This window comes from Burkholderia sp. HI2714, from assembly GCF_002223085.1.
GTDB classification, from domain to species: domain Bacteria; phylum Pseudomonadota; class Gammaproteobacteria; order Burkholderiales; family Burkholderiaceae; genus Burkholderia; species Burkholderia lata_D.
Map to the genome: position 1 here is coordinate 1 of NZ_NKFM01000043.1, position 110,920 is coordinate 110,920.

Annotated in this window: 97 protein-coding genes and 6 pseudogenes; 57 read left to right on the plus strand and 46 right to left on the minus strand. The window is 67.1% G+C overall.

Annotation, left to right across the window (positions count from 1 at the left end):
* Positions 1-124: 124 nt before the first annotated feature.
* The 3 genes and pseudogenes from CFB82_RS22810 to CFB82_RS22820 form a co-directional block, all read right to left on the minus strand.
* Positions 125-550, minus strand: a pseudogene (locus tag CFB82_RS22810) (Fe2+-dependent dioxygenase); the annotation flags it as partial.
* On the minus strand, positions 547-1,326 hold the full coding sequence (locus CFB82_RS22815; RefSeq protein ID WP_089485380.1) for a tetratricopeptide repeat protein: 780 nt from the start codon (positions 1,324-1,326) through the stop codon (positions 547-549). The pseudogene CFB82_RS22810 and the gene CFB82_RS22815, both read right to left, overlap by 4 nt.
* Before the next feature lie 8 nt (positions 1,327-1,334).
* Positions 1,335-3,578, minus strand: a complete 2,244-nt coding sequence (locus CFB82_RS22820) for a TonB-dependent receptor (protein WP_089485381.1) — start codon at positions 3,576-3,578, stop codon at positions 1,335-1,337.
* A gap of 322 nt (positions 3,579-3,900) precedes the next feature.
* Here CFB82_RS22820 and CFB82_RS22825 point away from each other — a divergent pair, with 322 nt between their 5' ends.
* Both CFB82_RS22825 and CFB82_RS22830 read left to right on the plus strand, forming a co-directional pair.
* A complete protein-coding gene (locus CFB82_RS22825; protein ID WP_069253001.1) occupies positions 3,901-4,140 on the plus strand; it encodes a FitA-like ribbon-helix-helix domain-containing protein in 240 nt (79 codons plus the stop codon).
* Positions 4,137-4,556 carry a type II toxin-antitoxin system VapC family toxin gene (locus tag CFB82_RS22830; RefSeq protein WP_089485382.1) on the plus strand — a complete coding sequence of 140 codons (420 nt, stop codon included), beginning with the start codon at positions 4,137-4,139 and terminating at the stop codon, positions 4,554-4,556. The genes CFB82_RS22825 and CFB82_RS22830 overlap by 4 nt, the downstream gene beginning before the upstream one ends.
* A gap of 113 nt (positions 4,557-4,669) precedes the next feature.
* Here CFB82_RS22830 and CFB82_RS22835 read toward each other — a convergent pair whose 3' ends face one another.
* Entirely contained in the window at positions 4,670-5,962 is a 1,293-nt protein-coding gene (locus CFB82_RS22835) for an aspartate carbamoyltransferase (protein WP_089485383.1), read from the minus strand.
* A 233-nt stretch (positions 5,963-6,195) separates the two neighbouring features.
* On the opposite strand from CFB82_RS22835, the gene CFB82_RS22840 reads away from it, so the two are divergent.
* On the plus strand, positions 6,196-6,330 hold the full coding sequence (locus CFB82_RS22840) for an entericidin A/B family lipoprotein (RefSeq protein ID WP_006485835.1): 135 nt from the start codon (positions 6,196-6,198) through the stop codon (positions 6,328-6,330).
* A gap of 99 nt (positions 6,331-6,429) precedes the next feature.
* Here the strand turns inward: CFB82_RS22840 and CFB82_RS22845 are convergent, their stop codons facing one another.
* The 3 genes and pseudogenes from CFB82_RS22845 to CFB82_RS22855 form a co-directional block, all read right to left on the minus strand.
* Positions 6,430-6,978, minus strand: a complete 549-nt coding sequence (locus CFB82_RS22845; RefSeq protein ID WP_089485384.1) for a permease — start codon at positions 6,976-6,978, stop codon at positions 6,430-6,432.
* Positions 6,979-7,258: 280 nt separating this feature from the next.
* Positions 7,259-8,227 (minus strand): DMT family transporter, encoded by a 969-nt coding sequence (locus CFB82_RS22850; RefSeq protein ID WP_256990442.1) that lies wholly within the window; start codon positions 8,225-8,227, stop codon positions 7,259-7,261.
* 193 nt (positions 8,228-8,420) lie between these two features.
* Positions 8,421-9,217, minus strand: a pseudogene (locus CFB82_RS22855) (helix-turn-helix domain-containing protein).
* A 170-nt stretch (positions 9,218-9,387) separates the two neighbouring features.
* Here CFB82_RS22855 and CFB82_RS22860 point away from each other — a divergent pair.
* A complete protein-coding gene (locus CFB82_RS22860) occupies positions 9,388-10,221 on the plus strand; it encodes a molybdenum cofactor biosynthesis F family protein (protein WP_089485456.1) in 834 nt (277 codons plus the stop codon).
* Positions 10,218-11,027 (plus strand): SDR family oxidoreductase, encoded by an 810-nt coding sequence (locus CFB82_RS22865; RefSeq protein ID WP_089485386.1) that lies wholly within the window; start codon positions 10,218-10,220, stop codon positions 11,025-11,027. Before CFB82_RS22860 ends, CFB82_RS22865 begins: the two co-directional genes overlap by 4 nt.
* 102 nt (positions 11,028-11,129) lie before the next feature.
* Here CFB82_RS22865 and CFB82_RS22870 read toward each other — a convergent pair whose 3' ends face one another.
* From CFB82_RS22870 to CFB82_RS22880, 3 genes and pseudogenes are all read right to left on the minus strand, one after another.
* The gene (locus CFB82_RS22870) at positions 11,130-11,612 is read right to left on the minus strand and encodes a cupin domain-containing protein (RefSeq protein WP_089485387.1); all 483 of its coding nucleotides are present in this window, start codon (positions 11,610-11,612) and stop codon (positions 11,130-11,132) included.
* A gap of 356 nt (positions 11,613-11,968) precedes the next feature.
* The gene (locus CFB82_RS22875) at positions 11,969-12,661 is read right to left on the minus strand and encodes a dihydrodipicolinate reductase (RefSeq protein ID WP_089448078.1); all 693 of its coding nucleotides are present in this window, start codon (positions 12,659-12,661) and stop codon (positions 11,969-11,971) included.
* Positions 12,662-12,873: 212 nt separating this feature from the next.
* Positions 12,874-13,104, minus strand: a pseudogene (locus tag CFB82_RS22880) (hypothetical protein); the annotation flags it as partial.
* 552 nt (positions 13,105-13,656) lie between these two features.
* Here CFB82_RS22880 and CFB82_RS22885 point away from each other — a divergent pair.
* Together CFB82_RS22885 and CFB82_RS44070 are read left to right on the plus strand one after the other, a co-directional pair.
* Positions 13,657-15,258, plus strand: coding sequence for a tetratricopeptide repeat protein (locus CFB82_RS22885; RefSeq protein ID WP_089485388.1), 1,602 nt, complete (start codon positions 13,657-13,659; stop codon positions 15,256-15,258).
* An 18-nt stretch (positions 15,259-15,276) separates the two neighbouring features.
* Positions 15,277-15,408 (plus strand): annotated as a pseudogene (locus CFB82_RS44070) (ESPR domain-containing protein); the annotation flags it as partial.
* A gap of 449 nt (positions 15,409-15,857) precedes the next feature.
* On the opposite strand, the gene CFB82_RS44075 reads toward CFB82_RS44070, so the two are convergent.
* Together CFB82_RS44075 and CFB82_RS44080 are read right to left on the minus strand one after the other, a co-directional pair.
* The gene (locus tag CFB82_RS44075) at positions 15,858-21,539 is read right to left on the minus strand and encodes a hypothetical protein (protein WP_256990443.1); all 5,682 of its coding nucleotides are present in this window, start codon (positions 21,537-21,539) and stop codon (positions 15,858-15,860) included.
* 3 nt (positions 21,540-21,542) lie between these two features.
* Entirely contained in the window at positions 21,543-22,043 is a 501-nt protein-coding gene (locus tag CFB82_RS44080) for a hypothetical protein (protein ID WP_256990444.1), read from the minus strand.
* On the opposite strand from CFB82_RS44080, the gene CFB82_RS44085 reads away from it, so the two are divergent.
* The 6 genes and pseudogenes from CFB82_RS44085 to creD all read left to right on the plus strand — a co-directional run bounded on the left by CFB82_RS44085 (position 22,042) and on the right by creD (position 28,125).
* The gene (locus tag CFB82_RS44085) at positions 22,042-22,908 is read left to right on the plus strand and encodes a YadA family autotransporter adhesin (protein WP_256990449.1); all 867 of its coding nucleotides are present in this window, start codon (positions 22,042-22,044) and stop codon (positions 22,906-22,908) included. The two genes, CFB82_RS44080 and CFB82_RS44085, sit on opposite strands and share 2 nt — an antisense overlap.
* 279 nt (positions 22,909-23,187) lie before the next feature.
* Positions 23,188-23,550: pseudogene (locus CFB82_RS44095) on the plus strand (sterol desaturase family protein); the annotation flags it as partial.
* A gap of 106 nt (positions 23,551-23,656) precedes the next feature.
* Entirely contained in the window at positions 23,657-24,370 is a 714-nt protein-coding gene (locus CFB82_RS22900; protein WP_089485389.1) for an SDR family NAD(P)-dependent oxidoreductase, read from the plus strand.
* A gap of 87 nt (positions 24,371-24,457) precedes the next feature.
* On the plus strand, positions 24,458-25,162 hold the full coding sequence (gene creB, locus CFB82_RS22905; protein WP_089485390.1) for a two-component system response regulator CreB: 705 nt from the start codon (positions 24,458-24,460) through the stop codon (positions 25,160-25,162).
* 15 nt (positions 25,163-25,177) lie between these two features.
* Complete coding sequence (creC, locus tag CFB82_RS22910) at positions 25,178-26,629, plus strand: two-component system sensor histidine kinase CreC (RefSeq protein ID WP_089485391.1); 1,452 nt, start codon at positions 25,178-25,180, stop codon at positions 26,627-26,629.
* Between the two features lie 104 nt (positions 26,630-26,733).
* Positions 26,734-28,125, plus strand: a complete 1,392-nt coding sequence (gene creD, locus CFB82_RS22915; protein ID WP_089485392.1) for a cell envelope integrity protein CreD — start codon at positions 26,734-26,736, stop codon at positions 28,123-28,125.
* 78 nt (positions 28,126-28,203) lie between these two features.
* On the opposite strand, the gene CFB82_RS22920 is transcribed toward creD, so the two are convergent.
* On the minus strand, positions 28,204-28,626 hold the full coding sequence (locus CFB82_RS22920) for a RidA family protein (RefSeq protein WP_089485393.1): 423 nt from the start codon (positions 28,624-28,626) through the stop codon (positions 28,204-28,206).
* Between the two features lie 150 nt (positions 28,627-28,776).
* Between CFB82_RS22920 and CFB82_RS22925 the strand changes: the two genes are divergently transcribed.
* Positions 28,777-29,214, plus strand: coding sequence for a hypothetical protein (locus CFB82_RS22925; RefSeq protein WP_089485394.1), 438 nt, complete (start codon positions 28,777-28,779; stop codon positions 29,212-29,214).
* A gap of 82 nt (positions 29,215-29,296) precedes the next feature.
* Positions 29,297-29,494 (plus strand): oxidoreductase-like domain-containing protein, encoded by a 198-nt coding sequence (locus CFB82_RS22930; RefSeq protein ID WP_069252077.1) that lies wholly within the window; start codon positions 29,297-29,299, stop codon positions 29,492-29,494.
* An 82-nt stretch (positions 29,495-29,576) separates the two neighbouring features.
* Here CFB82_RS22930 and CFB82_RS22935 read toward each other — a convergent pair whose 3' ends face one another.
* A complete protein-coding gene (locus CFB82_RS22935) occupies positions 29,577-31,037 on the minus strand; it encodes an MFS transporter (RefSeq protein ID WP_089485395.1) in 1,461 nt (486 codons plus the stop codon).
* Positions 31,038-31,207: 170 nt separating this feature from the next.
* Between CFB82_RS22935 and CFB82_RS22940 the strand changes: the two genes are divergently transcribed.
* Both CFB82_RS22940 and CFB82_RS22945 read left to right on the plus strand, forming a co-directional pair.
* Positions 31,208-32,080, plus strand: coding sequence for a LysR family transcriptional regulator (locus tag CFB82_RS22940; protein WP_089485458.1), 873 nt, complete (start codon positions 31,208-31,210; stop codon positions 32,078-32,080).
* Between the two features lie 59 nt (positions 32,081-32,139).
* On the plus strand, positions 32,140-32,460 hold the full coding sequence (locus CFB82_RS22945; RefSeq protein WP_069252074.1) for a DUF7660 family protein: 321 nt from the start codon (positions 32,140-32,142) through the stop codon (positions 32,458-32,460).
* A 51-nt stretch (positions 32,461-32,511) separates the two neighbouring features.
* On the opposite strand, the gene CFB82_RS22950 is transcribed toward CFB82_RS22945, so the two are convergent.
* Positions 32,512-33,414 (minus strand): LysR family transcriptional regulator, encoded by a 903-nt coding sequence (locus CFB82_RS22950; RefSeq protein ID WP_069252073.1) that lies wholly within the window; start codon positions 33,412-33,414, stop codon positions 32,512-32,514.
* A 101-nt stretch (positions 33,415-33,515) separates the two neighbouring features.
* On the opposite strand from CFB82_RS22950, the gene CFB82_RS22955 reads away from it, so the two are divergent.
* Together CFB82_RS22955 and CFB82_RS22960 are read left to right on the plus strand one after the other, a co-directional pair.
* Positions 33,516-34,499 carry an NAD-dependent epimerase/dehydratase family protein gene (locus CFB82_RS22955; RefSeq protein ID WP_089485396.1) on the plus strand — a complete coding sequence of 328 codons (984 nt, stop codon included), beginning with the start codon at positions 33,516-33,518 and terminating at the stop codon, positions 34,497-34,499.
* Between the two features lie 131 nt (positions 34,500-34,630).
* A complete protein-coding gene (locus CFB82_RS22960; protein ID WP_089485397.1) occupies positions 34,631-36,022 on the plus strand; it encodes an RtcB family protein in 1,392 nt (463 codons plus the stop codon).
* Between the two features lie 413 nt (positions 36,023-36,435).
* Here the strand turns inward: CFB82_RS22960 and CFB82_RS22965 are convergent, their stop codons facing one another.
* From CFB82_RS22965 to CFB82_RS22985, 5 genes are all read right to left on the minus strand, one after another.
* Complete coding sequence (locus CFB82_RS22965) at positions 36,436-37,137, minus strand: DUF2848 domain-containing protein (RefSeq protein ID WP_089485398.1); 702 nt, start codon at positions 37,135-37,137, stop codon at positions 36,436-36,438.
* Between the two features lie 49 nt (positions 37,138-37,186).
* Complete coding sequence (locus CFB82_RS22970) at positions 37,187-38,506, minus strand: MFS transporter (RefSeq protein ID WP_089485399.1); 1,320 nt, start codon at positions 38,504-38,506, stop codon at positions 37,187-37,189.
* Positions 38,507-38,585: 79 nt separating this feature from the next.
* Positions 38,586-39,272, minus strand: coding sequence for a DUF4286 family protein (locus tag CFB82_RS22975; protein WP_089485400.1), 687 nt, complete (start codon positions 39,270-39,272; stop codon positions 38,586-38,588).
* 101 nt (positions 39,273-39,373) lie between these two features.
* Positions 39,374-40,411, minus strand: a complete 1,038-nt coding sequence (locus CFB82_RS22980; protein WP_089485401.1) for a LysR family transcriptional regulator — start codon at positions 40,409-40,411, stop codon at positions 39,374-39,376.
* 186 nt (positions 40,412-40,597) lie between these two features.
* Positions 40,598-41,389 carry an SDR family NAD(P)-dependent oxidoreductase gene (locus CFB82_RS22985; RefSeq protein WP_089485402.1) on the minus strand — a complete coding sequence of 264 codons (792 nt, stop codon included), beginning with the start codon at positions 41,387-41,389 and terminating at the stop codon, positions 40,598-40,600.
* Between the two features lie 397 nt (positions 41,390-41,786).
* Here CFB82_RS22985 and ypfJ point away from each other — a divergent pair, with 397 nt between their 5' ends.
* The 13 genes from ypfJ to CFB82_RS23050 all read left to right on the plus strand — a co-directional run bounded on the left by ypfJ (position 41,787) and on the right by CFB82_RS23050 (position 55,703).
* Complete coding sequence (gene ypfJ / locus CFB82_RS22990) at positions 41,787-42,668, plus strand: KPN_02809 family neutral zinc metallopeptidase (protein ID WP_089485403.1); 882 nt, start codon at positions 41,787-41,789, stop codon at positions 42,666-42,668.
* A 161-nt stretch (positions 42,669-42,829) separates the two neighbouring features.
* Positions 42,830-43,570: a helix-turn-helix transcriptional regulator gene (locus tag CFB82_RS22995; RefSeq protein WP_089485404.1), complete on the plus strand. Its 741-nt coding sequence runs from the start codon at positions 42,830-42,832 to the stop codon at positions 43,568-43,570.
* 50 nt (positions 43,571-43,620) lie between these two features.
* Positions 43,621-44,292, plus strand: coding sequence for a hypothetical protein (locus tag CFB82_RS23000; protein ID WP_089485405.1), 672 nt, complete (start codon positions 43,621-43,623; stop codon positions 44,290-44,292).
* A 161-nt stretch (positions 44,293-44,453) separates the two neighbouring features.
* Complete coding sequence (locus CFB82_RS23005; RefSeq protein WP_089485406.1) at positions 44,454-44,651, plus strand: hypothetical protein; 198 nt, start codon at positions 44,454-44,456, stop codon at positions 44,649-44,651.
* A gap of 236 nt (positions 44,652-44,887) precedes the next feature.
* Positions 44,888-46,390: an aldehyde dehydrogenase family protein gene (locus CFB82_RS23010; protein WP_089485407.1), complete on the plus strand. Its 1,503-nt coding sequence runs from the start codon at positions 44,888-44,890 to the stop codon at positions 46,388-46,390.
* Positions 46,391-46,462: 72 nt separating this feature from the next.
* Positions 46,463-47,803, plus strand: a complete 1,341-nt coding sequence (locus tag CFB82_RS23015; RefSeq protein WP_089485408.1) for an aspartate aminotransferase family protein — start codon at positions 46,463-46,465, stop codon at positions 47,801-47,803.
* A gap of 236 nt (positions 47,804-48,039) precedes the next feature.
* Positions 48,040-49,542 carry an APC family permease gene (locus tag CFB82_RS23020; protein ID WP_089485409.1) on the plus strand — a complete coding sequence of 501 codons (1,503 nt, stop codon included), beginning with the start codon at positions 48,040-48,042 and terminating at the stop codon, positions 49,540-49,542.
* Complete coding sequence (locus tag CFB82_RS23025) at positions 49,539-50,126, plus strand: DUF3156 family protein (RefSeq protein WP_089485410.1); 588 nt, start codon at positions 49,539-49,541, stop codon at positions 50,124-50,126. Before CFB82_RS23020 ends, CFB82_RS23025 begins: the two co-directional genes overlap by 4 nt.
* Before the next feature lie 61 nt (positions 50,127-50,187).
* Positions 50,188-51,126 carry a helix-turn-helix domain-containing protein gene (locus CFB82_RS23030; protein ID WP_089485411.1) on the plus strand — a complete coding sequence of 313 codons (939 nt, stop codon included), beginning with the start codon at positions 50,188-50,190 and terminating at the stop codon, positions 51,124-51,126.
* A 167-nt stretch (positions 51,127-51,293) separates the two neighbouring features.
* The gene (locus CFB82_RS23035; protein ID WP_089485412.1) at positions 51,294-52,502 is read left to right on the plus strand and encodes a porin; all 1,209 of its coding nucleotides are present in this window, start codon (positions 51,294-51,296) and stop codon (positions 52,500-52,502) included.
* Positions 52,503-52,703: 201 nt separating this feature from the next.
* Positions 52,704-53,942, plus strand: a complete 1,239-nt coding sequence (locus CFB82_RS23040) for an ABC transporter substrate-binding protein (protein ID WP_039343900.1) — start codon at positions 52,704-52,706, stop codon at positions 53,940-53,942.
* A 34-nt stretch (positions 53,943-53,976) separates the two neighbouring features.
* Complete coding sequence (locus CFB82_RS23045; protein WP_043179796.1) at positions 53,977-54,846, plus strand: carbohydrate ABC transporter permease; 870 nt, start codon at positions 53,977-53,979, stop codon at positions 54,844-54,846.
* A complete protein-coding gene (locus CFB82_RS23050) occupies positions 54,816-55,703 on the plus strand; it encodes a carbohydrate ABC transporter permease (RefSeq protein ID WP_373558845.1) in 888 nt (295 codons plus the stop codon). The genes CFB82_RS23045 and CFB82_RS23050 overlap by 31 nt, the downstream gene beginning before the upstream one ends.
* Positions 55,704-55,735: 32 nt before the next feature.
* Here the strand turns inward: CFB82_RS23050 and CFB82_RS23055 are convergent, their stop codons facing one another.
* A complete protein-coding gene (locus CFB82_RS23055) occupies positions 55,736-56,758 on the minus strand; it encodes a LacI family DNA-binding transcriptional regulator (RefSeq protein ID WP_089485414.1) in 1,023 nt (340 codons plus the stop codon).
* Positions 56,759-56,764: 6 nt separating this feature from the next.
* On the opposite strand from CFB82_RS23055, the gene CFB82_RS23060 reads away from it, so the two are divergent.
* Positions 56,765-57,685: a phosphatidylinositol-specific phospholipase C gene (locus CFB82_RS23060; RefSeq protein ID WP_179255441.1), complete on the plus strand. Its 921-nt coding sequence runs from the start codon at positions 56,765-56,767 to the stop codon at positions 57,683-57,685.
* Here CFB82_RS23060 and CFB82_RS23065 read toward each other — a convergent pair.
* Positions 57,682-58,638, minus strand: coding sequence for an alpha/beta hydrolase family protein (locus tag CFB82_RS23065; RefSeq protein ID WP_089485416.1), 957 nt, complete (start codon positions 58,636-58,638; stop codon positions 57,682-57,684). The genes CFB82_RS23060 and CFB82_RS23065 overlap by 4 nt on opposite strands.
* A 54-nt stretch (positions 58,639-58,692) precedes the next feature.
* Complete coding sequence (locus tag CFB82_RS23070; RefSeq protein ID WP_089485417.1) at positions 58,693-59,304, minus strand: LysE family translocator; 612 nt, start codon at positions 59,302-59,304, stop codon at positions 58,693-58,695.
* An 88-nt stretch (positions 59,305-59,392) separates the two neighbouring features.
* On the opposite strand from CFB82_RS23070, the gene CFB82_RS23075 reads away from it, so the two are divergent.
* Positions 59,393-59,920, plus strand: a complete 528-nt coding sequence (locus tag CFB82_RS23075) for a GNAT family N-acetyltransferase (RefSeq protein WP_089485418.1) — start codon at positions 59,393-59,395, stop codon at positions 59,918-59,920.
* A gap of 18 nt (positions 59,921-59,938) precedes the next feature.
* Here CFB82_RS23075 and CFB82_RS23080 read toward each other — a convergent pair whose 3' ends face one another.
* From CFB82_RS23080 to CFB82_RS23095, 4 genes are all read right to left on the minus strand, one after another.
* On the minus strand, positions 59,939-61,000 hold the full coding sequence (locus CFB82_RS23080) for an alkene reductase (RefSeq protein ID WP_089485419.1): 1,062 nt from the start codon (positions 60,998-61,000) through the stop codon (positions 59,939-59,941).
* Positions 61,001-61,082: 82 nt separating this feature from the next.
* The gene (locus tag CFB82_RS23085; protein ID WP_011354559.1) at positions 61,083-61,391 is read right to left on the minus strand and encodes an ArsR/SmtB family transcription factor; all 309 of its coding nucleotides are present in this window, start codon (positions 61,389-61,391) and stop codon (positions 61,083-61,085) included.
* Positions 61,392-61,578: 187 nt separating this feature from the next.
* The gene (locus tag CFB82_RS23090; RefSeq protein WP_089485420.1) at positions 61,579-61,902 is read right to left on the minus strand and encodes a YdhR family protein; all 324 of its coding nucleotides are present in this window, start codon (positions 61,900-61,902) and stop codon (positions 61,579-61,581) included.
* Positions 61,899-62,678 (minus strand): carboxymuconolactone decarboxylase family protein, encoded by a 780-nt coding sequence (locus tag CFB82_RS23095; RefSeq protein ID WP_256990447.1) that lies wholly within the window; start codon positions 62,676-62,678, stop codon positions 61,899-61,901. The genes CFB82_RS23090 and CFB82_RS23095 overlap by 4 nt, the downstream gene beginning before the upstream one ends.
* On the opposite strand from CFB82_RS23095, the gene CFB82_RS23100 reads away from it, so the two are divergent.
* From CFB82_RS23100 to CFB82_RS43350, 3 genes are all read left to right on the plus strand, one after another.
* Complete coding sequence (locus CFB82_RS23100) at positions 62,677-62,988, plus strand: winged helix-turn-helix transcriptional regulator (RefSeq protein WP_256990448.1); 312 nt, start codon at positions 62,677-62,679, stop codon at positions 62,986-62,988. The genes CFB82_RS23095 and CFB82_RS23100 overlap by 2 nt on opposite strands.
* Before the next feature lie 83 nt (positions 62,989-63,071).
* Positions 63,072-63,752, plus strand: a complete 681-nt coding sequence (locus tag CFB82_RS23105) for an HAD family hydrolase (RefSeq protein WP_089485459.1) — start codon at positions 63,072-63,074, stop codon at positions 63,750-63,752.
* 26 nt (positions 63,753-63,778) lie between these two features.
* A complete protein-coding gene (locus CFB82_RS43350; protein ID WP_179255442.1) occupies positions 63,779-63,919 on the plus strand; it encodes a hypothetical protein in 141 nt (46 codons plus the stop codon).
* 93 nt (positions 63,920-64,012) lie between these two features.
* Here the strand turns inward: CFB82_RS43350 and CFB82_RS23110 are convergent, their stop codons facing one another.
* On the minus strand, positions 64,013-64,312 hold the full coding sequence (locus CFB82_RS23110) for a hypothetical protein (RefSeq protein WP_256979337.1): 300 nt from the start codon (positions 64,310-64,312) through the stop codon (positions 64,013-64,015).
* A gap of 384 nt (positions 64,313-64,696) precedes the next feature.
* Here CFB82_RS23110 and CFB82_RS23115 point away from each other — a divergent pair, with 384 nt between their 5' ends.
* Positions 64,697-65,857, plus strand: coding sequence for an alpha/beta fold hydrolase (locus CFB82_RS23115; protein WP_089485423.1), 1,161 nt, complete (start codon positions 64,697-64,699; stop codon positions 65,855-65,857).
* Between the two features lie 128 nt (positions 65,858-65,985).
* A pseudogene (locus tag CFB82_RS23120) lies at positions 65,986-66,951 on the plus strand (D-2-hydroxyacid dehydrogenase family protein); the annotation flags it as partial.
* A 277-nt stretch (positions 66,952-67,228) separates the two neighbouring features.
* On the opposite strand, the gene CFB82_RS23125 reads toward CFB82_RS23120, so the two are convergent.
* The 3 genes from CFB82_RS23125 to CFB82_RS23135 form a co-directional block, all read right to left on the minus strand.
* Entirely contained in the window at positions 67,229-68,368 is a 1,140-nt protein-coding gene (locus CFB82_RS23125) for a patatin-like phospholipase family protein (RefSeq protein WP_089485425.1), read from the minus strand.
* Between the two features lie 157 nt (positions 68,369-68,525).
* A complete protein-coding gene (locus CFB82_RS23130) occupies positions 68,526-68,858 on the minus strand; it encodes a cupredoxin domain-containing protein (RefSeq protein WP_089485426.1) in 333 nt (110 codons plus the stop codon).
* Between the two features lie 25 nt (positions 68,859-68,883).
* Positions 68,884-69,828 carry a metallophosphoesterase family protein gene (locus tag CFB82_RS23135; RefSeq protein WP_089485427.1) on the minus strand — a complete coding sequence of 315 codons (945 nt, stop codon included), beginning with the start codon at positions 69,826-69,828 and terminating at the stop codon, positions 68,884-68,886.
* 255 nt (positions 69,829-70,083) lie between these two features.
* Between CFB82_RS23135 and CFB82_RS23140 the strand changes: the two genes are divergently transcribed.
* From CFB82_RS23140 to CFB82_RS23150, 3 genes are all read left to right on the plus strand, one after another.
* Positions 70,084-71,673 (plus strand): inorganic phosphate transporter, encoded by a 1,590-nt coding sequence (locus CFB82_RS23140; RefSeq protein ID WP_089485428.1) that lies wholly within the window; start codon positions 70,084-70,086, stop codon positions 71,671-71,673.
* Positions 71,674-71,754: 81 nt separating this feature from the next.
* Positions 71,755-73,509: an ABC transporter permease gene (locus CFB82_RS23145; RefSeq protein ID WP_089485429.1), complete on the plus strand. Its 1,755-nt coding sequence runs from the start codon at positions 71,755-71,757 to the stop codon at positions 73,507-73,509.
* Between the two features lie 11 nt (positions 73,510-73,520).
* The gene (locus CFB82_RS23150) at positions 73,521-74,867 is read left to right on the plus strand and encodes an ABC transporter ATP-binding protein (protein WP_089485430.1); all 1,347 of its coding nucleotides are present in this window, start codon (positions 73,521-73,523) and stop codon (positions 74,865-74,867) included.
* Positions 74,868-74,894: 27 nt separating this feature from the next.
* On the opposite strand, the gene CFB82_RS23155 is transcribed toward CFB82_RS23150, so the two are convergent.
* The gene (locus CFB82_RS23155; protein WP_089485431.1) at positions 74,895-75,773 is read right to left on the minus strand and encodes a MurR/RpiR family transcriptional regulator; all 879 of its coding nucleotides are present in this window, start codon (positions 75,771-75,773) and stop codon (positions 74,895-74,897) included.
* Positions 75,774-76,136: 363 nt separating this feature from the next.
* Between CFB82_RS23155 and ggt the strand changes: the two genes are divergently transcribed.
* Both ggt and CFB82_RS23165 read left to right on the plus strand, forming a co-directional pair.
* Complete coding sequence (gene ggt, locus CFB82_RS23160; RefSeq protein ID WP_089485432.1) at positions 76,137-77,888, plus strand: gamma-glutamyltransferase; 1,752 nt, start codon at positions 76,137-76,139, stop codon at positions 77,886-77,888.
* Positions 77,889-78,119: 231 nt separating this feature from the next.
* A complete protein-coding gene (locus tag CFB82_RS23165) occupies positions 78,120-79,448 on the plus strand; it encodes a dicarboxylate/amino acid:cation symporter (protein ID WP_089485433.1) in 1,329 nt (442 codons plus the stop codon).
* 29 nt (positions 79,449-79,477) lie between these two features.
* Here CFB82_RS23165 and CFB82_RS23170 read toward each other — a convergent pair whose 3' ends face one another.
* The gene (locus tag CFB82_RS23170; RefSeq protein WP_089448026.1) at positions 79,478-79,876 is read right to left on the minus strand and encodes a DUF3331 domain-containing protein; all 399 of its coding nucleotides are present in this window, start codon (positions 79,874-79,876) and stop codon (positions 79,478-79,480) included.
* A gap of 44 nt (positions 79,877-79,920) precedes the next feature.
* Complete coding sequence (locus CFB82_RS23175) at positions 79,921-81,213, minus strand: NAD(P)/FAD-dependent oxidoreductase (RefSeq protein WP_089485434.1); 1,293 nt, start codon at positions 81,211-81,213, stop codon at positions 79,921-79,923.
* 149 nt (positions 81,214-81,362) lie between these two features.
* Here CFB82_RS23175 and CFB82_RS23180 point away from each other — a divergent pair, with 149 nt between their 5' ends.
* A complete protein-coding gene (locus CFB82_RS23180) occupies positions 81,363-82,016 on the plus strand; it encodes a TetR/AcrR family transcriptional regulator (protein ID WP_089485435.1) in 654 nt (217 codons plus the stop codon).
* 24 nt (positions 82,017-82,040) lie between these two features.
* Here CFB82_RS23180 and CFB82_RS23185 read toward each other — a convergent pair whose 3' ends face one another.
* The gene (locus tag CFB82_RS23185; protein WP_089485436.1) at positions 82,041-82,952 is read right to left on the minus strand and encodes a LysR family transcriptional regulator; all 912 of its coding nucleotides are present in this window, start codon (positions 82,950-82,952) and stop codon (positions 82,041-82,043) included.
* A 108-nt stretch (positions 82,953-83,060) separates the two neighbouring features.
* On the opposite strand from CFB82_RS23185, the gene CFB82_RS23190 reads away from it, so the two are divergent.
* On the plus strand, positions 83,061-83,822 hold the full coding sequence (locus tag CFB82_RS23190; RefSeq protein WP_089485437.1) for an SDR family NAD(P)-dependent oxidoreductase: 762 nt from the start codon (positions 83,061-83,063) through the stop codon (positions 83,820-83,822).
* Positions 83,823-83,880: 58 nt separating this feature from the next.
* Here CFB82_RS23190 and soxR read toward each other — a convergent pair whose 3' ends face one another.
* Positions 83,881-84,360: a redox-sensitive transcriptional activator SoxR gene (gene soxR / locus CFB82_RS23195; protein ID WP_069252028.1), complete on the minus strand. Its 480-nt coding sequence runs from the start codon at positions 84,358-84,360 to the stop codon at positions 83,881-83,883.
* Between the two features lie 80 nt (positions 84,361-84,440).
* On the opposite strand from soxR, the gene CFB82_RS23200 reads away from it, so the two are divergent.
* Genes CFB82_RS23200 through CFB82_RS23210 form a run of 3 tightly spaced genes read left to right on the plus strand, consistent with a single transcriptional unit; the run spans position 84,441 to position 90,368 of the window.
* On the plus strand, positions 84,441-85,673 hold the full coding sequence (locus tag CFB82_RS23200; RefSeq protein WP_089485438.1) for an efflux RND transporter periplasmic adaptor subunit: 1,233 nt from the start codon (positions 84,441-84,443) through the stop codon (positions 85,671-85,673).
* Between the two features lie 13 nt (positions 85,674-85,686).
* Entirely contained in the window at positions 85,687-88,860 is a 3,174-nt protein-coding gene (locus CFB82_RS23205; RefSeq protein ID WP_089485439.1) for an efflux RND transporter permease subunit, read from the plus strand.
* Positions 88,857-90,368 (plus strand): efflux transporter outer membrane subunit, encoded by a 1,512-nt coding sequence (locus CFB82_RS23210; protein ID WP_089485440.1) that lies wholly within the window; start codon positions 88,857-88,859, stop codon positions 90,366-90,368. Before CFB82_RS23205 ends, CFB82_RS23210 begins: the two co-directional genes overlap by 4 nt.
* A gap of 58 nt (positions 90,369-90,426) precedes the next feature.
* On the opposite strand, the gene aceE is transcribed toward CFB82_RS23210, so the two are convergent.
* Entirely contained in the window at positions 90,427-93,111 is a 2,685-nt protein-coding gene (aceE, locus tag CFB82_RS23215; RefSeq protein ID WP_089485441.1) for a pyruvate dehydrogenase (acetyl-transferring), homodimeric type, read from the minus strand.
* Positions 93,112-93,284: 173 nt separating this feature from the next.
* Here aceE and CFB82_RS23220 point away from each other — a divergent pair, with 173 nt between their 5' ends.
* Entirely contained in the window at positions 93,285-93,740 is a 456-nt protein-coding gene (locus CFB82_RS23220) for a MarR family winged helix-turn-helix transcriptional regulator (RefSeq protein ID WP_069252022.1), read from the plus strand.
* Positions 93,741-93,758: 18 nt separating this feature from the next.
* Here the strand turns inward: CFB82_RS23220 and CFB82_RS23225 are convergent, their stop codons facing one another.
* On the minus strand, positions 93,759-94,877 hold the full coding sequence (locus CFB82_RS23225; RefSeq protein WP_089485442.1) for a transketolase-like TK C-terminal-containing protein: 1,119 nt from the start codon (positions 94,875-94,877) through the stop codon (positions 93,759-93,761).
* Positions 94,878-94,982: 105 nt separating this feature from the next.
* Here CFB82_RS23225 and CFB82_RS23230 point away from each other — a divergent pair, with 105 nt between their 5' ends.
* A complete protein-coding gene (locus CFB82_RS23230; RefSeq protein ID WP_089485443.1) occupies positions 94,983-95,630 on the plus strand; it encodes a glutathione S-transferase family protein in 648 nt (215 codons plus the stop codon).
* 201 nt (positions 95,631-95,831) lie between these two features.
* Entirely contained in the window at positions 95,832-97,346 is a 1,515-nt protein-coding gene (locus tag CFB82_RS23235; RefSeq protein ID WP_089485444.1) for a purine-cytosine permease family protein, read from the plus strand.
* A 182-nt stretch (positions 97,347-97,528) separates the two neighbouring features.
* On the opposite strand, the gene CFB82_RS23240 is transcribed toward CFB82_RS23235, so the two are convergent.
* The 3 genes from CFB82_RS23240 to CFB82_RS23250 form a co-directional block, all read right to left on the minus strand.
* On the minus strand, positions 97,529-98,284 hold the full coding sequence (locus CFB82_RS23240; protein ID WP_089485445.1) for a glucose 1-dehydrogenase: 756 nt from the start codon (positions 98,282-98,284) through the stop codon (positions 97,529-97,531).
* 40 nt (positions 98,285-98,324) lie between these two features.
* Positions 98,325-98,861, minus strand: coding sequence for a VOC family protein (locus tag CFB82_RS23245; protein WP_089485446.1), 537 nt, complete (start codon positions 98,859-98,861; stop codon positions 98,325-98,327).
* Between the two features lie 205 nt (positions 98,862-99,066).
* Entirely contained in the window at positions 99,067-99,984 is a 918-nt protein-coding gene (locus CFB82_RS23250) for a LysR family transcriptional regulator (RefSeq protein ID WP_089485447.1), read from the minus strand.
* A gap of 335 nt (positions 99,985-100,319) precedes the next feature.
* Between CFB82_RS23250 and CFB82_RS23255 the strand changes: the two genes are divergently transcribed.
* The 3 genes from CFB82_RS23255 to CFB82_RS23265 all read left to right on the plus strand — a co-directional run bounded on the left by CFB82_RS23255 (position 100,320) and on the right by CFB82_RS23265 (position 103,828).
* Positions 100,320-101,636, plus strand: coding sequence for an MFS transporter (locus CFB82_RS23255; protein ID WP_089485448.1), 1,317 nt, complete (start codon positions 100,320-100,322; stop codon positions 101,634-101,636).
* A 156-nt stretch (positions 101,637-101,792) separates the two neighbouring features.
* Positions 101,793-103,043 carry an MFS transporter gene (locus CFB82_RS23260; protein WP_089485449.1) on the plus strand — a complete coding sequence of 417 codons (1,251 nt, stop codon included), beginning with the start codon at positions 101,793-101,795 and terminating at the stop codon, positions 103,041-103,043.
* A gap of 173 nt (positions 103,044-103,216) precedes the next feature.
* On the plus strand, positions 103,217-103,828 hold the full coding sequence (locus tag CFB82_RS23265; protein WP_089485450.1) for a cysteine hydrolase family protein: 612 nt from the start codon (positions 103,217-103,219) through the stop codon (positions 103,826-103,828).
* Between the two features lie 19 nt (positions 103,829-103,847).
* Here the strand turns inward: CFB82_RS23265 and CFB82_RS23270 are convergent, their stop codons facing one another.
* The 4 genes from CFB82_RS23270 to CFB82_RS23280 form a co-directional block, all read right to left on the minus strand.
* A complete protein-coding gene (locus tag CFB82_RS23270) occupies positions 103,848-105,473 on the minus strand; it encodes an amidohydrolase (RefSeq protein WP_089485451.1) in 1,626 nt (541 codons plus the stop codon).
* A gap of 111 nt (positions 105,474-105,584) precedes the next feature.
* Complete coding sequence (locus CFB82_RS43355) at positions 105,585-105,743, minus strand: hypothetical protein (RefSeq protein WP_179255443.1); 159 nt, start codon at positions 105,741-105,743, stop codon at positions 105,585-105,587.
* A gap of 149 nt (positions 105,744-105,892) precedes the next feature.
* Positions 105,893-106,708, minus strand: a complete 816-nt coding sequence (locus tag CFB82_RS23275; protein ID WP_089485452.1) for a helix-turn-helix transcriptional regulator — start codon at positions 106,706-106,708, stop codon at positions 105,893-105,895.
* 233 nt (positions 106,709-106,941) lie between these two features.
* Positions 106,942-107,418 (minus strand): nuclear transport factor 2 family protein, encoded by a 477-nt coding sequence (locus CFB82_RS23280; RefSeq protein ID WP_089485453.1) that lies wholly within the window; start codon positions 107,416-107,418, stop codon positions 106,942-106,944.
* 329 nt (positions 107,419-107,747) lie between these two features.
* Between CFB82_RS23280 and CFB82_RS23285 the strand changes: the two genes are divergently transcribed.
* Positions 107,748-108,134 carry a winged helix-turn-helix transcriptional regulator gene (locus CFB82_RS23285; protein WP_089485454.1) on the plus strand — a complete coding sequence of 129 codons (387 nt, stop codon included), beginning with the start codon at positions 107,748-107,750 and terminating at the stop codon, positions 108,132-108,134.
* A gap of 494 nt (positions 108,135-108,628) precedes the next feature.
* On the opposite strand, the gene CFB82_RS23290 is transcribed toward CFB82_RS23285, so the two are convergent.
* Positions 108,629-109,003: a YXWGXW repeat-containing protein gene (locus CFB82_RS23290; protein WP_089485455.1), complete on the minus strand. Its 375-nt coding sequence runs from the start codon at positions 109,001-109,003 to the stop codon at positions 108,629-108,631.
* A 609-nt stretch (positions 109,004-109,612) separates the two neighbouring features.
* Between CFB82_RS23290 and CFB82_RS23295 the strand changes: the two genes are divergently transcribed.
* Entirely contained in the window at positions 109,613-110,731 is a 1,119-nt protein-coding gene (locus CFB82_RS23295; RefSeq protein ID WP_089427151.1) for a porin, read from the plus strand.
* Positions 110,732-110,920 lie beyond the last annotated feature (189 nt).

Genomic DNA, 110,920 nt, shown 5'->3' on the forward strand with positions numbered 1-110,920 from the left:
GTCAGCAAACGCATCCATGATCGACGGCATCTCTCGTTCCGGCAAAAAGCGAGAGTAAACCTGAACACGCCGCAACGAACAACCGCTCCAGCCCTTTAGCCACGGGCCTCTTCATGCGGAAGCCCTGATGGGTGCCGTACGTATCCTCGACACACAGCTCGCCGCCGTCGTACGCATCGGGTTCTTCGAGAAACAGCGTGGCCGACAGATCGCTGCGCACGCGGAAATCCGTGCCGCGCAGCAGCCGGATCGCGTTGTCGACGTGCGTGCCGAACGTCTCGCCGCCTTCGTAGCGATTGAACAGCGGCGGAAACACCTTGAGCGGCAGCGCCGCCGAGAAGAACAGCGGATGGCGCGCGAGCGCGTCCTGGATCGCGTCGCCCACCGAGCGTGCGGCCGGCGCGCCTTCCGGCAATTGCCGGTTGCGTTTCGCGAGCGCCGACTGCGCGCCGGACGTCGCATTGCCGTCGACCCATTCGGCCGCATCGAGCCGTTCGCGACATTGCGCGACCTGCGCCTTCGTCAATACGCCGGGGATGTGAAGCATCATGATGCGGATTCCATGCAGTGCGGCTGCGGTTGCGGCTGTGGTGGCGTTTGCAATTCCAGCGCCGCCGCACGAAACGCGTCGATCGGCGACGACGCGAGATACGCGTGCATCTTCGCGACGAACGCGGGGGTCGCGGTGGCCGGCACGCGCGCGAGCCACGCGAGCGCTTCGTCGATGCGCCCGCGCTCGGCGAGCAGCCGCGCAAGGTTGAACTGGCCGCGGAAGTCGCCGGCCACGGCGGCGCGGCGATAGTGGTCGAACGCGGCGTCGCGGTCGACCGGTACGACCCAGCCGTCCTCGTAGAAACCGCCGATCAGGTTGATCGATTTCGCATGGCCGAGTGCGGCCGCGCGCTGGAACCAGTCGAGCGCATCGGCGCGATTCTCGTCGACGCCGTTGCCGAGCGCGAGCGCCGTCGCGTAGTTGTACATGCCCCAGTCGAGCCCCGCCTGCGCGGCGAGCCGGTACCAGTACACGGCGACCGGCGCGCACGCCGCCGTGCCCCAGCCGAACTCGTAGCAGCGGCCGAGCATGTTCATCGCCATCGGGTGGCCGGCGCGCGCCGCGTGCCGGAACCAGTTGAACGCGGCCGCCGGATCGCGCGCGACGCCATGTCCGTCGAGCAGGTATTGCCCGTAGACGGCTTGCGCGTCGACGATGCCGTTGTCGGCCGCCGCCGCGACCCACGCGGCGGCGCACTCGGGCGGCCCGGCCAGGATGTCGGCGAACTCGCGCGGCGAAACCGACGCGAGCGCCTTCAGCGACACGGCCTCCATCGCATCGATCAGTAGCGCGCGTTCAGCGTGACGAACGCCGAGCGGCCCGGTGCGATCGACGCGTAGTGCGCCGGATACGCCTGGTCGAAGTAGGTGCGGTTGAACAGGTTGTTCACGTTCAGCTGCAGGTCGAGCTTCTTGTTGATGCGGTACTGCGCCATCGCATCGAAGCGCCAGTACGACGGCACCGCGTGCCGGTTCGCGGGATCGCCGAACACCTGCGACATGTAGAACGCGCCGCCGCCGACGGTGAACTTCGGCGTCACGTCGTAGTTCGACCACATCGTGAAGCTGTGCTTCGGCGTGTTCGGGAACCGGTTGCCGTTGTTCGCCGTGTCCTTGCCGTTGTCGCGCAGTTCGCTCTTCATGTACGTATAGCCGCCGAACAGCTGCCACTGCTTCGTGATCTGGCCCGCGACGCCGAGCTCGAGACCCTGCACGCGCTTGTTGCCGACCATTGCGTACTGGTTGTTCGGCAGCGTCACGCGCGCGTTGGTCGTATCGATCTGGAACAGCGCGGCGGTCAGCGCGAGCTTGTCGTTCAGCACGTTCCACTTCGTGCCGAGCTCGATGCTGCGGTTCTTTTCCGGCGCCAGCTGGTCGGCGTTCGAGCCGACGCCGCCGCGGCCCGGCGTGAGCGACTGCGTTTCGCTGCCTTCGCCGAGCATCATGCCGGCCGGCGTCGACGACGTCGCGTACGACGCATAGATGCTGCCGTTCTGCGCGGGCTTGAACACGAGGCCGGCCTGCCAGTTCACGAGCGTGTCGTCACGCGTGGTGGTCTTGCCGCCGTTGGCCTTGGTGTCGGTGAAGCGGGTCGAGTAGTCGTCGATGCGCACGCCGCCGTTGACCTGCCAGCGCGGCGTGATCTCGATCGTGTCGAAGCCGTAGATCGACTTCGTCACGGTGCGCGCATGCGCGTAGTCGTTGTTGCGCGTGATCGAGCCGGCCCACGGGTCGTTCGGGTTCGGCGACCACAGGCTCGTGCAGTTGTAGCCCGACGCGGCACCGATGCCGTTCTGGCAGATCTTGCCGTTCGCGGCGGCGACGTTGTACGTGTCGCGCTTGCCCCATTCGCGCGACAGCTCGATACCGGTCGTGAAGCTGTGCTTGAACGGGCCGGTGCGGAATTCGCCGAACAGCTCGGTCTGGTTCGCGAGGCTGTTGATCGCGCTGTTGCGGGTGTTCGCGCGCCGCCAGACCTTGCCGTTGACCACGTTGCCCTGGCTGTCGTCGGGCTGCGTCCAGATGTAGTCCTGCGTCGATTCCGTATAGCGCGTGGTGTTGCGGATCGTCAGCGACGACGTGATGTCGTGCTCGATCTTCAGCGTGCTGATGTCCGACGTCGTCTTGCGGAAATCGCGGTTGGTCAGGCCGTAGAAGTTGTGGCGGTCGACGGGCGCCGGGCCGTCGGTGGCGACGCCTTTCGGGAGGTTGAAGCCGTAGAAGTACGGGATGCCGCCGTCGGGCATGTCGTCCGTCTGCAGGTGGTAGTAGCTCGCGACGACGCGCGTCGACGTGCCGAGGCCGAACGCGATCGACGGCGCGACGCCCCAGCGCTCGTTGTTCACCGCGTCGCGGCCGGCGACGTCGTTGTTGTGGCTCATCAGGTTCAGGCGGAACGCGGCGTGATCGGCGAACTGCCAGTTGCCGTCGGCCGTGAAGCGGCGATAGCGGTCGGTACCGAGGCCCGCGCTCGCGGCGGCGGTGGTGCCGAGGTGCGGGGCCTTCGTGATCAGGTTGATGCTGCCGCCCGCGCCGCCGCGGCCGCCGTACGCGCCGTCGGAACCCTTGGTGATCTCGATGCGCTCCGTGTTGAAGATCTCGCGCGTCGTCGCGCCGGTGTCGCGCATGCCGTCGACGAACATGCTGCCCTGCGTGTCGTAGCCGCGGATGAACGGACGATCGCCGAGCGGGTTGCCGCCTTCGCCGGCGCCGAACGTGATGCCGGGCACGGTGCGCAGCGCTTCGGTCAGCGTCGACGCGCCGCTGTTCTGGATCAGCTCCTGCGGGATCACGGTGACGGATTTCGGCGTGTCGACGAGCGGCGCGGTGAATTTCGCGGAAGCGGAGAAGTCGGCCTTGTAGCTGTGCTCGGCTTTGCCCTGGACCTCGATCGGCGCGAGATGGCCTTCGGTGCCGGCCGGGGCGGGCGGCGGCGTGCCGTCCGCCGCGAATGCCGGGCTTGCGGCGAGCACGCTGCACAGGGTGGTGAATTTACCGAGCTTCAACTCGTCCGGACGTGACTTCATGGTGCGCTTCGACCTCGCGGTGTGGCCCCGGGGGCGGTGCGCTGCGGAAATGTGCATGCCGCCGGGAATTATTACGATTTGTTTTCAGGCGGCATTCTATGTAATTTCAACTTAAATGAGAAGCATTCGTGTTCTCGTTTGTTGGGAAATTGTTGAGGAATGTGACGGGGTGGTTGCGGGCGTGCGGGACGGTGGTTGATGGCCGAAAGGCCAGGTGTGGCGGGCTTGTCGGGCGGGGTAGAGTGGTTCCGTTGCGGATCACCCGCCATGACATCAAGGTGATAATATGACTGCATTGAAAGCAAATGTGGTGAGGTGCATCATGCCCGTGATTACCGTTCGAAATCTGCCTGATGAAGTGCACCGCGCGCTCCGAATTCGCGCGGCCCAGCATGGGCGCAGCACCGAAGCAGAGGTGCGAGACATCCTCGAGCAGGCCGTTCTGCCGGGGGGGCGGCTCAAGCTGGGAACGCTGCTGGCGGAGATCGGACGGGAGGCGGGCAGCGTCGATTTCGACGTTCAGCGCGACAAGACGCTAACCGACCCGATGAGCTTCGAATGATTCTTGTTGATACGAACGTGATGTCCGAGCCGTTGCGGCGCGAGCCGAGCTTGGCCGTGATCGAATGGCTCGATGCGCAGAACGTCGAAACGCTGTTTCTTGCTGCGATCAGCCTTGCAGAAATGCGCTTCGGTGTGGCGGCGTTACCGGAAGGGCGCAGGCGCGACTGGCTTCACCAAAGCATCGAGCAGCGCGTCGTGCCGTTGTTTCGCGGCCGGATCCTGCCGTTCGACGATGCGGCCAGCAAGGCGTATGCGAGCATTCGAGCGCGTGCACGTGCCTCAGGCAGTGCGATCGCGCCTGCCGATGTTTTTATCGCCGCGACGGCCGAGGCGAACGGACTCATCATTGCGACGCGCGACGTCGCGCCATTCGAGGCGGTCGGGCTGCGGGTGATCGATCCGTGGGCGTCCTAGGCACCAGTCGCTCGCCTGTTCATCGCGCGCCAAAAATAAAGCGCGCCGGGCTGCCCGGCGCGCTTTCCGTTGAACGTAGGGGCGCCTGACTGGCGCGCCCCGGCTGTTCCTTCTCAATCGACCCCGTGAAACACCGCATCCTCCGGCCCGAGATAGGCCGGCGGGCGCCACGTCGCGTCGCGCATCGAATGCTGGACGAGGTTCTCCACACCGAGCAGCACCGCGAAGATCGCCATCCGCACCGGAATGCCATTGTCGGTCTGGCGGAAGATCGCGAGGCGCGGGTCGCGGTTCAGGTCGACCGACAGGTCGTTCGCGCCGGGCCGGCTGTCGCGCGGCAGCGGGTGCATGATCAGCGTGTCCGGTTTGCACACCGAATCGACGAGCGCCTGGTTGATCTGGAAATCCGGCGTGTAGCCTTCGAACGACTCGTCGGTGAAGCGCTCCTTCTGGATCCGCGTCGCATAGACGACGTCCGCGCCGCGCAGCCCGGCCGCGAGATCGGTCGTCTGCTCGATCACATGGCCGTTGGTCGCGATCTGGTCGACGATGTAGGCCGGCATCTCGAGCGTCGGCGGCGACACGAGCGTGAACTTGAGCCCGCGGTACAGCGCGAGCAGCTTGACGAGCGAGTGCACCGTGCGGCCGTACTTGAGGTCGCCCACCAGCGCGATATGCGCGCCGTCGACGATCTTGCCGAGCCGGGAGAACTCGCGCTGGATCGTATAGAGATCCAGCAGCGCCTGGCTCGGGTGCTCGCCGGGGCCGTCGCCGCCGTTGATCACGGGCAGGTTGGTCGCGCGCGCGAACTCGGCCACCGAGCCTTTCTCCGGATGGCGGATCACGAGCGCGTCGACATAGCCGGCCATCACGCGGCTCGTGTCGTAGATCGATTCGCCCTTGGCCATCGACGAGAACGTGAAGCCCGTCGTGTCGCACACGGAACCGCCGAGCCGGCAGAAGGCGGCGCCGAACGACACGCGTGTACGCGTGCTGGCCTCGAAGAACAGGTTGCCGAGCACCGCGCCTTCCAGCACGCGCGAAATCTTGTGGCGGCGCGCGATCGGCTGCATCACGTCGGCCACGCGGAACAGCGCCTCGACCGAATCCCGCGAGAACTGGTCGACCGAGATCAATTGCGGCTTGCCTTCGAACAGGAATTGCTTCGAGAGCCCCTGCTTGTCTACGCTTTGCGTATAGTCCCCGCCGTCCGGCGAGCGCTCGACGATTTCCGACACGAAGCGTTCGACGATCTCGGGCATCCCGCGCGATTCCTGCGAATCGTCGGGCAAAAGCCACGTATCCAGCGCGCGCCGGCTCACGCCGATGCGGCTGGCGAACGCTTCGCGCGTCATGTTGAGGCGGCGCATGGCGTCGCGGAGGAAGGCTTGCTGGGGAACGGTCATCGGCGGCTCCTGACGATAAATATACGCGATGCGTATATTAGTTCCTGGCGCGTTGAAGTCAAGGAAAATCTGTGCGAACCGGCTGTGTGGCCCGCGTGACAGACGGCGGGTTCGTGCTGGCGCGCGGCGGCCGTCTCCGTATAATCAGGTCAGGCCCCGTGCCCGGCATCTTGCCGGGCGCCACGCCGCACATGATTCGCCCGTCGGGCTTGTTGATTCCAAGGAGAATGAGAATGACGCGTACGATTGCTGCAATGCTGCTGGTGGTGACCGCCGCGCTCGCCGGTTGCAACACGGTCGCCGGTGTGGGGCAGGACATTTCGAAGGGTGGCCAGGCGATCAGCGATTCGGCTGAAAAGGCCAAGTAAGCCGACCGGTTCCGGAATGCAGAAGGCGCCGGGCCGTCCCGCGATTGCGGGGCGGCCCGGCGCCTTTTTTCTTGCGGCCGGCGCTCGATGCCCGTGGCGTCAGGCGTGCTCGACGAACGCGTAACGGCCTTCGACCTTGCGCGGCGTGAACCAGCCGTAGTCGGGGAACAGGCGATTGCGGACGAACCAGACGTAGCCCACCAGCAGGACCGTGATCGCGAGGCTCGGCAGCGCGGTCGACGGATCGCGTCCGAGCTCGGCGATGGTCTTCGGCAACTGCAGCAGCGACAGCAGGATGAACGCGTGGTACGCGCCGACACGATTGGTCGCAAAGCCCCAGATGAACAGCAGCGACAGCGGCACGGTCAGCGCGAGGAATACCAGCGCGAGGCCGTTGCCGGCGCCGGTGGCGAAGAAGTAATACGCGAGCATGAGGCTGATCGCGAGCTGGGCGATGCCGAGCGCGACCAGGATCCGGATGTGCAGCTTGTTCTTGCGGCAGCGTTCGGGATCGGGGCGCGACGCGATCAAGTGCGCGAGCACGCGATCCTTGAGTCCCTGCCCGGACAGTTCGGCCAATGCGTCGGCCTTCCTCGTTCCCGCGGACAGCAGCACCGCGATTCTTGTTTTGGCTTCCTTCCTGTTCATTGCGTGGCGGATTGTTGTTCGATGGTTGTCAAAGGTTCCGGCCACGCGAATATTGCATCTTGCGGGGTAGCGCGCAACGGTTTTGCGGCGCGCGGACACATTCCTACAGTTGCCGGCTACATGGCGGGAGTGCGGGGATCGACAGCCAAGGCGGCGGGGCGGAGCCGCCGCCGTTTCCGCAACGACGCAACGACGCAACGACGCAACGACGCAACGACGCAACGACGCAACGACGCAACGACGCAACGACGCAACGACGCAACGACGCGATGGGCGCGAGTCAGTCGGTGGCTGTTTGCGCGGCGGGCGTGGGGCGGGACGGTCGATCCGGCTTCGCCGGGTGCGTATCGCGAGCTTCGGCTGGCGGTTCGCGTCGCCGCGTCGCGCCGACGACCATCCCGGCGACGACCAGCGCGATACCCGCGACACGCGTGCCGCTGAGCGTTTCGCCGAACAGCGCGACGGCGAACAGCACGGCCGAGACCGGCGCGACCGCCGTGAACAGCGCGGCCTCGGTGCCGCTCGTGCGTGCCGAGCCCGCATACCAGCACAGGTAGCCGAGCACGGTCGGCACCAGCGCGTAGTAGGCGATTGCCGAAACCGCGCCGACGGTCCAGCCGGTTGCCACCGCATGCCATTCGAACGCGGCCGGCACGAGGGCGAGCACGAAGCCGAGGCCGGACATCGCGGTGGACAGCGCCAGCGGCGGCAACGGTGCGGCCAGCCGCCGGTTGAGCAGGATGAATACGGCTTCGCAGGCGACGGCGGCCAGCACCAGCGCATCGCCGGCCAGCGTGCGGAGCGACGGCAGCGCCTGGCCGGGCGCGAACGTGACGAACAGCACGCCGGCCGTTGCGAGCGCGGCGGCCACCCAGTCGCGCGGCGTCTGTCGCTCGCGCAGCACGACGGCCGCGATCAGCGTCGACATCGCGGGCAGCGTGCCGAGCATCACGCCCGCATCGAGCGGCGACGACAGCTTCGTGCCGCAGATCAGCAGCACCGTATAACCGACACCGCCCGCCGCCGCCTGGATGACGAGCAGCACGGCGTCGCGTGTGGAGAGGCGCGGCCAGCGCATTCGCTGCGCACGCATCAGCGCGAGCAGCAGCGGCGTTGCGATCAGGAAGCGCAGCGCCGTGGCCGCGAACGGCGGCAGGCCGCCGGCAGCGAGACGGCTCGCGATGACGGTGCTGCCGACGCCTGCCATTGCGGCGGCGAGATAGAGATAGCCAATCAGTCGTGTCTTCATGCGCCGCATCGTCGCGTACGGCGGCGGTGCGCGTCTTGAACGAAATTGCAGCGCGCGGGCGTGTCGAATACGGAGCGCGCGATTCGGCATGCTTGTGCGACAAGGGCGGGCGACAGTCACCGCAGTTGTCGATGTCGGCGCAGCCTTCGAGGCCGGTGTGTTTGGCGACGGGCTCCGCCCGATGACGGCGGCGTCAAGCGGCCTGCGTGAACCGCCCCGGCGTGATCCCGAACTGGCGCGCGAACGCACGCGTCAAATGGCTTTGATCGGCAAAGCCGGCTTCGGCCGCGGGGCATCGGCGATCGGCAAGCCGCTGGCCAGCAGCGCGCGCGCCAGCCGCGCACGCGACTGGATCAGGTACGCGTGCGGTGTGATGCCGAGTTCGCGGGCAAACCCGCGCAGCAGCTGGAAGCGGCTGACGCCGCTCAGGTTGGCCAGCTCGGCGAGCGAGACCGGGGCGGCCGGCGCTGCGTCGAGCCGTTCCCGCGCGAGGCGGATCGCCGGTGCGACGCCCGCCGCCGGCAGCGTGCGGTTCGCATGCCGGGCGAGCAGCCCGGCGACGAGCATCACGAGCGCCTCGTCGCGGGCGAGCGGCTGGGATTCCCCCGCGACGATACGTGCATGCAACTGGGCGACGGCGGCCGCGAGCCGCGCGTCGCGCACCGCCGGATGGGCCAGCTCGACGCCGCCGAGGCCTTCTTCCGCCGCCACACCCGCGACCAGCGCGGGCGCGAGGTACAGCATCCGCCAGCGCCGGCCCGTGCCGGCCTCGATCGGCGAGCCGTCGTGCATCTCGCCCGGGTTGACCATGATCGCGTCGCCGGCCAGGGCGTCGACCTGCCCGCGACCGCTCCACGACCGGTGCGCGCCGCTGACGATCACACCGACCCCGAATTCGTCGTGCGCGTGGCGCGGAAATGCACGGTCGGATTCGAGGCTGATGGCCTCGATGCCTTCGTCGGTCCGTCGGTAATGGGTGACGCGGTGCATGTGCGCTCCTCGCGCCGGTCGCGGCGCGGATGTCGTGCACTTTAGCGCGTTCCGGCGCCGCGCGCCCTTCATCCTTTTGGCCGATACCGCGCGATGCGCGCAGCCCGCACCATGTGCACATGAGCAGCGTATACGGCCCGCCGGGCCTGAAGCTGCGCGGGAGACGGCAGGTGGAACGACAGGATCCGGTATTCATTCAGGTTGGCGCGCTCGCGGACGGCTTCGCGCCGGAAGCGAACATCCTCGCATCCGTCGACGCGCTCGCCGGGCGGACGCTTGCGCTCGGCGATGCATCGGGTGCGTGGCGCGTCTATACGTTCGAGCCCGACGCACTGCAGTGGCGCGATGCGGCGACCGATACGGGCGGCCGCGAGCCGTGCCGCGTGACGCGGCTGCGCGACGGGCTGTACTTCGTCGACTACATCGATTCGGCCGCTCGCGCGACGTCGGTCAGTCTCGTGATCGACCTCGACAACGGTGTATGGACGTCGGTCATCGGCACGCTGCCGACCGAAGCCGACACGCGCATCGACGCATTCACGCGGGTTGCGCGCGGGCTGCCGCTGACGGGCGTCGAGGCCGAGTTCCGGCACGGCACGCTCGGCGGCCACACGCAGCCGGGGCCGTTGCACGGGCCCACGCGCGAGCTGATCGGCAAGCGGACGATGTATCGCTACAGCCCGACCGAATGCTACGAGCACATCTACCTGAACGAGAATTTCTACGCGTGGCAGTGCCTGCAGGGTGTCGAAGGCGGGCTGGCCGATGTCGACCGCTGCCATTACTTCAGGATTGCAGACGAGCTGTATCTGTTCGTGTGGCGCGAAAAGGTGGTGCCGACGCTCGGCGTCGTGCTGATCGACCTCGCGCAGCGCAAGACCGACGGCAAGATCTTCGGCTACCAGGGCGGCGATTTCGGCACGCTGTCGAACTTCCCGATCGGTGCGCACGCGCAGGTGCTCAATGAAACCGTGCATCCGCTCGGCGGCGAGGCGCAACGATGAATGCCGTGCCGGGCAGCGGTCGCCTGCGGGCGGATTTCAGCGGGCGCGTCGTGCTCGTCACGGGCGCCGCGCAGGGGATCGGCGCGGCAATCGCACGCCGATTCGCGGAATCCGACGCGTTCGTCGCGCTTGCCGACCTGAACGGCGAGGCCGCCGCCGCGCAGGCCGATGCGCTCGCGAGCACGGGAGGCGAGGCGCGCGCCTATCGGGTGGATGCCGCCAGCCGTGACGAACTGGGCGCACTGGTCGCGGCGGTCGAGCGCGACGGTGGCCGGCTCGACGTCGTCGTCCACAATGCCGCGTATTTTCCGCTGACGCCGTTCACGCAGATCGACGAGCCGACACTCGACCGGACGCTGTCGGTCAACCTGTCGGCGCTGTTCTGGCTCGCGCAGGCCGCGTTGCCGGCATTCGAGCGCGCGGGAGCGGGGCGGCTGCTCGTCACGTCGTCGGTGACGGGGCCGCGTGTCGTGTATCCGGGGCTCGCGCATTACGCGGCGTCGAAGGCCGGCGTGAACGGCTTCATTCGCGCCGCGGCGCTGGAACTCGCGCGCCGCAACGTGACGGTCAACGGCGTCGAGCCGGGCATGATCCGCACGCCGGCGGCCGGCAATCTCGGCGACGCGTCGGTCGCGGCGCAGATCGCGCGCGACATTCCGCTCGCGCGGATGGGCGAGCCGGAAGATATTGCGAACGCAATGCTGTTTCTCGCATCGGCGGATGCCGCGTACATCACGGGGCAGACGATCGTCGTCGACGGCGGTGCGACGTTGCCCGAGAGCGGGGCGGTGCTTGGGGGCGAGTAAAGATCGAGCGGGTAATGACCGGCGGAACAGGGCGGTTCCGGCGGCCTGCTGCGAGTTCGCGCAGCGGGCTCGGCGGGTTCCTCCTGGCGATCCGCGCAGGCGTCAGTCCGGCGTCCCGTCATGGTCCCCGAGCGGCCTGGCGGACCAGTCCACCCAGCGGTCCGCGCGGGTCAGTTCATACGCCTCGTTCATCGGGTAGCGAATGCGGTTGTCTTCGCGCGGACGTTCACCGATCACCATCAGCCTGACTTCTTCCTTCGTGTTGTTGATGAAGGTGTGGCAGATGCCGGTGCCTGCCGGAAACGCGACGGAATCGCCTTCGGCAACGGGGTGAAGCACGCCGTCGATCCAGACGTCGGGCTTGCCCTCGAGCACGTATACAAATTCCTGCTCGGTGCTTTCGGCATGCGGATAGGACGTCCGTCGGCCCGGCAGAAGCCTTACGTGATGAATGCCGATACGCGTGATGCCGAGCGCGGCGGAAAGCGGTGCGTCCAGCGCCATCGGTTCGGTATCGCCGCGATAGCAATGCGCTTCCGGTTCTTCGAGTTCGGTCCAGTGCTTGATGAAATCCGGGCGGGTCATCGGTTGCGCTCCTGTCGGAGGGAGGTCGAGGGTAGCGGTTCAGGCGCCGACGTTGGCGGTGACTCGCGCCCCATCTCGGTGAATGAACCTCGGCCGATAACTTACCAGCGAATGCGGCAGGACGATTGCTCATCGAATGTCCCGAGCGGTGGTGGCGGCGAAGCCGGCTGGCGTGCTCTCGAACGCCGGCCACGCGGGACGTCAGGCACCGGTCGGCGCGATTCATGGTGGCCCGGATGTCGCGGATCGGGCGATCGACGACATCGTCGGAAATCAGCCCCGAACCACTTCCGGCGTTGCGCACATGAACGTCTCCGACGCCACGTGCGCGTGCCGCCCGCCGTGTATCGCCGCGATTACAACCAGCCGTTGCGGATGAACTCGACGATCGAATAGCGGCGGTGCTCGAGATCGTGCTGCCGGACGGCGTCGACGATGCGCGACACGCCGTCTGCGTAAGGCGTCGCACCCACCACGCGCGATTCGAACTGCAGGCTGCACGCGCCGTCGTCGATGCGTATCCGGTGTATCGCGTGGCGGCCGAGCTGATCCTCGGCGACCGCGAATTCGCTGCGCTGCACGTCCGGGTCGCGCACGGAGCGGATGTCTTCCGGCCGCACGCCGAGCGACTGGCCGATCCCGACGGCCGTGCCGGGGACGGACGTCTTGCCGGCCTGGTGCGACTCCGTCAGGCTGATCCGGCAGTCGTGAAACAGGTGGCCGCTGGTTTCCAGCATGCTCATGAACTTGAGCATCAGGATGTTCGTGTTCGGGCACAGCACGACCGGGAAAGCGTGCGAGCCGGTTTCGAGCTCGGAGCCGGTCGACAGTTCGACGAGTGGCGATCCGGTGGCCTCGCAGAACGCGATCACGGCGGGGAGTTCGCGGCCGGAACCGGCATGCACGACGATCGTTCGGGCGTCGCTGCGCTGCGCATCGTCGCGCGCGCTGTCCGACCAGGGGATCACGCGGCAGGTTGCGGGGTCGAGCCGGTGCGCGTCGAGCAGTTCGCTGGCCAGCTTGCCGGTTCCTACGACGAGTACTTGCATGAAGTTGACGGAGTGAAGTTCAGGATTCGGGACGGGAAGTGATGCGGGCCGTCAGGGGGCCGGCGCGGGCGTGGCGCCGGACCGGCCTCGCGCATTATGCCCGGCCGCCCGTCTGCGTGCCCGTCGGGCCTCGCAGGCGGCGGCCCGGTGCGTCAGCTCGCCGACGCCGTCGGCCGCCACGCATTTGCCGCCTTCTGCGTCGCGAGTTGTTTTGCCGTGTGGCTGGTCGTGTTGCCGTTCGAGCCCGTGATCGTGCCGCTCGACGAATACTCGCCGGGGCCGTTGCGCGTCACGCTGCCAGACGTCGTTGCGCTGTGGCCGTCGGAGCCTGTCAGCGAACCCGTGTGCGAGCAGGTGCCGCCCGCGCAGCTCGTGTCGCCGCTGTGTTCGACCGAGCGCCCGTTCGGGCCGACCGCGGTGCCGCTGTTCGAGAACTGGCCGGGCGGATACATGCATGCAGACCGTTTCGACATCACGAAAAGGAAGCTTGCAAATGGCGACGGGGCCATGCATGCCCGAAAAGAACGCCTGGCCCCAAGCGATCGTGTGCCCGACCACGGGTTGCACGATTGAAACAATTCTCGATAAATCACAGCAATGAGAGGCGCGGGAATCGAGCGTTTGCCATCGACGCAAATCCGCATCGTTCGTACGTTTCCTTGCCGCGCGCGGGACTTGGCGAATCGGCATGGCCTCCTGGCGTTTCAGAACTGAAACAACGCTGGGGTCCGAACGGTGCATCACATCGCCTATTGACCGCACAGCCCCTTGGTCATTGAACTGCCGAGTGCTGGTCTGCTCCTTGCTCACGTGTTTCGCACACATCCAAGCCGCACGGCCGTATCGCCAGTGCAGGCGACGAACAGACAACATGAAAATCGGGGAAATCATGTCCAAGTACGCTTCGGGCGGCCTATGGCTGCCTACACGTATCACCGTTCCGTCCATGTCGATTGAGCAGCGCCCACGCGTGCGATGAGCGCTCGATAAACGACATGTTCGGGGTGAGCATGAAAAACAGAAAAGTCTTGTATTCGCCACCTGCACGGCCGGCATGCATCGCCAATGGTTTGCCGCTTCCAGCAGGTGCGACAGGGGACGTCGAACCCGGCTTGCGGGCGGCCGTCGGCGCGCTTTCGCAGCGGGCGTTGCAACTTCTGAATGTCGGGCACTTCGAGCAAAGTGCCGCGTGTGCGAGACAGGCCATCTCCATCGATCAGGGCAGCGGCTTCCTGCGTCTGCTCCTGGGCGTGGCATTGACCCAAGGTGGTCGAACACACGAGGCGCTTGAGGCGTTCACTCGGGCTGCCGCGCTCGCGCCGCATGATCCGCAGATTCGCTACAACCTGGCCGTTGCCTTGCACGAATCCGGGCAGCAAGAACGCGCGATGGTTGAGTATCGCGCCTGCCTGGAAAGAGATCCGGATTGTGCCAATGCGTTATGGAATTACGGCGAGCTTCTCCGGCTCCGGGAGCATTTCGACAAGGCGCTCGAATGCTTTGACCGGCTGGCTCACATCGAGGGCAGATTGCGCGACAAGGCGGCACACCGAATGGCCGTGTGCTGCGCTTATCTGGGACTGGATGAGCGTGCCCGGGCCCTGTTCGAGACGCAAATTGCCGCAGACGACGATCCGGTCACGCATTGGGAATACGCGCATTTTCTGCTTGGCAGGGGACGGTTCAGGGACGCCTGGCCACATTATGCGAAGCGTTTCGATGCGGGCAAAGAAATCCGCCTCAAGGGCATGAGCTTTCCGTATTCCACATGGAGTGGCCAGTTCGAATCGGGCTCGACATTGATTGTTTCCGGCGAACAGGGCGCCGGTGACGAAATTCTGTTTGCCGCGTTTTTGCCGCTGCTGCTGAAGCGGGCACGGTCGGCCAACATGCGCGTGGTGGTGGTGTGCCGGCCCGCGCTGGTGCGGCTGTTCCGCGAGAGTTTCCCGTCGGCATCGGTATTGGGGGGAATGGTCACGCAAGAGCCGGATCTTCGCGCATTCGATAAAGAGTCCTCAAGAATCTGGCGAATCCAGATCGGCGATTTACCTTTGTGGCTGGACAAACCTGAGCCGATCGCTTATCTGAAGCCCGCGCTGGAGGATCAGCGCACTGCGCGGCAGTTGGTCGCGCAGTCTCGCTCGGGCGATGGCTGCCGGCATATCGGCATCGTGTGGTCGGCCAATCCCGTCTCGACCGCGTCGAACCGGCTTGCGCGCAGTGTGCCGTCGGAGCTGCTGAACGCATATCTGAAAAACATTGGCGGTGTGCACTTCTATTCTCTGATGCCCACTGAGCATCGCGCGGTTCTCGCCGGTGTGCCCGATTTGCCTGTTACCGATCTTTCTCATTTTTTGACCGACTTCAGCCGGACTGCAGCGGCGATGCAGTGCCTGGATGAAATCGTGTCGGTGTGTACGTCGAGCGCCAACCTTGCAGGTGCGCTTGGACTGAAGACACATGTGCTTTTGCAAAAGCATGCCGATTGGCGGTGGTTTGGCGACACCGCCTGGTATCCCGATGTCGTGACATACAGGCAAGAAGCGCGCGCGGACTGGGGAACCTGTCTGCAAGCGCTCTCCGCGAACTGGCGCTGATGAGAACTGGGGGCGAACATGAACAAGATCTACAAGTGCATTTTCAGCAAGCGGCTGAATCAGATGGTTGTCGTCGCGGAGAGCGCGACGGGACAGGGGAAGTCAGGGGGGCGGTCCCGTGCGGTACGGCGAGTCAGGACCGTGGCTGCTGCCGCGTTGGCGGCCGGCGCGTGCATGTCTCTTCCGCAACTCGGATGGGCGGACAGTGTCTGCAATAACCATGGTCCCAGCAGCGACACTTGTGGAAGCACCTCGGCGCAGTATCCGGGGAGCGGGACCAACAACACGTTCTACGGGAATCTGAGCGGTACCGGCTTGACCGGCAACTCGGACACGGGTAACGGTTCCTTTTCGAGCTACAACGTCACCGGGGACTCGAATACGGGTAACGGGGCTAATTCGAGCTACAGCGTCACGGGCAGCAACAACACGGGAAGCGGAGCCAATTCCAGCTATGCCGTGACGGGCAGCAACAACACAGCAGTCGGTGCGAGCGCTGGTCAGTACGTGAACGGTAACGGGAACGTGGCGTTGGGTGCATCTGCTGGATCGGGAACCAGCGGTAGCCCGCTCAATATCACCAACACCACGGCGATTGGCTACAGCGCGACCGCTACGGGGGCAAACTCCGTTGCGCTGGGTTCCAGCAGCACCGACGGGGGCGCGGCCAACGTAGTGAGCGTGGGCAGCAGCTCGTTGCAGCGCAAGATCATCAATGTGTCGAGCGGGAACGTGGCGTCCGGTTCGACGGATGCGGTGAACGGCGGGCAGCTCTTTTCGCTCTCAACCAGCTTGAGTACGACGAACAGTAACGTGACGAGCCTGTCGACTTCGAGCTCGACGGGGATCAGCACGGCGCAGAGCGGCGTGAACTCGCTGTCGACGGGGCTGAGCACCACCAACAGCAACGTGACGAGCCTGTCGACTTCGAGCTCGACGGGGATCAGCACGGCGCAGAGCGGCGTGAACTCGCTGTCGACGGGTTTGAGTACGGCAAATAGCAAAGTGACGAGTTTGTCGACTTCGAGCTCGACGGGGATCAGCACGGCACAAAGCGGTGTGGGCTCGCTGTCGACGGGGCTGAGCACGACGAATAGCAACGTGACAAGCCTGTCGACTTCGGCAGCGGCGGGGATCAGCACGGCACAAAGCGGCGTGGGCTCGCTGTCGACCGGCTTGAGCACGACGAACAGCAACGTGACGAGTCTGTCGACTTCGGCAGCGGCAGGGATCAGCACGGCGCAAAGCGGCGTGGGCTCGCTGTCGACGGGATTGAGCACGACGAACAGCAGCGTGACGAGCCTGTCGACTTCGGCAGCGGCAGGGATCAGCACGGTACAAAGCGGCGTGGGCTCGCTGTCGACCGGCTTGAGCACGACGAACAGCAGCGTGACGAGCCTGTCGACTTCGGCAGCGGCGGGGATCAGCTCGGCGCAAAGCGGCGTGGGCTCACTGTCGACCGGCTTGAGCTCGACGAACAGCAGCGTGACGAGCCTATCGACTTCGGCAGCGGCGGAGATCAGCACGGCACAAAGTGGTGTGGGCTCACTGTCGACGGGGCTGAGCACGACGAATAGCACCGTCGGTGCGCTGTCGACACAGGAATCGACCGACGTGGGTTCATTGTCGACCAGCCTGACTACGACCAACAGCAATGTCAGCTCGCTGTCGACGGGCCTGAACGCGACGAACAGCAGCGTGGCGAGCCTGTCGACTTCGGCTGCGGCAGGGATCAGCACGGCGCAAAGCGGTGTGGGCTCGCTGTCGACGGGATTGAGCATGACGAACAGCACCGTCGGCGCGCTATCGACGCAGGAGTCGACCGACGTGGGTTCATTGTCGACCAGCCTGAACACGACCAACAGCAATGTCAGTTCGTTGTCGACAGGTCTGAATGCGACGAACAGCAACGTGACGAGCTTGTCGACTTCGACTGCAGCAGGGATCAGCACGGCACAAAGCGGTGTGGGCTCGCTGTCAACGGGCCTGAGCACGACGAATAGCACCCTTGGTGCGCTGTCGACACAGGAATCGACCGACGTGGGTTCGTTGTCGACCAGTCTAAACACGACCAACAGCAGCGTGACGAGCCTGTCGACCTCGACCGCGGCAGGGATCAGCACGGCACAAAGCGGTGTGGGCTCGCTGTCGACGGGATTGAGCACGACGAATAGCGCCCTTGGTGCGCTGTCGACGCAGGAATCGACCGACGTGGGTTCGTTGTCGACCAGTCTAAACACGACCAACAGCAGCGTGACAAGCCTGTCGACTTCGGCAGCGGTGGGGATCAGCACGGCGCAAAGCGGTGTGGGCTCGCTGTCGACGGGCCTGAATGCGACGAACAGCAACGTGACGAGCCTTTCGACTTCGGCTGCGGTTGGGATCAGCACGGCACAAAGTGGTGTGGGTTCACTGTCAACGGGATTGAGCACGACGAATAGCGCCCTTGGTGCGTTGTCGACGCAGGAATCGACCGATGTGGGGTCATTGTCGACCAGCCTGACCACGACCAACAGCAGCGTGACGAGCCTGTCGACCTCGACCGCGGCAGGGATCAGCACGGCACAAAGCGGTGTGGACTCGCTGTCGACGGGATTGAGCACGACGAACAGCACGCTCGGTGCGTTGTCGGCGCAGGAATCGACCGACGTGGGATCGTTGTCGACCAGCCTGAACACGACCAACAGCAGCGTGACAAGCCTGTCGACTTCGGCAGCGGCAGGGATCAGCACGGCACAAAGTGGTGTGGGTTCACTGTCGACGGGCCTGAGCACGACGAATAGCGCCCTTGGTGCGCTGTCGACACAGGAGTCGACCGACGTGGGGTCATTGTCGACCAGCCTGACTACGACCAACAGCAATGTCAGTTCGTTGTCGACGGGCCTGAACGCGACGAACAGCAGCGTGACGAGCCTGTCGACTTCGACCGCGGCAGGGATCAGCACGGCACAAAGCGGTGTGGGCTCACTGTCGACGGGCCTGAGCACGACGAACAGTACGCTCGGTGCGCTGTCGACGCAGGAATCGACCGACGTGGGTTCGTTGTCGACCAGCTTGAATACGACCAACAGCAATGTCAGCTCGCTATCGACGGGTCTGAACGCGACGAACGGCAACGTGACAAGCCTGTCGACTTCGACCGCGGCAGGGATCAGCACGGCACAAAGCGGCGTGGGCTCGTTGTCGACGGGCCTGAACACGACGAACAGCAGCGTGACGAGCCTGTCGACTTCGGCAGCGGCGGGAATCAGCACGGCACAAAGTGGTGTGGGCTCACTGTCGACCGGCCTGAGCACCACGAATAGCACCGTCGGTGCGCTGTCGACGCAGGAATCGACCGACGTGGGTTCGTTGTCGACCAGCCTGACCATGACCAACAGCAATGTCAGTTCGTTGTCGACCGGCCTGAACGCGATGAACAGCAACGTGACGAGCCTGTCGACTGGCCTGGACACGACCAACAGCAGCGTGACAAGCCTGTCGACTTCGGCAGCGGTGGGGATCAGCACGGCGCAAAGCGGTGTGGGCTCACTGTCGACGGGATTGAGCACGACGAACAGCACGCTCGGTGCGTTGTCGACGCAGGAGTTGACCGATGTGGGTTCATTGTCGACCAGCTTGAATACGACGAACAGCAGCGTGACGAGCCTGTCGACTTCGGCAGCGGTGGGGATCAGCACGGCGCAAAGCGGCGTGGGCTCGCTGTCGACCGGCCTGAATGCGACGAACAGCAGTGTGACAAGCCTGTCGACTTCGGCTGCGGTGGGGATCAGCACGGCACAAAGTGATGTGGGCTCGTTGTCGACCAGCTTGAATACGACCAACAGCAGCGTGACAAGCCTGTCGACTTCGACCGCGGCAGGGATCAGCACGGCACAAAGTGGTGTGGGCTCGCTGTCAACGGGATTGAGCACGACGGACAGCACGCTCGGTGTGCTGTCGACCCAGGAATCGACCGACGTGGGTTCGTTGTCGACCAGCCTGAACACGACCAACAGCAGCGTGACAAGCCTGTCGACTTCGGCAGCGGTGGGGATCAGCACGGCACAAAGTGGTGTGGGCTCACTGTCGACGGGGCTGAGTACGACGAATAGCGCCCTTGGTGCGTTGTCGACGCAGGAGTTGACCGACGTGGGTTCATTGTCGACCAGCCTGAATACGACCAATAGCAACGTGACGAGCCTGTCGACCTCGACCGCGGCAGGGATCAGCACGGCACAAAGCGGCGTGGGCTCGCTGTCGACGGGCCTGAGCACGACGAATAGCACCCTTGGCGCGTTGTCGACACAGGAATCGACCGACGTGGGCTCATTGTCGACCGGCCTGAACACGACCAACAGCAATGTCAGCTCGCTGTCGACTGGCTTGAATACGACGAACAGCACCGTCGGTGCGCTGTCGACGCAGGAATCGACCGACGTGGGCTCGTTGTCGACCAGCCTGACCACGACCAACAGTAATGTCAGTTCGTTGTCGACCGGCCTGAACGCGACGAACAGCACGCTCGGTGCGCTGTCGACGCAGGAATTGACCGACGTGGGATCGTTGTCGACCAGCCTGAACACGACAAACAGCAATGTCAGCTCGTTGTCGACTGGCTTGAATACGACAAACAGCAATGTCAGCTCGTTGTCGACTGGCTTGAATACGACGAACAGCAGCGTGACAAGCCTGTCGACTTCGACTGCCGCAGGGATTAGCACGGCACAAAGCGGTGTGGGCTCACTGTCGACGGGATTGAGCACGACCAACACCACGCTCGGTGCGTTGTCGACGCAGGAATCGACCGACGTGGGTTCGTTGTCGACTAGCCTGAACACGACGAACAGCAACGTGACGAGCCTATCGACTTCGACTGCAGCAGGGATCAGCACGACACAAAGCGGTGTGGGCTCACTGTCGACGGGATTGAGCACGACGAATAGCGCCCTTGGTGCGCTGTCGACGCAGGAATCGACCGACGTGGGCTCGTTGTCGACCAGCCTGACCACGACCAACAGCAATGTCAGTTCGCTGTCGACGGGATTGAACGCGACGAACAGCAACGTGACGAGCCTGTCGACTTCGACTGCCGCAGGGATTAGCACGGCACAAAGCGGTGTGGGCTCACTGTCGACGGGATTGAGCACGACGAACAGCACGCTCGGTGCGTTGTCCACGCAGGAATCGACCGACGTGGGTTCGCTGTCGACCAGCTTGAATACGACCAACAGCAATGTGACGAGCCTGTCGACTGGCCTGGACACGACCAACAGCAGCATGACGAGCCTTTCGACTTCGACCGCGGCAGGGATCAGCACGGCACAAAGTGGTGTGGGCTCACTGTCGACGGGATTGAGCACGACAAACAGCACGCTCGGTGCGCTGTCGACGCAGGAATTGACCGACGTGGGCTCATTGTCGACCAGCCTGACCACGACCAACAGTAATGTCAGTTCGTTGTCGACCGGCCTGAACACGACGAACAGCAGTGTGACGAGCCTGTCGACCTCGACCGCGGCCGGTATCAGCACGGCACAAAGTGGTGTGGGCTCACTGTCGACGGGCCTGAACACGACGAACAGCAACGTGACGAGCCTGTCGACCTCGACCGCGGCGGGGATCAGTACGGCACAAAGCGGTGTGGGTTCACTGTCGACGGGCTTGAACGCGACGAACAGCAACGTGACGAGCCTGTCGACTTCGACCGCGGCAGGAATCAGCACGGCACAAAGCGGCGTGGGCTCGCTGTCGACGGGCCTGAACGCGACGAACAGCACCGTAGCCAGCCTGTCGACTTCGACTGCAGCGGGCATCAGCACGGCACAAAGCGGCGTGGGCTCGCTGTCGACGGGCCTGAACGCGACGAACAGCACCGTAGCCAGCCTCTCGACTTCGACTGCAGCGGGCATCAGCACGGCACAAAGCGGCGTGACCTCACTGTCGACGGGCTTGAACGCGACAAACAGTAACGTGGCGAGCCTGTCGACTTCGACCGCGGCAGGGATCAGCACGGCGCAAAGCGGTGTGGGCTCACTGTCGACCGGCCTGAACGCGACAAACAGCAACGTGGCGAGCCTGTCGACTTCGACCGCGGCAGGGATCAGCACGGCGCAAAGCGGCGTGACCTCACTGTCGACGGGCTTGAACGCGACAAACAGCAACGTAGCGAGCCTGTCGACTTCGACCGCGGCAGGGATCAGCACGGCGCAAAGCGGTGTGGGCTCACTGTCGACGGGCTTGAACGCGACGAACAGCAGCGTGACGAGCCTGTCGACCTCGACCGCGGCAGGGATTAGCACGGCTCAAAGCCGCGTGACCTCGCTGTCGACCGGCCTGAACACCACGAACAGCACCCTTGGCGCGCTGTCGACCCGGGAATCGACCGACGTGGGTTCGTTGTCGACCAGCCTGAATACGACAAACAGCAGCGTCGGCTCGCTGTCGACGAGCCTGACCACGACGAACAGCAATGTCAGTTTGCTCTCCACCGGTTTGAACACGACCAACAGCACGGTCGGCTCGCTGTCCACGAGCTTGAACACGACGAACAGCAGAGTCGGTTCACTGTCGACGGGTCTGATCATGACCAACAGTAGCGTCACCAGCCTGTCGACATCGGCATCAACGGGAATCAGCGCGGCGGCGACCGGCGTGACTTCGCTATCCACGAGCCTGAACACGACAAACAGCAATCTGGCCTCGTTGTCGACGTCGTATTCCGGCTCGATTTCCTCCTGGCTCAACAGCCTGAGCACGGTCAATAACAACCTTTCGACGTTGAGCGTTTCCACATCGACCAGCATGGTTCAGCTCTTCACCGGCGTTGCGTCTCTTTCGACCGGCCTGAGCACGACAAACGGCAAGGTGACGACACTGAATACCGCGGTGACATCGCTGTCGACGGGGCTGGCCTCCCTGTCCACGCAGATAAACTCACCGGGGTTCGGCAAAGGGGGATCGCAAGGCACGAGTACGCCTGCTTCCACCGCGCTCTCGACATCGACCTCGACAAGTACCAGCACCAGTACCGCGCAAAGCACCACATCGTCCGCGACGGCTTCTCTGTCCACGAGTTCGGGATCGCTCTCGACCAGTACGAAAGCATCCTCCGCCGCGCAATTTGTTCAGGGTATGACGGCCGCGTCGGCCACGGCAGGCGCCGCAGCCCAGGCCGTCGACAGCTCCGCGACGGCAGTCGGTACCAATGCGCTCGCCGCGGGGAGCAACTCGGTAGCGCTGGGTGCGGGAGCGGCAGCGACAGCGGCGAATTCGGTTGCGCTTGGCGCGAACTCGGTCGCGAGCGAGGCGAACACGGTGTCGGTAGGCTCGGTAGGCAACGAACGCAGGATCACGAACGTTGCGCCCGGGATGAATCCGATGGACGCGGTCAACATGTCGCAACTGGGAGCCGTGCAGTCGAACGTCAACCAGGTGGCAAGGATGGCCTATTCCGGCATTGCCGGTGCCGCCGCGCTGACGATGATTCCTGAAGTCGATCCCGGGAAGACGCTCTCGGTCGGCATAGGAACGGCCGGCTACCAGGGCTATCAGGCAATGGCAGTCGGTTTCACCGCCCGAATCACGAACAACCTGAAGGTCAAGGGGGGCGTGGCGATCAACGGAGCGGGCGGCAGTACGTACGGCGCTGGCGCATCCTACCAGTGGTAAGTAGCACATACGCGCTCGGGTGAACCATCATGTGAATCGGAATCCCGGTTCTCACGCACGCCGGCCGGAACGTCCGGGAAAACGGCTTGGGCCAGAACCCGTTCCATCTGGCCCGCTTGATGCGCGGCGTTGCCGTTCGTCGAGGAAGTGTTGCTGCTCAATCGTGGCGATCAGTCGTGCCTGCCCGACGACGTCGAGTCGGAAGGTGCCGGCTTTCGACTGATTGCGCCGAGAGAGGCGGTCGACTTGATCGACGTGGCGATCGAAATGGCGGTCGGGCTCGAATACGTGTTCAACACGCCGTCCGCGCATCGCGTGCGCCACGCGTCGAACCTCGACTATCTCGATGCGAACGACGGTGGCGTGCTGGTCGTGTTCGACCGGCTGTTCGGCACCTAGGTCGCCGAGCGCGCCGACGAGCCGTGCCGTTTCGGCCTCGTCACGCCGACCCGCTCGCGCAACCCGTTCGTCGTCGAGCCCGAGCACTGGGCGAGCCTCGCTCGCGACGTCGCAACGTTCCCCGATGCGTGGACCGCGATCCGCTTCGTGCTGCTGCCGCCGGGCTGGCGCCCGGACAACCAGGGCGAAACGACGGAAGAACTGCGCCGTCGCAGCCTCGTCACGGTGCGCACGGATGCGTGAACGGCGCTACCCTGTGGCACATTGCCGGCCGCGCACGCATGCCGCGGCCGGTATGGCTCATGCAACACGCATCATCAAGCAACCCTCGATCCAGGAGAAAACATCGATGGAACACGATCTCAAAGGCAAGGCAGTCGCGATCACCGGCGGATTCGGCCATCTGGGCGTCGCGACGGCCGCGTGGCTCGGCGAGCGCGGCGCACGCGTCGCGCTGATCGGCCGCGGCGCGGCCCCGGCGGCGCAGGCGCTGCCCGGCGTGCCGGCCGACGCGCTGCGCATCGGCGGCATCGATCTCGTCGATCCGCAGGCCGCCGTGCAGGCGCTCGATACCGTGCAGCGCGAATTCGGCCGGGTCGACGCGCTGCTGAACATCGCGGGCGCGTTCGTGTGGCAGACGATCGCCGACGGCGACGCCGCCACGTGGGACCGCATGTACGAGCTGAACGTGAAGACCGCGCTGAACGCATCGAAGGCCGCGCTGCCGCACCTGCTGGCGAACCCGGCCGGGCGCATCGTCAACATCGGCGCGGGCGCGGCGTTCAAGGCCGGCACGGGGATGGGCGCGTACGCGGCCGCGAAGGCCGGCGTCGCGCGGCTCACCGAGGCGCTGGCGGCCGAACTGCTCGACCGCGGCGTGACGGTGAACGCAATCCTGCCGAGCATCATCGATACGCCGCCGAACCGCGCGGACATGCCGGACGCGGATTTCACGCGTTGGGTGAAGCCGGAGCAGATCGCGGCGACGATCGGCTTCCTGCTGTCGGCCGATGCGCAGGCGATCACCGGCGCGTCGATTCCGGTGATCGGCCGCGTGGCGTAGCGCGGCGGGGGCAAGGGCAGGGGGCTCGCGCGGCGGCCGGCCGTGCGTACAATGTCGCACCGGATTGCGCGAGACCAGCCTGAGACCATGCATCAGCCCAATATCCTGATCGTCGAAGATGAAATGGCGATCGCGGACACGATCATCTATGCCCTCGGCACCGACGGCATGCAGACCGTCCACTGCACGCTCGGGCAGGCGGCGCTCGACCACCTGCGCGACACGCGCTTCGACCTCGTGGTGCTCGACGTCGGCCTGCCGGATCTCAGCGGCTTCGAGGTGTGCCGGCGGCTGCGCACGTTCTCCGACGTGCCGGTGATCTTCCTCACCGCGCGGCACGATGAAATCGACCGGATCGTCGGGCTCGAGATCGGCGCCGACGATTACGTGGTCAAGCCGTTTTCGCCGCGCGAACTGGCGGCGCGGGTGCGCGTGATCCTGCGGCGCTTCTACCGGACGGCCGCGCCCGAAGCGGCACCCGCGCCCATGCCGGCTGCGACCATCGCACCGGGTTTCACACTCGACACCGACGGCGCCCGCGTATCGTGGCTCGGCCACGCACTGGACCTCACGCGCTACGAATTCGGGCTGCTGGCGCTGCTGGTCCGGCATCCGGGGCGCATCTATTCGCGCGAGCAATTGATGGACCTCGTGTGGCACGAGGCATTCGATTCGGCCGACCGCACGGTCGACACGCACATCAAGACGTTGCGCGCGAAGCTGCGCGCGATCGACCCCGAGCGCGACCCGATCCGCACGCATCGCGGGATGGGTTATTCGCTGCAACCGTAACGACCGGCACCGCCCATGCATATCGGCCTGCGCATCTTCTTCGGCTTTTTCCTGATCGTCGGCCTGGCCGCGCTGATCACGCTGCGCGTGTTCGTGCAGGAGGTGAAGCCGGGCGTGCGCGAGGCGATGGAGGACACGCTCGTCGATACCGCGCAAGTGCTCGCGACGCTCGCCGCCGACGACATGGCAAACGGCCACATCGCCGACGGTGCGTTCGCGCGGCAGCTCTCGAAACTGCACGAAAGCCCGGTCAGCGCGAACGTATGGGGCGTGCAAAAGACCGCGCTCGGCTACCGCCTCTACATCACCGATGCGCACGGGATCGTGCGCTACGACTCGTCCGGCCGCGCGGTCGGGCAGGACTATTCGCGCTGGAACGACGTGTACCGGACGCTGCGCGGCGAATATGGCGCGCGCAGCACGCGCAGCGATCCGAACGACGACAGCAGCACCGTGATGCACGTGGCGGCGCCGATCCGGCACGGCAACCAGATCATCGGCGTGCTGACGATCGCGAAGCCGAACCAGACGGTCGCGCCGTTCATCGCGCGCAGCCAGCGCAAGATCATGCTGTACGGCGCGCTGCTGATGGGCGGCGCGATCCTGATCGGTGTGGCCTGCACGTGGTGGCTGGTGGTCGGGCTGCGGCGCCTGCAGCGCTATGCGCGCGCGATCGCGGCAGGCGAGCGGGCCGACATGCCGCTGCAGGGCGCGAGCGAGCTGGCCGAGCTCGGGCGCGCGGTGGAAAGCATGCATCAGCGGCTGGAGGACCGGCAATACGTCGAGACCTACATCCATACGCTCACGCACGAGATGAAGAGCCCGCTGGCGGCGATCAGCGGCGCGGCCGAACTGCTTCAGGAAGACATGCCGGTGGCGAACCGGCGGCGCTTCACCGAGAACATCCGCCGCCAGGCCGGCCGCCTCGAACAGATGATCCGCAAGCTGCTCGCGCTCGCGGAAGTCGAGCAGAAACAGCGCCTGTCGGTGCGTGAACCGGTCGCGCTGCGGCCGGTGCTCGAACAGCTCGTCGACGATATCGAGCCGCGCGCGCGGCAGCGCGGCGTGAACCTCGCGATCGACGCGCATGACGAGGCCGATCCGGCGATCGTCGAAGGCGATCCGTTCCTGCTGCGCCAGGCGCTCGGCAACCTGCTCGACAACGCGCTGGATTTCGCGCCGCGGGGCAGCACGATCCGCATCGCGCTCGAACGGCAGCCGGCGGGCAGGGCGCAGGTCGCGGTCGTGCGCGTGGCCGACGACGGCCCCGGCGTGCCCGACTACGCACTGGCGCGCGTGTTCGAGCGCTTCTATTCGCTGCCGCGTCCCGACGGCCAGGATCGCAGCACGGGCCTCGGGCTGTGTTTCGTCCGCGAGGTCGCGATGCTGCACCGCGGCCAGGTCGCGCTCGCGAACCGCGACGAAGGCGGCGCGTGCGCGACGCTCACGTTGCCGTCGGCGGGCTGACCACACTTCACGTTCGCCCCACATTCGCTTCACACCGGCTTCAATCGCCCTTCACCGGGGCCGCTCATGCTGACCGTACCCTTTTACTCCGGTACTTGTCGGCCATGAATCGAGTCCTGTTGTTCAAATTCGCGATCACCGCGTTTCTCGCGCTGTTGATCCTGATCCCGCTGCACATGGTGCAAAGCATCGTGCAGGAACGCTCCGCGTATCGGATGGACGCGCTGCAGAGCATCTGGTCGAGCTATGCGGGGCCGCAGACGGTGGCGGGCCCCGTGCTCGTCGTGCGCTACACGGAAGTCACGCGCGTGCGCGACGATTCGCCGGCCGGCGGCGCGGCGAAGACGAGCCTCAGAAGCGAGACGAAGCGCCTGCTCGTGTTTCCGAAGACGCTGAACGTCGACGGCACGCTGACGACCAGCGTCCGCTATCGCGGCATCCACAAGGCGCTGGTGTACGAACTGGCGAGCCGGATGACCGGCACGCTGCCGTTGCCGGACCTGAAGAAGTTGCCGCAGGCGGACGGCCACGTGAGCTTCAAGGTCGACGATGTCTATGTGTCGATCGGCATCGGCGACATCCGCGGGCTGACCGCGCAGCCCGACCTGCGCATCGGCGGCACGCGCTTCGATGTCGAGCAGGGCACGCGGCTGGACAGCCTGCGCCAGGGCGTGCACGCGAACGTCGATCTCGCCGCGCTGGCGGACGCAAGCGCGGGGGCGGCCGTGCCGTTCAGCATCGACCTGCCGCTGCGCGGTGCGGATTCCGTGGCGTTCGCGCCGGTGGGCGACCAGAACGATTTCTCGCTGAAATCGACATGGCCGCATCCGAGTTTCGACGGCGCGTTCCTGCCGAACAACCGCACGGTCGATGCGCGCGGCTTCACCGGCAACTGGCGCGTGACGTCGTTCAACACGAAGGCGCGTGAACAGATCATCTCGGGCAACGGGGAAGGTGCGATCGAAATGGCGTCGGTGTCGGTGATCGAGCCCGTGAACGTCTATCTGCAGGCCGAACGTGCGACGAAGTACGGCGCGCTGTTCGTGATGCTCACGTTTGCAAGCTTCTTCATGTACGAGCTCGTGAAGCGGCTGCGCATTCACCCGATCCAGTACACGCTGGTCGGCCTGTCGCTCGCGCTGTTCTTCCTGTTGCTGCTGAGCCTGTCCGAACACATCAAGTTCGCGTATGCGTATCTCGCGGCGAGCGGCGCCTGCATCGGGTTGCTTGCCTTCTACCTGTCGTTCGTGCTGCACAGCGTGAAGCGCGGGGCGGTGTTCGCGGCGCTGCTCGCGGTGCTTTACGCGGCGCTCTACGGGCTGCTGCTGTCGGAAGACAACGCGCTGATGCTCGGTTCGCTGCTGCTGTTCGCGATCCTCGCCGGCATCATGACGCTCACGCGCCGCGTCGACTGGTATTCGCTCGGCGCCGCGTGGCAGCCGCTGGCCGACAAGGCGGGTGCGGGTGCCGCGAAGCCGGGCGCGCAGGCGAAGTAGGCACGCGGGTTGCGGGCAGGCGCGCCGGTCGGGAAGCTCCGGCCGGCGCGTCACACTGCGAATCGTCACGTCGCCGCTTCACGCGCGCGATGCAGGCCGCCGAAAACGCGCCAGCGGAATCTCGGCAACAGCGGCGATCTCGATCAGCAGATCGGGATGATAGAGGCGCTCGACCTGGACGGTCGTCGTTACGGGATAGGGCTCGGCGAAGTACGTCTTGCGGATGTCGCCTGCCTGCATGAAGGCATCGATGTCGGTCGCGTAGTGAACGAGCGAGATCACGTCCTGCATCTGTCCGCCAAACGTAGCGAGCACTGCGCGGATGTTGTCGAGCGTCTGGCGCACCTGTGTGCGCATGTCGCCGTGGCCGACCACCTGGCCGTCGCGGTCGAGCGACACTTGCCCCTTCAGATGCACGATCCGGCCGTCGCCCTGGATCACGGCTATCGAGAACGCGCCGAACGGCGCCCAGACTTCCGGCGGATTCACTGCTTCAGCCATGACGCAGCTCCAGTGGGTCGATGACGAGGATGCGGCGGAAGGGGCGGCGGGAGGCATCGACAGCGTCGCCGGGTTCGCGGACAATCGCGCCATTATGGATCAACGCCCGGCGAAGGGTGACCGACGCCACGGCGGCAACGACGACACCCCATGGACGATATCCGGATCATCCGGGATCTCGCAGAAATCGAGGACACCGCCTATATCGAACTCATGGGCGGGCCGTATGCGCGCAAATGCTGGAACGAGGGATCGCTGTTTTTCAGGGAGGAAGTCTTCGGCCTGCTCGAAGCGGCGATCGCGCAACAGATCCCGGACTACGATCATTACGCGTTCAACGGCATCGGTATGCCGGACTGGCTGCGGATCGTGGACGAGCTGGACGACACGCGCAGAATGCTGGGCGACGCCGCGCAGCGCATGACGGCACTCGAGCGGCTCGACTTCGTGTTCCGCGATTCGCGGCAGGCTTTCGTCGACCGTCTGGACGCGAGCTGCGCCGCGCTTGCGGAGGTGATCGCCGAAATCGATGCATGGACACGCGAGGTCCGGATTCGCCACGATCAGGTGACGATCTTGGGGATATGACGCCGTGTGGCATGGCCCGCGCGGCACGCATATCGGGCGGCATCCGCTTATACTGAACGCGTCTTTTCATTCGATTTTCGCCGTGCCCAACACTGCCTCTCCGGATCCGTCCGTCGACGATCCCCGTCCGACCCCGCCCATCCAGCCCGAACTCGAAGACTGCTGCAACAGCGGTTGCTCGCCGTGCGTCTTCGATCTCTACGACGAAGCCCTCGCGCGCTATCGCGTCGAGCTGGCCGAATGGGAAGCGCGCCAGGCGCAACGCAAGCATCACGCGTGATGCCGGATGCCGGCGAGCGGCCGCACGTGCATCGGCACCGCTTCCGCGTCGGACCCTGCCGTCGCTGCGATTCCCGTCCCGCTTACGTGCCTGCATGCAGCCGCCGATGCAGCGGCCCGAGCATCGCCGATAGCGCGATGCACACGAGCAGCACGGCCGTCAGCGAGAACATCGACGTCCTGAATCCCTGCACGTAATCGAGTGCAGCCGGATGCGCGCCGAGCCGGGCGAAGAACACGCCGCCGAGCGTGGCCGCGCCGACGGCCGCGCCGATCTGCAGCATCGCGGTGACCATGCCGGAGGCGACGCCTGCGCGCGCCGTGTCGACTTCCGCGAGCACGATCCGCACGACCGACGGCAGCACGAGGCCCTGGCCGATCCCGATCGCTGCAATCCCGACGTAGAAGCCGGGGCCCGGCGCGGCTGCACCGGCCAGCGCGGCGGCTGCCGCGACGCCGGCCGCGAGCATCGCGAAACCGAGCGTGAGCACGCGATAGCCGCCGAACCGGCCCACGAGTCGCGGCATCAGCAGCGGGCTCGACAGGAAACCGAGCCCGAGCGGCAGGATCGCGAGCCCAGACGCGAGCGGCGACCAGTTCAGGCAGCCCTGCAGGTAGATCCCGTAGCTCAGGAAGAACGCGCTCAGCGTGTAGAACAGGAACGCCAGTACGAGCCCGAGCGCGACGACGGGGTTGCGGAACAGGCGCACGTCGAGCAGCGGATCATGGCCGCCCGCGAGGCGGCGCGCCTCGACCGCCAGCAGCGCGCCGAGCATCGGCAGCGCGCCGACGAGGCACGCGACCATCCACAGCGGCCAGCCGGCCTCGCGCCCGTGCGTGAGCGGGTACACGAGCATCAGCAGGAACAGCGACAGCAGCACCATGCCCGGCACGTCGATGCGCTGGCCTCTCGGGGGGCGGCTTTCCGGGATGAAGCGCCAGCTGCCGATCAGCGCCAGGATGCCGATCGGCAGGTTGACGAGGAAGATCGCGCGCCAGCCGAGCCCGAACGGATGCAGGCTGATCAACGCGCCGCCGCCGAGCTGGCCGATCACGGCCGCGAGGCCGAACACGAAACCGTAGAAGCCCATCACGCGCACCTGCTCCTGCGGGCTGAACACGCTGCGGATCGTCGCGAGCACCTGCGGCGCGAGGATCGCGGCGAACAGGCCCTGCAGCACGCGGCCGCCGACCAGCACCGCGCCGCTGCTGGCAAGCCCGCACAGCGTCGACGCGACGACGAAGCCGGCCATCCCGATCATGAACATCCGCTTGCGGCCGTACAGGTCGCCGAGCCGGCCGCCGGTGATCTGCACGACCGCGTTCGCGCACGCGTATGCGGACACGACCAGCTGCAACTCGGCCGGGCGCGCGCCGATGCCGTCGCGGATGGCCGGCAGCGCGAGATTCACAATGAAGTAGTCGAGCGGCGGCAAAATCGCGCCAACCAGCAGGACCACCAGCGCCCAGCCGTGGTGGCTGCGCGGCGTCGCCGCGGCGGCCGTGCCGGCCGGCACGCAGGGGGCAAGGGTGTCGTTCGTCATGGAAGCAGGTCCGAAAGAATGAGTGCCACATTCACGCCGGACGCGACACGGGGCGCACCGGTTCGGCCATGGACGGGCGATTGACCCCCATTCTGGGTGGTGGCAATGAATCGGAAAAGCGGGAATTGGTGGTAGCATCCATCGGGTTACTCGATGGATGGGGATTGGCGATGCGCGGTTTCGACCTGGATCAGTTGCGTACTTTCGCGGCGGTCGCGGATGCCGGCAGCCTGACGGCCGCCGCGCCGCTGCTGCACCTGTCGCAGTCGACGGTCAGCGAGCAGGTGCGCAAGCTCGAATCGCGCGCCGGCGTGCCGCTGTTCGTGCGCAGCAAGCGCGGGGTCGAGCCGACCCCGGCCGGCTCGCGGCTGCTGCAGCACGCGCGGCGCATCGTCGCGCTGAACGAGGCCGCGTTCGACGAAGTGCGCGGCCAGGCGATCAAGGGCGAGCTGCGCGTCGCGATCACCGATTACTACCGGACCAACGAAGTCGCGGGCCTGCTCGCGCGGCTGCGGGAGTGCTACCCGCAACTGAGCCTGCACGTCAGCGCGATGAAGAGCGCGGATATCGAAACGGCGCATGCGCGCGGGCAGGTCGATCTCGGCGTGGTGATGAACCTGTCGAGCGGGCCGTTCCGGCCGGCGTCGGCCGATACGCGCTGGGTGCTGCGGCGCGAGCCGCTGTCGTGGGTCGCATCGCCCGCGCTCGCCGAGCAGTTGCCCGAGCCGCTGCCGCTCGTGCTGCTGCCGGACGACTGCATGATGCATCAGGTCGCGGTGCGCTCGCTCGACGAGCAGCACATGCCGTACCGGCTCGTGCACAGCGCGTCCGGGGTGGCGGGGCTGCAGTCGATGCTGGCGGCGGGGCTCGGGGTGGGCTGCCTGTGCGCGTCGGCGATCGGCGAGGGCATGATGCGGCTCGGCGCGAAATACCGGCTGCCGCCGCTGCCGGACGCGGTGTTTTCGCTGACGCCGCCGATGCCCGGCGAACGCGAAGCCGTCACGCAGGCGCGCGAGGTGCTGTCGCGGCAATTGCTGATGTAAAACCGGGCCGCACGACCTGCGGCGGCGCGTACCTGAGAGGCGCGCGAAGGAACATAAAAATGAACGACGAACTGCAACGCCAGATGGCTGCGAAGCTGCAGGATGCGCTGGAGCGCGTGGTCGATGAACGCTCGCTGATCCACTTCCTGCGCGTGCTCGGCCACGACTGGAACAAGGAGCGCCAGCTCGAGGCCGACGTGCCGCCGTCGCCGTACGCCCGCGCCGCGCTCGGCTGGGAAAACCACTCGATCGGCGAGTACCTGGACGCGATGGTCGACTGGGCCGAGGCGTCGGAGGAAGGGCTGCGTTTCTACGACGTGCCCGACAATCCGTGGCGGCGCATGGCGGACATCCTGTTCGCCGGGAAAATCTACGAATAGCGCCAGGCGGGCGCTTCGTTCACTTCGTTCGTGACCGTCGCCGCGAACCGTCTATTCGACGATTTCGCCGCTCACATACGCACGCAGCCCGTCGGCCAGCGCGTCGAACACCGCGCGGCAGCGCGGGCTCGACCGCAGGTCCTCGTGCATCACGACCCAGGTTTCCAGCGGCACCGCGAGCTTGTCCGGCAGCACGCGCACGAGCCGCGCGTCGCGTTTCGCGAGCCCGCTCTGGCAGAAGCCGATCCCGTAGCCGGCGCGGATCATCGCCAGCTGTGCGAGGTTGCTGTCGGTGCGCAGCGAGAACGCATCGCGCTTCCACAGCGGCATGCTGCGGCCCATCGAGCGGATGAACGGCGTGACCGTATCGAAGCCGATCAGCGCGTGATGCGCGAGTTCGTCGGTCGTCTCGGGTACCCCGTTGTGCGCCAGGTAGTCGTCGCGTGCATACAGCCCGACATCGACCGCGCCGATGCGCCGTGCAACGAGCGCTTCCTGCGTGGGCGGCGCCATCCGGACCGCGATGTCGGCCTCGCGCTTGAGCACGTCCTGGAGGCGGTCGGTCGGCACCAGTTCGATGACGAGCCCCGGATGGTTGCGCCGCAATTGCGCGAGCATCGGCGGCAGCACTTCGACGGCGATCACGTCGCTGGCCGAGATCCGCACGATGCCGCGCACGCCGGCGCCGTGGCTTGCCGCCGCGCGCTCGAACGCGGCCGCCGCGCTGCGCAGCGCCTCCGCATGGCCGCGCAGCGCGAGCGCCGCCTCGGTCGGCAGCAGGCCGGACGGCGAGCGCGTGAACAGCGTCTGGCCGAACGCGGCCTCCAGCGCCGCGACGTGGCGGCCGGCCGTCGGCTGCGTGATGCCGAGGGCGCGCGCCGCGCCCGACAGCGAGCCTTCCGTCAGCACGGCGAGAAAGGTGCGGTAGCGTTCCCAGTTCAGATCGGTGGTCATACATAAATGTATAGCTGATCCGTCAGGTTCGGCAATTCCTTGATACCCGAAGCCACGCCAGAATGCGTGTCATCACGGACGTTCATTCAAGGAGAGCGGCAATGACGACCCACGCAGGCGGGACGCAACGACAGGCACTCGTGCTCGGCGCGAGCGGCGGGATTGGCGGGGAAGTCGCGCGGCAGTTGCGCGATGCGGGCTGGCAGGTGCGCGCGCTGAAGCGCGGGCTCGACGCCGAGGTCGTGGAGCGCGACGGCATCGCCTGGATGCGCGGCGACGCGATGGACCGCGACGCGGTCGTCCGGGCCGCGCGCGGCTGCAGCGTGATCGTGCACGCAGTGAATCCGCCGGGCTACCGGAACTGGGCCGGGCAGGTGCTGCCGATGATCGACAACACGATCGCGGCAGCGAAGGCGGAGCGGGCAACCATCGTGCTGCCGGGCACCGTCTACAACTACGGCGCCGATGCGTTTCCGGTGCTGGTCGAAGATGCGCCGCAGCATCCGTCGACGCGCAAGGGCGCGATCCGCGTCGAGCTGGAGCGCCGGTTGCAGGATGCGGCCGGGCAGGGCGTCCGCACGATCATCGTGCGGGCCGGCGATTTCTTCGGGCCGAAGCTCACCGGCAACAGCTGGTTTGCGGCGGGGTTGGTCAAGGCCGGGCAGCCGGTCGCGTCCATCAGCGTGCCGGGGCGGGACGGCATCGGGCACCAATGGTCGTATGTGCCGGACGCCGCGCGCGCGATGGTCGAGCTGATCGAGCGGCGCGACACGCTGGAACCGTTCGCGCGCTTTCATCTCGGCGGGCATTGGGATGCGGACGGCACGCAGATGGCGGAGGCCGTGCGCCGCGTCGCGCAGCGGCACGGGCTGCGGCCGACGGTGCGCAAGTTCCCGTGGTGGTTCGTGTGGGCCGCGGCGCCGTTCGTCACGACGCTGCGCGAGCTGCTCGAGATGCGCTACCTGTGGCGCGAGCCGATCCGGCTCGACAACACGCGGGTGACCGCGGTGCTCGGCCGCGAGCCGGTGACGCCGCTCGACGCGGCGGTGGAAGCGACGCTGGCGGGGCTCGGATGTCTCAAGTGAGCAACGGCGGTCGCGAACGCAAGTGCGTTCTGATATGATCCGCGCTCCCTTCCTCGACGCTGCTGCAGGAAGGTACCCACGACCGCCGCAAGGCCGGAGGTCGCGTCGTACCTTTTTCATTTCCAGCAGCGATGTCTACTCTTCCTCGCTTAAAGAAGGCCTTGCAACGGCAAGGCATCCATGTCGACTATCACGCCGGCATCTATCACCTGCGCAATGAACTGACGCAGGCGTCCGTCCTGTTGCCCGATTCGCTCCCGCTCGAGGAGAAGGCCGTTCAGCAGTTGCTCGCGTTCGCGGCCGTCCGTTCGCCGGATGGCCATCAGGGCGTGTGCAAGGCGTGCGCGACGCCCGATTTTCATCCGGGCGGGGTCGCGCCGGTCGGCTCGATCGTCGCGACCGACGACGCGTTCGTGATTCCCGCCGCGATCGGCACCGATATCAATTGCGGGATGCGTCTCGTCACCACGGGCCTCAAGCGGTCGGCGCTCGCGCCGTTCGAGACGGCGCTCGTCGAGCGGCTGACGCGCGCGATTCTCGCGGATCGGCGCGACGTGCCGGTCGCCAGTGACGCATTCCGCGCGCTGTTCGATGCCGGCCCGGCGGCATTCGTCGATCGTGTCGCGCCGCAGGGACTCTGGCAGCACGTCGACCGCGACCGGCTCATCGACGAACTGTCGTCGTGCATCGGCCTCGACGGGTTCGGCGGCAGCGCGAAATATGCGCCGGATGCACACGTCGGGTCGCGGGAGGTATTTCGCGATCCCTGCCTCGGTACGCCCGGGTCGGGCAATCATTTCGTCGAACTCCAGGTGGTCGATGCCGTGTTCGATCGGCATGCGGCCTACCGTGCGGGACTCGCGAAGGACGATGTCGTCGTGATGATCCACAGCGGTTCGCGCGATGTCGGTTTCTATGTCGGGCGGCGCTGGATGGACCGGGCGCGCGCGGCGTGGCCGGCGGGCGTCAGGCATCCGGAAAGCGGCCTGTACGGCCTGTCCGGCGAACTGGCGCGCGAATACCTCGTCGCGATGGGCACGGCCGCGCGCTATGCGTGGCTCAACCGTGTCGTGCTGGCCGAGATGGTGCGCAAGGAGCTGGCGGAACTCACCGGCGAGACCCGTTCGGCACTCGTGGTCGACGTGCCGCACAACGTCGTGCTGCGCGAAAACGGGATGAACATTCATCGCAAGGGGGCGACACCCGCCCGCGACGGCGATCTCGCGCTGATTCCCGGATCGATGGGCGATGCGTCGTTTCTCGCGACCGGGCTCGGTCATCCCGACTGGCTGTGGTCATGCAGCCACGGTGCCGGCCGCAGCGTGCGCCGGCAAGCGGTGCGGCGCATGCGCACGGAGCAGGCGCCGGGCACGTGGCGCTGCGTCACGTTGCGCGACGAGCGCCGCATCGAGGAGGCGCCGGAAGCCTACAAGCCGATCGGGCCCGTGATCGATGCGCAGGAGCAGGCCGGCCTCATTCGCAGCGCGGTCCGGCTGAAGCCGTGGATCACGTTCAAGGCGTGACGGGCGGCGGCGTGCTCCTTGGCCGCCGTCGTTGCTCGCGCCAGGGCCGGCGACACGTCGTCCGCCTTCCCGTGCCTCGGGCTATGCCCGGGCACGGGAAGGCGTCATCGCCAACCGAAGCACGCGCGGCACAACAATTTTCCACATACCCGGGCGCGTCCGATGCGCATCATGTCGGCTCAGGTCGATCAGGCGAAAACGGGGGCGCGATGTTGCATTTCGGGTGGAAAGTGTCGGTTGCGGGGGCAATCATGTTCGCATTGAGCGGGTGCACCGACCTGGCCGGGGTGCTGTATTGCAACAACTCGCAGTTCAACTTTCCGGACTATCACTGCTTTCAGCCGTAATAGCAGCGGCTGGCGCGGCGACGAAACGCTGTCGCGCCCGTGTGCCGCGCAATTGCTCATTGCCCGTTACGCGACAACCGGCAACACCTCCACCGCATAGCGGTGCCGAAGGCTGCGCCCGAGCACCGGATCGTGCAGCTCCATCTCGAACGCATCGCCGTCGCCCATCGCCGCGATCGCGCCATGCACGGCGACCGTGCCGCCATACATCGCGCTGCGCGCGGGCATCGTGCGGCGGTCGTCGAAGCGTTGCCACAGCACCTCGGGTGCAAGCAGGCCGCTGACCGCGCCGTGCTGGTACGCAATCCGCTCGCCATCGCTCGAGATCAGCCACGAACGCATTTCGATCGCATCCCAGTGATCCGCGACTTCCGCGTAAAGCCACGCATCGCGGCCGAGCGGTTTCGCGCACACCTGCTTCGACACCGCGACGCCGTAGGCTTCGACTTCACGATCCGTATGATCGGAGCCGACGGTCACGAGCGTGCCGGCCGGGCTGTCGACCAGCACGCATTCGATCTCGCCGCCCGAGCGTGCGCCGAGCACGCCGATCGCGGGCGCTTGCGTGAGCAATGCGGCCGACACGCGATAAAAGCAGGGCGTGGTCGACGGCGGCGCGACGCCGAGCGCCGCGAGTTCGTCGATATGCGCCTGGATCGCGGCCGGATCGCGGCCGGCCCAGCCGGCGATCACGACGCGCTCGATCTCGACGTCGACGGTGGCCGGCGCGCGTTGCCGGGAAATCACGTTGAACGACAGGATTGGCATGCGGGTATCCGTTTGAAGGGCGAAGGAATGAATCGGCTGGCGGCGACGTTCAATCCGCGAGCGGCTTGTGCGCGGTTTCGCGCGCGACGAGGAGCGCGATCGACGTGACGACGAGCGCGGCGGCGACATACAGCGACACGGCCGTCGTCGTGCCCGTCTGCCGGAACAGCGCGGCGATCACGAGCGGCGCGAAGCCGCCGCCGACGATGCCGGCGAGCGTGTAGGCGAGCGACGAGCCCGCATAGCGCACGCGGGTCGGGAACTGTTCGGTCACGAACGCGCCCTGCGGGCCGTACATCACCGCGTGGATCACGAGGCCGATCGCGACGGCCGCGACGATCGCGCCGGGGCGCGCCGAATCGAGCAGCGTGAAGAACACGAACGCCCACACGATGCCGGCGAGCGCGCCGGCGAGATACACGGGCCGGCGGCCGAAGCGGTCCGACAGCGCGCCGAAGAACGGCACCGCGAGCGCGTTGCAGGCCGTGCCGATCATCACGGCCGTCAAAGCGACGGGGCGCGACAGGTGCAGCACGGTCGTCACGTAGGTGAGCGTGAACACGACGATCAGTGCATACAGCACGTCCGAGCCGATTCGCGATCCGCCCGCGATCAGCAGGCGCTTCCAGTGGTACTTCAGCACGTCGGCGACGGGCACCTCGGCGGTCGCATGCGATTCGGCGAGCTGCTCGAACTGCGGCGTTTCGTCGACGCCGCGCCGCAGCCAGAAGCCGAACACGACGAGCAGCGCGCTGGCCGCGAACGGCACGCGCCAGCCCCACGACAGGAAATCGCCGGATGTGGTCGACAGCGTCACGAGCGCGATGCAGCCGGTGCCGAGCAGCGTGCCGAACGACGGGCCGATCTGCGTCCACGATGCGGACAGCCCGCGCCGCTTCTGGTCGCCGTGCTCGACCGACAGCAGCACCGCGCCGGCCCATTCGCCGCCGAGCGCGACGCCCTGCACGAAGCGCAGCGCGACGAGCAGGATCGGGCTCAGGATGCCGGCCTGCGCATAGGTCGGCAGCGCGCCCATCAACGCGGTCGTCACACCCATCAGCACCAGTGTGAGCATCAGCACCGCGCGGCGGCCGATGCGGTCGCCGAGATTGCCGAACACGAAGCCGCCGAGCGGGCGCGACACGTAGCCGACCGCATAGGTCGAGAACGCGAGGATCGTGCCGGCCAGCGGATCGACCGACGGAAAGAACAGGTGGTTGAAGACGAGCGCGGCGAGCGTGTTGTAGATCGTGAAGTCGTACCACTCGAGCGACGTGCCGATCATGCTCGCGGTCGCGAGTCGGCTGTTGCGGACGCGGCGGGGCGCATGGGCGGCGGGCTGGGCGAGAGTGCTCATGGTGTCGGGCATGTCGTGTCGGGGAACGGGATGAAACGCCGGGCCGATGCGTGGGTGTGCATCGCGCATGCGGCGTGGTCGGTGTGGGCGATCAGGCCGAAAATGCGGCGACGGCGGGCTCGGTTTCGACGTCGCCGCGCGTGACATGCAGCGGCGCGGCGGCGCGCCACAGCAGCTCGAAGGTGCGCACGTCGTCGTGCCCGGCGAGCGATGCGGCCACGCGTCGCGTTGCGGCCGCATCGCTGCCTTCGATCAGCACGAGCGCATCGGCATCCGGGCGGGCGGCCGCATCGGCGCCGATCGGCGCGGACAGCTCGGGCTCGGTGCAAAAGAGCCGCGCGGCGTGGATGCCCGGTTCGTGCAGCACGTCATCGAAGCGCTCGCGCAGGTGCGGCACGTCGATGCGATCCGGCGGCAGCACGAACAGCGCGAGATGCGCGCCTTCGCCGTCGCCGGCCTCGATCGTCAGTTCTCCGACGCGTCGCTGCGTGCCCGTCATGCGCTCGAAGTTCGCGAGCGACCATGCGGTCTGCTGCGTGAACGCACGCCGGTACGCATCGCCATGAAATACGTCGAGCGCGTCCGTCACGTACAGCGCGAGGTACTGGCGCGGGCCGCGATCGGTCGCACGAAAGCGCCGCGCATGCGTGAAGCCGGGAATCGCGACACGTTCCTGCATGTGCTCGCGGTCGTACCACGCGTTGAAATCGGCTTCGTGCGCGGGGTCGATATCAGTCCAGACGCAAAGCTGGCCGTGCGGAAGGGAAAGGCGGGTCATCGCGGGGTTCCTCGTGACGGGGGTGTGTCAGGAACCGCAGTTTCCCGAAGACGGGCCGCGCCCGTCCAACAAGAAAACAAATTCGCGGTGAACAGGTTTTCTTATGAGCGGCGCGGGCGGCGTTTCGCCGGGGGCGTGGCGGGCGGGGCGGATGGCGTCGTGCGTTTCACTTTTGCCGGTGCTTTCGCTTTGGCTTTTGTCGCGGGACGGGCGGGTGTTTTGTCCACGCTGTCGGGCGCGGCCGTCTTTGCGTGATGCGCGGCGGCCGACATCGCGCGCGCAACTTCGCTGGCGAGTTCCGCGATGCGCGCGGCCACCGGCAGGCCCTGGCTGCGGTATGTCGCGACAAGCGGCAGCGCGGGGAATTCGGGTTCGACGTCGAGCAGTTCGAGCGCGCCTTCGTGGAGTTCGCGCCCGATGATCGCGGGCGGCAGCGCGGCCACGCCAAAGCCGTCGGCGACGAGGCGGATCATCGCGGCGACCGATGTGATGCAGTTGATGCTGGCCGGCCGCTCGACGGCCGCGAACAGGCGCTCGATCGTCGCGTGCGGCCCCGAGTGGCGCGAGAAGCTGATGATCGGGAATTCGGCCAGGCGCGCAACGTCGAGCGGCTGGCCGCCGAGCCCGAGGCGCGGGCTGGCCGCCCAGCGCACCGGGAATTCGCACAGCGGCAGGTTCGTGAAATCGGGGCCGGGCACCGGGTCGGTCTGCAGGATCAGGTCGACGCCGTCGGTGCTGAGCAGGCGGATCAGGTGCAACGTCGTGTCGCTGGTGATCTCGACGTCGAGGCGCGGATAGCGCTCGCGCAGTTGCGCCATCAGCGCGGGGAACCAGCTGTGCACGATCGATTCGATCACGCCGATCCGGATCAGGCCCGCGTCGCTCGCCGCATCGATGTCGCGGCGCATTTCGCCGTCGAGCCGCACGATCCGCTCCGCGTACGCGAGCATGCGGCGCCCGGCGGGTGTGAGCGTGGCCGAACGCGTATTGCGGTCGAACAGGCGTACGTCGAACGCTTCCTCGAGCGACGCGATGCGGCTCGATACGGCGGCCTGCGTCGTGTGCAGTTTTTCGGCCGTGAGCCGGAAGTTTTCCAGCTTCGCGAGCCAGACGAAGGTTTCAAGAAACCGGATGTTCATCGACGTTCGAACCGTGAGGCGGTGCCGGGCGGGGCGGCGGGATCGGTCGATGGTAGCGGATTTTCGGGGGCGGGAAATAAGCGGGAGACGCGGTATGCGTGCGTGGGCAGGTGGTGGAGGATGGGACGACGTGCACGAAGCGCCGCCCGCGACGGGTGCGCCACACGAGCGGCGCACCCGCACGCATCAGAGCTTGTCGAACGCGAGCGTCGGCACGTCGACGACCATCGCGCCGCCGTCGGCGACGAGCGTCGCGCCGGTCACGAACGACGCGTCCGGCGACGCGAGGAACGCGCACACGGCTGCGATCTCGTCCGGGTCGGCCGCGCGCCGCAGCGGCACGTCGGCGCTGACGCGTGCATACGCGCCGTCGAGCGTGTCACCGTGCGCCGACATCAGCGGTTCCATCTCCGCGTCGGCCATCGGCGTGCGGACCCAGCCGGGGCACACCGCATTCGCCCGCACGCCATGCGGCCCGTAGTCACGTGCGAGCGACCGGGCGAGCCCGAGCAGTGCGTGCTTGCCGACCGTGTAGCCGCACACGCCGGGCCCGGCCGCGAGCGCGGCGATCGACGCGACCAGCACGATGCTGCCGCGCTGCGCGATCAGGTCGGGCAGGCACGCGCGTGCACTGACGAACGCGGTATCGAGGTTCGCGTGCATCGCGTCGCGCCACTGCGCGTCGTCGGTTTCGTCCGCGCGGCCGAGCCCGTGGCCGCCCGCGCACGCGACGAGTGCGTCGACGCGGCCGAAGCGTTCGGCGACCTGCGGCAGGAAGCCGGCCCAGTCGGCGGTGCTCGCGGCATCGCCGGCCAGCGTGAGGCCGCCCGTTTCGGCGGCCAGCGCGTCGAGCGGCGCCTGGCGCCGCCCGATCAGCACGACGCGGTCGCCGCGGCGGGCGAAGCGGCGCGCGCATGCGGCGCCGATACCGGTGCCCGCGCCGGTAATCGCGATCGTGCGGGGTGGCGGGTGGGTCATGTCGTGCTCCGGAGAGGTGTCGTTTCCGGTCACTTTAGGCGGCGCCGGCGAGCGCCGCTATCAGCCGAAAGGATGAACGCGGACGGCATCCGGGCGGCCGGCGCGGTCGCGGGCCATTTTGCAAAGGCTGACGATGTCCGGCGCCGAATCGCTCTATCCTCCACATTTTTGCGATAAGTCACGAAAGCCCGGCAGAATAGCGCGGGCGGGCCGCGCATCGACGCGCGGCGCATCGGCCGGCCGATCCCGTCGTGCGAGCGGAGCGGCAGGCCGGCGATCCCGGCATGAGCGCGCACCCCACGTGCGCGCGGTATCGGCCGAGGCGCGTACCACGACAACTTATCGCCCGGCGCGCACTCGCGTGCCGGACCATCGACAAGAACAGGGAGGGCCGGCTATGAGGCTGGACGACGAAAGGGAAAGCACGAACGTCGAGGATCGCCGCGGCGCCGGCGGGTTCGGCGGCGGGCGTGGCGCGACGATCGGCATCGGCACGATCGTGGTCGCGTTCGCCGCGTCGTATTTCTTCGGGATCGACCCGCGCGTGATACTCGAAGGCGCCTCGGCGCTGCAGGGCCGCCAGCAACAGGCGCAGCCCGCGCCCGCGCAGCGGCAGGGCGAGCCGGCGAACGACACGGGCGCGGTGTTCACGCGCAAGGTGCTCGGCAATATCGAGCGCACGTGGACGGGCGTGTTCAATACCCAGCTGCACGCGCAGTACCAGCCGCCGACGCTCGTGATGTTCAAGAACTCGACGCCGACCGCATGCGGCACGGGCCAGACCGCGATGGGGCCGTTCTATTGCCCGGGCGACCGCAAGGTGTACATCGATCTCGGTTTCTACGACGAACTGCGCCAGCGTTTCGGCGCGGGCGGCGATTTCGCGCAGGCTTACGTGATCGCGCACGAAGTCGGCCACCACGTGCAGAACCTGCTCGGCATCTCCGACAAGGTCGACGCCGCGCGCCGGCGGGCGAGCCAGGCGCACTCGAATGCGCTGTCGGTGCGGATGGAACTGCAGGCAGACTGCTTTGCCGGCGTGTGGGCGAACAACGCGCAGCGCGCGAACCAGCGGCTGATGGAACCCGGCGATTTCGAGCAGGGGCTGAAGGCGGCGGCCGCGATCGGCGACGACCGGCTGCAGCAGCAAGGGCAGGGCTACGTCGTGCCGGAAAGCTTCACGCACGGCACCAGCGACCAGCGCGTGTACTGGCTGCGGCGCGGGATGGAGTCGGGAGAACTGAGCGCCTGCGACACGTTCGCCGCGAACGCACGCTGAAAGCGGCGCGCACCGTCGCGCGAGCGCTTCGTCCCGACCGGACCCGCGAGGCCGCCCGGGCCGGGACGATTTGCCGATTTGGGCTCACCGGCGCTTTTCGGCGCCGGTAGGCTGGCCCGAACTTCGATCTTCGTGACGTTCGCCTGCCAGCCGATTCCACCATGCCGACCTCATCCGTTCCCGCCGACCCGGCCGCCGCCGACTGGCCACGCGCGCTGCGCGCGTGCGTGGACGCGTTCGACGCGTTCGCGAGCCCGTCCGCGATCGTGTTCTACCGGCTCGACCAGAGCGGTGAGCCGGCCGATTTCGAGCTGTTCGGGATGCCGGAATCGATGCATCGCACCTATGTCGCGCGCTACCGGATGCTCGATCCGCTGCATCCGTCGCGCTGCGCGGCGGGCGAGCGCGCGGTCGTCACGCTTGCTTCCCAATTGCCTGACGAAAGGCGCGACGCGTCCGCGTACTGGACCCGCTTCCTGCGGCGGCACGACGTGGCCGACGTCGTCGAGATCTGGCTGCGCGACGCGGGCCGGACGGTCGGCGCGTTCTCGCTGCTGCGCTTCGGGTCGGGCGACACGCGCGGCGGCGTGGCCGGCAACAGCACGGCCGGGCGGTTCGCGCCCGGCGAGATCGATGCGCTCGCGCGGCTGCAGCCCGTGGCCGAAGCCGCGCTGAGCCCGCTGCTGCGCGCGCGGCGCGGGATCCACCGGATCGGCTGCGAGGAGCGGCTGACCTATCGCGAGGAGCAGATCGCGCGCCTCGTGCGCGACGGCCGCTCGAACAAGGAGATCGCGCGCGATCTCGCGCTGGGGCAGCCGACCGTCAAGACGCACCTGATGCGGATGTATCGCAAGCTCGGGGTGTCGAACCGCACGGAACTGGTTGGGGCGCTGTTCCTGTAATTCATCGGATAATTGCGGTCCGGACTTCGAACCTTCGCGATCGTCGATTCATGAAAACCAAAGCGCTGCTGGCCGTGCTGCTCGTCTTGCTGGGTGTTTCCACGGCCTCGACCGCCTTCGCGCAAGAAAGCGAGCCCGATCCTTGCCTCGTGCTGCAACCGACCCAGATTGCCCCGGACGACGTCGGCGAGGCCGGAGACTATCCCGGTGGCGGATGGCTCGGGCTGATTCCGGAAGGGCACCGCTGGACGCTCGCACCGGCACGCGTCCGGTTCGAACCGTCGCAGCCGAGCGGCGACATCGTCGACATCAAATCCGACCCGAGCAAAGCCGTGGCGCTGTTCCGCTGCAAGTTGCTCAGGCAGGGCAAGGTCGACGCGGCGAACCTGGCGTTCCCGAAAAACGGAAGGGCGATCGAGCCCGGTGCCAACCCGCTGCGCTTCGATTTCCACGGCCGCCGGTACGCACTGCGTCACACGGCATCCGGTGCAGTGATTGCCGAAGGTGATGGCAAGCGGTCGGTCCTGCATGATTTTGGCGGCGGCTCGCCGCCGTTCAGCGCATCGCTGATCTGGGCGGGCGACCTCGATCGCGACGGCCGACCGGACTTCCTGATGGAATTCGAAAGCGACCTCGGCGCCAGCTTCTGCCTGTTCACATCGGGGAGTGCGAAGGAAAACGGACTGGTCGGGAGCGCCGGCTGCATGTACGTCAGCGGCTGATCGGCATGGCGCGGCCGCCGCATACCCGTCGCAAGCCTGACGGGTCGAATCGTGCCGAACCCGTTGGCGGGTTGCGTCTACAGTTGCCCTGCTCGCTGGCTTCTGAGGTCGTGCAGTACCATGCGCGATCGTCATTTCAATAACAACCAGGGGCCGGGAATATGGATGTCGCGATCATTGCCGTTTCGATTGTGGTCATTGCCTTGAGCATTGCGCTGCCGATTTTTATCATCAGAACCGTGAGAAGCGGGACGTACGACTCGCTGTACTTCCTGATTCCGCTGGCACTCGGCATTTACTGGCTGGATTTCCAGGCGTACGACTTCCTTGCGTCGATGGGGCACGGCTTCAGAAACTAGCGTTGCAGTGACCGGGCATGGGGCCGGTCGAGCGCACCAGCCCGTCTGCCCGTGTGATACCGCGCCGGTTTCCGGCCTCGACGCGCGACCCGTCACCGCAGGGCCCGAACCCGCCCCCTCAGCGCCCATGCGCTGCCAATTTGCGCTCACCGGGCGCGAACCCTCGTCGATACAGTGGAACGACGCCCGCGTGCCCGTGCGCATGCGGTCCAGCCACGACAATCCTCGAGACGCCCATGAGCACCACGAATTTCGTCGCCGTCAGCGACACCGTGCGCACCTTCGTTGCGCGCGACTTCGGCCTCTTCATCGACGGTGAAATGCAACCCGCGCACGCGGCCGCGCGGCTCGACGTGTACGACCCCGCGAGGGGCGAGCGGCTTGCGACGGTCGCGGACGCCGACGCCCACGACGTCGACCGCGCGGTCGCCAGCGCGAAGCATGCATTCGACACCCGCGTGTGGAGCGGGCTGCGTCCGGCCGACCGCGAACGCATCCTGCTGAAACTCGCCGACCTGATCGAAGCCGACGCCGAAACGCTCGCGCAGCTCGAAACGCTGAACCAGGGCAAGTCGATCCACGTGTCGCGCGCGATCGAGGTCGGCGCGAGCGTCGAATACGTGCGCTACATGGCCGGCTGGGCGACCAAGATCACCGGCCAGACGCTCGACGTGTCGATCCCGTTCCCGCCCGGCGCGCGCTATACGGCCTATACGCGCAAGGAACCGGTCGGCGTGGTCGCCGCGATCGTGCCGTGGAATTTCCCGTTGATGATCGCGGTGTGGAAGCTGATTCCCGCGCTCGCGGCCGGCTGCACGATCGTGCTGAAGCCGTCGCCGGAAACGCCGCTCACCGCGCTGCGCCTGGCCGAGCTCGCACGCGAGGCCGGCGTGCCGCCCGGCGTGTTCAACGTCGTCACCGGCGGCCGCGTGTGCGGCGCCGCGCTCGCGGGCCACCCGTCGATCGCGAAGATCTCGTTCACGGGCTCGACCGCGACCGGCAAGCTGGTCGGCGCGGCGGCCGTGCAGAACATGACTCGCTTCTCGCTGGAGCTCGGCGGCAAGAACCCGATCGTGATGCTCGACGACGTCGACGTCGCGCAGGCGCTCGACGGCGTCGCCGCCGGCGCGTTCTTCAACCAGGGGCAGGTGTGCGCGGCCGCATCGCGCATCTATGTGCATCGCAGCAAGTTCGCGCAGCTGGCAGACGGCCTCGCGGGCGTCGCGCAGTCGATGAAGCTCGGCGCGGGCCTCGACACGACCGCGCAGATCAACCCGCTGGTCTCCGCGCACCACCGCGACAAGGTCGTTCAGCACATCGAAGGCGCGCGCCGCGCGGGCCTCACGTTCCTCGCGGGCGGCACGCCGGCCGACGACCTGCCCGGCTACTACGTGAAGCCGGCCGTGATCGCCGATCCGCATCCGGACAGCGCGATCGTGCGCGACGAAGTGTTCGGCCCGGTGATCGTCGTCGTGCCGTTCGACGACGCGGCCGACGCGGTGCGTCTCGCGAACGCGTCGCCGTACGGCCTCGCCGCGAGCCTCTGGAGCAACGACCTGAAGCGCGTGATGAATCTCGTGCCGCAAATCGAGGCCGGCACCGTGTGGGTGAATTGCCATATCCCGCTCGACCCGTCGATGCCGTTCGGCGGCTACAAGCAATCGGGCATCGGCCGCGAATTCGGCCAGTACGCGATCGAAGGCTTCACCGAAACCAAATCCGTCTGCATCGCGCACTGACGCGCGGCGCCAACGACGAAAACCTCGAACCTCGGCGATCGAGGGTCAACCGATCCGACAGTGGAGACTGCAATGAGCTACAACGAAGCGAAATTCTGGCATCCGATGCTGCACCCGAACGAAATGAAGCAGCGCAAGCCGATCCGCATCGTGCGCGGCGACGGCTGCCATGTGTTCGATGAAGAGGGCCGCAAGCTCGTCGACGGCGTCGCGGGCCTGTGGAACGTGAACGTCGGCCACAACCGCCAGGAAGTGAAGGACGCGATCGTGCGCCAGCTCGACGAGCTCGAATACTTCCAGCTGTTCGACGGCATTTCGCATCCGCGCGCGGAGGAGCTGTCGAAGAAGGTGATCGACATGCTCGAACCGGAGGGGATGCGCCGCGTGCTGTACAGCTCGGGCGGTTCCGATTCGATCGAGACCGCGCTGAAGATCGCGCGCCAGTACTGGAAGGTGCGCGGCCAGGCCGACCGCACGAAGTTCATCTCGCTGAAGCAGGGCTATCACGGCACGCATTTCGGCGGTGCGTCGGTGAACGGCAACACGGTGTTCCGCCGCAACTACGAGCCGAACCTGCCCGGCTGCTTCCACGTCGAGACGCCGTGGCTGTACCGCAACCCGTTCACGCAGGATCCCGAAGAACTCGGCCGGATCTGCGCGGAAATGCTCGAGCGCGAGATCCAGTTCCAGAGTCCCGACACGGTGGCCGCGTTCATCGCGGAGCCGATCCAGGGCGCGGGCGGCGTGATCGTGCCGCCGGCCAACTACTGGCCGCTGGTGCGCGAGGTGTGCGACCGCTACGGCGTCCTGCTGATCGCCGACGAAGTCGTGACGGGCTTCGGCCGCAGCGGCAGCATGTTCGGCAGCCGCGGCTGGGGCGTGCGCCCGGACATCATGTGTCTCGCGAAGGGCATCTCGTCGGGCTACGTGCCGCTCGGCGCGACGGTCGTGAACGCGCGGATCGAGGACGCGTTCGCCGCGAATGCCGATTTCGGCGGCGCGATCATGCACGGCTACACGTATGCGGGCCATCCGGTCGCCTGCGCGGCCGCGATCGCGAGCCTCGACATCGTCGTGAAGGAAGACCTGCCGGCGAACGCGGCGAAGCAGGGCGCGTATCTGCTCGAAGCGCTGAAGCCGTTCGCGGAACGCTTCGCGGCGGTCGGCGAGGTGCGCGGCAAGGGGCTGATGCTCGCGCTCGACCTCGTCGCGAACAAGGACACGCGCGAGCCGATCGACCCGCTCTCAGGCTATGCGAACGCGGTCGCGGAAGTCGCGCGCGAGAACGGCGTGCTGGTGCGTCCGGTCGGCACGAAGATCATCCTGTCGCCGCCGCTCGTGATCCAGCGCGAGCAGCTCGACCGGATCGTCGACGCGCTCGCGGCGGGCTTCGAGGCCGTGCCGTTCGCGTGATGGCGTGACCCCGTGACGGCAAACCGGCGGCGGGCAGTGTGGCCGCTGCCGGTTTGCCAATATGCGCTATGACCGGATTATTTTGCCTGCGTATTTTTTCGACATCGGATCAAGGTGTGATCGACAAGGGGCCCGGGTATCGAAGCGCTGAAGCGCCGCCCGGGCCGACCGCATAGCCATGGAACCCCGGCCGCCGACGAAGCGGCGGCCGGGGTCGACACAGGAAGGAGACAGGGATGTCGGGATGGTCTGGAGTTACCGGCGCAGCGGGCGACACGCCCGCCGGCACGCCGGCTGAAGCGGGTGGCGGCACGGCGCTGAAGGCGGGTGCGGTCGGCTTTCCGACCGCGCTGGCGAGCGCCGTCGGCCTCATCATGGCAAGCCCGGTGATTCTCACCGCGACGTCGGGCTTCGGGATGGGCGGCTGGGCGTTCGCGGTCGCGATGATCATCGCGTTCGTGATGATGCAGGCGCAGGCGACCACCTTCTCCGAAGCCGCCGCGATGCTGCCGACGGCCGGCTCGGTTTACGATTACCTGTCGTGCGGGCTCGGCCGCTTCTGGGCGATCACCGGCACGATCTCCGCGTATTTCCTCGTGCACGTGTTCGCCGGCACGGCCGAGACGATCCTGAGCGGCATCATGGCGCTCGTCAATTTCGAATCGCTGAATGCCGCGTTCGAGAAGCACAACAGTTCGTGGCTCGTCGGCGTCGGCCTCGTCGTCACGTTCGCGATCACCAACATCATCGGCATCAAGGTGTTCAGCAAGCTCGAAATCGTGCTGACGGCCGGCATGTGGCTGTCGCTGATGATTTTCGGGATCCTCGGGCTCGCGGCCGCGCCGGCCGTGCATCTCGACGGCTGGTTCGGCGGCTCGGAAGTCGGCACGTCGGTGCCGGCCGTGCTGTCGCTGGTCGGGATGGCGATGTTCATGTTCGTCGGCTGCGAGTTCGTCACGCCGCTCGCACCGGAAATGAAGTCGCCGGGCAAGACGATTCCGCGCGCGATGGCGCTGGGCCTCGTCGGCGTCGCGATCTGCATGTTCCTGTACGGCGCGGCGATCCGCCGCCAGGTCGCGAACGTGCCGGTGAGCCCCGACGGCCTCACGCACCTGCTCGACACGCCGGGCGCGATTCCCGCGTTCGCGCTGCAGGTGCTCGGGCCGTTCGGCCGCATCTGGTTCGGCATCGCGTTCCTGTGCGCGGGCGCCGCGACGATCAACACGCTGATGGCCGGGCTGCCGCGCATCCTGTACGGGATGGCGATCGACGGCGCGCTGCCGCGCTGCTTCGCGTACCTGCATCCGCGCTTCAAGACGCCGGTGGTCGGTATCGTCGCCGCGGCGATCGTGCCGATCTTCCATGCGTGGCTGATCAACGGCAATCTCGACAGCATCCTGCACCTCGTGCTCGCCGCGACCTGCGCGTGGGGCACCGCGTACCTGCTCGTCACCGCGTCGGTCGTGATGCTGCGGATTCGCCGCCCGGACCTGCCGCGCCCGTACCGTTCGCCGCTGTTCCCGTTGCCGCAGATCGTATCGAGCGTCGGCATCATCCTGGCGATCTGGTACATCACGCCGCCGGGCATGAACGCGCGCGACATCTACGTGCCGTTCGGCGCGATGCTCGGGCTCACCGCGCTGTACGCGCTGTTCTGGACGCTCGTCGTGCAGCGCCGGCATCCGTTCAAGCCGGTGCCGGTCGAGGACGTGCTGCGCAACGAGCACGTCGCATCGTGAAGGTCGCGCTCGCCCGCTGGCGCGCGGCGCCCGATGCGCCGCCGCCCGGCCATCGGCCCGGCGCGATCGCCGCGCGCGTGCTGGCCGACCTGCGCGCCGAGCGCGATGCCGATGGCGCCGACAGCCTGACGGCCCGGCTGCCGAACGGCGTGCGCGTGAGCGTGGACGAGCGTGTCGACCGCCAGTTCCTGATGCATACGGTCAGCGTGAAGGTGGCGGTAACCGCAACCGGCCCGGCCGTGCAGGGCCGCGCGCGTGTGCGCCAGACCGGCTGGCTGCGCTGCACGGGCATCGATGCGGCGGCCGTGCCGGGATGCGACCCCGGTTTCGTCGATGCGGTGGCCGCGCTGGTCGCCGAGCCGTCGCTGTCCGATGCGCTGCGGCCGCTGCACCTGACCGACTGCACGATCGACGCGCGCGACGGCCGCTGGACGCTCGCGATCGTGCCGTTCGGCGGCAGCGAGGTCGTGAACCGGATGCCGTCGTTCCGCCGCTACGTCCGCCTGACGGGCGCGCAGGCCGCCGCGCTGTCGGCGGCCTGTCTTGCGTTCGAAACCGCACTACGCAGGATTTTGCACGGGTAAGCTGTGGCGTTGCGCCCCGGGGAGCCGGTGGCCGCGTTTAGGGGTTTTACCGGAGATGCCGATGCTGTTCCAGTCACGCTCACACGAAGACGTGCACGATCACGGGCTCGCGATCGCGGGCTGGCATCAGGTCTACCGCCAGATGACGCCGGGCCGCTTCAAGGGCACCGTCACGCAGGTGCTGTACGACGATTTCCACTTCTTCCGCGAAACGACCAACCGGCGGGTCGCGCAAACCGGGCTCGCGCCGGCCGGGCGCACGTCGCTCGCGGTGCCGCTGTCCGTGCCGCTCGCGGGCACGTTCCAGGGCCAGCCCGTCGACGGCTATGCGCTGCTCGCGCTGCGCGCCGGCGAGGATTTCGAATTCCACACGCCGGAAGGGATGGGGCTCGTCGGGATCAGCGCGGCGTCCGACATGGTCGACGAGTTGTGCGAAGCCGAATTCGGCACATCCGGCGCGCGCAAGCTGCGCCATGTGACGCGGCTGTCCGACGAGCAGGGCGTCGCGCTCGGCGTGCGGCTGTCGTCGCTGATCGACGATGCGCAGCGCAACCCGGGCCACCTCGAATACGCGGCCACCCGCAAGATGTTCCGCGACGCGATGCTCGGCATGTTCCTCGATGCGCTCGAGCAGGGCATCGGCGTCGAGCGCCGCGACATCACGCACGCCACCTACAGCGACATCGTGAGCCGTTGCGAGAAGCATCTGCGCGACCGGCCCGAAGAACCCGTCACCGTGCTCGAACTGTGCCGTGCGCTGCGCTGCAGCCGCCGCACGCTGCAAACGAGTTTTCAACGCGTGGCCGACGTCACACCGGTCGGCTATCTGCGCACGATCCGGCTGAATGCGGTGCGCCGCATGCTGCGCACGACGTCCGTGCAGCAGCTCGGCGTCGGCGAGGCCGCCGCGAGCTGGGGGTTCACCCACCTCGGCTATTTCGCGCGCGAGTATCGCGACCTGTTCGGCGAGCTGCCGTCCCAGACGACGCGCCCCGAATGACGCACGCTCACCGCGACGGCGCCGCCGGGCATCGTCGCGGGCAACGCGTGCGACTGTTTGCCGATTTGCGATAGAGGTCCTGAATTTTCGCTGGATAGAGTCCTGTCACCCATATCGATAACTCCATCGATCTGCACTGCGAATCGATGACAACAGAGGGGCGGGACATGAAGATCGGACGACGACTGGCCGCGGCCGCGGCTACGCTGGGTTGCGTGCACGCACAGGCGCAGACCTCGGGCAGCGTGACGCTGTACGGCACCGTGGATACCGGCATCATCTATTCGACGAACCAGCAGTTCACGCGCGCCGACGGCAGCACGGGCGGCGGCCACGCGTGGCAGATGGGCGGCGGCAACCTCGTGCCGTCGCGGTTCGGCTTCCAGGGCGCCGAGCCGCTCGGCGGCGGGCTCAATGCGGTGTTCACGCTCGAGCAGCAGTTCCTGTCCGCGAACGGGCAGGCGCTGCAGGGCGGCACGGCTTTCAGCCGGCAGGCGTGGGTCGGGCTGCGCCAGGACGGGATCGGCACGCTCGGCCTCGGCCGCCAGTACGACTCGTACACCGACATGCTCGGTGCGTACGTGTCGAGCAACAACTGGGCGACGCCGTACGGCTCGCACCTCGGCGACGTCGACAACCTGAACGCCGCGTTCAACTTCAACAACGCGGTGAAGTTCACCAGCGCCGATTTCAACGGCCTCACGTTCGGCGGCACGTTCAGCTTCGGCGGGCAGGCCGGCGATTTCTCCGCGAAGCGCGGCTATGCGGTGGCGGCGACGTACACGCGCGCGCCGGTCGCGTTCTCGGTCGGCTACCTCGACCTGCACCAGCCGCTCGACGCGGCGCTCGGCGGCGCGAACGGCTATATCGGCGATTTCGCGTGCAGCAACCCGGGCGCGATGTACTGCCTGCTGCAGGACGCCGGCTCGATGCGTGCGTTCGGCGCGGGCGGGTCGGTCACGTTCGGCGACGCGACGATCGCGCTCACCTATACGCATACGCGCCTCGGCGACAGCCGCTATTTCTCGACCACCGCGCAGCCGCGCACGCAGGCATTCACGTTCGATATCGGCGAGGTGAACGCCACGTACATGTTCACGCCCGCGCTGCAGGGCGGTGTCGCCTACATCTTCAACGCCGCGCATACCGACGGGCGCGGCACGACGCGGTTCCACCAGGTGAACGTCGGCACGAACTACAGCCTGTCGAAGCGCACGGCGCTGTATGCGGTCGCGATCGGCCAGATCGCGAGCGGGAAGGGGCTCGGCACCGACGCGGACGGCAACGCGGTGAACTACGCGCAGATCCCGGTGCTCGCGAACAGCAACTCGAGCCGGCAACTGGCGGTGATGGCCGGGATTCGCGTGAACTTCTGATCCGGCCGGGGAGGTCTGGCCGGGAAGGTCCGGCGGGCGGAGCGGCCGGGTGTGGCGTCCGCCTCTCCCGCCGCGTGCCATAAATTCTTAACGATCGGCGTGAACAATGGCGTTCGCTACAGGCGGCCGGAAGCATCTCCCGCGTTGCACACGTGTGCAACGCCCGGCCGTCCCGCCACCACGCCGAACGAGAGAGACCTCATGACCTTGCTGAGCCGCCTGCGCGCGCTGTCCGCCGCCCTTGCGCTGTCCTTCGCCGCCACGCACGCCGTTGCCGCGGATCTCGTCATCGCAGGCCGCGACGATATCTACGGCAAGGGGCTGGCCGACGCCGTCGCCGGCTTCAACAAGCTGCACCCGGGCACCGAGATCGAGCTGCTCAAGCTGCCGAACGCGAACCTGTACCAGAAGCTCAAGCTGTCGATGCGCGAAGGCACCGGCGCATACGACCTCGTGATGATGGACGACACGTGGGCGCCCGAATTCATCGGCAACGGCTGGCTGAAGCCGCTGCCCGCGTCGCTCGCGGACGCCGATCTCGTGCCGTCCGCCGTCGCGCTCGGCCGCAACGCGGCCGGTGCGCTGTACGCGCTGCCGATCGTCGGCAACGTCGAGATGTTCGCGTACCGCAAGGACCTGCTCGCGAAGTACAAGCTGCAGCCGCCGCGCAACTGGGACGACGTGCTGAAGATCGCGCAAACCGTCGGCGGCGCGGACAAGAGCGTGTCGGGCGTCGTGTTCCGCGGCACGAAGGGCAACCCGGTCGTGACGGGCTTCCTGCCGATCCTGTGGGCCTACGGCGGCGACGTGTTCGACCGTGCCGGCAACGTGACGATCGATTCGCGCGAAGCGCAGGCCGCGCTGAAGACCTTCCTCGCGCTGAAGGCGTCCGCGCCGAAGGACGTCGACGTGTACGGCGCGGCGGAAGTGCGCGATGCGCTGCAGCGCGGCACCGCCGCCCAGTCGATCGAGGTGTGGCCGGCGTGGGTGCCGGCGCTCGACGATCCGAAGCAGTCGCGCGTGGTCGGCCAGATCGCGCTGCAGCCGCCGCCCGGGCAGACCGCGGGCCCGGCGCCGATGCTCGGCATCTGGCAGATGGGCATCCCGAAGGACGCGCCGCACGCGAAGCTCGCGCAGGATTTCCTCGCGTACCTGACCGCGCGCGACACGCAGACGCGCCTCGCCGGCATCGGCATTCCGCCGACCCGCCGCAGCGTGTTCAACGATCCGGCGCTGGTGCGCCAGTACCGCTGGTATCCGGATCAGCTGAAGGCGCTCGAAGCCGGCCGTGCGCGGCCGCGCGTGAACGACTGGCAGCAGGTCGAGAGCATTCTCGGCGACCAGCTGCAACTCGCGCTGACCGGGCAGGCCGCGCCTGATGCCGCGCTGCGCCAGGCGCAGCAGAAGATCGCGCAGGCGACGGCCGCGGCCGGCAAGTGACGGCTCGCCTCGAACGCTCGCCGGGACACAGCGCATGAAAGCCTTCGGCCGCAGCCTGCCGTTCGTCGCGCTGCTCGGGCCCGCGCTGCTGGTGCTCGCCGCGCTCGCGCTGTATCCGGTCGCGCAGGTGCTGATCGATTCGTTCTGCCAGGTCGACTACTCGGCCGGCCGCCGCGCATTCGCCGGGCTCGCGAACTATCGCGCGGTGCTCGGCGACGACGCGTTCACGGCCGGCTTCGGCAACACGCTGCGCTTCACGATCGTCGCGTCGCTCGCCGAAGTCGCGCTGGGCTTCGGCCTTGCGCTGCTGTTCGTGCGCGCGTTTCCGGGGCGGCGCATCGCGCTGCCGCTCGCGATCCTGCCGATGATGCTGTCCACGCTCGTGTGTTCGGCGATCTGGCGCAACTGGCTCAACTTCGACGGCTTCCTGAACGCGCTGCTCGCGGCGTTCGGCATCGAAGGCGTGCGCTGGCTGTCCGATCCGCATCTCGCGCTGTGGTCGCTCGCGCTCGTCGACGTGTGGCAGTGGACGCCGATGGCATTCCTGATCGTGCTCGCCGGGCTGCAGTCGATCCCGCAGGAACTGTACGAAGCCGCGCGCACCGACGGCGCGAGCGAGTGGCAGTGCCTGCGCGACATCACGCTGCCGCTCGCGGCGCCGCAGATCGGCCTCGCGCTGCTGCTGCGCTCGATCGACACGTTCAAGCTGTTCGACAAGGTCTATGCGCTGACGGGCGGCGGCCCCGGCAACGCGACGCAGACGCTGTCGACCTATATCTACGACACGGGCTTCCGCTTCTTCAACGTCGGGCCGGCGAGTGCCGCGTCGGTGCTGATGCTGGCGGCGTCCGCGCTGCTGGTCTCGGGGTACGTATGGCAGACGGTTCGCAAGCGGCGCGCATGACGGCGCAACCCGCCCGCATCATGGGCGCACGAACGGGCGTCGCATTCGGTCGCGCGATGCCGTGGGCACTGCGCATCGCCGCGCTCGCGCTGTTGCTGCTGCCGTGCCTGTGGATGGCCGGCGCGGCGTTCATGCCGACGCTCGAACGCCTCGATCATCCGTTGCGGATCTGGCCGGCCGCGCCGACCGGCGAGCATTTCGCGTCGGTCTGGTCCAACGGCATCGGCGCGCCGCTGTTCAATTCGCTGCTGGTCGGTTTCGGCACGACGCTGCTCGCGCTGGCGCTCGCGTTTCCGGCCGCGTACGCGCTCGTGCGGCTGCGGTTTCCGGCGCGGCTCGACCTGCTGTTCCTGGTGCTCGTGCTCGCGTTGAAGCTGATGCCACCGATCACGATCGCGGTGCCGCTGTTCGCGCTCGCGAAGCGGCTGCACCTGCTCGATTCGACGCTCGGCCTGATGCTCGCGTACCAGATCTACGCGTTGCCGATGGCGATCTGGATGCTGCTCGCGTTCGTGCGCGACGTGCCGATCGAATACGAGGAAGCCGCCTGCATCGACGGCGCGGGGCTCGCACGACGACTCGTGCAGATCGTGTTGCCGCTGTGCGCGCCGGGGCTGATCGCGACCGCGATCTTCGTGTTCATCGCCGCGTGGAACGAATTCCTGATCGCGCTGCTGTTCGTGTCGACGCCGAGCCGCTTTACGCTGCCGCTCGCCATTGCCGGCTACGTGACGGAGAACGGCATCGATTGGGGCGACCTGATGAGCGCGGGGCTGATGGCGTCGCTGCCCACGCTGGCCGTGGCCGGCTATGTGCAGCGCTATCTGTTGCGCGGGTTCGCGGGCGGGTTGAAGTGACGCGCGGCGTCGCCGCGCCCGATCTCACCTCGTTATGCGCAGCTGGCCCGCACCACCTGCGTGACCGGCACGATGCGCGTGCGCGACGGCCCGTCGAACGTCTGCATCCGGTCGGCGAGCAGGTCGACCGCCGCCTGCGCGAGGCCGCGCGTGTCCTGCCGCAGCGTCGTGAGCCGGTACGCATCGTATTCGGCGGCCGGGATGTCGTCGAAGCCGATCACGCGCACGTCGTCCGGCACGCGCAACCCGAATTCGCTGCGCGCGACATCGATCACACCGAGCGCGAGCAGGTCCGACGAGCAGAACACGCCGTCGGGCCGCTTGCCGTTCGCGAACAGTTGCCGCGCGGCTTCGACGCCGCTTGCATGCGTGTCGGACGGCGTGTCGAGCACGTGCGAGAGCGTCGCGTCGAATGCGTCGCCGCGCCCGATCGCATGCTCGAATGCGGCAGCACGCGACTGCGCGCTGTAGCTCGCGCCGTGCGGCCCGACGAACGCGAGCCGGCGCACGCCGGCCCGCACGAGCCGCTGCGCTGCGTGGACGGCGCCCGCCGCGTTGTCGCTGACGACGATGTCCGCGCCCGGCAGGTTCGCCTCGCGATTGATCATCACGACCGGGATCCGGTGTTCGAGATACTGCTGCGCGACCGACAGCGGCGGCGACGCGGACGTCATCACGAGGCCCGCGATCCGGTAGCTGAGCAACTGCTCGAGCGATTGCCGGACCTGGCGCGGATCTTCCGCATTGGTCACGAGCGGCGTGAGCGCGCGCTGCCCGAGCGCGGCCATCAGGTCCGACAGCAGCCGTGCGCGAAACGGATTCTCGAACCCGGCCGTCACGACGCCGATCATGCTGCTGCGCTGCGTGATCATGTCGCGCGCGATCAGGTTGACCTGGTAGCCGAGCGCGCGCGCGGCGACCATCACGCGCTCTCGCGTCTGCGGGGCGATGCTCGCCGTCGGCGAGAATGCACGCGACACCGCGGAGCGCGACACGCCTGCGCGCGCCGCGACATCCGACGCCGTGACCCACGGTTTTCTTTCCTTGTCATTCATCGATTCATGATCCCTTTGAGCCACGATACGTGCATGCCGCTCGCCGACTGGATGTCGGCGCTCGACGATGCGCGGCTGCTGCATACGCTGACCCTACCGGGCAGCCATGACACCTGTGCGTATACCGTCGACGATCGGCTGGTGCGCACCCAGCGTGCGCCGCTCGATGCCCAGCTCGCGCATGGCGTGCGGCTGCTCGACGTCCGCTGCCGGCACGTGCGCGATGCATTCGACATCCATCACGGCGGCATCGCGCTCGGCATGACGTTCGACGACGTGCTGCAAACCTGTGCGCGTTTTCTCGAAGCGCATCCGCGCGAATGCATCGTGATGTCGGTGAAGGACGAATGGCCGGCGCACGCGTGCACGCGCAGTTTCGATGCGACGTTCGACGTGCATCGCGCGCGGCATCCGCGGCTGCGCTGGCATGCCGGCGGCACGCTGCCCGCGCTCGGCGACGTGCGCGGCGCGATCGTGCTGCTGCGCCGCTTTCGCAGCAGCCGGCCGCTCGGCATCGACCTGACCGCGTGGCCCGACAATGCGACGTTCACGATCGATCACCCCGATGGCGCATTCGTGATCCAGGACGAATATCGCGTGCCGGTCGCCGCGTCGATCGGCTGGAAGTGGCGTGCGATCGACGCACTGCTGACGGACCTGCCGTCGCCGGACAGCGGCCGCTGGGCGATCAACTTCTGCAGCGGGACGGGAATGGGCGCGAATCCGTCGGTGGTCGCACACGGTGACGGCAGGGTGCGGGGCATTCATGCGCGGCTGACTGAACGACTGCATGAGCAGCCCGGCCCGTATGGCGTGATGCTGCTCGACTTCTGCGATGACGACGACTGGGCGCTGGTGCGCGCGCTGATCGCGTGCAACGACCATGTGCCGGCGCCGGGGGTGTGGCGCAAGACGTTTCGCTGTTAGCGGAGATTCGCGCTGAAGAACGCGAGCGCCTTTGCATCGAGCGTTTCGTGGAAGGCCGCGCGATCGAAACCGTTTGCATCGGTACAGACTTCGGGCGAGACCTGCGCCAGTTGGTCGGAGCACGGCGCAAGAAACGCAAAATGCGCGGAATTCGGTACGACGTGGAATTCCGGCCGTTTCGGTAGCATGTCGGCCAGCGCGGGGACCGTTTCCGGCTCCACGCCGTCGCCGCCGGCTTCGGATCCCCAGAGCTGGATCGGCGCGTGCACGTCTTTCAGCGTATCGGCGCTCGGGAATTCGTTCATCGGGTCGGCGATCACGTAGGCCTTGATCCGCGGATCGTGCGTCAGCGGCTGGCGCGGCAGGTCGTGGTCGCGGATCTGCTTGCAGATCAGCCAGGTCGGGTCCGGGCAGGCCACGTGCGCGTGGACGAAATCCGGATTGGCGCCGGCCAGCACGAGGCCCGTGTAGCCGCCGCGCGAAAAACCGAAGAAGCCGATCCGGGCAGCGTCGATATGCCTGGCGTCGGGCCCGTCGGCCAGCATGTAGTCGACCAGGCGCTTGATGTCCTCCGGTCGCTCGACCAGTTCCCGCAGGTCGGCCGCGCGGCTCATGTCGGTATGCGTGTCGCCGGGATGGTTGATCGCCGCGACGACGTAGCCCGCATCCGCGAGCGTTTCGGCGAGGTCGTGATGCCCGAAGTACGTGCCGGCGTGGCCGTGCGAAATCACGACGAGCGGCAGCTTGTCGCCGACGGTCGGGCAGTTGCGTTGCCCTTTCAGAACGAACGGGCCGATCGTGAGCGGCTGCGCGGGGGTTGCGCACGGCGTCCAGATGACGGCGCGCAGCTCGGGGCCGGCTGCGTCGGCCGGGATGGAGACGAACTTGACGCCAGCTGCGTGCGCGACCGTGGCGGACAGGCAGAGCAGGACAACCGAGAGCCAGGTCTTCATGTCGATTCCCGGGGCAGTGGAGGGGGCGCGGCGTGGCGTGCGACGGAGTGCCGCTCAGCGCGTCGCGATCGCTACTGCCGCACCGGCCATCGCGGTCGCGCTCGTGCGGTTGGCGAACCGCTTCGCGCGCGCCGACGTCAGGAACGCCCGTGCGCGTGACGCAAGCAGCGACCAGAAGCAGTCGGCGAGGATCAGGACCGCGAGCATCGTGCCGACGAGTTCGGCCCACGCGGTCACGCCGACGTGCGTGAGATCGACGATCGTCGGCAGCAGCGCGAGATAGAACACCATGATCTTCGGGTTGCCGAGCGTGACGAGCATGCCCGCGACGAACATCCGCCACGGCGACTGGCCGCGCGGCAGGTCATCGGCGCCCGGCTCGGTCGGCGCGGTCCACATCTTCCACGCGAGGAACAGCAGGTACGCGACGCCGAGCAGTTTCAGCACGATCAGCCCGGCCGCGAACGTGCGCGCGAACGCGGACAGCCCCGCGACCGCGAGCGTGAGCCACAGCGCTTCGCCGAGCCACATGGCCGCGAGGAACGGCAGCACGTCCCGCACGCCGTTCGTCAGCACGCGCGCGACCAGCGCGGCGACGCTCGGCCCGGGTGTGCCGGCGGTGACGAGCAGGGTGGCAGCGAAGACGGCGAGCGCGGACAACGTCATGACGAACCTCGTGGGTGGGGGCGTTCGAAACGTATGAGGTTTCGATTATAGTGACGGCCGTTCCAGACTGCCTGCCTGAATTGCCGTGATGACTGCATCGATCCTGATCCGTCCCGCCACGCGGGAAGACGCGGCCGCGATGGCCGCCGTCGAAGTCGCCGCCGCGCAGCGGTTCCGCGCAATCGGCATGACCCACATCGCCGAAGCCGAGCCGACCGAAGCGGCTGCCGTGCTTGTGCGCATCGACGACGGTCGCGCGTATGTCGCGGTCGATCCGCAGGGCACGTGCGTCGGATTTGCGTTCTACCGGCTGCTCGATGCGCAGCGGCTTTATCTCGAGGAACTGGATGTCGCGCCGTCGCATGCCGGACACCGGATCGGCGCGCGCCTGATCGAACAGGTGATGGCGCGGGCGGCGCAGGAAGGGATCGCGGAGGTCGTGCTGTCGACGTTTCGCGATGCGCCGTGGAATGCGCCGTACTACGCGCGCCTGGGTTTCAGCATCGTCGACGACGCCGCGCTCGACGACACGCTGCGTGCGATCCGTGCGCACCACGTCGCGCTCGGGCTCGACGAAACGCAGCGCGTGTTCATGCGGGCGGACGTGCGCCGCTGAACACGCGCTGCCGGGCCGTCAGGCCGCGTCGCTCAGCGCCGGGTAATCGGTATAACCCGTTTCGCCTTCCGCATAGAACGTTTCCGGCACCGGCTTGTTGAGCGGGGCACCGAGTTCGAGGCGGCGCGGCAGGTCGGGGTTCGCGATGAACAGCTTGCCCCATGCGATCGCGTCGGCGTTGCCGCTTGCGAGCGCGGCCTGTGCGGTGTCGAGCGTGAACTGCTCGTTCGCGATCAGCGGGCCGCCGAACGCTTCCTTCAGGCGCGGGCTCAAGTGGTCGCCCGAATACGACTCACGCGTGAAGATGAACGCGATCTTGCGACGGCCGAGTTCGCGCGCGACATAGCCGAACGTTGCCGCCGGATCGGAATCGCCCATCGTGTGCGCGTCGCCGCGCGGGGCGAGGTGCACGCCGACGCGGCCGGCGCCCCACACGTCGATTGCCGCGTCGACCACTTCGAGCAGCAGGCGTGCGCGGTTCTCGATCGGGCCGCCGTACGCGTCGGTGCGGTGGTTGGTGCTGTCCTGCAGGAACTGGTCGAGCAGGTAGCCGTTCGCGCCGTGGATCTCGACACCGTCGAAGCCGGCCGCTTTCGCGTTCTCCGCACCCTTGCGGTACGCGGCGACGATGCCCGGGATTTCGTCGAGCTCGAGTGCGCGCGGCGTTACGTACGGGCGCTGCGGACGCACGAGGCTCACGTGGCCGCCCGCGGCGATCGCGCTCGGCGCGACCGGCAGGTCGCCGTTCAGGAACACCGGGTCGGAGATCCGGCCGACGTGCCACAGTTGCAGCACGATGCGCCCACCGGCCGCATGCACGGCCTGCGTCACCTGTTTCCAGCCCGCGACCTGCTCATCGGACCAGATGCCGGGGGTATCCGCGTAGCCGACGCCCTGCGGCGTGACCGACGTTGCCTCGGTAATGATCAGGCCGGCCGTTGCGCGCTCGGCGTAGTAGCGGGCCATCAGCGCGTTCGGCACGCGCGTCGAACCGGCACGGGAGCGGGTAAGCGGCGCCATCACGATGCGGTTCGGCAGGATCAGGTCGCCGAGGGTGACGGGATCGAACAGGGTGGGCATGGCAAATAACCTCTTCACGAAAGGCGGGAAACCGTCGCGTCATGGGCGACAGCGCTCCGCATGGCCGGTTCGGCCGTGTTGACTAGAGTTCGCGGCGCAGGGCGTCGTGAAATGCGTCGATGACGGCCTCGTTGCGCTGAAAGAACGCCCACTGGCCGATCCGTGTCGACGTCACGAGCCCCGCGCGCTGGAGCGTCGCGAGGTGCGCGGAGACGGTCGACTGCGACAGCCCGCAGCGCGCGTCGATCTGGCCCGCGCAGACGCCGTGTTCATACGGCAGCGTCTGGTTCGGGAAATGCTCGCCCGGCGTTTTCAGCCAGTTGAGGATTTCACGGCGCACGGGGTTCGAGAGCGCTTTCAGGATCGCGTCGATGTCGAGTTCGGTCGGCATGGATGGGTGGGGTGTTTCGGTCGGGCAACAAGGTATCGTCGATGGGCGAATCTTATATCGGAATTTGACGATATATTTGAAAGCATTGCTGGCAATGGGGTTGATAGGGAAACGCGATAACGGGGATGGATCGTGGCGAATCTCGGGGATGCGAGTCGGGTCGCACCGCAGCGGCGCGATCCGGCCCTCAGCCGGACAGGTCGACGAACGTGTACCGGCCCTGTGTCGCATCGACATGCGCGAGCGTATCGAGCACGCGTATCACGGGCGGGTGGCCATACACCCGCTCGACCATCGCCTTGTATTCGTCGCCGTGCCAGCGCGCCGCGGCTTCGCGCGTACGCCACACGTACACGCCGCCGCCTTCGTGTGTTGCCGCGTCGTAGAAGTACCACTTGTGCAGCAGATCCGGGTTTTGCGCCCACTTCGACGCGGTGCTTTCATAGCGCGCCTTCAGCGTGGCGACATCGACGTCAGGTTGCAGCTTGAAGAAGACGATTTCGGTAATCACGGTCGATCCTCGGTTGGCAAATCGGGGGAATGAAACGCACGTGCCGACGTACGAGGAGGAAACCGTGCCGCACGCGCTTCAAGCGGCAGGCGCAGTGCATTCGCGAGATAACTGACCGTCCGATAGAAGCCCGCGAGCATCAGCAGCTCAAGCCGTGCCTCGTCACTGAAATGCCGGCACAGCGCGTGCCACAGGTCATCGTCGATATCGCAGTGCCGATGCAGCGCATCGCACATCCGGATCAGCACCCGGTCGTCATCGTTCCAGCATGCATCGTCGGCCGAGCCGAGCGCCAACGACCGGATGTGTTCGCTGGTCAGTTTCGCCGTCCGGGCGAACACGGCGACATGCACGCCCCATTCGTATTCGCACCCGCAAAGCGCCGTGGTGCGGTCGATGACGATCTCGCGTTGCCGGATGTCGAGATGGCCTTTGTCCAGCAGGCCGGCGGCAAAGAATTTCGTGAACAGGCGCGGATCGCGCGCGAGCGTGGTGAAGAGTCGCAACGGTGGACGGCCCTGCATGATCCGGTCGATCGACGCTGCGATGTCGGGTTCGAACGGCGGTGATGCGGATGCAATACGCTGAGTCATGTGAACTCCGTCCTGAGACGATGCATGCGTGGAAGCGTAGGCGTCGTGCTTTAAAAAGTAAAGCAAAGGCGTGGTGCGATTCAAGCGATTGACTCTGCGTGGCGATTGCTTTAAAAAGTACAGCATGACCACACCCAAAATCGGACAGCGCGTTCGCGGATCGAAGACGGGACGACCCATCATGGTCGTGCTGGATCTGCTCGGGCGGCGTACTACGCTGCGCATCCTGTGGGAACTGCGCGGCAAGCCGCTCACATTCCGGGCACTGCAGGAAGCCTGCGAAACGAATGCGCGCCTGCTCAATACGCGGCTGGCCGAGCTCAAGGCGTCGGGCCTCGTCGAGCATGGCGAGGGCGGCTACTGCATGACGGCCGAAGGCCGGCGGCTCGAGGCGGCGCTGCAGCCGTTGCTGGGGTGGGCAAAACAATGGGCGAAGCGCGACCCGGACGGGTTCGACGCGGCCGATCGCGAGCAATCCGGTCAGGAACGCTGATCGATCGACACGCGAGTGCGCATCGCAACGTCATGCCGGTTCGCGCATCGCGTGCGAGCCGATTTTTTGCGGAGCGTCATTTCATGCCTGTTCGGGCCGTCATCTTCGATTTCGATCTGACACTGGCGGATTCGTCCGCCGCGATCATCGAATGCACGGAGTACGCGTTGCATCAGCTTGGCGCAGCCGGCGCGACACCTGCGCAGATCGGTGCCGTGATCGGGTTGACCCTGCCGCAGATGTTCCACGCGTTGACGGGTGAAACCGAACCGGCGCGGGCTGACGCGTTCGCTCGGCATTTCGTGGCGCGTGCCGACGAGATCATGGTGCCCGGCACGCGTATCTATCCCGAGGTGCCGTCGCTGCTTACCGGGTTGCGTGCGCAAGGACTCGCCGTCGCGATCGTGTCGTCCAAGTTTCGCTACCGGATCGAGGCGATTCTCGAACGTAACGGTTTGCAGCCGCTCGTCGACGTGCTGATCGGCGGGGAGGACGTGCAGCGTCACAAGCCCGATCCCGAAGGGCTCGTGCTGGCGCTGGCGCGACTGGGCGTATCGGCTCGTTCGGCGATCTACGTGGGCGACCACGCGGTGGATGCGCAGGCGGCCGAGCGTGCCGGCGTGGCGTTCGTCGGCGCGGTGAGTGGGATGACGTCGTTCGATGGATGGGCGCGCGCGGGCAAGCTGGCGGTGGCCGCGCATATCGGCGAACTGGACGCGATCGTGCAACGGATGCAGCGCGGTCCGTCCGAAGCGTCGGGCTGACGCGTCCCAGCCCGTCGATCGTCGGGATGTCGACGATCCTGACGATCCGCTTCCAGGTCAGCGCGATCGACCCACTGGCGGGTCCGGTGACGGATGCCGGGAATCGGTGTCCGCGAAATGGCGATTTCGCGAGCTTCATCCCCGGCATCCCAGGTTCGTCAAACTGACGAACCCATGGCGGCTGCATTTCGCTCGGGATTGACGAAATGGTATTTTCAGGAAATCCCGGATTTCGGCGTAAATGCAGATTCGATCGGATATCAGCTGATCGTGCCGATAATGACGAAACTGAAATTCCGGTCGGTATATTTGCCATTCGCGTCGCCAGTCTGAATCGTGGCGCCACTGCCGGAAAGTGCCGGGAAGATCACGTTGTCCAGCGTGCTCTGCCCGCCGCCGTATCCCCATTGCGACGCGGTAGCCGCCGGCGTCTTGATGAATGCGGTGCTGAACGAGAGCTGATACGTCCCCGTGCTTTCACGTTTCACCGTGAATCCGCCCGAGCCATCCACGACCGTGCCGTTGCCCTGCACACTGCCCCAAAGCGTAACTTGAGCCATGATCGCTTCTCCTTATCTATTGTTGAAACAATATCGATAATTGAAACGGGATGCCGATTCGGCGTCGCATTAATCATCTGGATCGGCGGTTGTATTGTATGTGATGGATTTTTAAATTGTGATCCGGGGTAAATAATTTATTCTGATTTTCATTTTAAATATGCCGAATTTGCAATTTAAAGAGAGCACTGTTGCGTAACGTTGGCATTCGGTCGTTGGCCGGGTGTCCCGACGATCGACGCGCGGTGATGCCGGGGATGGGCGGGCGGCGCGAACGCGGCGCAGAACCGGCGGGCTGACGCGCTTCCCGTAACGGCCGGGCAGCGCGCGACGGATTCTGCGACCATCGCCGTTAAAGTCATATCCGCCACTCGATCCGTTGCCATGTCACTCATTTCCGTTGCCTTTGCAAGCATCCGGCACCCACGCGTGTTGCCGGCCGCCCGAACCCTGGCGTTCGCGATTTCGCTCGCGGCAGCCATCGGCGTCCTGGGCGGCGCGCATCCGGCCGAAGCCGCCATGCCCACGCAGCGCGCACGTCTCGAGGCACCGGTGAAGGCAGTCGCCGACCAGCGCTTGACCGTCGACACGCCGCAGGGCAGCGCGATGTTGCCTGTCTACGCCGACCATCCCGTCGACGAGGCGGCACCCGACGTCACGCGTGTGTTCATCGTGATTCACGGCACGCTGCGCAACGCCGACGCTTATTACGCATCGGGGCTCAAGGTCGTCGAGAAGGCTGGTGCAGCGGGCCAGGGAACAATGGTCGTCGCGCCGCAATTCCTGACACGCGCCGATACGCGTGCGTTCTCGCTGCCCGCGCCGACGCTGGCCTGGACCCAGGAAGGATGGAAGGGCGGCGAACCGGCCCGCCAGCCAGCGCCGATCAGCTCGTTCACCGCGCTCGATGCATTGCTCGCGCATTTCGCCGACCGCAGCCGGTATCCCGCGTTGTCGACGGTCGTCGTGATCGGCCACTCCGCCGGCGCGCAGTTGCTGCAGCGCTATGCGGTGGCCGGGCACGAAGGCGATGCGCTGGAGCGGGCCGGCATCGCGGTGCGCTATGTGGTCGCGAACCCGTCGAGCTACCTGTATTTCGACGACGAACGGCCGGATGGCCAGGCGATCGCCGGCGGAACCTGCCCGCGCGCGACGGCGTGGAAATACGGGCTGAAGTCGGCGCCGCCTTATGTCGCGTCGCAGGACGTGCGCGATCTTGAAACACGCTATGTCGCGCGTCATGTCGTGTACCTGCTCGGCCAGGCCGACACGAACCCTTACACCCACTTCATCGACCGCTCGTGCGCGGCCATGGCGCAAGGCCCGTACCGGCTGGCACGCGGGCTCGCGTATTTCGACTATCTGAAGAAACGGCATCCTGACGATCTCGCGCAGCAGGTCGTCGAAGTGCCGGGCGTCGGGCATGACGGCCTCGGGATGTTCACGTCCGCTTGCGGGCTGGCCGTGCTGTTCGGGCAGGCGTTGCCGCAATCGTGTCCGGTCGTCGCCGGTACGGCGCGGGACATGCGTGCGGCAGGGCAGTGAGCGTGCGTGCGAGGTCCACGCACGGCAAAAATCGATCGATCAGAAAAATGCAGAAATCGGCAAGATAAATTCATTTCCCTGCGAAGCGCTTGCGGTTCAGGATGACGGCGTTGCCAGGAGCGCTCCCCATGAACATCACGATCCTCGATGACTATTTCGACACGCTGCGCACGCTGCCGTGCTTTCGGAAGCTGGACGGGCACGCGGTCACGATCTGGAACGATCACGTGCAGGACGTCGACGCGCTGGCCGAGCGCCTGAGCGACACGGAAGTGCTGGTGCTGATCCGCGAACGCACGCAGATCCGCGCGCCGCTCATCGCGCGGCTGCCGAAGCTGCGGCTGATCAGCCAGCGCAGCGTCTATCCGCACATCGACATCGATGCGTGTACCGCGCACGGCGTGATCGTGTCGTCGAACCCGCATGCTGGCACGCCCTCATATGCGGCCGCCGAACTCACGTGGGGCCTCGTGCTCGCCGCGATGCGCCAGATTCCGCAGCAGATGCGCGCGCTGCAGGCCGGTAACTGGCAGATCGGTGTCGGGCGGACGCTGCGCGGGCGCACGCTGGGGATATACGGCTATGGCCGGATCGGTGCGGAGGTCGCCCGGTACGGCGCGGCATTCGGGATGAACGTGCGGGTCTGGGCGCGCGAAGCGTCGCTGCGGCGTGCGCGCGACGACGGGTGGAGCACGGCACCGGACAAGCCTACCTTCTTCGAAACCTGCGATGTGCTTTCGCTGCATATGCGACTCGTGCCGGCCACGCGCGGCATCGTGACGGCCGAGGATCTGGGCCGGATGAAACCGGGGGCGCTACTGGTGAACACGAGCCGTGCGGGCCTCGTCGCACCGGGCGCGCTCGAAGCGGCGTTGCAGGCCGGCCGGCCCGGGATGGCTGCGGTGGACGTTTACGAGACGGAGCCGTTGCGCGACCCGCGGCATCCGCTGCTGCGTTTGCCGAATGTCGTATGCACGCCGCACATCGGCTATGTGACGGAGGACGAATACGAGACGCAGTTCGCGGATGTGTTCGACCAGGTCGTGTCGTATGCGGCCGGGCAGCCGATCCACGTGGTCAACCCGGACGTGCTCGAGCGCGAAACGGCGTCGATCGAGCCGCTGATCCTCGACCTGCTCGAATGGATCGGGCCGGCCGGGCGGCCCTATGACGAGGTGATCGATGCGTGGCGCACGTCGTGCCCGCGCCTGCCGGTGTGGGAGGAAGCCTGCGCGCGCGGCTACGTGGTCCGGCACCCCGCGCATGACGGCGTGGCGATGGTTGAGGTGAACGCAGCCGGCCGGGCTCGCCCTCACGCCGGCCGCGTGTGATCGTGCCGGTGCCGTCGGCGCGCGACAGGGGCGCGGCGTGTCATGCCGGATCTTCCGTGATCGGCGGCCCGCTGGCGTCGAATACCGTCAGGCCTTCCGTCGGGTCCGTCGGTGTCTCCCACGGACGCGCCGCGATGGCCCGTTGCGCGGCCTCGTAGCCGGCCTGCCGGCGGGCCTCGATGCCGGCCGGCGTGAAATCGATGTCCTTGAACTGATTGTCGTCGGCGAGTCGCGGCGCCGCGAGCTTGATCAGATGCATCGTGGTTTCGCATCCCCATGCGGCGAGCCGGCGCACGGCCGGCGACGCGCGCTCGGCTTCCGGCACGTGCCGGGCCAGCTCGCGGATCACGTGGCGCAGCCGGTGGATCTGCTGCTGGCGCGCGATGTGGCTGTCCGTGCGGCTCGCGTACTGGATGTCCTTCTGCCGCTCCGACACCTGCCAGATGCTCTGGGGCTCGGGGCCGGCCGGGTTCCACATCTGCACGGAGAAGATGACCGAGCTGCGGCGCGGATTATCGTCGAGCACGACCTCGACCGGCGTGTTCGAATACACGCCCCCATCCCAGTACGGCTCGCCGTCGATCCTGATCGCCGGGAACGCGGGCGGCAGCGCGCCGGAGCTCATGATGTGCTCGAGCGCCAGTCGCGTATCGCGTGAATCGAAATAGCGCATCGTGCCCGAGCACGCATTGACCGCGCTGACGGTCAGGCGCGGGCGGCCCGCGTTCAGCAGGTCGGGATCGATCAGCGACGCAAGTGTGTCGCGCAGCGGCGCGATCCGGTAATACGACGCGCGATCGACGCCGAGGCGGACCATCGGCCCGAGCCACGAGGCCGGATTGGGCTGGAAGAATCCCGCGATGCCGCCGCCGATGATCATCAGCTCGGCCAGCGTCCGGTTCCAGCCGGGCAGCAGCGGCGCAGTGTCGAAACGGGTCCGTTCGGTCACGCGGCGCCAGAATGCCGACAGCTTCTCGTAACGTTGCGCTGGCGGGTTCCCGGCGATCAGCGCCGCGTTGATCGCGCCGATCGATGTCCCGACCACCCAGTCGGGCCGGATACCGGCTTCGTCCATCGCCTGAAAGACGCCGAGCTGGAAGGCGCCCAGGGCGCCGCCGCCCTGGAGCACGAGCACCACTTGCCCGGGGAGATCCATGCGTGCCGGCTGGCTCGCGGTCATGGCTGGCCTCTCTGCGTGTGATAGTGGGTCGGGTCTGAACGGTTCGATTCAGTTTAGGCGATCGGCGGCGCAGGGCCGCCCGCAGTGCAACGGGCGGCCACGGTTGATTCGGCGGCAGTTGCTTCCGACCCTCGAGCGCGTGTCGTGATGCGCCGCGTCATTCGACCGTGATGGTCTCCTTCATGTACGGGTGAATCCCGCAGAACACCTTGTAGACGCCCGGCTTGTCGAAGCGGAACGCGTACGTCTCGTCCTGGTCGAGCGCCTTCGAATGAAAGATGCCTGCGTCGTTGACGACGGTGTGCGGCTCCGCGTCGAGGTTCTTCCACGTGATCGTCGTGCCGGCCTTGATCGTCGTCGACATCGGCGAAAACATGAAGTTGTGGATCGTCACGAGCGTGCCGTCGGGGCTCTGGGCGAACGCGGTGAGCGGGGCGGTGGCGCACAGGAGCAGCGCCGCGACGAGGCTGGATGGCTTGAGGCGGGTCATGTCGGTCTCCCTTGGGTTCAGTGCGTCAGGCCAGCGTCGCATCGTGCAGCGACGACGCGACCGGATGGCCCGCGAATTCGACGGTCGTCACGCCGAGCATCGACGGCAGCCGGTCGCGCGGCACGGTGAGCGGCACGGGGCCCGGGCCGTTGCCGGCCGTCGGTTGCGGGAACGCGGTGGAGCGCGCGGTGTGGAACGTCACGTTGCCCTCGACCTTCGACACGATCTGGTGGATGTGCCCGTTCAATACGGTGACCGAACCGAAGCGGCGCAGCAGCGCCATCGTCTGCGGCGCGTCGCCGGTGCCCCAGCCCCACGGCTCGTAGATGGTCCACATCGGCATGTGCGAGAACACGACGATCGGCGTGCTCGACGAGCGGCCCTTGAGATCCTGTGCGAGCCACGCGAGCTGGTCGTCGCCGAAGCTGCCGAGCCCGTTCGGCTTGAAGTGCATCACGTTGACGAGGCCGATGAAGTGCACGCCCGCGTGATCGAAGCTGTAATAGCCGCGGTTGTCCGACGCCTTGCCGAACCGGCTGAAATATTCGGCGCCCGAACCGTCGGTGACGTCGTGCTCGCCGGGGACCGTATGCAGTTCCGGCACGCGCAGCGCGGAGAGCAGTTGCGACGCGTGGTCGAACTCCTCGGGCTTGGACAGGTGCGTGATGTCGCCGGTATGGATGGCCAGCGCGGGCATCGCCGGCATGCCGTTGACGAGGTCGATCGTCTGCTTCAGCGTGGCCGATACGTCGGGGTTCGCCTCCTTGTTGAAGCCGATGTGCGTGTCGCTGATCTGCACGAACAGCGGGCGGCCCGCGTTGGCCGGGAGCGCGTCGCCGGTCTGCGCGAGCGCGAGGTCGAACGGCGTCAGGATGCCGCCCGACAGCGTGAACAGCGTGCCGAGGCCGCCGAAGGCCATGCACTGCAGTGCCTTGCGACGCGACGGGTTGGTGGGGGTCGATGAAGACATGTGAGCCTCGCATTCGTGTGACGAAACCGGACGGCCGGATCGTCCTGGAATAAACCGGCGCCTTCGCGTGCCATACCGGCGCAGCGGCAAATTTATTCCCGCAAGTTACAAGGTCGAACGCCCGTGTTTGCGGCTTGCGCGGCGATCCGGGATTCCTGTCGGATGACCTGTCAATGTCTTGTAAGTGACACGTCACATTTGCGTCACGACCGATCGATAGCCTGCCACTCCGAGTCACCTCTCCGGAGCCCCTTCATGCCGAATCTCGCGGCAACGGAAACCAGTGGTGCGGTCAGCAACCGCACGCGGATCATCAGCCTCGCGCTGTTCTTTCTGATCATTGCCTGCGGCATCGTCTACGTCGGTATCCATCTGAGCGCCGACCTCAGTCCCGTCAAGGAAAGCTCGGTCCTCCCGTTTCTGCTGCTGATCGTCGCGCTGCTGATCGCGCTCGGCTTCGAGTTCGTGAACGGCTTCCACGACACCGCGAACGCGGTCGCGACCGTCATCTATACGCACTCGCTCGACCCGCACCTCGCTGTCGTGTGGTCCGGCCTCTGGAACCTGTTCGGCGTGCTCGTGTCGAGCGGCGCGGTTGCGTTCGGCATCCTGCAGTTGCTGCCGGTCGAGCTGATCCTGCAGGTCGGCAGCGGCTCGGGCTTCGCGATGGTGTTCTCGCTGTTGATCGCGGCCGTCACGTGGAACCTCGCGACCTGGTATTTCGGATTGCCGTCGTCGAGTTCGCACACGCTCGTCGGCTCGATCATCGGCGTCGGTTTGATGAACCAGATCGTCAGCGGCCCGTCGGGTACGAGCGGCGTCGACTGGAACCAGGCGCTCGGCGTCGGCAAGGCGCTGCTGTTCTCGCCGCTGATCGGCTTCGTGCTGTCCGCGCTCGTGCTGTTGCTGCTGAAGGCGCTCGTGCGCGTGCCGGCGCTGTACCAGGAGCCGAAGGGCAACAAGCCGCCGCCGTTCTGGATCCGCCTGCTGCTGATCCTCACCTGCACGGGCGTGTCGTTCGCGCACGGCTCGAACGACGGGCAGAAGGGCATGGGGCTGATCATGCTGATCCTGATCGGCGTGATGCCGACCGCGTATGCGCTGAACAAGGCCGTGACGCCCGATCAGACGAGCACGTTCGTCGCGGTGGCGCGCCACGCGTCGACGACGCTCGTCAAATACGTAGACCCGGCCGCACAGACGGCCGACCCGCGCGCCGATGTCGAGGCATACGTCCGCACGCACAAGCTGACGCCGGCGACGATTCCCGCACTGGGCAAGCTCACCGACACCATCGCCGACCAGGTCGCGCAGGCCGGCGGCATCTCGAGCGTGCCGCAGAACCTCGTCGACAACGTGCGCAACAACATGTACGTCGCGTCCGAGGCGATCCGGTTGATGGAGAAGGCGAAGGCGCCGGCGTTCTCGGTCGAGGACGCGAGCGCGCTCGAAGCGTTCAAGAAGCAGATGGACCGCGCGACGAAATTCATCCCGACCTGGGTGAAGGTCGCGGTCGCGATCGCGCTCGGCCTCGGCACGATGGTCGGCTGGAAGCGGATCGTCGTGACGGTCGGCGAGAAGATCGGCAAGTCGCATCTCACCTACGGGCAAGGCGCATCGGCCGAAGCCGTCGCGATGCTGACGATCGGGATGGCCGACGCCTACGGGCTGCCGGTATCGACGACGCACGTGCTCGCGTCGGGCGTGGCCGGCACGATGACGGCCAGCGGCGCGGGCCTGCGCTGGGATACGGTGCGCAACCTCGTGCTCGCGTGGGTGCTGACGCTGCCCGCCTCGATCGCGCTGTCCGCCGCCCTGTACTGGGTGCTGCACGGATTGTTCTGACCCGCGCCGGGGAGCGCGACGTCCGGCCGCGTGTTGCGCGTCCGGTCCCATCGATTTTCAATTCCACACAAGACGCTACCGATGGATATCAGTTTCTTCGATCCGAATCGCACCGCCAACGCGTCCGCGTGGCGCGTGCTGCCCAACCGCTGGGACGTGGTCGCGTTTCCGCTGATCATCGGCATACTCGCGATGGCGATCGTCGGCTTCCACCAGACGATGGCGCCGATCGGCGTGCTGCAGACGCAGAAGATCTCGCTCGATCCGTCGAATTTGCCCGAGTACGCGTTGCGCACCACGCTGAGGATGCTCGCCGCGATGATCGCATCGCTCGTGTTCACGCTCGTTTACGGCACGCTCGCCGCGAAAAGCCGCCGCGCCGGCATGGTGCTGATCCCGGTCCTCGACATCCTGCAGTCGGTGCCGGTGCTCGGCTACATCTCGTTTACCGTCACGTTCTTCCTCGCGCTGTTTCCGGGCCGCGTGCTGGGTGCGGAGCTGGCCGCGATCTTCGCGATCTTCACGAGCCAGGCGTGGAACATGACGTTCAGCTTCTACCAGTCGCTGCGCACGGTGCCGCGCGACCTGAGCGAAGTGTCGCGTGGCTTTCACCTGACGACGTGGCAGCGCTTCTGGAAGCTCGAAGTGCCGTTCTCGATGCCGGGGCTGATCTGGAACATGATGATGTCGATGTCGGGCGGCTGGTTCTTCGTCGTTGCGTCGGAGGCGATCACCGTCGGTAACCAGACCATCACGCTGCCGGGCATCGGCGCATATCTGGCTCAGGCGATCTCCGACAAGAACCTCGGCGCGGTGGGCTGGGTGATCGTCGCGATGTCGGTCGTGATCCTCGCCTATGACCAGTTCCTGTTTCGCCCGCTCGTCGCGTGGGCCGACAAGTTCCGGATGGAGAACACCGCGTCGGGCGATGCGCCGCAATCCTGGCTGCTCGACATGATGCGCCGCACGCACCTGATCCATCAGCTGCTCGTGCCGGCCGGCTGGCTGCTGTCGCAGGCCGCGCGGATTCCGCTGCGCTTTCCGTCGCTGAAAAGCACGCGTGCGCGCGGTGCAGCGTCGCGCGGCTCGTCGCGCATCGGCGACATCGTGTGGGGCGCGTTCGTGATCCTGCTGACGGTGTACGTCGTGTGGCGTGTCGTCACGTTCGTTGCGACCGGCGTGACGATGGGCGAAGTCGGGCACGTTCTCGTGCTCGGTCTCATCACGCTGCTGCGCGTGCTGGTGCTGATCGCGATCGCGTCGGTGGTCTGGGTGCCGCTCGGCGTGCTGATCGGGCTGCGCCCGGCGCTGGCCGAGAAGATCCAGCCGCTCGCGCAGTTCCTCGCCGCGTTCCCGGCGAACCTGCTGTTCCCGGTGTTCGTGATCGTGATCGTCCACTTCCACCTGAACGCTGACATCTGGCTGTCGCCGCTGATCGTGCTCGGCACGCAGTGGTACATCCTGTTCAACGTGATCGCCGGCGCGATGTCCTATCCGAACGACTACAAGGAAGCGACGAAGAACTTCCGCATCCGTGGCTGGCAGTGGTGGCGGCAGGCGATCCTGCCCGGCATCTTCCCGTACTACGTGACGGGTGCCATCACCGCATCGGGCGGCGCGTGGAACGCGAGCATCGTATCCGAGTTCGTGCAGTGGGGCGACACGAAGGTCGTTGCTCACGGCCTGGGTTCGTATATCGCGCAAACCACCGCCGCCGGCGATTTTCCGAAGATCATCCTGGGCATCGCCGTGATGTCCCTGTTCGTTACCCTGTTCAACCGTCTGCTGTGGCGTCCGATGTACGCCTATGCGGAATCCCGGCTCCGTCTCGATTGAGAGTAAGCGCGATGCAAAATTCGACCGTTATCAACGCCCCCGCCAAGACGTCCCAGCCGCTGCAGCCGCCGCGCCTCGGCGACGAAATCCTGCGCGTCGAGCACGTGAACCGCGGCTTCAACAAGACGCAGGGCGAACTGCTCGTGCTCGACGATGCGAACCTGTCGCTGCGCGAAGGCGAGATCGTCGGGCTGCTCGGCCGTTCCGGCTCGGGCAAGTCGACGCTGCTGCGCATCATCGCCGGGCTGATCGAGCCGACCGGCGGTGAAGTGACCTATCTCGGCCAGCCGCTGCGCGGCCCGGCCGAAGGCGTCGCGATGGTGTTCCAGACCTTCGCGCTGTTTCCGTGGCTCACCGTGCTGCAGAACGTGGAAGCCGGCCTCGAGGCGCTCGGCGTCGGCGCACGCGAGCGGCGCGAGCGTGCGCTGGCCGCGATCGACCTGATTGGTCTCGACGGCTTCGAGAACGCGTACCCGCGCGAATTGTCGGGCGGCATGCGCCAGCGCGTGGGTTTTGCGCGCGCGCTCGTCGTCGACCCGACGATCCTGCTGATGGACGAGCCATTCTCCGCGCTCGACGTGCTGACGGCCGGGACGCTGCGTACCGACCTGCTCGATCTGTGGACGCAGGGCCGGATGCCGATCAAGTCGGTGCTGATCGTTACGCACAACATCGAGGAAGCCGTGTTCATGTGCGACCGGATCCTCGTGCTGTCGTCGAACCCGGGCCGCGTGATCGCCGAGATCAAGGTGCCGTTCAAGCATCCGCGCAACCGGCTGGATACCGATTTCCGCAAGCTCGTCGACGACATCTACGCGAAAATGACCGCGCGCCAGACAAACGAGGCGACGAAGAAGGGGCTGGAGCTCGGCAGCTGGATGCCGCGCGTGTCGACCAACCTGATGGCCGGCCTGATCGAGACGCTCGCGATGGCGCCGTATCACGGCCGCGCGGACATGCCGGAAATCGCGCGCACGCTGCATCTGGAAGTCGACGAACTGTTCCCGATCGCCGAAGTGCTGCAGTACCTCGGCTTCGCGGACGTGCGGGAAGGGGACGTGTTCCTGACGCCGCCCGCACGCGTGTTCGCGGAATTCGGCACGCAGGAACGCAAGCTGATGTTCGCGGATCATTTGCTGAAGCACGTGCCGCTTGCTGCGCGTATTCGGAAGGTGTTGAACGAGCGGCCGGGCCATAGGGCGCCGCGCGTGCGGTTCGAGCAGGAGCTGGAGGATTTCCTGTCCGACGAAGCAGCCGAGGAAACGCTTGATGCAGTGATCGACTGGGGGCGTTACGGGGAGGTGTTCTCGTATAACGACAAGACCGAGGTGTTCAGTCTCGAGGATGTCGAGAGCTGACGCCTGCGCCCGAATGGCGAACGATCGTCATTCGGGCAAATCCCGCTGGTTAGTGTCCTGTCCGCCACCGCCGGAATTGAGATGCTCGATCTTCTCCATCCGCTGCCTTGCCATCTCCGGCAACTGGTTCGTCACACCGATCACGAGCGCTTCGGCGAGCGCGAGCGCGGGCACGTTGGTCTGCAGCATCGCGAACGGCTGCCCCTTGATCCGCAGCACGATCTCCGCGAATTCACCGATCGGCGAGTGCCATTCGTCCGTGATCAGCAACACGCGTGTGCCAAGTTGGTGAGCGGCCTGCGCGAACCGAATACTGTCCCGCTGATAACGGCGGAAATCGAAAATGACGAGCACATCGCCAGGCCCCATATCCGCCAACGCAACCGACGCAAGATTCACATTCGGTTCGACATACTGAACATGTGGCCGCGCATAGGTGAGCGTGAACGAAAACAGCGACGCGAGCGGTGCGGTGTAACGCCCGCCACCGCAAAAGACACGCACATCCGGATTGGCCAGCAGCGCCACCGCGGCGTCGAACGCCGCCGCATCGAGCCCTTCGATCGTGGTCGCCAGCGACTCGGACAGCCGCTGGAAAATTGCCGAATGACTGTCGCGCATGCCCGCGGGCGAGTGGAACGCATCCATCCGCGCGAGCGGCGAATTCATCGCCGTGTCGATCTCGCCATACAGCGCCTGCTGGAACGACGAGTAATTCGGAAAACCGATCCGGACGACGAAGCGAAACACGGTCGGGTCGCTCACTTCCGCCTGTTTGGCAAAGCTTGCAATCGGCCCGAGCCCGAGGCTCGGGTAGCGATCCAGCAACGCCTGCGCGACCTTCTGTTCCGACGGCGTAAAGCTATCCATCTGGGATAGCAGCAACGCCCTGATGCTCGTCCCCATCGGGCACTCCAACTCTCGTATCTGAATGACAAACGGCAGACGGGTGTCTGCCGGCGACTCCACGCATGTTAGCCGATCGACGTCAGGCAGACCGTGCACGCTCCGAAATTAGAGGGACGCATCGCACGGTGGACCGGCTCATCCAGCATTGTAATGAAACAAACATTGGCAAATGACCCATTCCGCGGATATTCGCTCTTTGTTCAGTGGTAACCCTAGGTTTTAGCGTAAAAAAGTGAGTGCTATGATCGCGGCCTCGCTGGAATGTATTGTTTATTACATTATCGGTTGACGCGTCGACATACCCCGATGCGGCGTCGCGTTCCGGCATGCCACGGTTTTTTTTGTCTGGAGGATCCCGTCATGAGGCGGCTCGTAGTACTCACCCTGTTGTCGGCCATGAGCGTGTGCGCGTTCGCCGCATCGGACCCCGCGGTCGAAGCGAAGAACGGCATGGTCGTTTCCTCGCAGCACTTCGCGTCGCAAATCGGCGTCGACATCCTGAAGGAAGGCGGCAACGCGGTGGACGCCGCAGTGGCGGTCGGCTACGCGCAGGCCGTGACCAACCCGTGCTGCGGCAACATCGGCGGCGGCGGTTTCATGACCGTCCACCTGGCCGACGGCCGCGACCGCTTCATCAATTTCCGAGAAACCGCACCGGCTGCGGCTTCCGCGAACATGTATCTCGATGCGAAGGGCAACGTCATTCCGGACGACAGCCTGTACGGCTATCGCGCGGTCGGCGTGCCGGGCACGGTCGCGGGCCTCGATCTCGCGCAGCGCAAGTACGGCAAGCTGACGCGCAAGCAGGTCATGGCGCCGGCGATCCGGCTCGCGCGCGACGGCTTCGTGCTGACGCGTGGCGATACGGACATCCTCGACACGACGATCGACCGCTTCAAGAAGGACCCGGATGCGGCCCGCATCTTCCTGCGGCCGGACGGCTCGCCGCTGCAGCCGGGCGATCGCCTGGTGCAGAAGGACCTGGCGCGCACGCTCGAACGTATCGCGGAGCAGGGCCCCGACGCGTTCTATCACGGCGAGATCCCGAAGATCGTCGAGGCCGCGGCCAAGAAGGGCGGCGGCCTGATCACGGCGGCCGATTTCGCATCGTACCGTGCGCAGGACATGGCGCCGCTGACGTGCACGTATCGCGGCTACGAGTTCGTGTCGGCCCCGCCGCCGAGCTCGGGTGGCGTGACGATGTGCGAGACGCTGAACATCCTCGAAGGGTATGACATGCGCAAGCTTGGCTACCATTCGGCCGCGGCGGTTCACTACATGACCGAAGCGATGCGCCATGCGTATGAAGACCGCAACACGCTGCTCGGCGACCCGAACTTCATCGACAACCCGGTCGCGAAGCTGACGAGCAAGGAATACGCGGCGCAGATCCGCAAGAGCATCCATTCGGATACGGCGACGCCGTCGGTCGACGTGCAGCCGGGCGTCGGCGTGCACGAGAAGCCGGAGACGACCCACTATTCGATCATCGACAAGGACGGCAACGCGGTGTCGACGACCTATACGGTCAACGGCCGCTTCGGCGCCGTGGTCATCGCGCCGGGCACGGGCTTCTTCCTGAACGACGAGATGGACGACTTCACCGTGAAGGTCGGCGCGCAGAACCTGTTCGGTCTCGTGCAGGGCACGCGCAACTCGATCGCGCCGGGCAAGCGTCCGCTGTCGTCGATGGCGCCGACCATCGTGAAGAAGGACGGCAAGGTGTTCATGGTGGTCGGCTCGCCGGGCGGCTCGCGCATCATCACGATCACGCTGCAGACGGTGCTGAACGTGATCGACTACGGGATGACGCCGCAGGATGCGGTCACCGCGCCGCGCATCCACCACCAGTGGCTGCCCGACGAGGTCTATTACGAAACCTACGGCCTGTCGCCCGACACGCTCGCGATCCTGCGCAACATGGGCTACAAGATGGTCGAGCAGACGCCGTGGGGCGCCGCCGAGCTGATCATGGTTGGCCTGGCGGGCACCGAAGCGGCGAGCCGCCAGAGTTCCGGGAACGATTCGTCCGTGTCCGGGAACGTGCGGGTCGGCTTCATCTACGGCTACAACGACCCGCGCCGTCCGGCCGGCTCGGCAATCGGTTACTGACCTGATCCGACCTGATCGCTTCAGCTGAATCGCTGCCCGCAACGGCGTTCGCCTTCGCGCGAATGCCGTCGCAACGGCAGTACGTCAGGTCGCGGCGATCCGCGAGCCTGACCGGCGCAGGCACCCGTGCCCGATATACCGGGCACGACCGGCTCGCCACGCGCGCGCCCCGGCACGGCACGGGAGCGCGCCTTTCATCCGTCAACTTCTTCCCGTGCGTCCAATTCCGATATGAACAAACGAATGTCCGCGGCAGGCTGGATCCTGCTCGCGATGGCGGCCGGCATCCTGATCGGCTACATGATCTTTACGCAGCTGCCTGACAAACAGTCGGCGGCGGAAATCGCCGGCTACATCTCGCTGGTGTCCGACGTGTTCCTGCGGCTGATCAAGATGGTGATCGGCCCGCTGGTGTTCTCGACGCTGGTCGTCGGCATCGCGCACATGGGCGACGCGTCGTCGGTGGGCCGCGTGTTCGTGAAAGCGCTCGGCTGGTTCGTCACCGCGTCGCTGATCTCGCTGCTGCTCGGCCTGCTGATGGCGAACCTGCTGCGCCCCGGTGAGAATCTCGGGTTGCCGCTGCCGGATATCGGCGCGTCCGCGCATCTCGCGACGTCCAAGTTCACGCTGAAGGATTTCGTCGGCCACATGGTGCCGAAGTCGATCGCCGAGGCGATGGCGAACAACGAGATCCTGCAGATCGTCGTGTTCTCGATGTTCTTCGGCGTGGCGCTCGCGTCGCTCGGCGAACGCGGCAAGATCCTCGTCGCGGCGATCGACCAGCTCGCGCACGTGATGCTGAAGATCACCGGCTACGTGATGAAGCTTGCGCCGCTCGCGGTGCTGGCGGCGATGGCGTCGACCGTCGCGATCAACGGCCTGTCGATCCTGCTGAAGTTCGCGGTGTTCATGGGCGACTTCTACCTGAGCCTGTTCCTGCTGTGGGGCACGCTGGTCGTGGCCGGCCTGTTGTTCCTCGGCCGCCGCGTGTTCAAGCTGCTGGTGCTGATCAAGGAAGCGTTCATGCTGTCGTTCGCGACCGCGAGCTCGGAAGCCGCGTATCCGAAGATCCTCGATGCGCTCGACCGTTTCGGCGTGCGCCGCAAGATCTCGAGCTTCGTGATGCCGATGGGGTATTCGTTCAACCTCGACGGCTCGATGATGTACTGCACGTTCGCGTCGCTGTTCATCGCGCAGGCCTACGGCATACACCTGTCGCTCGGCACGCAGGTCACGATGCTGCTGATCCTGATGCTGACGTCGAAAGGCATGGCCGGCGTGCCGCGCGCGTCGCTCGTCGTGATCGCCGCGACGCTGCACCAGTTCAACATCCCGGAAGCCGGGCTGCTGCTGATTCTGGGCGTCGATACGTTCCTCGACATGGGCCGTTCGGCCACGAACGCGGTGGGCAACTCGATCGCCAGCGCAGTGGTCGCGAAATGGGAAGGCGAGCTGATGCCGGAAGCCGAAGCCGAAGCGAATGCGGCGCGGCTGGATGCGGAAGCCGAAGCACGCATGAACGAGGCGGTTCGCGATACGGATCGCGTCACCCCTGCCTGAAGCGGGACCCCGGGTCGAATCCCGGGCTTTCAGGCCGCCTCGGCGGGGCGGGCCGCGTCGATGCACGCGGCCAGCACCATCGCGGCGGCGTTGCCCGGCGTCGAGCCGAGCAATTGCGGCGCATAGACGCTGTCGCCGATCTCGATCGGCTGCCCCGACAGCGCGCACACGCCGCGCTTGCGCGTGGTGAACAGCCGCCACTTCTGATAACCGTAGTGCCCGGTGCACGCGTCGCGCCATGAAATCATCACGGTGTCGGCCGTGGGCCGCTCGAGCACGCTGATGGACGGCTTGCTCGTCGCGTCCCACGACGGCAGCCGGTCGCGCGTGACGCTGCGCCGCCGCGGCACGCCCCACGAGACGGACGGCATGTCGAAGCTGCTGATCGCTGCGACGGTCATGAGCCAGGGCGCTAAACGGTTGTTCATGTCAGTTTTCCTCGAAACGTTATGCAACACCGCCACGCGCGGTATCACGAGAGCCGGATGCGCGGCTGCACGCAGCCGTTGATCCGTTCGGCGATCCACAGCAGGGTCGCCTTGGAGAAGCCGTGCAGCGCCTGCTGGTGCCGCCGGTACAGCATCAGGTGGCTGAACTGCGCGAAACGCCCCTGGATGAAGCCGCCGCGAAAGAACCCGAACTGCCCGAGCGTGCCGAACGCGTCGTAGTCGCTGATCGACACGAGCGCGCCGAAATCGTGGAACGCGAACGGCGGAATCGGCGTGCCGTCGAGCCATGCGGGCAGGTGCTTCGCGAGGTGCTCGGCCTGCTGGGTCGCGACTTGCGCGGTGGGCGGCAGCGGCCGTTCGTGGCCGTCGGGCAGCAGGCTCGCGCAGTCGCCGATCGCGAACACGTGCTCGTCTCCCGTGGCCTGCAGCGTCGGCCCGACGACGATCTGGTTCGCGCGATTCGTGTCGAGCCCGTCGAGCGCCTGCATGAAATCGGGCGCCTTCACACCGGCCGCCCACACCATCAGGTCCGCTTCCGCAAACGAACCGTCGCCGTAGTGAAAGCCGTTTGCGTCGGCCGACGTGACGCGGGTGGACGTCAGCACATGAAAGCCGATCTGTTCGAGCCGCCGCTGCGCCGATGCGGAAATCCGCGGCGGAAACGCGGCGAGGATGCGCGGGCCGCTCTCGAGCAGCGTGAGCTGCAGCCGCTCGCGCACCGTCGCGTCGCCGTACGCCTGTGCCACTTCCAGCAAGCGGCTCAGCTCCGCCGCGAGTTCCACGCCGGTCGCGCCCGCGCCGACGATCGCGACGCGGAACGGCTCGTCGCGCGCGATGCTGCGAAACACGCGCACCCGCAACGCCTCGTTGAAGGTCTCGGCCTGCTTCTGGCTGTCGATGAAATAGCAGTGCTCGCGCACGCCCGGCACGCCGAAATCGTTGGCCTGGCTGCCGAGCGCGAGGATCAGCACGTCGTATTCGAGTTCGCGCGCCTCGAGCACGAGTTCGCCGTCCTGCGAGCGGATCTCGCCGAGCTGCACGCGGCGGCGCGCGCGATCGAGCCCCGTCAGTTCGCCGGGCTGGTACGAATAGCCATGATCACGCGCATGGGCGAGGAAGATCACCTGCTGCTGCTGCACGTCGCGCGTACCGGCCGCGATCGTGTGCAGCATCGGCTTCCAGATGTGGGTCGGGCTGCGGTCGACGACGGTCACCTGGGCGCGCCCGGACCGGCCGAGGCGTTCGCCCAGGCGGGTGGCAAGCTGCAGTCCGGCGATCCCGCCGCCGACGATGACGATGCGTGTAGGGGTTGTCATGGATAAATCATCACGTGATGAATAAGGTATGATCCTAGCGCTTCCCGGCTTCGCGTGTCAACGGAGCGGGGCAGGTCACCCGGTGTTCGGCGTCGCTCGAGCGGGGCCGGAACAGGGGTACTCGAATCATTCAAGGAGAGCAGGAAGACGTGGCTGAAGTCACTGAGCGCGCGCCGGCCAAGCGGCGTATGCGAGGGCGGCCGCTGGCCGGGGCGTCCGTGGGGCCGGACGTGATATTGCGGGCTGCGCGCCGCACGTTTGCGAAGCGCGGCTACGACGCCACGAGCGTGCGCGAAGTCGCGCGCGAGCTGGGCGTCGACGCGGCGCTGATCGCACACCATTTCGGTACCAAGGAAACGTTGTGGCTGGCGGTCGTCGAGCAGATCGCCGAGCTGGCCGAGCCGATGTTCGACGCGCTGCGCGCGTTGCGCACGTCGCCGCTGCCGCAACGCGACCGTGTACGGCGCGCAATCGAGCTGTGTGTCGACCACGAGTTCGACGAGCCCGACCTGGGCATGTTCTTCTCAACGGCGGCGACCGAAGTGGGCGGGCGGCTCGACCGGCTGCAGGCGCGGCTCGTGCGTCCGTATTACGACGTGATGTTCCCGCTGCTGTCGGAGGCGGTAGAGGCCGGTGTGATCCGCCCGGTCGATCCGACGGTGCTGTTCTTCATGATCGCGAGCGCGATCGGCACGACTGTGTCATACAGTCACATGATGCTGGAGTACACGTCGCTGCCCACGCGGCAGGACGCGTTCCGGCAGGCCGTGGTGGACATTGCGTTCAACGTCATCGGCGGCTGAGCACGGCGCGCGTGACGCGCGCGGTCACGTCGCCAGCACCAGCCCCAGTTCGCGCACCGCGCTTCGTGCGGTCTCGCGCAACGCATCGACGAGCGGCGAGGGCGTCCGGTACGCGATCGCCAGCTCGTACGCGAGCGGGCTGCCCGCATCCTTCAGTTCGCGGAACGTAATGCCTTGCGGCTGCATCGGCACGAACAGGCGCGGCATCAGCGCGACGCCGATGCCGCCCGCGACGAGCCCGGCCGTCGTCTGCATCTGGCGCGGCTGCTGGACGATGCGCGGCGCGAAGCCGGCCTGCGCGCATGCGGTCACGATCAGCGCGTGCATGCCGGGCCCGTGGTGCGCGGCAAACATGACCCACGGTTCGTCCGCCAGTTCGGCAAGCGCGATGCGCTGGCGGCGTGCGAGCCGGTGACCGTCGGGCAGCGCGGCGACCATCCGGTCGCGCAGCAGCGGCTCGACGCGCACGTCGCCCGCATCGGCCACCGGCAGCACGACGAGGCCGACGTCCGTGCGGTCCTGGCGCAGCGCGAGTACCTGCTCGGCGGTTGTGCCTTCCTCGAGCTGGAAATCGACGTCCGGATGGCGTTCCTGGAACGCGCGGAGGATCAGCGGCAGCAGCGCGTTGACCGTGCTGTCGACGAAACGCAACCGTAGCGTGCCGCCGAGGCCGGCGCCCGCGCGGCGGGCCACGGCCACCGCGCGCTCGGCCTGTTCGAGCGCGCGCCGTGCTTCGAGCAGGAACGCGTCGCCGGCCGGCGTGAGCGCCGTGCCGCGGTTGTCGCGCTCGAACAGCACGACGCCCAGCTCGTCCTCGAGCTTGCGGATCGCCGCGCTGAGCGGCGGCTGCGCCATGTGCAGCCGCTCGGCCGCGCGCCGGAAGCTGAGCGTCTCGGCGATCGCGATGAATTGCCTGAACTGGCGTAGATCGATCATGCGATACCTTTCGCGTATCAGTGGATCATCGAATTCGTATTTTACCTATCACACTGCGCTGCCCAGAATGGTCTTGTCATCAACGGTCGACATTCGGGAGGGCAGGTCATGCCAGTGAGGGAACAGGAGCGAACGGCAATCGTCACGGGCGGGTCGAGCGGGATCGGCTTTGCGATCGCGCGCCGGCTGGTGGAAGACGGGTATCGCGTCGCGATCGTCGGGCGCGACGCGGCACGGCTGGAAGCGGCCGTCGCGCGGCTTGGCGGCGCGGCGATCGGGCAGACCGTCGACCTGAGCGTGAGACGGGAGGCGGAGGCGGCGGTGGCCGCGATCATCGAGCAGTGGTCTTGCATCGATGTGCTGGTCAACAACGCGGGGCTGACCGGCCGCGTCGGCGCGGATACCGAGGCGGGCGAGGCCGAGCGCGTGTGGGACGCCGTGCTCGACGCGAACCTGAAAAGCCTGTTCGTGACGACCATGGCTGTGCTGCCGCACCTGGCCGAGCGCGCCGCGAGGATCGTCAACATCGGTTCGATCGCGGCGCGCGCCGGCAGCCTGCTGCCGGGTGGCCTGGCGTACGCGGCGGCGAAGGCCGGCGTCGAAGGGTTCACCGTCGCGCTCGCGCGCGAACTCGGGCCGCGCGGCGCCACGGTCAATACGGTCGCGCCCGGCTATATCGCCGACACGCGCTTCTTCGGCGAAAGCGGCGTCGCGCCGGCCATTGCCGCGACGATCCGCGAGCAGACGCCGGCCGGCCGCGCCGGGCATCCGGACGATATCGCGGACGCGGTCGCGTGGCTCGCCGGGCCGCGTGCATCGTTCGTCACCGGTGCGACGATCGCGGTGAACGGCGGCTGGCGGGTCGGGTGACGCAATCTACCCAGGTGGCCGGATGCGGTGGCATCGCGCGCCACATCCGGCCTGCCGGTCATTCGATATCCACGGGCGGCTTGTCGCCGAGCCAGCGCCGCGCGCCGGGCCCGTTGCGGCCCGCGCGGTCTTCCGGGTTCGTCAGCTTGCAGCGCTTCAGCGACAGGCAGCCGCAGCCGATGCATTCGTCGAGGTTGATGTACAGACGCTGCAACTCCTCGATCCGGCTCGCGACGCGCTGCTTCCAGCCGCGTGACAGCCGCTGCCAGTCCTTGTTGCTCGGCGCGGTGTCCTCGGGGAGGCTGACGAGCTGCTCGGCGATCTCGTCGAGCGAATAGCCGATCTTCTGCGCGAATACGATGAACGCGATCAGCCGCAGCACCGCGCGCGAATAGTGGCGATGGCTCGAGCCGTTGCGGTGCGACTTGATGAGCCCGCGCGTCTCGTAGAACCGTAGTGTCGATGCCGGCACGCCGCTGCGTGCGGCCACTTCGCGGATCGACATCAGCGGCCATTTCGGTGTTTCCTGGATACCCATGTCGCCCCTCCGGGAAAACTTGACTTGAAGTTAACTTCAACTTTTATGCTACGCGGCAGTTTAACCCGTCGCGAGGCATCATGCTCTCCTTTTCCCTACGCAGGACGTCGCCTTTGGGCGCGGCCTGTGCACTGCTGCTGGCGTTGTCGGGCTGTCACGACGGCAAAGGCGCATCGTCGGCTCAATCCCTTCCCGAAGTCGGCGTCGCCACCATCGCACCGCGCACGATCCGCCTCGCGGACGAATTCAACGGACGCGTCGAAGCGGTCGACGCGGTCGAACTGCGGCCGCGCGTGAGCGGCTACCTGCAGCGCGTCGCCTACAAGGAAGGCGACCTGGTCGCGCAGGGCGCGCTGCTGTTCGAGATCGACCCGCGCCCTTACCGGATCGCGCTCGATCGCGCGAACGCGCAGCTGCAACGGGCCCGTGCGGCCGCGAGCCTCGCGAACGTGCAGCTCAAGCGCGTGCAGACGCTGATCGATGCGCATGCGACGTCGCAGGAAGAACTCGACAACGCGCGCGCCACGGCCGAGCAGGCGCGTGCGGACCTGCAGGCGGCCGACGCGGCCGTCGCCGACGCGAAGCTCAATCTCGGCTTCACCGAAGTGCGCGCGCCGATCGCGGGCCGCGTCGGCCGCGCGGTCGCCACCGTCGGCAACCTGGCGCGCGCGGACGACACGCTGCTGACGATGGTCGTGTCGCAGAACCCCGTCTACGTGTATTTCGACTGCGACGAACAGAGCTACCTGCGCTACAACGCGCGGCGCGCCGATCCGAAACATCGCGCGATCGGCGCCGATCCGGTGCGCGTGGGCCTCGCGAACGAGACGGGGTTCCCGCACGCGGGCACCGTCGACTTCCTCGACAACCGGCTCGATCCGCAGACCGGCACGATCCGCGCGCGCGTGCGGCTGCCGAATGCGGACCATACGTTTACGCCGGGCCTGTATGCGCGCGTGCAACTCGTCAGCGGTCACGACCAGGATGCGCTGCTCGTCGACGACAAGGCCGTGCTCACCGACCAGGACCGCAAGTACGTGTACGTGATCGGGCCCGGCGACAAGGCGCTGCGCCGCGACGTGACGATCGGCCGCGGGGTGGAGGGCGAGCGGATCATCGAGAAGGGGATCCAGGCGGGCGACCGCGTGGTCGTCGACGGGATGCAGCGGATCTACTATCCGGGCGCGCAGGTGAAGCCGAAGACGCTGCCCGCACGCGCCGACGCCGGTGCCGGCAATGACGCGGGCAACGGGCCGGGCAACGGCACGCAGGCCGTCGCCGTCGCCGATGCCGGCGCGCCGGCCGCGCAGTAACGGGAGACAGCCAATGGATTTCTCCCGATTCTTCATCGACCGGCCGATCTTCGCGGTCGTGCTGTCGATCGTCATCTTCGCGATCGGCCTGATCTCGATCCCGATGCTGCCCGCCGGCGAATACCCGGAAGTCGTGCCGCCGAGCGTCGTCGTGCGAGCGACGTATCCGGGCGCGAACCCGAAGGAGATCGCCGAATCGGTCGCCGAACCGCTGGAAGAGGCGATCAACGGCGTCGAAGGCATCATGTACATGAAGTCGGTTGCCGGGTCGGACGGCAGCCTGCAGGTGGTCGTCACGTTCCTGCAGGGCGTCGATCCCGACACGGCCGCCGTGCGCGTGCAGAACCGCGTGAGCCAGGCGCTGTCGCGCCTGCCCGACGAGGTGCGCCAGTACGGCGTGACCACGCAGAAGCAGTCGCCCACGCCGCTGATGTACGTGAGCCTCTATTCGCCGGACAACAGCCGCGATTCGCTGTACCTGCGCAACTACCTGACGCTGCACGTGAAGGACGAGCTGTCGCGGCTCACGGGCGTCGGCGACGTCGGCCTGTCCGGTTCCGGCGACTATGCGATGCGGCTGTGGCTCGACCCGAACCGGCTCGCGTCGCGCGGGCTGACCGCGAGCGATGTGATTGCCGCCGTGCGCGAGCAGAACGTGCAGGTGTCGGCCGGCCAGCTCGGCGCGGAGCCGTCGCCGAAGAAGAACGACTTCCTGCTGTCGATCAACGTGCGCGGCCGGTTGCGCACGGCGCAGGAGTTCGGCGACATCGTGCTGCGCACCGGCGACGACGGGCAGGTCGTGAAACTGTCCGACGTCGCGCGCGTCGAGCTCGGCGCGGGCGACTACACGCTGCGCTCGTATTTCAACGACAAGCCATCGGCGGTGGTCGGGATCTTCCTGTCGCCGGGCGCGAACGCGCTCGAGGTCGCGAAGGCCGTGTATGCGAAGTTCGACGAACTGTCGAAGCGCTTCCCGCCCGGCGTCGCGTACCGGCCCGTGTGGGATCCGACGGTGTTCGTGCGCGAATCGATCCGCGCGGTGCAGCACACGCTGATCGAGGCCGTCGTGCTGGTCGTGCTCGTCGTGATCCTGTTCCTGCAGACGTGGCGCGCGTCGATCATTCCGCTCGTCGCCGTGCCCGTGTCGGTGGTCGGCACGTTCGCGTGGCTCTACCTGCTCGGCTATTCGATCAACACGCTGACGCTGTTCGGGCTCGTGCTGGCGATCGGGATCGTCGTCGACGATGCGATCGTGGTCGTCGAGAACGTCGAGCGCAACATCGCGCAGGGCCTGAGCCCGCGCGACGCCGCACACCAGGCGATGCGCGAGGTGTCGGGGCCGATCGTCGCGATCGCGCTCGTGCTGTGCGCGGTGTTCGTGCCGATGGCGTTCATGTCCGGCGTCACGGGCCAGTTCTACCGGCAGTTCGCGGTGACGATCGCGATCTCGACGGTGATCTCCGCGATCAACTCGCTGACGCTATCGCCCGCACTCGCCGCGAAGCTGCTCCGTCCGCACGATGCGCCGAAGGATGCGCTCACGCGCGGGCTCGATCGCGCGTTCGGCTGGCTGTTCCATCCGTTCAACCGCTTCTTCGACCGCAGTTCCGATCGCTATCACGGCTTCGTCGGCCGCACGCTGAAGCGGCGCGGCGTGGTGTTCGCGGTCTATGCGGCGCTGCTCGCGGCCACCGCGCTGCTGCTCAACGCGGTGCCGGGCGGCTTCATCCCCGTGCAGGACAAGCTGTACCTGTTCGCGGGCGCGAAGCTGCCGGAAGGCGCGTCGCTCGCGCGCACCAGCGAGGTGACCGAGCAGATGACGAAGATCGCGCTCGGCACCGACGGTGTCGAAATGATGCCGGCGTTTGCCGGGCTGAATGCGCTGCAGGGCGTGAACACGCCGAACATCACGAACTCGTACGTGATCCTGAAGCCGTTCGACCAGCGCCACCGCAGCGCCGCGCAGATCAATGCGGACCTGAACGCGCGCTTCGCGGCCATCGGCGGCGGCATCACCTATGCGCTGATGCCGCCGCCGATCCAGGGCCTCGGCAACGGCTCGGGCTACTCGCTGTACCTGGAGGACCGCGGCGGGCTCGGCTACGGGGCCTTGCAGAACGCGCTCACCGCGTTCCAGGGCGCGGTCGCGAAGACGCCGGGGATGAGCTACCCCGTCAGTTCGTACCAGGCGAACATCCCGCAGCTCGAGGTGAAGGTCGACCGGTTGAAGGCGAAGGCGCAGGGTGTCGCGCTGACCGACCTGTTCAGCACGCTGCAGGTCTATCTCGGCTCGATGTACGTGAACGACTTCAACCTGTTCGGCCGCGTGTACCGCGTGATGGCGCAGGCGGATGCCGGCCACCGGCAGACGGCCGCCGACATCGCGAACCTGCGCACGCGCAACGCGAAGGGCGAGATGGTGCCGATCGGCTCGATGGTGACGGTGGCGCCCGCATACGGGCCCGACCCGGTCGTTCGCTACAACGGCTATCCGGCCGCGAACCTGATCGGCGATGCCGATCCGAAGGTGATGTCGTCGTCGCAGGCGATCGAGAAACTGCAGCAGATCGCGAAGGACGTGCTGCCGCCGGGCATCACGCTCGAATGGACCGACCTCAGCTACCAGCAGGTCACGCAGAGCAACGCGGCGATCGTCGTGTTCCCGCTCGCGGTGATGCTCGTGTTCCTGGTGCTCGCGTCGCTGTACGAGAGCTGGACGCTGCCGCTCGCAGTGATCCTGATCGTGCCCGTGTGCATTTGCGCCGCGCTGTTCGGCGTGTGGCTGTCGGGCGGCGACAACAACGTGTTCGTGCAGGTCGGTCTCGTCGTGCTGATGGGGCTGGCGTGCAAGAACGCGATCCTGATCGTCGAGTTCGCGCGCGAGCTCGAAATCCAGGGCAAGGGCGTGATCGAAGCCGCGCTCGAAGCGTGCAAGCTGCGGCTGCGCCCGATCGTGATGACGTCGGTCGCGTTCATCGCGGGCTCGGTGCCGCTGCTGATCGGCGGCGGCGCGGGCAGCGAAGTGCGCGCGGCCACCGGCATCACCGTGTTCGCGGGGATGCTGGGCGTCACGCTGTTCGGGCTGTTCCTGACGCCCGTGTTCTATGTGGCGATCCGCAAGCTCGCGGGCGGCACGCCGGCCGTGTGGAGCGAACACCACGGCACCCTCGAAGGAGAAAACCGATGAGCGCCGCTTTTCGTCTTTCCGCGCTCGCGATGTCGGTGACGCTCGCCGCGTGCGCGGTCGGCCCCGATTTCAAGCGACCCGACACGGCTACGGCCGCGCGGTTCGCGCGCGATGCGCGTTCGGCGGCGCCGTCCGGTACGACGCTGGATACGCCGCCCGACGCGTCGGCCGATGCCGATGCCGCGTTCTGGCGCGGTTTCGGCGATCCGGTGCTGACGCAGCTGATCGACACGGCGCTCGCGGCGAACCAGGACCTGCAGGTCGCCGTGTCGCGCTACGACGCATCGAATGCGCTGCTGTCGCAGGCCACGTTCGATCGTTACCCGACGATCACCGCGAGCGGGCAGATCGGCCATCAACTGATGAGCAAGGACCAGGCGTTCGGCGCGCCGCGCAGCCAGCGCGATACGCCGACGTCCAGCGTCGGGATCAATGCGGCGTGGGAGCTCGACCTGTTCGGCCGCGTGCGTCGTTCGATCGAGTCGCAGCGTGCGGAAACGGCCGCCAGCGCGGCGGACGTGCGCGCAGTGCGCGTCGCGATCGCCGGCGAGGTGGCGAGCACGTACGTCGACCTGCGCGGCTCGCAGGAGCGGCTGCGGATCGCGCGCGAGAACGCCGACAACCAGAAGCAGACGCTCGCGCTGATCAATGCGCGCGTCGGCGCAGGGCGCGGCTCCGAACTCGATGCGGCGCGGGCGCGCGCGCAGTACGAATCGACGACGTCGCGGATTGCCGTGTACGAAGCGGCGATCGGCGTTGACGAGCACCGGCTCGCGGTGCTGACCGGGCAGACGCCGGAGGCGCTGATCGGCCGCTTCGATCTCCCGAAGGCCGCCGCGTCGGCGGGCACACCGGTGCCGCTGCCGGCGCTGGCCGCCGACATCGATCCCGGCACGCCCGGCGACCTGTTGCGGCGGCGGCCCGACGTCGCGGCCGCCGAGGCGCGGCTGCACGCGGCGACCGCACGCGTCGGCGTCGCGACGGCCGACCTGTTCCCGCGCTTCACGCTGTCGGGGCTGCTGGGCAGCGCGACGAGCAGCTACGGGTTCTTCCGCGCGGGCAGCGACACGAACCTGATCGCGCTCGGCATCGACTGGTCGTTCCTCGACGTCGGCCGCGTGCGTGCGCGGATCGCGGCGAGCGATTCGGAAGCGGCCGGGCAGCTCGCGCAGTACCGGCAGACCGTGCTCGGGGCGCTGGAGGAAACGGAGAACGCGCTGCTGCGCGCTGCGCGCACGCGTGACGAGACGGGCCATCTCGTGCAGGCCGCGACCGACAGCGCGCGTGCCGCACAACTGGCGCAGGCGCGCTTTTCGGCGGGCGCGATCGACTACTACGAAGTGCTCGACGCGCAACGCACGCTGCTGCAGGCGCAGGATGCGGCGGCCGACGGGCAGATGCGCAGCGCGGCGTCGACGGTGGCGCTGTACAAGGCGCTGGCGGGCGGCTGGCCGTCGGGAACGGGGCAGGGCCCGCAGCAAGGCCCGCTCGCGCAGGCGGGGCAGTAGCGCGGGCAGGACGGTGGCGCTGCAGGCCGGGCCATCCCGCCTGCGGCGCACCGCGTGACTACACGCTGGCCGGATCGACCTTGTCGATGTCGATGTCGTAGCGCCGGATGGCTTCGCCGACGCGTGCACGCGGTATCACGCCGTCGTCGGCGAGCGCCTTCAGCGCCGCGATCACGATGAAGTGCCGATCGACCTCGAAGAACGTGCGCAGCGCGTCGCGCGTATCCGAGCGGCCGAAGCCGTCGGTGCCGAGCGACACGAAGCGCCGGCCGTCGACGAACGCGCGGATCTGGTCACCGACGATCTTCATGTAGTCGGTCGCGACCACCACCGGCCCCGTGCGGCCGTCGAGGCATTGCTGCACGTACGGCACGCGCGGCGCCTGCTCGGGATGCAGCAGGTTCCAGCGTTCCGCGGCGAGCCCGTCGCGGCGCAGCTCGTTCAGGCTCGTCGCGCTCCATACGTCACTCGACACGCCGAAGTCCTGCGCGAGCAGGTCGCTCGCGGCGATCACTTCGCGCAGGATCGCGCCGCTGCCCATCAACTGCACGTGCGGCGCATCGGCCGCGTGCGACGTGCCTTCGCGCAGCAGGTAAAGCCCCTTGAGAATGCCGGCTTCCGCGCCGTCCGGCAGCGCCGGATGCGGATAGTTCTCGTTGAGCAGCGTGATGTAGTAGTACACGTCCTCCTGTTCCGCGAACATCCGCCGCAGGCCATCGCGCACGATCACCGCGAGTTCGTACGCATAGGTCGGGTCGTACGATACGCAGTTCGGAATCACCGACGACAACACGTGGCTGTGCCCGTCGTCGTGCTGCAACCCTTCGCCCATCAGCGTCGTGCGGCCCGACGTCGCGCCGAGCAGGAAGCCGCGCGTACGTGCGTCGCCGGCTGCCCACGCGAGATCGCCGACGCGTTGCAGCCCGAACATCGAATAGAAGATGTAGAACGGAATCGTCGGCAATCCATGATTGCTGTACGCGGTGCCGGCCGCGATCCACGACGCGATCGCGCCCGATTCGTTGATGCCTTCCTGCAGGATCTGCCCGTCCTTCGCTTCCTTGTAGTAGCTGAGCTGGCCGGCGTCCTGAGGCGTATAGAGCTGGCCGAGATGCGAATGGATGCCGATCTGGCGGAACAGGCCCTCCATCCCGAACGTGCGCGATTCGTCCGGCACGATCGGCACGACGAGCTTGCCGAGTGCCGGATCCTTCAGCAGCGTGCCGAGGATGCGCACGAACGCCATCGTCGTCGACAGGCCGCGCTCGCCGCTGTCCTTGAGCTGACCGTCGAACGCGGCGAGCGGCGGCACCGGCAGCGGCGCCACGGTGCTGAAGCGGGCCGGCACGTGGCCGCCGAGTGCGGCACGGCGTTCGGCGAAGTAGCGTGCCTCGGCGCTGCCCGGCTCCGGCTTCAGGTAGGGCAGTTCGTCGAGCTGCGCATCGCTGACCGGCAGCGCGAAGCGGTCGCGAAACGCGCGTACGGCATCCGCGCTCATCTTCTTCAACTGGTGGTTCACGTTCTGGCCTTCGCCGGCTTCGCCCATCCCGAAGCCCTTGACCGTCTTCGCGAGCACGACGGTCGGCCGTCCGTCCGCGCGCATCGCCTGCGCATAGGCCGCATGCACCTTTTCCGGATCGTGGCCGCCGCGTGCCAGTTTCCAGATGTCGTCGTCGGACAGGTCCGCGACGAGCTCGAGCAGTTCCGGATACTTGCCGAAGAAATGCTCGCGCACGTACGCGCCGCTCTGCGACTTGAAGGTCTGGTAGTCGCCGTCGACGCATTCCATCATGCGCTGGCGCAGCAGGCCCGTCGTGTCGCGTTCGAGCAGGCGATCCCAGCTGGCGCCCCAGATCACCTTGATGACGTTCCAGCCCGCCGCACGGAACGTGCCTTCGAGTTCCTGGATGACCTTGCCGTTGCCGCGTACGGGGCCGTCGAGGCGCTGCAGGTTGCAGTTGACGACGAAGATCAGGTTGTCGAGCCGTTCGCGCCCGGCGAGCGAGATCGTGGCGAGCGATTCCGGCTGGTCCATTTCGCCGTCGCCGAGGAATGCCCAGACCTTGCGGCCCTGATGCGCTTTCAGCCCGCGATATTCGAGGTAGCGCATGAAGCGCGCCTGATACGCGGCCGTGAGCGGCCCGAGTCCCATCGACACGGTGGGGAATTGCCAGAAATCCGGCATCAGCCGCGGATGCGGATACGACGACAACCCGTCGCGTCCCGCTTCGCGGCCGGTTTCGCGGCGGAAGTTGTCGAGTTGCGCGTCCGTGATGCGGCCTTCCAGGTATGCGCGGCCATAGATGCCGGGCGCCGAATGCCCCTGGATGTAGACCATGTCGCCGTCGAAGGTGTCGGTGCGGCCGCGGAAGAAGTGATCGAAGCCGACGTCGTACAGTACCGCGGCCGACTGGTAAGTCGCGATATGCCCGCCGACGTTCGAATGGCGTCCGGCGCGCAGCACCATCACCATCGCGTTCCAGCGGATCATCGCGTTCAGGCGCCGCTCGAGCGCAAGATCGCCCGGATAGGCCGGCTGCCGTTCACGCGGCACCGTGTTCACGTACGCGGTCGTCACGCGGCCGTGCAGGTCGCCGTGGCGTGCCGCGTCGAGGTCGGAAAGCTGGTCGAGCAGGTAGTGCGCGCGCGGGCGGCCTTCGAGCGCGATCACGGATTCGAGCGCATCGAGCCATTCGCGGGTTTCCTGCGGGTCGATGTCGGGTAGCGCGAGAGGTGCGGTCATGCAATGTCTCCAGAAGCATAAGGCTGCGCGGGGCGACGGTCGTGGCGCCGCGTCGCGCGACGGAACGCCCGCCGATCGGCAGGCATATAGTTGCAATTGCAATCGTATGAAGGCAATTGTTATCGAGGTAAAATTTAATTGCAACTGCAATTCAACGAGAGGAACGACCTGACATGAGCGCACCCGAACCCGATCTGTGGTTCTCGTTCGTCCGCGCGCACCGGACGATGATTCGCGAGATCGAGCGCCGCCTCGCGGCGGCCGGCCTGCCGGCCTATGCGTGGTACGACGCGTTGTGGGGGCTCGAAAGCGGGCCCGACGGCACGCGCCGTATGCACGAGCTGGCCGACGTGCTCGCGATCGAGCGCTACAACCTCACGCGGCTCGTCGACCGGCTCGAACAGGAGGGGCTCGTCACGCGTGCCCGTTCGGCGGACGACGGCCGCGCCGCCTATGCGAGCATCACCGACAAGGGGCGGACGCTGCGCAAGAAGATGTGGAAGGTGTACCAGTCGACGGTCGCGGAACTCTTCCTCGATCAGTTCGGCGGCAAGGAGCAGGCGACGATAGCCGCCGCGCTCGATCGTGCGACCGCCGCGGCGCGTGAGGCGGGAGCCGACGCGAAGTAGCGGCGGCCAGCCCGCGCGTCAGTCGCTCGCATAGCGGCGCATCGCCTGCGCGGCCCAGTCGGCCGGCACGCGGCCGTCGTCGGCCAGCAGGCGAAGCGCGACCGCGGCAATCCAGCGCGCACTCGGCACGCGCGTGCCGGGGCCCGGGCCGGCCAGATCCGCGCCGAGCGCCGCGAAGCGGGCCGGTACGAACGCGCCGATCTGCGCGGCGACGTGCCTCGCATAGCCCGTCACCGCGAGCACCGGCGTGCGGCTGTCGCCGAAGCATCGGCGGACATGCGCGATCTGCGGTTCGTCGTGCGGATGCAGCAGGTTCCACCGGTCGGCTGCATGACCGTCGCGGGCGAGCTGCGTGTAGCTCGGGCAGCTCCAGATCGTCGAATCGATGCGCCATTCGTCGTGCAGCAGGTCGGCCGCCTCCATCACCTGCGCGAGCGTGCTGCCCGCGCCGCACAGCCGGATCTGCGCAGCCGCGCCGGCCGCCGCGCGACGGCCGGCCCGCACCATGCCGCTGAACGCATCGCGGGCCGCTTTGGCCGACAGCGGTTTCGCATCGGGCACGAGATCGCCGTGGCTCGCCAGGTAACAGAATCCCGGCTGGCCGGCGACATAGAGCGTGCGCAGCGCGTGGCGCAGGATCGCGATCGCCTCGTGGCCCGACGCCGGATCGTACGGCGTGCACGCGGGGTTCGCGGCCAGCCAGTGCGGGACGTCGGGCGTCACGCCTTTCGGCCAGGACGACGCGACCGTTTCGGCATCGTTGACGAAGATCCCGCGATCGATGGTTTCGACCGACGCCAGCCGCAGCCGGTCGGTCGCGCGCGCATGCAGCAGGTACAGCAGCGGCTTCTCGAACCGCTTGCGCGCATCGAGAAACCGTAGCGGCCATGCACTGATGCGGCGATGTGCGTCCGCGTCCGCAGACGGCTCCCGCGCATCGGCGCGCACGATCCAGACACGTTCCGATGTCGCCGCATCGCGTTCGAGGCAATCGGCGGCCGCGCGCATCGCGCCGAGCGGCGACACCGAACGGCCACGCGGCGCGAGCCGCTGCGTGATCAGCCTGTCGAGGCAGGCCGCCGCGGCGCGGCGGGTGTCGGGTGTCCGTACGGGCGGACCGGATCGCGCAGTCTGCATGTCCCTCCTTCGAGTACTGGCATGTCACCAGGGTTATCGGTTCCGGCATAGGATTGCAATTGCAACGATTGTAGTTGCAACGATAACCGGAAGACAAGGACCGACATGATCTCGACGCATCCCCTCACGTTTTATACGGCCAACACGCCGAACGGGCACAAGATCGCCATTTACCTCGAAGAGGCCGGGCTCGCATACGACTGCGTGCACGTGAATCTTTCCGCCGGCGAACAGCGCAGCGCGGCGTTTCTCGCGATCAACCCGAACGGCAAGATCCCGGCCATCGTCGACCACGACGCCGGGCTGACCGTGTTCGAATCCGGCGCGATCCTGAGCTATCTCGCCGCGAAGACGGGCGTTCTGCATCCCGACACGCTGGCCGAGCGCACGGCCGTCCAGCAATGGCTGCACTTCCAGATCGGCGGAATCGGGCCGATGCTCGGCCAGCTCTGGTGGTTCCTGCATGCATCGAAGACGGTCAATGCGCAAGCGCTCGAGCGCTACCGGAACGAGGCGCGGCGTCTCTATGGGGTCGTGAACGGCCGCTTGGCGGAATCGGCGTATCTCGCGTCGCCGCGCTACTCGATCGCCGACATCGCCGCGTTTCCGTGGCTGCGCGCGGCGCCCGAACTCGATCTCGATCTGGCCGATTACCCGCACGTCGAGAGCTGGCTCGCCGGCATCGAGGCGCGGCAAGCCGTTCAGCGGGGCCTGATCGCATGCCGCGCGCCGGCGGCGGAGGGCGCGCACTGACCTCGCATCGCCCGCGCCGTAAGGATGGCGCGGGCGCCGGCCGCTGGCCTGCCGGGAAACATTGTTCTCCTTCGTCGTAAACGTCTCGAATGCGTGATATTTGCGCCGCGCGATCCGGTTTAGAGTGGCCGCGAATCGATGACGATGTGTCGTATCGCCGCAGCACCGGGCGGTACAGACGCACCAGAGGAGTGGAGACAAATGAGTGAAGGTAGGATTACGCAGGTCGAGTCGTTCGGTTTCGAGCGCATTCCCGATGCATCGCGCTATGCGCGGCCGATCGATCTGTTCAGGTTGCTGTTCGGCGGCTGCAATACGTTTTCAACATCGGTGCTCGGCAGCTTTCCCGTGCTGGTCGGGCTGTCGTTCAAGGCGGGTGTCTGCGCGATCGTGCTCGGCGTGCTCGCCGGCACCTGCATCCTCGCGCCGATGAGCCTGTTCGGCCCGTGCAACGGGACGAGCGACCCGGTGTCGTCGGGCGCGCATTTCGGCATCCACGGCCGGATCGTCGGCTCGTTCCTCGCGCTGCTCACGTCGATCGCGTTCTTCTCGCTCGCGGTGTGGAGCTCGGGCGATGCGCTCGTCGGTGGCGCGCACGACATGGTCGGCGTGCCGGTCAACGGCTTCACGCTTGGCGCGGCGTACATGGTGTTCGCGGTGCTCGTGCTGATCGTCTGCATCTACGGCTTCCGCTTCATGCTGTGGGTCAACAAGATCGCCGTGTGGGCCGCGAGCGTGCTGTTCGCCGCGGGCCTGTTCGCGTTCGCCGGCCTGTTCGACATGAGCTATGCCGGCACGGTGCAGCAGGGCAGCGCGGGCTTCCGGGCCGCGTTCGTCGGCGCGGTGCTGGTGGCGCTGAGCAACCCGGTATCGTTTGCGTCGACGCTCGGCGACTGGGCGCGCTACATCCCGCAGAACACACCGAAGCATCGCGTGATGGGCGCCGTGTTCGCCGCGCAGATCGCGACCTTCGTACCATTCTTCTTCGGCCTCGCGACCGCGACGATCATCGCGACGAAGGCGCCCGCGTTCATCGCGTCGAACGACTACGTCGGCGGGCTGCTCGCGATCTCGCCGCGCTGGTTCCTGTTGCCGATGTGCCTGATCGCGATCATCGGCGGGATGTCGACCGGCACGACCGCGCTGTATGGCACCGGCCTCGACGTGTCGAGCATGTTCCCGCGCCTGCTGAACCGCGTGCGTGCGACGCTGCTGATCGGCACGATCGCGATCGCGTTCATCTTCGTCGGTCGCTTCTGGTTCAACCTCGTCGAAAGCGTCGCGACGTTCTCGACGCTGATCGATACGTTCAGCTGCCCGTGGATGGCGATCATGGTGATCGGCTACGTGACGCGGCGCGGCTACTATCTCGCGGACGACCTGCAGGTGTTCAACCGCGGGCTGCGCGGCGGCCACTACTGGTTCACGCACGGCTGGAACGTGCGCGCGATGGGCGCGTGGCTGCCGGCCGCGTTCGTCGGGCTGTCGTTCGTGAACCTGCCGGGGCAGTTCGTCGGGCCGCTCGGCAACCTCGCGGGCGGGCTCGATCTCAGCGTGCCGGTGTCGCTGGTGGTGGGCGGCGTGCTGTATTTCGTGCTGCTGACGTTGTATCCGGAACCGGATGGCGTGTACGGTCCGCACGGGCGACGCTTCGTGCGTGGCGGCGGGCAGGCGGCGCGCGGCAATGGCGTACCGGCGATCCAGCCGAAGGGATAAGAGCGGCGCGTGGTGTGTCGCTTCGCAAATGACGATGCCGCCGCGCGGGAGAGCTGTCGGCGGCATCGTCGTTTTCGGGCGGGTGGGTGCCAGCGGGGCGGCTGTACGCTCCACGCAGCGCCTCGAAAGTGCAAACGAAGACGCCCACCAGGTTGGTGGGCGCGCGTCGACCCGGATACGGTTCAGTGGAACGAACTGCCGGCGAGCATCCCGCCGTCGACGATGTATTCCGACCCGGTGCAATACGCGGATTCGTCGGACGCGAGGAACAGCACGAGATTGGCCACCTCATCGGGCTTGCCGATGCGCGCGATCGGCAAGCCGCTGTAGATCGACGACGGATCGAAATCCGCGAACTCGGGCGGACGTGCCATCACCGTATCGATGCCGCCCGGATGCACCGAGTTCACGCGAATGCCGTAGCGGCCGAATTCGAGCGCGGCGGCCTTCGTCATTCCGCGCACCGCGAACTTGCTCGATACGTATGCGCTGCCGCCCGCGACGCCCTCCATCCCGGCCGTCGACGACACGTTGACGATCGAGCCACCGCCCGCCGCCTTCAGCGCGCCCAACGCCGACTTCATGCCGAGCCAGCAGCCGACCTGGTTCACGTCGATCACCTTGCGATAGTCGTCGAGCGAGCACGCTTCGATCGGCACGAGCTTCAGGATCGCCGCGTTGTTCACGAGGATGTCGAGGCGGCCGAACTGCGCGAGCGTCGCATCGACGGCAGCCTGCCAGTCGGCTTCGCGGGTCACGTCGAGATGCTGGAAACGTGCGGCGTCGCCGAGTTCGGCCGCGACGCGCTGGCCGGCTTCGTCCAGCACGTCGGCGATCACCACGCGTGCGCCTTCGGCGACGAATCTGCGCGCTTCCGCTTCGCCCTGGCCGCGGGCACCGCCCGTGATCAGCGCCACCTTGCCTTCGAGTCGTTTCAATCTGTTTGCTCCTGTGAGTGAGAGGGGCGCGCGGGGCCGCTCACGCGGAGGCGGCCGCCGCGTCAATGATGCGAACCGGATCGGCGCCGTTCCATGCACGGGCCTCGGCGATGCCGCGCGCGATCATGTCGCGCATGCCGGCGCCTTCGATCACTTCGACGCGCACGCCGGGATCGTCGGCGTCGTCGAGATAGGCGACACGCGTGGCCGCGTTGCGCGCGTCGAACACGACACGCAGGCCGCGGCCCGTGAGCTGCGCGAGCGCGGCATCGAGATCGTCGACGACCCACGCGACGTGATGCAGCCCGACGAGCGGCTGGCCGTGCGCATCGCGGTACGGCGAGCGCGCCTCGTTCGTCACGTGAATCAGTTCGATCTGCAGATCGCCGCGATACGCGAGCCCGACGTCCATCGTGACCGTCACGGGTTCGCCGAGATGGAAGCCGTCGAGGCGCACGTGGCGGAATACGGTCCACGGGCCCACGTCGTGGCGTTTGCGCCAGCGTGCGATGCTGCGGTCGAGATCCGCGACCACGTAGCCGATCTGGTCGATGGGGCCGAGCATAGGATCGTTCATGGCGTCTCCGTGGCGGGCACACGTGGGCGTGCCGCGCGATGAATGACGGCCATGATCGCAACAAAGCGCGCGCGGCGTGCCGTCCAAACGGATGAGCCGGGGCGCTTCGTCGTGGCGTGGTGGGCGGGTGGGTGCGCCAGGCGCGACGATGCAGGAATGCGAAGCGGATCGGAGAAGGCGCGCTTCCGGCCGGGCGATCAGCGCGTTACCGCGCGTTCGGCCCCTTGACCGTCAGCCGGCACACGGTTGCCAGCGCAAGCAGGTTCGGGTCGCGTTCGCGCCGGTGCAGGAAGCTCAAGCCGATCGTCTGGCGGATCGTCGGCCCGGCGAGCGGCACGAGCGCGATCTTGTGCGCGAACAGGTCGTGCACGCGGCCGGGCAGCAGCGAGCAGCCGACGCCGCCCGACACGAGGTTGATCAGCGAGAAGATGTCGCCCACCCGCATCACGACGTTCGGCGTGACGCCGGCCGAACGAAACGCTTCCGTGAAGCCATGATGCGTCGCGAAGCCTTCGCCGAGCGACACGAACGGCGCGTCGCCGCACGCGCACAGGTCGATGGCATCGTGCCGCGCGTACGGCGAGTCGATCGGCGCGGCGAAGAACATCTCGTCCTCGAACAGCGCGATCGATTCGATCTCGGCATCCGGTTCGGGCAGCGCCATCAGCGTCGCGTCGATCGCGCCTTGCCTGAGCTTGTCGAGCAGGTCGGCGTTCGAGCCGAGCACGAGTTCGGCCTGCAGCTCGGGGCGGCGCTCCTTCAGCGCGATCACCACTTCGGGCACGGTGCGGATTGTCAGCGAGTAGAGCGAACCGATCTTCAGTTGGCCGGCGCCGTAGCCGGCCGCCTCGCGCGTCGAGCGGATCCCGTCCGTCATCGTCTTGAGCACTTCGCCCGCGACTTCGGCGAGCACCTGCGCGGCGTCGGTCGGAATCAGGTTCCGCCCCTCGTGGCGAAACAGCGCGCAGTGCATCCCTTCCTCGAGCGTGTGCAGCGCGCGGTGCACGCTGACCGTGCTGACGCCCAGCGCCTCGGCGGCTTTCGCGAGGCTGCCCGCTTCCATGAAGGCGAGCAGCACCTCGAGCTTGCGGAACGTGATCTCTTCGTTGATGCGGTTGCGCATGGTGCGGGCGGCGGGAAGGGCGGCCGACGATTCTGCCGCAGAACCGGGGCAGCAACAATGCGCGGATTTCCGGGGTTTCCGCGTGGCGGCGCCCGGCGGGGCGACATTTAATCTCCGGCTAATCATCTGCCGCGGGTATTAATTGATGCGGGTTTTCGGCGTCCCTATGATCGTTTCACGCTGGTCGTACGGGCAGGCCGTGAGGTTCCGATGGTGCGGGCCCGTGCCCGCGCCCGCGCGTTGCCGGCCGGCGATACGAACAGCCGGTTCGCCCATGCGTGCCACGCAACGCGGCACGCATGCGGCGCGGCGCCATGAGACTGCAGGAGACAAGCATGCGCGACTCACGTCGGAACTCGCGGCATCGGCAGGCGGTGGCCGCTGTCGTCGGCAACACCCTCGAGTGGTACGACTTCATCGTTTACGGTTTCTTCTCCGGCATCATCGCGCGGCTGTTCTTTCCCGCCGAGAGCCAGTACGCGTCGCTGCTGATGTCGCTTGCGACCTTCGGCGTCGGCTTCTTCATGCGCCCGGTGGGCGGCATCCTGCTCGGGCTCTATGCGGACCGCAAGGGCCGCAAGGCCGCGATGCAGCTCATCATCTTCCTGATGACGCTGTCGATCGCGCTGATCACGTTCGCGCCGTCGTACGCCGTGATCGGCCCGGCGGCGCCCGTCCTGATCGTCGTCGCGCGGCTGCTGCAGGGGTTCGCGACGGGCGGCGAATACGCGAGCGCGACCGCGTTCCTCGTGGAAAGCGCGCCGGAAAACCGGCGCGGGCTATACGGATCATGGCAACTGATCGGCCAGTGTCTCGCGGTGTTCTCCGGTGCAGCGATGGGCGCGTGGGCCACGCAGTCGCTGTCGGACGCGGCGCTGCATAGCTGGGGCTGGCGCGTGCCGTTCGCGCTCGGGCTGCTGATCGGGCCGGTCGGCCTGTGGATCCGCCGGCACATGGAGGAGACCGAGGCGTTCGTCGCCGCGAGCAAGTCGACCGTCGAGCCGCCGGCGAGCGTGTCGGGCGTGCTGCGCGACAACCTGCGCGGCGTGCTGGTGTCGATGGGGCAGACGATCACCGGCACGGCCGTGTTCTACGTGATGCTCGTCAACATGCCGACGTTCGTGCACAAGACCTTCGGGCTGCCGCTCGACCAGGTGTTCAAGGTGCAGATGGCGGCGGTTGCGCTGCTGACGGTGACGATCCCGGTTGCGGCGCTCGTGTCCGACCGCATCGGCCGGCGGCCCGTGCTGATCGCCGGTTCGCTGGCGCTGCTGACGGTCACGTATCCGCTGTTTACGTGGCTGGCGGCCGCGCCGGGCATCGGGCGCCTGCTCGTGATGCAACTCGTGATCTGCACGATCATCGGCATCTGCTACGGGCCCGCGCCGACCACGCTCGCCGAGCAGTTCGCGACGCGTTCGCGCTCCACTGGCATCGCGCTCGCGTACAACGTCGCGGTGATGGTGTTCGGCGGCTTCGCGCCGTTCATCGTCACGTGGCTGACGCATGCGAGCGGGTCGCCTGTCGCACCCGCGTGGTACGTGTTGTTCGCGGCGTCGTTCGGGCTGCTCGCGAGCGTGTTCATGCACGACGGCGCGCCATGCGTGCTCGCGCGCCGGCAGTTTCAGGGCCAGCCGTTGAGCGCGAAGTAACGGTCGTGTCCCGGCGCCCGCGCCGGCGAGCCATCGGCGCGGGCGGCAGGCAGGGTGGCGGTCCTGCCGATGCTTAGCATCGCGGGCGGCGGCCTACCGCGGCGGCCGCCCCATCGTTACGCTTGGGCGATCATCCACTCTGTCCGGAAGGTCGCCATGTCCCGGCTCGACTACACGTTGCTTGGCCCCTGCCTGCTCGCCATCGCGATCGACGCGATGGGCTTCGGGCTCGTCTATCCGATGATGTCCGCGATCTTCAGCGATCCGCACGCGGGCATCCTGCCGGCCGACGCCGGCGCGCATGCGCGCAATTTCTACCTCGGTCTCGGCTACGGGATCTACCCGTTGTGCATGTTCTTCGGCTCGTCGCTGATGGGCGACCTGTCCGATCGCTACGGCCGCCGCCGGATCCTGCTGTTGTGCGTGCTCGGCCTCGCGGCCGGCTACGCGATGATGGCGGTCGGCGCGTGGCACGCGAGCGTCGCGCTGCTGCTGGCCGGCCGCGGGCTCACCGGGCTGCTGGCCGGCTGCCAGGGCATCGCGCAGGCGGCGATCACCGACCTGAGCACGCCGGAGAACAAGGCGTACAACATGAGCATCATGTCGCTCGCATTCAGCGCGGGGGTGATCATCGGCCCCGTGCTCGGTGGCGTGACGTCCGATCGCACGATTTCGCCGCTGTTCGACTACGGCACGCCGTTCGTGCTGGTCGCCGCGCTGTCGCTGGCCTGCGCGTTCTGGACCTGGGCGTCATATCGCGATTCGGCCGCGCCGCGCGGCGACACGCGCATCGATCCGCTGCTGCCGCTGCGGATCATCGGGGAGGCCGCGCGCCAGCGCAACGTCGCGTTCCTGTCGGTGGTGTTCTTCCTGATGCAGGTCGGCTACGGGCTCTACCTGCAGACCATCATGCTGCTGCTGCAGGCGAGATTCGGCTACACGAGCGCGCGGCTCGGACTGTTCAGCGGCGTGATCGGGCTCTGCTTCGTGTTCGGCTTGCTGTTCGTCGTGCGGCGGATGCTGCGTGTGTGGCGCGTGGTCGACATCGCGAAGACGGGCCTGCTCGTCGCGGGCGTCGGCCAGGTCCTGTCCGCGCTGTTCCCGCACGAGCCGGTGCTGTGGGCGCTCGCGATGGTCGTCGGCTGCTTCGACATGGTCGCGTACACGACGATGTATACGGCATTCTCCGACGCGGTCAGCGAGGACCGGCAAGGCTGGGCGCTCGGCGTCGCGGGCTCGGTGATGGCCGTTGCGTGGGTCGTGACGGGCGCGCTCACGAACCTGCTGCCCGTGTTCGGCGAGATCGGCCTGCTGCTGATCGGTGGCGCGGGCTTCCTGCTCAGCTTCGCGATGATGGTCGCGTATGGCCGCACGCAGCCGGGCGCGCGAACAGCCGCGCTGTCGTAGACGGTTTGCACGTTGGCCCGATCCTGTCGGACGTTGTCCCGCGCACCGCTGTCGCGCCAGGCCGCGCGGCCCGACACTGGCGCCTCGTGTCCCGGGAGTACCCGGGCCGCGTCCGGCGGCGCCGGCTGGCCCTGCGCGCCGTTCCTTCGATATGCCAACCGAGAGAGCGACCCATGCAACATCCGACCATCCGTACCCTGGCCGGCGCGACCGCGCCGACATCGATCGCCGCCGCCCACACCGCGCTGCTGGTGATCGATTTCCAGAATGAATACTTCAGCGGCCGCCTGCCGATTCCGGACGGGCCGCGCGCGCTGGGCAACGCGCAGCGCGTGATCGCGTTCGCCGACCGCGCGGGCATTCCGGTGTTTCACGTCCAGCACGTCGATGCGGCCGACGGCCCGATCTTCGCCGACGGCAGCGACGGCTTCCGCTTTCACGCGGACCTGCAGCCGGCGGCGCATCATACGGTGGTGAAGAAGACGTCGGTGAGCGTGTTCCCGACGACGGACATCGATGCGCGCCTGAAGGCGGCCGGTGTCGACACGCTGATCGTCACGGGGCTGATGACGCATGCATGCGTCGCCGGCGCGGCACGCGACGCGGTGCCGCTCGGCTACGCGGTGATCGTCGTCGACGACGCATGCGCGACGCGCGACCTCGACCTCGCGGATGGCGGCACGGTATCGCACCGCGACCTCCATCGCGCGACGCTGGCCGCGCTGTCGGACACGTTCGGCGACGTGCTGACGACCGGGCAGGTGCTGGCGCTGGCCGTCGCCTGACGGCCGCCGGAGGCGTGCTTCAGTCGGCCCAGCCCGGCGCGGCGTATACGACTTCGCCGCGGAAGCACGTCTCGATCACACGGGTTTGTGCGAACGTCTCGACCGGGTGCTCGAACGGATTGCGGTCGAGGATCGCGAAGCTCGCGTCCTTGCCCGCTTCGAGCGAACCGGTGCAGTCGTCGAAGCGCAGCGCATACGCGGTGTTCACCGTATAGGCCTCGAGCATCGTGAGCAGGTCGAGGCGTTCGTGCGGATTCCACGGCGGGCTGTCGGGCTGGTCGATCAGCAGGTGCGTGACGCCCGTCTGGATGATCTGCATCGGGTCCATCGTGCTGACCGACCAGTCGGAGCCCGCCGCGAGCATCACGCCCGCGTTGCGCAGGCTGCGGAACGGATAGTTGCGCGCGGTGCGTTCCGCGCCGAGCAGGTCGCGATAGAGCTGCTGCTGCTCCTCGCGCGCGGCCGTCCACAGCGTCTGCACGCTGGCGATCGCGCCGAGCCGGTTGAGGCGGCTCATGTCGGCCGGATCGACGAGCTGCAGGTGCGCGAGCTGCGCGCGCCGGTCGCGCATGCCGTTGCGGATCTGGACGTATTCGAGCGCGTCGAGCGCCATGCGCACCGCGCGGTCGGCGAGCGTGTGGAAGTGCAGGTCGAAACCGGCCGTATCGGCGAGCAGGCAGATCTCGTTCAGCGCATCCTGTCTCCACAGCGCGAGGCCGCAGTCGTCGGTGCCGGCGTACGGCTCGAGGAGCGCGGCGGTCTTCGATTCGGGCACGCCGTCGACGAAGATCTTCACCGTATGCAGGCGCAGGTTGTCGCATTCGTATTCGCGACGCCATCTGGCGAAGCGCTCGATCTGCTCGCGCGGATCGCGGCGCGGGTTCGCATAGAGGCCCGCGCTCATGTACACCTTCAGCGTGCCCGCGCGCTGCGCGTCGGCGTAAGCCTTGAGTTCGGCCTCCTCGACGCGTGCGTCGAACCAGCCGGTGATGCCGTAGCCGTGCGCCATCGCGTGCGCTTTCGCGAGCGACTTCGGGTAGCCGGCCGGGCTCAGTTGCGGAATGATCGGGCACACGCGGTAGAACGCGGCTTCGTGCACGACGCCATTCGGCGTGCCGGACGCATCGCGCTCGTACACGCCGCCGGCCGGGTCGGGCGTATCGGCGTGGATGCCGGCCGCTTCGAGGCCCTTCGTGTTGAGGCAGCCGCTGTGCACGTCGAAGCCGACCACGAGCAGCGGCCGGTCGGGCACGATCCGGTCGAGCAGCTCGCGGGTCGGATACGCGCCGAATGCGGCCAGGTTGGCGCCGCCGAGATAGACCCACGGTTCGTTCGGCGTCGCATCGGCGCATGCGCGGATGCGCTGCAGGATCGTGTCGGGATCGTTGATGCCGGACAGGTCGAAGTCACCGAGGATCTGGTGGCCTTCGAGCGGGTGCACGTGGCCGTCGATGAGGCCCGGCAGCATCAGCCTGCCGGCCAGGTCGACGATGCGCGTCGCGGGGCCGGCCAGCGGGCGGATATCGTCGTCGCGGCCGACGGCGACGATCTTGCCGTCCTGAGTGGCGAGCGCCTGAGCGAAGCGGCGCTGCGCGTCGCCCGTGTAAAGCAGGCCGTTCAGATAGACGGTATCGGCGTGTTGCATGTGTCTCCTCCGGATGGGGGAAGGTTCGACGGGCGCACGTGTCCGGCGGGCGGGCCGTGTGGCTCGTCCGGTCGCGTGAACCCGGTCGGGTTGGAATGAGATGCGGGTCGGCTAGGTGCCGGTGCTGCGCGGCAGGCGCGGCGATGCGTCGTGGTGAAGGCCGGCCGCCGCCGGAGCGTCACGCCGATCGCGCCGCCAGGTCCGGATCGGCGAATCGATGGGCGACGCGCGCGCGGCCGTGCAGGCCGGCGTCCATCCGGTATTCGGCATGCCGTGTCTCCGTGGTATCCGACGCGTTCCGGTCGTCGGGTGAGTCAGATACTAGGAGCGGGGCGGCCGGCTGTCTGTCATCGTTTTGAGGACAAGACGCGACAAAGAAGGCGGGGGCGAGTGGGCGTGCAGCGATGCAGAGGTGCCATCTATTGAACGCGGCCCCCCGGCGGTTCTTCTTCGGTCACGCACCACGCGAACAGTCCGGCCCGGTTCGCCACGCCGAGCTTCGCGAGCGCGCGCCCGAGATAGGTGCGCACGCTGCTGGGCTTGAGTGCGAGGGTATCGGCGATCTGCGGGACGGGCTGGCCTTGCAGCACCGCGCGGCATACGAGCCGTTCGCGCTGCGACAGCGCCGCGCCGCAGGCCGACAGGCGCTGTTCGAACCGCTGCAGCAGCGCGCCGTCGTCCGAGCGCGGCGTCAGGCGGGCGAGCCGTGCATGCTGGATCAGGAGCGGCAGCACGAAATCGCCGAGCTGCCGCAGCAGCGCCAGCTCGGCCAGCGTATAGGACGGCTGGCCGCGCCGGCGGAACAGCGAGAACGCATAGACATAGTCGCGCTCGCTGCCGAGCAGCGTGCAGTCTTCGCCCAGTTCGCCGAGCGCGAAATGGCGGCCGTATTCGGTTGCCGTATCGATGTCCTCGTTGCACGAGAACACGAGCTGCGAATCGGTGGCGCGCTCGATATGCGGGAGCAGCGTGTCGGTGCGCCAGTCGCCTTGCGTATACAGATCGAGCGCGTGGCGTGTGCCGTCGGGATCGTCACCGCCCGCGAAGAACAGCACGTCGACACTGTCGACCGACTGCGACGGCGCATCGCGACGGTAGCGCGTCGCGACGCTGTAGTGGGACTGCGGATCGACGGTTTCGCGCAGCCACGCCCAGAGCCGGGCGGGAAACTGCGGACTGCCGAGGCTGGCGACCAGGTCGCCGGCATTGCCGAGGGAAATATGGGCGGGGCTCATCGTTGACACCGTCTTCGCGAACGGCCGCCCGTGCCGGCCGTGCTTCGCGTATGACGGCGCACCGGCGGCGCGTCGGCAGGCGGTGCAGTCATGCGGGACGGAGGCCGGCGCGGCGGCGAAGCTCGATTGTAGGGGACTTCGCCGCCGCCGGGCATGCGCGCTTGCCCGGCGGGCGGCCGATCGTCCTTGGACGGGCGGTGCGCATCGTGGCGCACCACGTGCCGGCCCGCGCGTCAGAACATCGTGTTCGCGTTCGCGGACTTCTCGGGTACCGACTGGATCACGTCCCAGTGCTCGACGATCTTGCCGTCCTTCACGCGGAAGATGTCGACGACCGCTTCGCCGCGGTCGCCCGGACGCTCGGTCGCATGCACGTGCAGGTAGACGAGGTCGCCGTCGGTTGCGCTACGCACGATGTGCGCGCGCGATGCCGGGTTCTTCTGGAACGCGCCGACGAAGTACGACACGAACGGTTTCTTGCCGTCCGGTACGTGCGGGTTGTGCTGCTTGTAGTCGTCCGCGACCACGGCGGCGGCTTCGACGGCTTCGTGCTTGTTGAAGAAGCGGTCGTAGAACGTCAGCACGAGCTGGCGGTTGGCTTCCTCGGCGGCCAGGTCGCGCGGGGCCGGACCGCCGGCCAGCGCGGCCGTCGACGCGGCCAGCAGGACGAGTGCGGCAACGGCGCGAACGGGGGAGCGGAGCGATGACATGTAGCGGGTTCCTTGTCTGACGCAGCATGGGTGGGTGCGCAATGCGCGACGGCGGGTCGAGCCTGCCGCGGCGATCAGCGGGCGGCGGCGCATGGTTGCGGATGCACGCGCCTTGTCGCCGCGAGGGATTCACTACCCGGTCCGAAGCGTCACGATCCGGACCGGGCGAGGCCGCGCGCCGTCGTCATGCTTCGTTGAACTGGCGATTCCGCGCGGCTGTCGGGTCGATCGAATGGTACAGTTGCCGCGAACCCGTCACAAGAAGTCAGCGCGATGTGAACAGGTCACACCGCGCTGACCATGCGTTGCCCTTGAAAGAGAATCCAGTCATGTCGTTCCCGCCCGCCGATGAATCCGTCGAACTCGATCAGCCATGCCCGATTCGCGATGTGCTCGACCGCATCGGCGACCAATGGAGCCTGCTCGTGCTCGAGACGCTGTCCGGCGGGACGATGCGTTTCAACGAACTCGGCCGTACGATCGGCGATGTGTCGAACCAGATGCTGTCGCGCACGCTCAAGCGGCTCGAGCAGGACGGCTTCGTCAGTCGCACGCTGTACGCAGAAGTGCCGCCGCGTGTCGAATATGCGCTGACCGACCTCGGGCGTTCGTTCCTGACGCCGATGCAGGCGATGATCCGGTGGGCCGACGAACATCATCGCGCGATCTGCGTCGCGCGACGCCGTGCACGGCAACTGGACGGCGGCGGGCGCTGAGCGGGGCGCTTGCGCCGTCTTGTCGCTGGGCGTCGTGCTGCGGATCGGGTGTGATGCGACGACGCGTGGCATGGTTGCCGGTGCATCGCCATTGCATGATTTCGTTATCCGAATGATTTCGGTGGGTCGAGCGAGGGCGCCGATGCGGCGGTGTATTCCATTCGTCCCGTATGCGGCAATGCGCTGGCGGTGCTCCGTTTACAAGGGCAGGTCCGGGGCGACCGAGACGGCGGTCTTTCTCGGCATGGCGTACGAAGGGTGCGGCAGGGTCCGGTCGAGGCGGGATGGTGGTGCGCCGTCGATCGGCAAGCACGTCGATTCGAGGTTGCGTGATCGAAAGCCTCGCCCCCGGTTTGCGCGCCGGCATCGGGGCGGGGTGGGGCAGGATTCGCGGGGGGGCTGCCGGGCATCATGATTGCCGGGGCCGAACGGCACGAATTCGCCCGCGCCGTCCGCCCCCGGGGCCTGCCCTTGGCCGGGCGCCGGATGGCTGCCTATCGCCACGTACCGTCGACGTACGTCCACACTTGCCCCTGGCGACGCCAGTAGCCGGGCACCCACCGACGCCCGGGGCGCCGAGCGACCCAGCGGCCGGACACCCATATATAGCGGCCCCGCTGCCAGCGCCAGTAGCCGTCCGTCCATATATAGCCGTGCGGCCGAGGCGGCGGCGGTCGGCGGTCGTGCCGGGCGGCTGGCGGTGCGAAGCCCGGGCGGTCCGGATAGGGCGGGCCGCCGGGTACGCGATTCGGGCCGGACGGCCGGTACGCGGGCGGCGCGGGCTGGGCCGAGGCGCCGCGGAGCCAGCCGCCGGTGCTGACGAAGGCAGCGGTCAATCCGATGGCGCGCAACAACGAGCGTCGATTCATGGCGTGTCCTGTTCTGTATTCGAGGCCGCCTTACATTAGCCTGCCAGTCCGTCGGCCGGGTTACGCGAGCAGTTAAGGCTGTTACCGTGTGTCACGGTGGGCGGCCGAACCGTCGGCGAGGGGGAAGCCGGCCTTTCTGTAAGGATGGCGGGCGGGCGGATGTGACCCGCTGACAGGCGTCGCGCACTGTTTACTGGCTGACGGATGCGTTTTAGGTGCCCGGAGCCTGAAATTCGAGATCCGTCTGGGTAAAATTTACCTATTCCGGGGTGTCGCGCCGAATCCGTTTGTTGTTTCTATGCAACCGTCAAGACGATGACATGTAAGAATGGTGCGATGAAAGCCTCCAAAAAGGACCCGTCAAGAAGTCAAAAACAAACGTCAAAACAAATACTTATAACTCGGCCCCACTTTCATTATTTCTAGTTCTGGAAAAGCTTATTTCTTTATTTGCGGATCGCTCCCCTAGGGTACACCCCTAAACTCACGGTTCCCAAACGGGCAACTATCCGGGCGCGGCCAGCAGGATCGATGGCGCTCCCGGGCGGTTGCAGACCGTTTATGAACAAGGTCGCGAGACCTGCCTCTTTTTAGAAGGGAGCTCCACGAATGAACAAGACTCTGATCGTTGCAGCAGCTGCAGCATCGTTTGCTACCGTCGCTCACGCACAAAGCAGCGTCACGCTGTACGGCGTGCTGGACGCAGGCATCACCTACACGAGCAACGTCCAGCCGGCACTCGGCCAAGCTGGCAAGTCGCGTTGGGCGATGGGTTCGGGCATTGACCAGAGCCGTTTCGGCCTGCGTGGCTCGGAAGACCTGGGTGGCGGCCTGAAGGCAATCTTCACGTTGGAAAGCGGCTTCAACATCGGTAACGGCAAGTTCGCGAACAGCAACGGCATGTTCAACCGCCAAGCTTTCGTCGGCCTGTCGAGCCAGTACGGCACGGTCACGCTGGGTAAGCAGTATGACGCAACGCAAGACTACCTGGCGCCGCTGACGGCAACGGGCTCGTGGGGCGGCACGTACTTCGCGCACCCGCTGAACCTCGACCGTCTGAGCACGAACGGTGATGTCGCTCAGAACAACACGATCAAGTTCACGAGCGCGAACTACGCTGGCCTGCAATTCGGCGGCACGTACTCGTTCTCGAACAACACGAACTTCGGTAACAACCGTGCATACAGCGCAGGCGTTGCATACCAGTTCCAAGGCCTGAAGCTGGCTGGTGCATACTCGCAAGCGAACCTGGGTGACGGCACGAACGCAAACGGCGCAACGTCGTCGGCGATCGGTGGCATCGCTAGCCAAGGCCGCGTCCGCACGTACGGTGCTGCTGCTGGTTACGCATTCGGCCCGGCACAAGTCGGCGCTGCATGGACGCAAGCTCGCCTCGACAACAACGCAGTTGGTCTGGGCACGCTGCGCACCGACAACTACGAAGTCAACGCAAAGTACAACCTGACGCCGGCTCTCGGCCTGGGCGCTGCTTACACGTACACGAACGCGAAGATCAACAACGGCAGCACGCACTGGAACCAGTTCGGCCTGCAAGCTGACTACGCACTGTCGAAGCGCACGGACGTCTACGCACAAGCTGTGTACCAGCGTGCAGCGAAGAACGGCATTGGCGCATCGATCTACAACGGCAGCAACTTCAGCGACAACCTGCCGAGCTCGTCGATCAACCAAACCGCAGCAACGGTTGGTCTGCGTCACCGCTTCTAAGCGTGACGGCGGGGTAACCCGCTACGCAGCATCGAAAAAGGCGCCTTCGGGCGCCTTTTTTTGTGTGCGCCCAGCATGGGCGCATTCCTGCGGGTGGAAGTCCCGCCATAAGTTGATCACGGCAAATGAAGTGAAGCGCAACTGCATGAGGGTGACCGAGTGTGGGAAGGAAGCGTGGAGCGTAAATCG

What these genes read in the sequence shown, in the direction of transcription:
- CFB82_RS22815 (WP_089485380.1), bottom strand. Translation starts at nt 1,326, where the DNA reads ATGGAGGCCGTGTCGCTGAAGGCGCTCGCGTCGGTTTCGCCGCGCGAG.
- CFB82_RS22820 (WP_089485381.1), bottom strand. Translation starts at nt 3,578, where the DNA reads ATGAAGTCACGTCCGGACGAGTTGAAGCTCGGTAAATTCACCACCCTG.
- CFB82_RS22825 (WP_069253001.1), top strand. Translation starts at nt 3,901, where the DNA reads ATGCCCGTGATTACCGTTCGAAATCTGCCTGATGAAGTGCACCGCGCG.
- CFB82_RS22830 (WP_089485382.1), top strand. Translation starts at nt 4,137, where the DNA reads ATGATTCTTGTTGATACGAACGTGATGTCCGAGCCGTTGCGGCGCGAG.
- CFB82_RS22835 (WP_089485383.1), bottom strand. Translation starts at nt 5,962, where the DNA reads ATGACCGTTCCCCAGCAAGCCTTCCTCCGCGACGCCATGCGCCGCCTC.
- CFB82_RS22840 (WP_006485835.1), top strand. Translation starts at nt 6,196, where the DNA reads ATGACGCGTACGATTGCTGCAATGCTGCTGGTGGTGACCGCCGCGCTC.
- CFB82_RS22845 (WP_089485384.1), bottom strand. Translation starts at nt 6,978, where the DNA reads ATGAACAGGAAGGAAGCCAAAACAAGAATCGCGGTGCTGCTGTCCGCG.
- CFB82_RS22850 (WP_256990442.1), bottom strand. Translation starts at nt 8,227, where the DNA reads ATGAAGACACGACTGATTGGCTATCTCTATCTCGCCGCCGCAATGGCA.
- CFB82_RS22865 (WP_089485386.1), top strand. Translation starts at nt 10,218, where the DNA reads ATGAATGCCGTGCCGGGCAGCGGTCGCCTGCGGGCGGATTTCAGCGGG.
- CFB82_RS22870 (WP_089485387.1), bottom strand. Translation starts at nt 11,612, where the DNA reads ATGACCCGCCCGGATTTCATCAAGCACTGGACCGAACTCGAAGAACCG.
- CFB82_RS22875 (WP_089448078.1), bottom strand. Translation starts at nt 12,661, where the DNA reads ATGCAAGTACTCGTCGTAGGAACCGGCAAGCTGGCCAGCGAACTGCTC.
- CFB82_RS22885 (WP_089485388.1), top strand. Translation starts at nt 13,657, where the DNA reads ATGTTCGGGGTGAGCATGAAAAACAGAAAAGTCTTGTATTCGCCACCT.
- CFB82_RS44085 (WP_256990449.1), top strand. Translation starts at nt 22,042, where the DNA reads ATGGTTCAGCTCTTCACCGGCGTTGCGTCTCTTTCGACCGGCCTGAGC.
- CFB82_RS44080 (WP_256990444.1), bottom strand. Translation starts at nt 22,043, where the DNA reads ATGCTGGTCGATGTGGAAACGCTCAACGTCGAAAGGTTGTTATTGACC.
- CFB82_RS22900 (WP_089485389.1), top strand. Translation starts at nt 23,657, where the DNA reads ATGGAACACGATCTCAAAGGCAAGGCAGTCGCGATCACCGGCGGATTC.
- creB (WP_089485390.1), top strand. Translation starts at nt 24,458, where the DNA reads ATGCATCAGCCCAATATCCTGATCGTCGAAGATGAAATGGCGATCGCG.
- creC (WP_089485391.1), top strand. Translation starts at nt 25,178, where the DNA reads ATGCATATCGGCCTGCGCATCTTCTTCGGCTTTTTCCTGATCGTCGGC.
- creD (WP_089485392.1), top strand. Translation starts at nt 26,734, where the DNA reads ATGAATCGAGTCCTGTTGTTCAAATTCGCGATCACCGCGTTTCTCGCG.
- CFB82_RS22920 (WP_089485393.1), bottom strand. Translation starts at nt 28,626, where the DNA reads ATGGCTGAAGCAGTGAATCCGCCGGAAGTCTGGGCGCCGTTCGGCGCG.
- CFB82_RS22925 (WP_089485394.1), top strand. Translation starts at nt 28,777, where the DNA reads ATGGACGATATCCGGATCATCCGGGATCTCGCAGAAATCGAGGACACC.
- CFB82_RS22935 (WP_089485395.1), bottom strand. Translation starts at nt 31,037, where the DNA reads ATGACGAACGACACCCTTGCCCCCTGCGTGCCGGCCGGCACGGCCGCC.
- CFB82_RS22940 (WP_089485458.1), top strand. Translation starts at nt 31,208, where the DNA reads ATGCGCGGTTTCGACCTGGATCAGTTGCGTACTTTCGCGGCGGTCGCG.
- CFB82_RS22945 (WP_069252074.1), top strand. Translation starts at nt 32,140, where the DNA reads ATGAACGACGAACTGCAACGCCAGATGGCTGCGAAGCTGCAGGATGCG.
- CFB82_RS22950 (WP_069252073.1), bottom strand. Translation starts at nt 33,414, where the DNA reads ATGACCACCGATCTGAACTGGGAACGCTACCGCACCTTTCTCGCCGTG.
- CFB82_RS22955 (WP_089485396.1), top strand. Translation starts at nt 33,516, where the DNA reads ATGACGACCCACGCAGGCGGGACGCAACGACAGGCACTCGTGCTCGGC.
- CFB82_RS22960 (WP_089485397.1), top strand. Translation starts at nt 34,631, where the DNA reads ATGTCTACTCTTCCTCGCTTAAAGAAGGCCTTGCAACGGCAAGGCATC.
- CFB82_RS22965 (WP_089485398.1), bottom strand. Translation starts at nt 37,137, where the DNA reads ATGCCAATCCTGTCGTTCAACGTGATTTCCCGGCAACGCGCGCCGGCC.
- CFB82_RS22970 (WP_089485399.1), bottom strand. Translation starts at nt 38,506, where the DNA reads ATGCCCGACACCATGAGCACTCTCGCCCAGCCCGCCGCCCATGCGCCC.
- CFB82_RS22975 (WP_089485400.1), bottom strand. Translation starts at nt 39,272, where the DNA reads ATGACCCGCCTTTCCCTTCCGCACGGCCAGCTTTGCGTCTGGACTGAT.
- CFB82_RS22980 (WP_089485401.1), bottom strand. Translation starts at nt 40,411, where the DNA reads ATGAACATCCGGTTTCTTGAAACCTTCGTCTGGCTCGCGAAGCTGGAA.
- CFB82_RS22985 (WP_089485402.1), bottom strand. Translation starts at nt 41,389, where the DNA reads ATGACCCACCCGCCACCCCGCACGATCGCGATTACCGGCGCGGGCACC.
- ypfJ (WP_089485403.1), top strand. Translation starts at nt 41,787, where the DNA reads ATGAGGCTGGACGACGAAAGGGAAAGCACGAACGTCGAGGATCGCCGC.
- CFB82_RS22995 (WP_089485404.1), top strand. Translation starts at nt 42,830, where the DNA reads ATGCCGACCTCATCCGTTCCCGCCGACCCGGCCGCCGCCGACTGGCCA.
- CFB82_RS23000 (WP_089485405.1), top strand. Translation starts at nt 43,621, where the DNA reads ATGAAAACCAAAGCGCTGCTGGCCGTGCTGCTCGTCTTGCTGGGTGTT.
- CFB82_RS23005 (WP_089485406.1), top strand. Translation starts at nt 44,454, where the DNA reads ATGGATGTCGCGATCATTGCCGTTTCGATTGTGGTCATTGCCTTGAGC.
- CFB82_RS23010 (WP_089485407.1), top strand. Translation starts at nt 44,888, where the DNA reads ATGAGCACCACGAATTTCGTCGCCGTCAGCGACACCGTGCGCACCTTC.
- CFB82_RS23015 (WP_089485408.1), top strand. Translation starts at nt 46,463, where the DNA reads ATGAGCTACAACGAAGCGAAATTCTGGCATCCGATGCTGCACCCGAAC.
- CFB82_RS23020 (WP_089485409.1), top strand. Translation starts at nt 48,040, where the DNA reads ATGTCGGGATGGTCTGGAGTTACCGGCGCAGCGGGCGACACGCCCGCC.
- CFB82_RS23030 (WP_089485411.1), top strand. Translation starts at nt 50,188, where the DNA reads ATGCTGTTCCAGTCACGCTCACACGAAGACGTGCACGATCACGGGCTC.
- CFB82_RS23035 (WP_089485412.1), top strand. Translation starts at nt 51,294, where the DNA reads ATGAAGATCGGACGACGACTGGCCGCGGCCGCGGCTACGCTGGGTTGC.
- CFB82_RS23040 (WP_039343900.1), top strand. Translation starts at nt 52,704, where the DNA reads ATGACCTTGCTGAGCCGCCTGCGCGCGCTGTCCGCCGCCCTTGCGCTG.
- CFB82_RS23045 (WP_043179796.1), top strand. Translation starts at nt 53,977, where the DNA reads ATGAAAGCCTTCGGCCGCAGCCTGCCGTTCGTCGCGCTGCTCGGGCCC.
- CFB82_RS23050 (WP_373558845.1), top strand. Translation starts at nt 54,816, where the DNA reads ATGGCAGACGGTTCGCAAGCGGCGCGCATGACGGCGCAACCCGCCCGC.
- CFB82_RS23055 (WP_089485414.1), bottom strand. Translation starts at nt 56,758, where the DNA reads ATGAATGACAAGGAAAGAAAACCGTGGGTCACGGCGTCGGATGTCGCG.
- CFB82_RS23060 (WP_179255441.1), top strand. Translation starts at nt 56,765, where the DNA reads ATGATCCCTTTGAGCCACGATACGTGCATGCCGCTCGCCGACTGGATG.
- CFB82_RS23065 (WP_089485416.1), bottom strand. Translation starts at nt 58,638, where the DNA reads ATGAAGACCTGGCTCTCGGTTGTCCTGCTCTGCCTGTCCGCCACGGTC.
- CFB82_RS23070 (WP_089485417.1), bottom strand. Translation starts at nt 59,304, where the DNA reads ATGACGTTGTCCGCGCTCGCCGTCTTCGCTGCCACCCTGCTCGTCACC.
- CFB82_RS23075 (WP_089485418.1), top strand. Translation starts at nt 59,393, where the DNA reads ATGACTGCATCGATCCTGATCCGTCCCGCCACGCGGGAAGACGCGGCC.
- CFB82_RS23080 (WP_089485419.1), bottom strand. Translation starts at nt 61,000, where the DNA reads ATGCCCACCCTGTTCGATCCCGTCACCCTCGGCGACCTGATCCTGCCG.
- CFB82_RS23085 (WP_011354559.1), bottom strand. Translation starts at nt 61,391, where the DNA reads ATGCCGACCGAACTCGACATCGACGCGATCCTGAAAGCGCTCTCGAAC.
- CFB82_RS23100 (WP_256990448.1), top strand. Translation starts at nt 62,677, where the DNA reads ATGGTCGTGCTGGATCTGCTCGGGCGGCGTACTACGCTGCGCATCCTG.
- CFB82_RS23095 (WP_256990447.1), bottom strand. Translation starts at nt 62,678, where the DNA reads ATGATGGGTCGTCCCGTCTTCGATCCGCGAACGCGCTGTCCGATTTTG.
- CFB82_RS23105 (WP_089485459.1), top strand. Translation starts at nt 63,072, where the DNA reads ATGCCTGTTCGGGCCGTCATCTTCGATTTCGATCTGACACTGGCGGAT.
- CFB82_RS43350 (WP_179255442.1), top strand. Translation starts at nt 63,779, where the DNA reads ATGTCGACGATCCTGACGATCCGCTTCCAGGTCAGCGCGATCGACCCA.
- CFB82_RS23110 (WP_256979337.1), bottom strand. Translation starts at nt 64,312, where the DNA reads ATGGCTCAAGTTACGCTTTGGGGCAGTGTGCAGGGCAACGGCACGGTC.
- CFB82_RS23115 (WP_089485423.1), top strand. Translation starts at nt 64,697, where the DNA reads ATGTCACTCATTTCCGTTGCCTTTGCAAGCATCCGGCACCCACGCGTG.
- CFB82_RS23125 (WP_089485425.1), bottom strand. Translation starts at nt 68,368, where the DNA reads ATGACCGCGAGCCAGCCGGCACGCATGGATCTCCCCGGGCAAGTGGTG.
- CFB82_RS23130 (WP_089485426.1), bottom strand. Translation starts at nt 68,858, where the DNA reads ATGACCCGCCTCAAGCCATCCAGCCTCGTCGCGGCGCTGCTCCTGTGC.
- CFB82_RS23135 (WP_089485427.1), bottom strand. Translation starts at nt 69,828, where the DNA reads ATGTCTTCATCGACCCCCACCAACCCGTCGCGTCGCAAGGCACTGCAG.
- CFB82_RS23140 (WP_089485428.1), top strand. Translation starts at nt 70,084, where the DNA reads ATGCCGAATCTCGCGGCAACGGAAACCAGTGGTGCGGTCAGCAACCGC.
- CFB82_RS23145 (WP_089485429.1), top strand. Translation starts at nt 71,755, where the DNA reads ATGGATATCAGTTTCTTCGATCCGAATCGCACCGCCAACGCGTCCGCG.
- CFB82_RS23150 (WP_089485430.1), top strand. Translation starts at nt 73,521, where the DNA reads ATGCAAAATTCGACCGTTATCAACGCCCCCGCCAAGACGTCCCAGCCG.
- CFB82_RS23155 (WP_089485431.1), bottom strand. Translation starts at nt 75,773, where the DNA reads ATGGGGACGAGCATCAGGGCGTTGCTGCTATCCCAGATGGATAGCTTT.
- ggt (WP_089485432.1), top strand. Translation starts at nt 76,137, where the DNA reads ATGAGGCGGCTCGTAGTACTCACCCTGTTGTCGGCCATGAGCGTGTGC.
- CFB82_RS23165 (WP_089485433.1), top strand. Translation starts at nt 78,120, where the DNA reads ATGAACAAACGAATGTCCGCGGCAGGCTGGATCCTGCTCGCGATGGCG.
- CFB82_RS23170 (WP_089448026.1), bottom strand. Translation starts at nt 79,876, where the DNA reads ATGAACAACCGTTTAGCGCCCTGGCTCATGACCGTCGCAGCGATCAGC.
- CFB82_RS23175 (WP_089485434.1), bottom strand. Translation starts at nt 81,213, where the DNA reads ATGACAACCCCTACACGCATCGTCATCGTCGGCGGCGGGATCGCCGGA.
- CFB82_RS23185 (WP_089485436.1), bottom strand. Translation starts at nt 82,952, where the DNA reads ATGATCGATCTACGCCAGTTCAGGCAATTCATCGCGATCGCCGAGACG.
- CFB82_RS23190 (WP_089485437.1), top strand. Translation starts at nt 83,061, where the DNA reads ATGCCAGTGAGGGAACAGGAGCGAACGGCAATCGTCACGGGCGGGTCG.
- soxR (WP_069252028.1), bottom strand. Translation starts at nt 84,360, where the DNA reads ATGGGTATCCAGGAAACACCGAAATGGCCGCTGATGTCGATCCGCGAA.
- CFB82_RS23200 (WP_089485438.1), top strand. Translation starts at nt 84,441, where the DNA reads ATGCTCTCCTTTTCCCTACGCAGGACGTCGCCTTTGGGCGCGGCCTGT.
- CFB82_RS23205 (WP_089485439.1), top strand. Translation starts at nt 85,687, where the DNA reads ATGGATTTCTCCCGATTCTTCATCGACCGGCCGATCTTCGCGGTCGTG.
- CFB82_RS23210 (WP_089485440.1), top strand. Translation starts at nt 88,857, where the DNA reads ATGAGCGCCGCTTTTCGTCTTTCCGCGCTCGCGATGTCGGTGACGCTC.
- aceE (WP_089485441.1), bottom strand. Translation starts at nt 93,111, where the DNA reads ATGACCGCACCTCTCGCGCTACCCGACATCGACCCGCAGGAAACCCGC.
- CFB82_RS23220 (WP_069252022.1), top strand. Translation starts at nt 93,285, where the DNA reads ATGAGCGCACCCGAACCCGATCTGTGGTTCTCGTTCGTCCGCGCGCAC.
- CFB82_RS23225 (WP_089485442.1), bottom strand. Translation starts at nt 94,877, where the DNA reads ATGCAGACTGCGCGATCCGGTCCGCCCGTACGGACACCCGACACCCGC.
- CFB82_RS23230 (WP_089485443.1), top strand. Translation starts at nt 94,983, where the DNA reads ATGATCTCGACGCATCCCCTCACGTTTTATACGGCCAACACGCCGAAC.
- CFB82_RS23235 (WP_089485444.1), top strand. Translation starts at nt 95,832, where the DNA reads ATGAGTGAAGGTAGGATTACGCAGGTCGAGTCGTTCGGTTTCGAGCGC.
- CFB82_RS23245 (WP_089485446.1), bottom strand. Translation starts at nt 98,861, where the DNA reads ATGAACGATCCTATGCTCGGCCCCATCGACCAGATCGGCTACGTGGTC.
- CFB82_RS23250 (WP_089485447.1), bottom strand. Translation starts at nt 99,984, where the DNA reads ATGCGCAACCGCATCAACGAAGAGATCACGTTCCGCAAGCTCGAGGTG.
- CFB82_RS23255 (WP_089485448.1), top strand. Translation starts at nt 100,320, where the DNA reads ATGCGCGACTCACGTCGGAACTCGCGGCATCGGCAGGCGGTGGCCGCT.
- CFB82_RS23260 (WP_089485449.1), top strand. Translation starts at nt 101,793, where the DNA reads ATGTCCCGGCTCGACTACACGTTGCTTGGCCCCTGCCTGCTCGCCATC.
- CFB82_RS23265 (WP_089485450.1), top strand. Translation starts at nt 103,217, where the DNA reads ATGCAACATCCGACCATCCGTACCCTGGCCGGCGCGACCGCGCCGACA.
- CFB82_RS23270 (WP_089485451.1), bottom strand. Translation starts at nt 105,473, where the DNA reads ATGCAACACGCCGATACCGTCTATCTGAACGGCCTGCTTTACACGGGC.
- CFB82_RS43355 (WP_179255443.1), bottom strand. Translation starts at nt 105,743, where the DNA reads ATGCCGAATACCGGATGGACGCCGGCCTGCACGGCCGCGCGCGCGTCG.
- CFB82_RS23275 (WP_089485452.1), bottom strand. Translation starts at nt 106,708, where the DNA reads ATGAGCCCCGCCCATATTTCCCTCGGCAATGCCGGCGACCTGGTCGCC.
- CFB82_RS23280 (WP_089485453.1), bottom strand. Translation starts at nt 107,418, where the DNA reads ATGTCATCGCTCCGCTCCCCCGTTCGCGCCGTTGCCGCACTCGTCCTG.
- CFB82_RS23285 (WP_089485454.1), top strand. Translation starts at nt 107,748, where the DNA reads ATGTCGTTCCCGCCCGCCGATGAATCCGTCGAACTCGATCAGCCATGC.
- CFB82_RS23290 (WP_089485455.1), bottom strand. Translation starts at nt 109,003, where the DNA reads ATGAATCGACGCTCGTTGTTGCGCGCCATCGGATTGACCGCTGCCTTC.
- CFB82_RS23295 (WP_089427151.1), top strand. Translation starts at nt 109,613, where the DNA reads ATGAACAAGACTCTGATCGTTGCAGCAGCTGCAGCATCGTTTGCTACC.